Source organism: Nitrosomonas sp. Is24, assembly GCF_033063335.1.
Taxonomy (GTDB): domain Bacteria; phylum Pseudomonadota; class Gammaproteobacteria; order Burkholderiales; family Nitrosomonadaceae; genus Nitrosomonas.
Genome location: NZ_JAWJZG010000001.1, coordinates 173,015 through 288,357 on the forward strand (window position 1 = coordinate 173,015; position 115,343 = coordinate 288,357).

The window sequence follows — 115,343 nt, forward strand, 5'->3', positions numbered from 1 at the left end:
CGCCGTATTTGTTGAGAATCTGGATGAAGTGCCGCAAGACAGCATTCTGATTTTCAGTGCGCACGGTGTATCGCACGCGGTACGGCGTGAGGCGGCGGATCGGAAACTGAAGGTATTTGACGCAACTTGCCCGCTGGTTACCAAAGTGCATGTGGAAGTAGCCAAAATGCGCAAGGAAGGCAAGGAAATTATCATGATCGGCCACCAAGGGCACCCGGAAGTTGAAGGCACGATGGGGCAGATTGAAGGTGACGATAAAGGGATGTATCTGGTAGAAACCGAAGCGGATGTTGATACCTTAAAAGTTAAGGACGAAACGAATTTGGCGTATGTGACGCAGACGACACTGTCGGTCGACGATGCTGCACGTATTGTGGATGCTTTAAAGAAACGTTTCCCAATGATTACCGGCCCTAAAAAGGATGATATTTGCTATGCCACGCAGAACCGTCAGGATGCCGTTAAGAAAATGGTTAATCAATGCGATCTGGTCATCGTGGTCGGTTCTCCCAATAGTTCAAATTCTAACCGGCTATGTGAAGTCGCACGGAATGCCAATGTAGAATCGTATATGGTTGATCGCGCAGAGCAATTACAAGAAGCGTGGTTTGTCGGGAAGAAAATTATCGGTATTACGGCCGGAGCTTCTGCCCCGGAAATTCTGGTGCAACAAGTGATTTCCCGGCTTAAGCAAATTGGAGCCGAACAAATCGGTGAAGATGTGACAATAGAAGAATTGAGTGGCGTGGTGGAATCGGTGGTGTTTCCATTGCCCAAAGCTTGATATTTTTAGTTAGCACCCCATCCCGCCTGGTAAGGAGCGGTATCGAACGGTTGTGCTGCTCCAGTCATTTCATTTACCAGAATTTCCGCACTGGCAGGCGCCATCGTGACACCATAGCGGAAGTGGCCGCTATTAATCAAAAGATTGCGAATGACCGGATGCCGTCCAATGATGGGAATATTCTCTAATGAAGCCGGACGCAATCCTGACCAGTGCTGCTTGATGGGCATTTTCTCAAGGACCGGCAGAATGATTTGAGCCTGTTCAAGCAGAGAATCGCGCGCGGCTATTGTCGTTTGCTTGTCAAATCCAGAATCTTCCAAGGTACTGCCAATGAGCAAATGACCATCGCGGCGTGGGATAAGATACAAGTCATTCTGCACTATAATGGCTGGTATAGGGGGCGTATCAAATTTAAATAGTAGCATTTGCCCTTTTATCGGTTTGATATCCAATTTGAGTGCATGAGTTGCCAAAATTTCTTTACTCCAAGCACCTGCGCACACAATGTAGTTACCGGCCGAAAATTCTCCACACAATGTAGAAGCGGACTGTATGTGCTGGCCTGTTATTTTTAGATGATTGACCGCACAGTTTTCAACGATCTTTCCGCCCAAAAGTTCAACTCGGCTTCGCAATGCACGTAAAAGTCTTGGGTTACGGACTTGAGCAACATCCGGCAGGAATAAAGCACAATTCTGAGCTTTCTTCATCCGATCAGTAGTGACGGTATGGATTGAATGAATATCGCAAGCCGTGCGCTGCTCTAGTCTGATCCCTCGCATGGAACACCACCGTCGCGCAATTTCTTCATCATAGGGCGGCAAAGTCAACATACCGGATATTTCGTACTCCGGGTCAATTCCAGAAGTTTCACGCAATACGGAAACCCATTCCGGAAATTGCAACGCACTATAGCTGGTAAGACTTGTAACCGCATCGGAATAGCTCCAAGGAAAAAGCGGCGACAAAATGCCGCCACCTGCCCAGGATGATTCTTGCCCGGCTTTGTTGCGCTCAAGAATCGTAACTTTGAAACCTTGAACTAAAAGGTGCTCTGCTGTTGCAAGCCCTATGATTCCCGCGCCGATGACGATGATGTCCTGTTTCATTATGGATTCTGCTTGTTTTATGTTGATAGAAACTGGGATCAGTTATGACGATTAATTTTTCCTGTTCTATTGTCGGTGGATCTACGGTGAGTTCTGAATTTTCCAATAAATCATTGAGGATATCGAATTGTACTAGGTTAAGCTAAAGTTAATCGACGTCATTACCGTTAAACCTGAAGGCGTTCAGGTGCATGAGATAAGGTCGGGTAGAGAAGAAAATTACTTGGGAATTTTTTGGATGAAAAAGAAACAAGTTTTAACAAATCAGTATGGCTTCACATTGATTGAATTAATGATCACAGTTGCTATTGTCGGTATTTTGGCGACAGTTGCTTACCCAGCATACACGCAATATCTGATAAGAGCGAATCGTGCTGCAGCTCAGGCAGAAATGCTGGATATTGCAAATCGACAACAACAGTATTTGTTGACTAACCGGAGTTACGCAAGCAAAACAGCTTTGGAGGCAAGTGGTTATGCGCTGCCATCGAGTGTAAATAGTAAGTACAGCTATGCAATTGTAATCGGAACTGGGACCGTGCCTTCATATACTCTCACATTTACACCGAGTGGCTCACAAGCAAGTGATGGAAATCTGGTGATTACAAATGAGGGTGTCAAAACTCCCGCAGATAAATGGTAAACAAGAAATGCAAATCTTGTGCAATTCAACTTTAGTTTTTTCAATGCGTGGTGTTTCACTTATTGAAGCCCTTGTTACTGTGGTGATTCTAGCAGTAGGGTTGTTGGGATTGGCTGGTTTGCAAATTCGTTTGCAGTCTTCCGAGCTCGAATCATACCAACGGACACAGGCATTGATATTGTTAGAAGATATGACAAACAGAATATCAACTAACCGTGCAAATGCAGCAGCGTACGTTACGACAACAGCCAATCCACTCGGAGTGGGAGATAGTCAACCTACATCTTGCTCGGGTAATGGACAGAGTTATGATGCTTGTCAATGGAGCAATGCGTTAAAAGGCGCTGCTGAACAATCATCGATATCGACAAATGTGGGCGCGATGCTCGGAGCGCGTGGGTGTATAGAGGACCTTGGAACGGGCGATCAATTCATGATCACCGTAGTGTGGCAGGGGATGACTCCGATTTCCGCACCTTCTTCTAACTGTGGGATGGGACTTTATGATAGTGCGACGGGTACAAAATGTGTAAATGATTTGTGCCGACGTACTGTGAGCACAATTGTACGTATAGCTAATTTAGCATCGCCATGAGAGTAAACACTTTAAATTGCGAAATATTAAATAAGCCTGAGTTTGGGATAGTCGACAAGCAAAGTGGTTTTTCTCTGATTGAATTAATGATCTCAATTACATTGGGATTATTGATCATGACGGGTGTGCTGGCGCTATATTTAGACCTAGCTAGAGGTAATGCTGAATTAGCAAAAATGAACCGACAGGTTGAGAATGGTCGATTTACTCTGCAGTTATTACAACAAGAATTATGGCATGCAGGTTATTGGGATACCTATGTGCCGCCATTACCGTCTATTACACCTCCAACAGCAATTCCCAATCCGTGTTTGACCTTTCCGGATTGGGATGCAGCTTACATTAACAACATGTACTTAATTTCTGTGCAAGGTTACGTGGCTGGAGGAACCCTACCTTCTGAATGCTCCTCAATCATTACAAACCGGCAATCTGATTCTGATGTAGTAGTGATCCGATCTGCTGCAACTTGTGTTGCAGGTGGAGCAGGATGTGAAAACTATTCAGTGGGTAAATTATATTTGCAAACCCAATCGTGTGGGAATACGAGCCATATTAATTATGTTTCGAGTGCAGCCACTACACCATTATTGAGTACCTCTACTGATGTGGTTTATAAAAGAGACTGCATAACCTCAGCTGATAGAAGAAAATTAATGATATCAATTTTTTATGTGCGAAATTATTCGGTGACATCGAGTGATGGAATACCGACACTAATGCGCGCTGATTTTGATCTCAGTGGTGGTGTCGTCAAGCTGCAGGCAGCCCAACCAATTATCGAAGGTATACAAAGTATTAAGTTTGAATACGGACGCGATACCGATGGAAATGGTGGAGCAGATGTTTTTGATGATTGTTCTGCTTGCACGGCATTGGACTGGGCAAACGTAGTGGCTGTACAAGTGCATGTGCTGGCACGCAATCTGGAGAGTTCTTCAGGTTATGTGGAAGATAAGACCTATCGGCTTGGATCAACAACGTTAGGTCCTTTTAATGATGGCTACATTCGTCATGTTTATACAAGCTATGTTCGCTTGGTGAATCCATCAGGTCGTAGAGAGAAACCTTGAGGAGTGAATTTATGTTTTCACGACAAACCGGCGCTACTTTGGTAGTTGGACTCATTATGCTGGTTGCCATTACATTACTGATGATATCTGCATTTTCGCTTAGTGGCGGGAATCTAAAAGCAGTTGGTAACATGCAACTCAGGAATGAAGCCATTGCAGCAGCCAATATGGCTATTGAACAAACTATCAATATCAATTTTGTGGCAATCGACCCGGCGAACTATCCAACTACCGTTGATATCGATATTGATCAGGATGATACAACTGATTATGTCGTAACCCTTAAGGCTCCCCTCTGTTTAAAAGCTACTTTGGCTCCAGCAAATGTAGCTGCGCTGAGTGGAGTTAACTCCACGATAACGAATTCATCCAATTATTTGACATTGTGGGAAATTGAAGCAGCTGCTCAGAATGGAGCGACAGGGGCATCGGTAGTTGCTAAACAGGGAATCGCTAAAGAAATGACGCAGAGCGAATATCTGCTGTCTTCGTGCTCAACATAAGAATTTCGGAAAGGGAGTGGGGCTATGTTAACAATACTTAGAAGAAATTTGCTAGTTGTCACATTTCTAGCGATTATCAGCACAGTATCCATTGCTGAAGATATTGATTTATTTACAGGCGTTACGCCATCCGGCTCGGCAGATGTTCCTAATGTTTTGATAGTATTGGACAATACTGCTAACTGGAATACAGCATTCACAAATGAAATCCATGCATTATCCACTGTCCTCAGTGGCTTAGCCGTTAACAAGTTTCGGGTCGGTTTAATGATGTTTAGTGAAACGGGATCAGGAAACAGTAATCCAGATGGCGGATATCTACGTGCTGCAGTTAGACTGATGAACTCAACGAATAAGCCAATATACCAGAGTCTCGTAAATAGCTTACACATATTAAATGATAAATCTAATAACGGTAAACTAGGCCTAACTTTGGCAGAGGCTTACTATTATTTTGCCGGTACAAATGCATATGCGGGACATAATAAGGCCAAACGGGACTATGCCGGTAATGTCTCTGGAACTTCGGCATCCAATGCAATTTATGCATTAAGTGGAAATGCATTATCGTCATCGAGTGATACAGGTTATGAAAGCCCGGTAAGCTCAGGTTGCCAGAAGAATTTTATTATTTATATCAGTAACGGCCCTGTACAGGATAATAGTTCTGACACTTCTACCTCTAATTCAAAATTATCTACGGCAGGGGGTAGTACATCACAAATTACAATTTCTCCGAGTGGCTCGCAATCCAATTCTGGCGATGAATGGGCGCGCTTTATGGCGAATTCAAGTAATCCGCAAATTATCACATACACAATTGACGTGGATCCAGGAACAACAGGACAAGGTCCCGGATTTACTGCATTGTTAAAAAGCATGGCAGGTCAGGGTAAAGGAAAATATTTTGCGGTAAATTCTTCAGTCGATAGTGGCGTGCAAATTTCAGATGCGTTAAATCATATATTTTCAGAAATACAAGCAAAAGATAGTGTCTTTGCTTCAGCTAGCTTGCCTGTCAGTGTTAACACACAAGGTACCTATTTAAACCAGATTTTCGTCGGTATGTTTCGCCCAGATGCAACGGCAAGCCCTCGCTGGGTGGGTAATCTCAAACAATATCAGTTTAAGCCAAGTTTGACGAATAATAAGATCGAATTAAAATTGGCAGATGCTGATGGTGTATTGGCAATTAATAATACTACCGGTTTTATTACGCAATGCGCCCGTAGCTTCTGGACACCGACTACAGCAAGTATTGATACGTATTGGTCTTTTGCACCACAAGGATCTTGCTTGGCGATCGCCAATTCGGAGCTATCCAATACTCCAGATGGTGAAGTTGTAGAGAAAGGTGCAGCTGCATATAGAGTGCGGTCAATCAATCCTTCATCACGCGTCGTTAAAACCTGTAATCCAGCGAGTTGTACTGGATTTAACAGTTTTGATGATGCTAATACTTCAATAACACAAGCACTTTTAGGCGCAACTAATAGCACTGAACGTACAAGTATTATTAATTGGGTGCGTGGTCAGGATGTTAAAGACGAAAATATTAACGGCAATACTACTGAAACTAGACCGTCTGCACATGGTGATATTGTACATTCCAGACCAGTTGCTGTTGATTATGGTGGAAGTACTGGGGTCGTAGTATTTTATGGGGCCAGTGACGGCATGTTGCATGCAATTAATGGAAGTCAATCAAGTAATATTGGCACTCTAACACCAGGTAGTGAATTGTGGACATTCGTTGCACCAGAGCACTATGGAAGGTTAAAGCGTATTTATGACAACAGTCCTGCCTTAACGCTGCCCAGTGTAGGTGATGCAACAGCCAAACCATACTTCTTTGATGGGCGAGTTACAGCCTATAAAGATAGTAGTACAGTTTGGGTTTATGCGACTCAACGGCGTGGCGGGCGTATGATTTATGCTTTTGATGTTAGCACTCCAACCAACCCTGGCTTGAAATGGCGCCAAGGTTGCCCTAATTTGACTGATGATACAGGTTGTACTTCGGCCGATTTTAGTGGCATTGGTCAAACTTGGTCGGCAGCCGTTAATTTGAAATCATCCGGTTATGTTTCTGGATCAACTTCTCTACCTATGCTTATTTTAGGTGGCGGTTATGATACCTGTGAGGATGGGGCAAGTGGAAGTGATCTAAACACTTGTACAGCACCCAAAGGGAATAAGATTTTTGTACTGGATGCAAATAGTGGCGCATTACTTAAGACATTCTCAACAGACCGCAGTGTGGTGGGTGACGTAACTGTTGTACCCAATACCGTTACCGGACTGGCTGAATATGCGTATGCAGCCGATACAGGCGGGAATGTTTATCGCATAACCATAGGTTCTGCATTACCTGCCAACTGGACAATTACGAAAATTGCATCACTGGGATGCAGTACTACCAATTGTCCCGGAGGAGTAGCCAATCGCAAATTCATGTTTGCCCCGGAAGTAGTTGTAACACCTAGTTACAATATTATTTTAATCGGTTCGGGTGATCGTGAGCATCCACTCCTGAGTCATACGACCACGATTGGTGTCGATAATGCATTTTTCATGATTAAAGATAAGCCAACCGATGCTGCTTGGTGGTCATCTGAAACGGCTAATTGTCTGTCACAAGCGTTTGCATGTATGACCTCATTACTTGCGATAGATCCAGATAGTACGGTACTACCGACAGAGACGCAATTGGATGCCCAAAAAGGGTGGTATATGCCTTTTGGCGCAGGTAGTCATGATAAAGAGCAAGTTGTTACATCAGCGATTGCAGTACTTGGTGTTGTTACCTTCAGTACACATACACCAACTCCAACAGACATAAGTAGCTGTGGTTCCAATTTAGGGATGGCTCGTGTATACAATCTCGGCTTCTTGGATGGAAGACCAGCTGTTGGAGCAACACGATATGTACCAATAACGGGGGGGGGATTGCCGCCGTCTCCAGTGGCTGGATTGGTGACTGTGGTACATCCGACCACTGGACAGAATATTACAGTGCCATTTGTGATCGGTTCGAGTCCTGATTCTCCACTGGAAGGAGCATCACCAAAAGCTATTGCAACCCCCTCTAGTTTTAAGACTCGAGCATATTGGTATTTACAACAGTAATGTCTAGCAATGACTAGGGTAAAAAGAATGCATACTCGAGAAAGACTTCAAGGTTACCGTGGTGTAACTTTGATTGAATTGCTAGTTGCAATGTCGGTATTGTCTATTTTATTAACTGTAGGCGTGCCATCTTTTAATCAATTTACTGCTAGCACTCGTTTGAATAGTTATGCCAATACGCTATTCTCGCACATGGCATTAGCCAGATCGGAAGCGATAAAGCGTAATTTGCGTGTTGCAATCTGCAAGAGCTCGGATGGGTTATCGTGTACGAGTTCGGGTAATTGGAATCAAGGGTGGGTTGTATTTGTTGATGTGGATAATAATGCGAGTATCAGTAGCGGCGAGCAAATCATTACTACGATGCCAGCTTTACCAACCGGCTATAGTTTTTCCGGGAATTCCAACGTCAGTAATTATATTTCCTATGATGGACAAGGAATTCCCAAACTCACTAGCGGCGGATTTCAATCCGGAACAATTACCTTGTGTCCAACACCACCTGCAGAAGGTGGTAATGGGCGTGATGTCATATTAAGCAGTAGCGGAAGATCGCGTATAGCAAAGATTACTACTTGCTCGTGATTTGAGTGTTTTGTTTGTAGACTCTAGATAAATCACTTGATCAAGGGGACCTATTCCCTGATTTCCTGTTCGATCTGGTCGGCTGTCACGTGACGGACATCTTTACCTTTGACCATATAAACAACGTATTCAGACATATTTTTTGCATGATCGCCAATGCGCTCGATGGCCTTGGCGATAAATACGATTTCCAGGCAAGTTGAAATTTTCCTGGGATCTTCCATCATAAAAGTAATCAGTTGACGCAAGATGGAGCGGAATTCTTCATCGACGAATTCATCCTGCCGCACAATTTGCGCAGCGGCATTCAAATCCAAGCGGGCGAAAGAATCAAGCGCCTTGTGCAGCATATCCATGGCAATACTGGCAACATGCTTAACTTCATTAAAACGCGGAATGTGCATACGATCCGTTGAATAAATCAATTTTGCCATCCGGGCGATTTTTGCAGCCTCGTCGCCGATGCGCTCCAAATCCGTAATTGTCTTGATCACCATCATGATCATGCGCAAATCGCTTGCAGTCGGCTGTCTGCGCGCAATAATCTGATTGCAGATCTCATCAATTGAAACTTCCATCGCGTTGACACGGTGATCACGGGTAATCACCAGATCAATCAGCTCTTCATTGCCACTCGTCAGCGCATCGATCGCATTCTCGATTTGTTCTTCAACAAAGCCCCCCATTTGCAAAACGCGCGTGCGCACTTCTTCAAGGTCAGCGTCGAACTGCTTGGAAATATGTTCTTTAGTTGCCATGGTCTGCCTTTTGAGGATATCGAAGTATGTGATGCTTTATGGTCTTAATTATCCATGCTTTAAATTAATCAGACAGTAATAGTGCGTACACCTTTGTCTGTTCCCAATAATAACGTATCTGCCGGATGCCGGGCAAAAAGGCCGTTGGTTACAACACCGGTAATCTGATTGAGCGTTGCTTCCAATTCAACCGGATTCATAATTTGCAAACCATGCACATCCAGGATGACATTACCATTATCCGTGACGAAGCCCTGACGTAAGGCCGGATGTCCGCCCAGTTGCACAATCTCACGCGCTACATAGCTGCGCGCCATCGGTATGACTTCAACAGGCAGCGGGAAGTTGCCAAGAACATTCACTAGTTTGCTTTGATCGGTAATGCAGATAAATTTCCGGGCAACCGCCGCGACAATTTTCTCCCGTGTTAACGCACCGCCGCCGCCTTTGATCATATGCAAATGTTCGGTGATCTCATCCGCGCCATCGACATACACGGGAAGATCGATGACATTATTCAGATCCAGTACTTCGATACCATGACCTTTAAGACGTTGTGCCGTTACGTCTGAGCTGGCAACAGCGCCTTCGATTTTATTTTTAATTTTGGCTAATTCATCAATAAAGTAATTAGCAGTGGAGCCTGTGCCCACCCCAACAATACAACCCACCGGAATATGCTGAATTGCAGCTGCTGCAACCGCTCGTTTTTGTTCATCTTGTGTCATTTATGGCCCTATCCAGACAAAAATTGATATAGCCTATCAGGATAGCGTTATCTGCGAATTTAGACAATGCTTCTAACGATCCGTGTTATCAATCAAGCTTGGAAGAATCGCTGGGTTTGCAGACGGCAATGTGCCTGATCAATCCCTCCGGCGTGAAGTATATGCGTTCCAATCCTTGCCGTTTTACCCGTTCACCGGAAGAAGCATCCATACCGGTCATTGTAAACGCGAATTCCACGCCATTGTTTTCAATGCAGCGATATTCAGTAACTTCCCAATGTGCATCAGGAAAGCGATCAAAGAAGCTGATCATCATGGCATGGATGGCCGAACTGCCTTTGTATTCACCGAAGTAAGCGGAACAATAAGTGGCGTCGGCAGTAAATAGGCGCTCGATCTGCATCAGATCGTGATTGTTGGATAAAGTGACATAGTTTCTTGCCAATTCGATGGATTGCCCGGTGTTCATTGATTTTGCCCCCATACATACCTGCTGCGGGTCATGCGGATTTCGATTCCGCGCGGATAAAGACCCATTCATCCTTGCCACTATCTTCTTGACTGAAACGATAACCCGCCACATCGAAGTCTTTAATGGCTTCGGGGTTTGTGAGTTTGTTCTGGATAATGTAGCGGCTCATCATGCCGCGGGCCTTCTTGGCGAAGAAGCTGATAATTTTGTAAACACCGTTTTTCTGATCCTTGAAAACCGGGGTGATGATTCGTGCATTGAGTTTGCTGGGTTGGACGGACTGGAAGTATTCATGGGAAGCGAGATTGATGAGGATGTCATCTTTTTGTTTGGCCAAATCCTGGTTGAGCGCTTGGGTGATTTTATCATCCCAGAATTCGTACAAATTATTGCCACGCGGATTTTTGAATTGAGTACCCATTTCCAGCCGGTAAGGTTGCATCAGATCCAGCGGGCGCAACACGCCATACAATCCCGACAAAATACGCAAATGATCTTGCGCGAACGCCAGTTCGTTTCCGGTCATCGTGTCGGCATCCAAGCCGGTATAGACATCGCCTTTGAATGCGAGAATCGCTTGCTTGGCATTCCGCAGCGTAAACGGACGATTCCAGGCGAAGTAGCGATTGGAATTGAGCGTGGCCAATTTAGAGCTGATTGACATCATCGCACCGATTTGGCTGGGCTCCAGTTTTCTCAGTTCATCGATCAGCATCGCAGAATCGTCGAGAAAATCCGGTTGTGTATGCGCTTGCGTCGATGGCGGTGTTTCAAAATCCAGTGTTTTTGCCGGTGAAATGACAATAATCATGCGTTTTCATCCTGAAATAAAAAATACTATCAGATTCGCTCATTGAGTATAGGTTACTTGTAATTTGCGTCAGCAGCCCCAAACTATTGCTGACCTAATCTATCAAACATTTTTTTGTCGATCAGAGGAGCGAATCATGCTTGGATATCGTAATTTAATTGTGCTGTTGACGCTGGCGCTGTTGATGCCGGGCGATCTGTTGGCGCAGCAGGGCAATGGCGTGGAAAGTTTGCGTCAGACTAGCAAGGCATTTGCCGCAGTGGCGCGCAAAGTTTCGCCATCGGTGGTACTGATTCAGGTCGAACGGGAAACTGAAGCGGTGCAGATGTCGCCTTTCGGCATCCCGTTTGGCAATGGCGGTGGCGATAACTTTCCGTTTGGTGATGATTTTTTCCGGCGCTTCTTTGGCGATCGCCTGCCGGATTCTCCCCGCTTTAATGCACCGGGAAAGAAACCACAACAAGGCAAGCAACGTTCGGTTGTCGGGCAAGGCTCCGGCTTCGTTTTTGCCGCCAATAATAACAAAACCTATATTTTGACCAATAATCATGTGATCGAAGGGAACGATAAAATCAGCGTCAAGTTTCTCGATGGCCGTGAGTTTGAAGCAAAAATCAAAGGCACCGACCCCAAATCGGACATCGCCGTGATCGAAATCGAAGCCAGCGGTCTGCCCGTTGTGCAAATCGGCGATTATTCGCAGCTGGAGGTGGGTGAATGGGTAGTTGCCATCGGCAATCCGTTCGGGCTGAGCCATACCTTGACGGTCGGTGTGGTTAGCGCGAAAGGCAGAACGTCGCTCGGAATTAACGATTACGAAGACTTCATTCAAACCGATGCCGCGATCAATCCCGGCAATTCCGGCGGACCGCTGGTCAATCTGGACGGCGAAGTGATCGGTATGAATACCGCGATTTTCAGCCGCAGCGGCGGTTACATGGGCATCGGTTTCGCCATTCCGATCAATCTGGCCGCGCGTATCGCCAATCAATTGATCGAGAAAGGTGAAGTGGAACGCGGCTATCTCGGCATTATGATCCAGCCGCTGACGGTCGATCTGGCCAAATCCTTCGATTTGAAGAACGACAAGGGCATTTTGATTGCGCAAGTGACAAAGAATTCGCCCGCCGACAAGGCAGGACTCAAAGCCGGCGATGTGATCGTGAACTATCAGGGGCGGCCGATGAGCGATACCGGTGACTTCCGCAACCAAGTCGCATTGGCGCAACCGGGCAGTAAAGTGGAATTCGATATCATTCGCGACGGCAAGCAACGCAACATTTCGGTCAAAGTCGACAAACTCAGCGATCACAAGCAGTTCGCGCAAGAATCATCGCAAGCCAGCGAGAAATTGGGCATCGTGGTACAAACGATTACCGCCGATCTGGCGAAACAACTGGGTATCAAGGCCGGAAAAGGTGTGATCGTGACCGAAGTGGCGCCGGGATCGGTCGCTACGATGGCGGGTATCGGTCGCGGCAGCGTAATCCTCGAAGTCAATCGTAAAGCCGTCAATACCGCTGCCGAGTTCGATCAAGCGATAAAAAACAGCGCCAATAATAAAGTGCTGTTACTGGTGCGGGATGATGAGGTGTCGCGCTATGTGGTGCTGAGCTGGCGTTGATCGATTCGAGCTGTTTGCAGGCGCTTTGGTTGTGGCGCATCGTGTGCGCTTTATGACCATAGCGCCAGCGCGGCGCTCATGCCGCTGGAATAGCCGACGGTTTTTGAGCCCTTGGCTTTATGATGTATGCTGAGCATTTTTGATACGAATAGCGCATTGATCGACCATGAAAATTGCCCCGGAAATTCAAGCATTACAGGCCGACATGCAACGTTGGCGCAGACACATCCATCAGCATCCGGAAACGGCGTTTGAAGAAACCGCAACCGCCCGGTTGATTGCCGATCTACTGCGAAGCGCCGGGATCGAAGTACATCAAGGTTTGGCGAAAACCGGTGTTGTCGGCGTACTGCGCCGTGGCAACAGCAGTAAAAGTATTGCACTGCGCGCCGATATGGATGCGCTGCACATTCAGGAACAAAACCGCTTCGATCATGCTTCCTGTAACAGCGGAAAAATGCACGCCTGCGGTCACGATGGGCATTGCGCCATGCTGCTCGGCGCAGCGAGTTACCTGGCCAAGCATGGTCGCTTCGGCGGCACCGTGTATTTCATTTTCCAGCCGGCGGAAGAATGCCGTGCCGGAGCGCATCAAATGATCAGTGAAGGCTTGTTTGAACAATTCCCGGCGCAGCGGGTGTTCGGCATGCATAACTTCCCGGATGTGCCCGCTGGTCATTTCGCCGTCAAAACCGGACCGATGATGGCGTCGTTCGATTGCTTTGAAATCATCTTGAGAGGTCAAGCCACCCACGCCGCCATGCCGCATCTCGGTAACGATGTGCTGGTCGCAGCGGCGCACTTGGTCACGCAACTGCAAACCATCGTCAGCCGACGGATTGATCCCGCCGATTCCGCTGTGGTCAGCGTCACGCAAATACACGGCGGCAACACCTGGAATGCGCTACCGGATGTTGCCGTCATTCGCGGAACTTTCCGCAGCTTCAAGAATGCTGTGCGCGAGCAACTGGAACAAGGCATCCGTCAACTGGCACAAAGCGTCGCGCAGGGCTTTGGAATTCACGCAGACATCCTGTTCAACCCCGAAAACCCCGGTTATCCGGTGACCATCAACAGCCCGGAAGAAACCGCCAGCGCCATCCGCGCTGCCATCGCCGTTGCCGGTGAGCAATGTGTCGACACTGCACCAACTCCCAGCATGGGTGCTGAAGACTTCGCCTTCATGCTGCAACAAAAACCCGGCTGCTACATCTGGATCGGCAACGGCAGCTCGCAAGGTGGCTGCTTACTGCATAATCCGCATTACGATTTTAACGACGAGATTTTGCCGCTGGGTGCGGCGTATTGGGTTAAATTGGTGGAGAATGAGCTGTCTGTTTAAACTTTCTTGAACATGGATGCACAACAAACCCTGAATGATCCTATTTGAATTGAGCGATGGTTACTGCACTATGGGTACGGTCTGCCGTCCTTGTGGAAGAAATGCCATGAACCATCGGCAAACCGGGCGACGAGATCGTCATCCGGGTAGGTTACTTCATCGCCGGGCGTCCGATCACCGGCTTCCAAGTACACCGCATCGGACGAGGTTTCGTTGACAAGGCGGTGTGCGTCGCCAGAACCCGCTTTGAAACCAGCGCACATGCCCGCATGCAGTTCCGTGCGGCCAGCGCCGGAATAAAGTACGAGCGTGCCGGACACGACGTAGACGAACTCATCTTGTTTGCTGTGCGCATGCCGTAGCGCCGACATTGCTCCCGGCGCAAGCACGGTAATATTCACGCCGAAGTTAGTGAGACCGAACAAATCCCCTAATGACCGCTTTACGCGCCCGTTCATCATCGAACGGAACGGTTCCGGATAGGAGGAAGGCGTGGCTCGTGGCGCGGCGTCAAGCGCGGTAATTGAATCAATTTTTGTGCTCATCGCGAGTAGATAAGTTGATATGAAATTTGATGCCGGAAGTTTTTCAGGTATTTGCAACGATTGTGCTTAGGTATTTATCCGATTGATGCGCCTTCTTGCAATCGGCACATCCTAACGTGCTATTTAAGTTCATTTGGGTCTTTTAACCCGATTCTTATCAAATCACCAGCTTTAAGCTGAAAGTTGCTATGACCCAGATCTTTCCTAATTTCACGGTACATGTTATCCACTGCCTGGAGTATGTTTTCACCGCTAGTAGAGACTGTTCTAAATTTTAGATATGCAGTTATTACGCCGGGTGAAGCCCACAATAACAAACCACGATTGAGTTTTTGAAAGTCGAATTTAAGAGACTCAGAAATATTTTCTTCGCTAAGATCGGTAATATTGTTTTTTTGAAATTTATCAACAAGATCAAAGAATAAATTGTAAATCTCTATCTTGCTGGCACGGTGACTTTCCGCGATGTCTCTTGTTTTGGATTGCCATTGTGCATACCACAAGCCGATTAGACCTAACGAAGCCGTAATGAGTGCTGCTGCTACACTCGCATTTAGTGCTTGGAACCATTGTAAAGTTGAGTAAATGGACCATAAGCAGAATGCGCTGATTGCCAAAACTGCTATAGCACCAAATATTACTTGCTTCTTGTTCATCCGTTCAAACTTCCCTGTGTATCTATCTAGAATTAGGCATCTGAAATCACGCAATATAATGTGTTATGAATAAAATTCATAAACCCGTAGGAAAACCTTCACCCTAACTTCTGCATCAACTCCTTAATCCGCATTACCCGCTTATTCACATCCTCAATCTTCACCAGAATTTTCAATCGATCCTGGCCGGAGAGTGAGTATTCGCGGCTACTTTGGATCAGTTGGATGATTTTGAGCGGGTCGATGGGCGGGTTCGGGATGAATTGCACCTGGATGCTGTCGGTGCTGGCGTCGATGCGGGTGATGCCGAGCGGTTTGGCGATAATGCGCAGGCGGTGGCAGTCGAGCAGGGCGCGCGCCGGGTTGGGCAGCAGGCCGAAGCGGTCGATCAGTTCGCGTTGCATGTCGTCGAGCTGTTCGTTGTCGGTGCAGTTGGCCATGCGTTTGTACAGCACTAGGCGTTCGTGGATGTCGTGGCAGTAATCTTCCGGCAGCAGCGCGGGCACGTGCAGGTTGATTTCGGTGGCGACGCCCAATGGGTGCTGCATGTCGGGTTCCTTGCCTTGCTTGAGCGATTGGATCGCGGTATCCAGCATCGAGCTGTACAGGCTGAAACCGATTTCCTGCATTTCCCCGCTTTGCGATTCGGAGAGCACCGCCCCAGCACCGCGGATTTCCAGGTCGTGCATCGCCAGATAAAAGCCGGAGCCGAGTTCTTCCATCGCTTGAATCGCTTCCAGACGTTTCTTGGCTTGTCCGCCGAGCGCTTCTTCCGGCGGCGTCAGCAAATACGCGTAAGCCTGATGATGCGAACGCCCGACCCGTCCGCGCAATTGGTGCAGTTGCGCCAGGCCGAATTTGTGCGCGTTGTTGATGATGATGGTGTTGGCGCTCGGGATATCGATACCGGTTTCGATGATGGTGGTGCACAGCAGAATGTTGAAGCGCTGCTGGTAAAAGTCGCGCATGACGTGCTCCAGTTCGCGTTCCGGCATTTGCCCGTGGGCGACGTTGATGCGCGCTTCGGGCAGCAAACCGGACAGTTTTTCGTACATCAATTGAATGCTGCTGACTTCGTTGTGCAGGAAATAAATCTGCCCGCCGCGTTTCAGTTCGCGCAGGCACGCTTCGCGGATGATGCCCATCGAAAAGCTGCTGACAAAGGTGCGGATGGCCAAACGGCGCTGCGGCGCGGTGGCGATGATGGAGAAATCGCGCAGCCCTTCCAGCGACATCGCCAGTGTGCGCGGGATCGGCGTGGCGGTCAGCGTCAGCACATCCACTTCGGCACGCAGTTTTTTGAGCTGTTCCTTTTGCCGCACGCCAAAACGATGTTCTTCGTCGATGATGACCAAGCCCAGATTTTTGAAATGCACGTCTTTCTGAATCAGTTTGTGCGTGCCGATGATGATGTCGATTTCGCCTTTCCCGAGACCGGCGAGCGCTTGCGTTTGCTCCTTGGCGGAACGGAAGCGTGACAATTCGGCGATTCTGACCGGCCATTGATCGGCGATCAGGCCGAAACGGTCGGAGAAATTCTGGAAATGCTGTTCCGCGAGCAGCGTGGTCGGCACCAACACCGCGACTTGCTTGCCGTCGGCCACTGCGATAAACGCGGCGCGCAACGCCACTTCGGTTTTGCCGAAGCCGACATCGCCGCAAATCAGCCGATCCATCGGCTTACCGGAAGTTAAATCACCGATCACCGCATTGATCGCTGCCGCCTGATCGGCCGTTTCCTCAAACCCGAAGCCTTCGGCAAAGGCATCGTAATCATGCTGCCGCAGCGTAAATTGGTGGCCTTCGCGCGCGGCGCGTTGCGCGTACAGATTCAGCAATTCCGCCGCGGTATCGCGCACCTGCTGCATCGCTTTGCGTTTGGCTTTGTCCCATTGGCTGCTGCCGAGCTTGTGCAGCGGCGCGGATTCCGGCGCGGCGCCGCTGTAGCGGCCGATCAGATACAGCTGCGAAACCGGCACGTACAGTTTGTCGCCGCCTTCGTATTCCAGCGCCAGAAATTCGCTCATTTCGCCCGGTTCGCCTTCGCCCACATCCATGCTGACCAAACCGAGATAGCGCCCGATGCCATGCTGTTCATGCACCACTGGATCGCCCGGTTTGATTTCCGACAAATCGCGTAGAATGTTGTCGGTCGATGTGGTCTTGCGCGATTCACGCTCGCGCCGTCCATGTACATGGGTGGCGTACAGCTCACTTTCGGTAATGAAAGCCAGTTTTTCGGGCGCATCGATGAAACCGGTATGCAGCGGCGCGACACTCAGCATGAAGGATTGCGCGCTATTCAGAAACTGCGCGTAGTCCTGGCAAAGATCCGGATGCAAATCGTATTGATGCAAATACTCGGCAATCAATTCGCGCCGCCCCATGCTTTCCGCCAGCAACAGCACCCGGCCGCCGGTCATCTTGAACTGTGCGATGAACACTGCCAGTTTTTCCAGCGGGTTTTCCACATGCCGGTTGACTTGCACCGATGGCAACGGTGCGGTAGTTTTGGGCGCGGCCAGTTTGACATCCTGTCCGTTGGACAAAATCTCAATGCGTCCATACGGCTTGAGCTGGCCGAAGAAGCTATCGCTGGTCAGGAATAATTCAGCCGGAGGCAGCAACGGCCGGTCGCTATCGCCGCGCAGCAATTGATAACGCGATTGGGTGTCGTGCCAGAATTCGTCGATCACCGGACGCACATCCTGGTGCAGGCAGAGCAAGGTGTTTTCGGGTAAATAATCAAACAGCGTGGCGGTTTGCGTAAAAAACAGCGGCAAATAATATTCGATGCCGGCAGGCGTCAGGCCTTTGCTGATGTCCTTGTAGATTTGTTTTTTCGATGGATCGCCTTCGAATTTCTCGCGGAAGTTGCCGCGAAAGCAGGTGCGTCCGGCTTCGTCGAGCGGGAATTCGCGTGCGGGTAACAAGCGGATTTCCTTGACCGGATAAATACTGCGTTGCGTATCGACATCGAAGGTGCGGATGGTGTCGATGTCGTTGTCTAGCAAATCGATGCGGTACGGCAGCGGGCTGCCCATCGGGTACAGATCGATCAAGCCGCCGCGCACGCTGTATTCGCCCGGCGAGAAAACCTGCGTGACATGCGAGTAGCCTGCCAGCGTCAACTGACTGCGCAATCCCGCAACATCCAATGTTTCGCCTTGTTTCAGAAAAAACGTATGCGCAGCCAGGTATTCGCGCGGCAGCATGCGGTAGAGCGCTGTCGTCAACGGCGCGATCAGCACATCGCAAGCGCCGTTCATGACCTGATAGAGCGTGGCCAGCCGTTCCGAGACGAGGTCGTGGTGCGGCGAGAACGTATCGTACGGCAGCGTTTCCCAATCCGGTAGCAAATGCGTTCTCAGTTCCGGCGCAAAATAGGGAATTTCTTCCAATAGCCGCTGCGCATCTAGCGCGTTCGCTGTGATGATGGTGACCGGTTTCGCTTGCTGTGCCAATTGCGCCAGAAACAGCGCGTCGCTGGAGCCATCAAAATGAGCGTAACGTAAAACGGTGCCGGGTGCGGGTAGAGTGTGCTTTTGTTGCATAGTGAATGTGCCAGTTGCCATGCCGGAAAATGCAGCGTGCGCGCAGAAACCGGCGTGAAATCGAAAGCATCATATTATATGCCAGTTTCAAGATGCCTTTCTTTTAGGAACAAGTTGCGGTGGTGGATTAACTATAAAAGTGCAAATTGTTGTGTTATTTGTCATTTGAAATTGCGTTGGATAGCGCTATTCTTAATACGCCGGTCATAAATGGCTGGTATTTATCGTAGAATATTAAATAGCTTAGCCGGTGGAAAGAATATGAGTGCTTTCATGAAACTGAATATGTGGCGATTGGAACAAAAAATAATGCTGTTTACGTACAGGATGATTGCGGTGGCGTGTTTGACGGCACCGGCTTTTGCGCAAAATGTTTCCGCCACGGCATTAACCACCGAGAATCAACAAAAAATTGAACTGGCCGTGTGGAAGTATGCCATCGATACACCCTTATTGTTGAGCACGATCGACTGGTTTCGCGACCTGACGCGCAATTCGCGCGAATCGGCCGCCATTGCCGAGCTTTCCCGTCTGGAGTTCATGCGCGCGCAACTCGAGCTGGATTCAAACCGCCGCATTCAATTGTTTGAGAATTGTATTGCGATTGCAGACCAGTCACTGGCGCTGAACGCGAATGACGTGCGCGGACTTTTCTGGAAAGCTGCCGCGATGGGAAAAATGGCCGAGAGCAGCGGCATTGTAAGTGCGCTGAGAATGATCGGACCGATGGAGAAAATGCTGTTGAAAGTGGTTGCGCTGGACGAGCAATACGAGAACGCCGGAGCGCATCGCGCGCTGGGTCGCATTTATCACAAACTACCCGGATTTCCCATCAGTTTTGGCAGTAACCAAAAAGCCCTGATGCACATGAAACGGGCGCATGAACTGTTTCCGCGCGATGTCATCACACGCGCTTTTTACGCCGAATTGCTGTACGACGTCGGCAGAAAAGAAGAGGCGCGCAAGCATGCGAATTTTGTGCTGGCGACACCGATCGCCGATGAGGATGCGTTGGAATTTTCCGAGTATGTCGATATCGCACTGGACGTGATCAAGAAAACCGGCGGCTCTGAATTCAGAGTTGGTAATTACTAACTTCCTCCCGAACAAGGGCTATCTGCGCACTGCGGTGCGGCATCCGGTTTTCTTTTTTGATCTAACTTGCTTCTCCACTGAGCAAATCAGCTACACTAGCGCATCTCTCTAATATCCTGGCAAAGTTTTATGACAGAAACAGTGATCGATTTGATCCGCCACGGTCAGCCTGCGGGCGGACGCCGCTATCGCGGCCACGGTGTGGACGATCCGCTCAGCGAGAAGGGCTGGTCGCAAATGTGGCATGCCGTCGGAAACTATAATGACTGGAACCACATCATCACTTCCCCGCTGCAACGCTGCCAGGCGTTTGCATTTGCACTCGGAGAACGTCACGGCATCGACGTTACGGTCGAATCGCGCTTCAAGGAAGTCGGATTCGGCGAATGGGAAGGGCTCAGCCACGATGAAATCAAGATTGGCCGTGTTACTGACTATCAGGCTTTCCTGCGCGATCCGGTCAACTGCCGCCCGCCCGGCGCCGAACCGCTCGATGATTTTATCCAGCGCGTCAGCTCCGCCTATGAAGAAGCGATCGAACGCTACCACAGCAGCCATTTTCTGATCGTCGCACATGCCGGCGTGATGCGCGCAGTTGTTGCTAAAACTGTGCATGCCGCCCCGGCTGGGCTGTATCGAATCAAGATCAGCAACGGCGGGATAACGCGCATTCGCCAGACCGAAACGGGTGGTGTGCTGGAATTGTTGAATGGGAAGTTGTCAGGTTGAATAACAATTTCTCTTTAGATAAGCGATATAGATCTCCCATAAGACCCAGAGTCTGACAGCAGTAAAGTTTAAGTAATAGGCATTCCTAACTTTCTAATATATTGCTTGATATAATGAAATACCTATAATGTACATACTTTATGTACATTATAGGTTCTCCCATGACTTCAGTGAATGTGACTGAATTACGCCAGCATTTACCCGAATACCTTAAACAAGTGCAAGCAGGCGAAGCAATTGCAATCACTTTGCACGGCAAAACCATCGCCCATATCATTCCCGATCACGCAAAAAGCGAACGTGAAGCAGCGCTGAGTCGTTTGGATGCGCTGCGCGGCACGGTTATTGTTGGTGACATCCTTGCGCCTCTGGATGAAGAATGGTTGGGTGATGCTGATCATCTGTGATACGCAATTTTGTTATTTTGGGCAGATCGCTGCGAGCGCTTGACGATAGCCGCTCAACAGGCTGTGGAGCATGGCCTGGCGGGTGGTAAGCTGGCTTGCGCTGCATTTGGTGATCACTGTTTCTAAATGAACAACAACGCCAGCCCGAGACCGGCGGCGCAGGCCAGCATGCCGGATACGCATTGTCTGGCGAGAAAGCGGCTGCCGATGAAGAAAATCAGGCCGAGTTTGAAGCCGATGTTGGAAAGTATCGCGAGTGTGATTGCGGTGATCGCTTGATTTGCTTCCAGCTTACCCAGCTCGAACAGATGCAGGCTCGATAACGTAATGGCGTCGACATCGGTCAGGCCGGAAACGAGCGCGACGGCGTACAGGCCGCTGCTGCCGGCAATATCGGAAAGCCAGGTGGAAAAAAACAGCACGCTGCCGTAGATCAATCCGAAAGTTGTTGCGGCGCGCAATTCGGTGGGGTTTTTGATTTCCGGTACGGGCATTTCATGTTGGTGACTGAGCTTGAACCACCAGTATGCCGTGATGCCTGCTCCGAGCAGGAAGCCGCTGCCGAGCACGGGGAGCAACTGCGGCAGAATGGCAGGCGAGGCAACCGCGCTGATGATCGATAAACGGAGCAGCACCGTTAAATTGGCAATCAGAATGACAATTGCGGCGAGTTGTGTGAAGTTCTGGTTTTCCGCGCTGCGGCGCGCATAAACCAGTGTCGTGGCGGTACTGGATACCAGCCCGCCGAATAAACCCAGTATCACGCTATGTTGCTGGCCGATCAGTTGCAGTGCGACGTAACCCGCCAGACTGACGCCGGAGATGAGGACTACCATCAACCAGATCTGGTGCGGATTGATCGCTTCATACGGACCGAAATACTTGTCCGGCAGAATCGGCAGAATGATAAACGTCAGCACGGCAAATTGCAGTATCGAAATTAAATCACGCCGGGTCAGTTTCTCCGTTATGCCGTGCAATTCCGCTTTGAAGTACAGCAATACCGTGGTGATGATGGCCAGCATGACGGCCAAGGTATCGTTGCCGTACCACACCGAAGCACCCAATCCGTAGCAGACAAGAATAGCGGCTATCGTGGTGGTGCCCGGGTCGGCGTTGTCGTCCTTGACGCGGGAATACGCAGCCACCATCATCAGGCCGACAATGAATAAACCGCCGAGCAACAGCCACGGCGTGGCTTTTTCCGACAGCATCGCAGACAGCGTGCCGAACATCGCGACCAAGGCGAATGTTCTCAATCCGGCGCGCGAGCCGGGATTGCGTTCGCGCTCCAGTCCGATCAATAAACCGATGGCCAAGCTGGTCAGGAAATGCGGTAAAGCCGCCAATTCGCCATTCAACGTGAATTCAGTGTGCATCGCCGGTCACCGGGTTGTCTGCATGGAACCAATGTTCCAGCAGGAATTGTAAGGATGATTTGCCATTATATTCATTGATCTGCAATCGATAAACCGCATCGATCACATCCGGCAGCGGATCGCTGTGGAAAAATAGAATGCCGTCGTAGGTTTCAGCCGATTTCCGCGCGGCTTGCGCTGCGCCATCGGCACCCGCGGCGTGCAGTTTTTTTAGCTTCAATTTCAAATGTTTTTCCCCGACGATGCGTTGGCTTTCGACATAAAAGCGCGCATTAAACGACGGCTGCGGGAAACCTTGCCCCCACACCTGGCGTTCGAGAGTTTCCGCCAGTTCCAGTTTGATTTCGGAAAGCTCCAGATCGCCGTCGGTTTCAATCACGCGCGTCAAATCGGCAGGTGTCAGCAGCGTTTGCGCAACCTGCTCGAACGCCGCGCGGAATGCTTCAAAAGCATCGCTGTGAATGGTCAACCCGGCAGCGGCTGCATGGCCGCCGAATTTGCGGATCAGCTCGGGGTGTTGTTTGGATACCAGATCGAGCGCGTCGCGCAGGTGAAAACCGTTGATTGATCGGCCCGAACCTTTGATTTCACCGTCGTTGCCGGGTGCGAAAATGATCACCGGGCGGTGATATTTGTCCTTGATACGCGACGCGAGGATGCCAATGACGCCTTGGTGCCAATCGGCATCGAACAAACAAATGCTGTAAGCGCTCTGGATGTCCGGCTGGCGTGCATTGAGCGTATCTTCCAGCTTGACGAGCGCGCTTTCCTGCATGGCCGATTCGATTTCGCGCCGTTGCCGGTTCAGTTCGTCCAGTTGCTTGGCGATGTCGGCCGCATACGCCTCGTCATCGGTGATCAGGCACTCGATACCCAGCGACATATCGTCCAGCCGCCCCGCAGCATTCAACCGCGGCCCCAGCATGAAGCCCAGGTCATAAGTGGATATTTGCCGGGCATCGCGCCGCGAGACCTGCATGAGCGCATTGATACCGGCGCAAGCCTTGCCTTTGCGGATACGTTGCAAACCTTGCTGCACCAGAATGCGGTTATTGCTGTCCAGCTTGACCACATCGGCGACGGTTCCCAGCGCCACCAGATCCAGAAAGCTAGCGAGATTGGGTTCCTGGCCTGCTGCAAAAGCGCCGCGCTGACGCAACTCGGCGCGCAGCGCGAGCATCAGGTAGAAAATGACGCCCACTCCGGCGATGCTTTTGCTCGGAAAAGGGCAGCCGGGCTGATTGGGATTGACAATGGCAAGTGCCGCGGGCAATTGATCGCCGGGCAGATGATGATCGGTAATCACCACCTGCATGCCCAATTGATTGGCTTCAGCCACGCCATCCACGCTGGCGATGCCGTTATCGACCGTGATCAGGACATCCGGTTGTTTGGAGGCATGCGCCAGGCGCACGATTTCCGGTGTCAAGCCGTAACCGAATTCAAACCGGTTCGGCACCAGATAATCCACGTTAGCGCCGAACTTGCGCAAGATGCGCATACCGGTGGCGCACGCGGTTGCACCGTCGGAATCGTAATCGGCAATGATCAGCAGGCGTTTTTTTGCCGCGATGGCATCGGCCAGCAAAGCGGCCGTTGCGGTAATGTTTTTCAGCTGACCGAACGGGATCAGGCGCGTCAGTTCAGTTTCGAGCTGGCTGGAATCCTCAATGCCACGCGCGGCGTAAATACGCGCCAGTACCGGAGGCAATCCGCTACCGCTGAGTGTCTGGAAACTGTGCGGATCATACGGACGGATGGTGATTTTGGGCATGCTGATGCGGAAATAGGATAAGTATCCTCATTCTGCCGGGGTTTCTACTGTTGCGGCAAGCTTTTCCACCTTCAGTACGTGCAAGCGGCGGCTATCGGCGCGCTGCACGGTGAATTTAAATGGGCCGATGATGGCCGATTCGTTACGCACGGGTAAACGGCCGAACTTGCTGAGCACCAAACCGCCAATCGTGTCGAAGTCTTCGTTGCTGAAGTTTGCGCCGAGCACTTCATTGAAATTATCGATCTCGGTGATCGCCTTGACGCGGTAGCGTCCGTCCGCTTCCATGACGATATTGTCCTCTTCTTCGTCGAAGTCGTATTCGTCCTCGATTTCCCCGACGATCTGTTCGAGCACGTCCTCGATCGTCACCAATCCGGCCACACCGCCGTATTCATTGACGACAATCGCCATATGATTGCGGTTGCTGCGGAAATCCTTGAGCAATACATTCAGCCGTTTGGATTCGGGGATGAAAACCGCCGGGCGCAGCATGTCGCGGATATTGAATTCTTCCGGATCGGCGTAATAACGCAGCAGGTCTTTCGCCAGCAGAATGCCGATGATTTCATCCTCGGAACCTTCAATGACGGGAAAGCGCGAATGTGCGGCTTCGATGACAAACGGAATGAATTGCTCGGGTTTCTTGCTGATGTCGACGACATCCATTTGCGAACGCGGCACCATGATATCGCGTGCCTGCATTTCGGAAACTTGCATGACGCCTTCGATCATGCTGAGAGCGTCGGAGTCCAGCAGGTTGCGCTCAAAGGCGGAGTGTAACAGGGTAATCAGTTGTTCGCGGTCTTCCGGTTTGCGGATCAGCATGGCGCCTAATCGCTCTAACCAGCCGCTTTTAGGTGAAGGGTCATCCATAGTGTTTAAGAATTTGCATGGGTAAAAATAAAAAAAGGGAATGCATGATTATTGCGTTGCAACGGCGCCAGCTGGTTCACCGTAAGGATCCGCGTAGCCCAGCGCCGCCAGTATGCGGGTTTCCAGTTGTTCCATTTCCGCTGCATCTGCGTCTTCAATATGATCGTAACCTTGTAAATGCAGCACGCCGTGCACGGTCAAGTGCGCGTAATGCGCCAGCAGGTCTTTATGCTGTTGCTGTGCTTCTTGGCTGACAACCGGCGCGCACAGCACGATATCGCCGGTCAGCGGTTGCATATCGTCATAAACAAAGGTCAGCACGTTGGTCGCATAATCCTTGCCGCGGAATTGCCGGTTTAACTCGCGCCCTTCGGCTTCGTCCACCAGCCGTAATACGATCTCGGCTTCTTGCATCAGCGCGGCTTTGACCCAGCGGCGGAATTGCGGCCGGGTGGGTACAATGGAACTGTCCGTTGCATATTGCACCATCAGTTTGAACGGTTTCTTTGTCTGCAAGGCGAATCAGGGTTCCTGCTTGTGTTTGTCGTGTTTCTCATAGGCATTGACAATGCGCTGTACCAGAGGATGCCGCACTACGTCCTCGGATTGAAAACGGGTAAACGCGATGCCACGTATGTCCTTGAGCACCTGTTGCGCTTCCACTAATCCGCTTTTCTGATGTTTCGGCAGATCGACTTGCGTCACATCACCGGTAATGACCGCTTTGGAGCCCAAGCCCATGCGCGTCAGAAACATTTTCATCTGCTCCGGCGTCGTGTTTTGCGCTTCGTCCAGAATGATGAACGACTGGTTCAAGGTGCGTCCGCGCATGAAAGCCAGTGGTGCGATTTCAATCGTATTGCGTTCAAATTGTTTGGCGGTTTTATCGAAACCCATTAAATCATACAACGCATCATAGAGAGGGCGTAAATAAGGGTCGACTTTCTGGGTCATATCGCCGGGTAGAAAGCCCAGACGCTCTCCCGCTTCCACGGCCGGGCGCACCAGAATCAAACGCGACACCAGGCCGCGTTCCAATGCATCGACCGCGCTGGCGACCGCCAGATAGGTTTTGCCGGTACCGGCCGGACCGATGGCAAACGTAATGTCGTGTTCCTGAATTTGTTGCAGATATTTTGACTGGCGCGGTGTGCGGCCATGCAAATTGCTGCGGCGGGTTAACAAGGTGAGCGCGGCGGGTTGCTTGGCGCCGGTGCCGTCGTCGTGGCTGGGGTCGCTGATTTGATCGGGTGTATCGTGCGGATTCAGCACTTCAATCAAGCCGAGCTGGATTTGCTCCAGACTGATATGGTGTTGCGACTGATCGTAAAAATTGCGTAGCGCTTGCGCCGCCAGTTGGGTCTGCCCGGATTTTCCCGATACGCTGAAATGTTCGCCGCGCCGGGAGATCGTGACATCCAATGCGGTTTCAACTTGCTTGAGATTCTCATCCAGCGCGCCGCACAAATTGGCGAGACGCTGGTTGTCGGCGGGTGTGAAAGAAATTTCCAGGGGTGTCGGTTTCAAAGTTGGCTGTTGCAGTTACGATAATGCGATTCTCTCAGCGGACGCGATACTTTGCAAGTGTAAAACTTTGCCGTGGATGCGTTCTTATCCATGCACAATTTCGCCGCGCAGCGTATGCGACCGTGCTTCGGTGATGCGTACGTTGACAAAACTGCCCACCAGTGTGGGATCGCTGGCCAGATTAACAACGCGGTTGTTATCGGTGCGCCCGAAAAACTCATCGGCATTTTTTTTGGAGATACCTTCCAGCAACACACGCTGTATCGATCCGACCATTCCCAGGCTGATTTTGCGGGCTTGCTGGTTAATTTGCGCTTGTAAGCGTTGCAGCCGCTCCAGCTTCACTTCCGGCGGTGTATCGTCGGGCAGATCGGCTGCGGGTGTGCCGGGGCGGGGGCTGTAGACGAAGCTGTACGATTCGTCGAAATTCATGTCTTCGATCAGTTGCATCGTCGCGTTGAAATCCGCTTCGGTCTCTCCCGGAAAACCGATGATGAAGTCGGAGGACAGCGAAATATCCGGGCGGATCGCGCGCAGCTTGCGGATGATCGATTTGTATTCCAGCACGCTGTAGCCGCGCTTCATTGCCGCCAGCACCCGGTCGGAACCGGATTGCACCGGCAAGTGCAGGTGGTTGACCAATTTAGGCAGCTGGCTGTAAGCCTGAATCAAACGCGTGGTGAATTCTTTCGGGTGCGATGTGGTGTAACGGATGCGTTCAATCCCCGGAATTTCGTGTAGATATTCCAGTAATAGGGCGAAATCGGCAATCTCGCCGTCGTCCATGGTACCCAGGTAGGCGTTGACGTTCTGTCCCAGTAAGGTGATTTCCTTGATGCCCTGATCCGCGAGAACGGCGATTTCGGTCAGCACGTCGTTCAACGGACGCGACACTTCTTCGCCGCGCGTATACGGTACCACGCAGAAACTGCAATACTTGCTACATCCCTCCATGATCGAAACGAATGCCGTGACCCCTTCGGTGCGGGCAGGTGGCAAGTGGTCGAATTTTTCGATTTCGGGGAAAGAAATATCCACTTGCGAGCGGCCGGTGGCTTTGCGCGTTTCGATCAATTGCGGCAAGCGGTGCAGTGTTTGCGGTCCGAATACCACGTCGACGTACGGCGCGCGGCTGACAATTGCCTTGCCTTCCTGGCTGGCGACACAACCGCCGACGCCGATCAGCAAATTGGGATTATTTTCCTTCAGATGCCGCACCCGCCCCAGATCATGAAACACCTTTTCCTGCGCTTTCTCGCGCACCGAGCAGGTATTGAACAAAATGATATCGGCCTGCGCCGGATCGTCGGTGGATTCCATGCCGTAGGCGGCGTGCAGGACATCGGCCATTTTCTCCGAGTCGTACTCGTTCATCTGGCAACCGAAGGTTTTGATATAAAGCTTGTTACTCATGAATGATTTAGCGCTGTGTTAAAAAAAGAAAAAACGTTTTTTCGGTTTCGGTATCTGTTGCCCTTCGCTTTCCGCTTCCTTGACTTCACCGGGCGTTAGAATCCAGACCCGGTGCAGATTGCCCATTGTATCCAATTGAAAGCGGATCAAACCGATATAGTTCGCCGTAGACGGCAGAATAATCATATTATCGATCCCCCGGATCTGCCCGCCCGCGCCCATCGTCATTTGCTGCCCGTTGATGGTGAAGTGCGGAAAAGCCACCGCCGTCAGGTTGCCCAATTGACTATTGGGAGGAAATTTCCGGGTTTGCTGGCTAAAAGCGGAGTGCGATAGCATGCTCAATACGAAAATCAATAGCAAGGATATCGCCTGCGTTTCTTTCATAGTTTTACTGAATGGCAACGGGATAAAAACAAACGGATAAACGGTACGAAACAGGGGTTTGAATCTTGACCGGCACCTGATGTTTCCGAGGGCCTTATGATACGCTAAAGAGAAATTCCGTATCAACGAATTTGTAGCTTTCGCATTCATTGAAATCAATTTATGGGCAATCTCCAGCGAATCTATCAATTGCACCGCATATTGGCGTCCCGCACCCTGCCGGTGTCGCATCAAACGCTCGAACAACTGCTGGAATGTTCCCGGGCCACGGTCAACCGCACCATCGAATCGCTGCGGCTGTATTTCAACGCGCCGATCCTCTATGACCGGGAACGCAACGGTTATTACTACGATACGCAGGAAAAAACCGTGTTTGAATTACCCGGTGTTTGGTTTGATGCGCAGGAATTGCACGCGCTGCTCACCATGCAGCAGCTGCTGGAACAAATTCAGCCGGGCTTGCTCGCCATGCAACTCAAGCCGATGCAGGAACACTTGAAAAAGATACTGGCAACCCAGCAACTGAACGATCCGGATGCGATCAAGCGCATCCGCATTTTGACCATGTTGAGCAGGCAACCGGCCTTGCAGCATTTTCAGTCTGCTGCCAGCGCGGTGTTGCAACGCAAGCAACTCGACATCGTCTATCACGGCCGTGGCCGCGACCGGCAAACCGAACGCATCGTTTCCCCGCAACGGCTTACGCATTACCGCGACAACTGGTATCTCGACGCCTGGTGCCACAAGCGCGAGGCACTGCGCAGTTTTGCCGTGGAACGCATCGCCGCGTCCCAGATGCTCGATCACGCAGCCCGTAACATCACCGACAATGAACTCAATGGCCATTTCGCTTCCAGTTACGGTATTTTCGCCGGTCAGGCAAAACATACCGCAGTGCTACGTTTCACCGCCGAACGCGCCCGCTGGGTCGCGGATGAACAATGGCATCCGCATCAGCAAGGCCAGTTTCTGCTCGATGGCAGTTACGAGTTGCGTATCCCGTACGCCAATGAAACCGAACTGGTGATGGATATCCTCAAGCACGGAGCGGCGGTCGAAGTCATCGCCCCGGAAGCGTTACGCCAGACTATCCTGCAAAGCTTGCAAATGGCGCAGGAGAATTATTTGCCCGAAAGGAAGAAAGAATAAAACCAGGGCGAAACGATCCCTGCCCTTGCAGCAGCGGAAAAAATACAAACAGTGCTGCTTGCGGGCGCAAGAAACGCAGCAAACCGAAGATTTTTTATGGCATCAAATCAGCCGAGCTACTAATGGGTTGAACCTGAAGCTTTGCTGAAAGCTGGGGATGATTTCAACAGGCTCAGATTTTGAGCCTGCTGCTTGGGATAATGCAAAAGTGTCATTTTCAATGGAGAAACACCATGTCCCGGCGCGTATTCCTGCAATCATTCACCGCTCTACTCGGCGGATTTGCCTTCCCTGCGCTGCTGCAATCCAAACCGGAGTTAAATCAATGGAAAACCCTGCAAATCTCACCAGTGGCGGGATTTCAGTATCACCACGGCGAAACCCTCTGGCCGCAACTCGCCACCCGCCAAACGGTCACGCTGATTCGCGAACCCAGTAACCGCTTCGACCAACGCGCTGTCCGCATCGACTGGCAAGGCGAAAAACTCGGCGACATCCCCGCAAAAGACAATGCCGCCGTCTCGCAACTGTTGGACCGTGGCGAAACAATGTCGGCTTTGATCGTAGGGTTGAAAAAAAGTAATAATCCGTGGGAGCGGATTGAAGTGGAGGTGAGGTGGCAGTTATGAATCATACATTTATCATGGACTTCCTGAAATCAAGATAAAAGGACTGCAACAAGATGGAACAATTGACTGACTTAAAAGCAATTCTGCATTCCAAGCGAGCCAATATTTACTATCTCGAGAAATGCCGAGTCATGCAGAAAGATGGCCGCGTTCTTTATTTAACAGAAGCCAAAGATGAGCAACTGTATTGGAATATCCCGATTGCCAATACTACGGTCATTTTATTAGGTACCGGCACTTCGATCACGCAAGCGGCAGTACGCATGCTGGCGTCGGCCGGTGTTTTGATCGGTTTCAGCGGCGGCGGTGGCACGCCACTCTTGGCCGCCAGTGAAATTGAATGGCTCACACCGCAAAGCGAATATAGACCCACCGAATATGTACAAGGGTGGTTGTCATTCTGGTTCGATGAGGCGAAGCGCTTGCAGGTCGCCAAACACTTTCAACTTATGCGCATCAATTACCTGCAAAGCGTATGGAGCAAAGATAGGGATTTAAAAAATGAGAGCTTCTTTATCGACGACCAAGATGTTACACAAGCATTTTCAGGTTTTTCAAACAAAGTTGAGCAAGCGAACAATGTCACCGAATTATTGTTGATCGAAGCGCAACTCACCAAAAACCTCTACAAAATCGCCGTCAGCCGGACCCAGCAAAAAGATTTCGTGCGTAATTACGACAGCACCGACAGTGCCAATGCGTTTTTGAATCACGGCAATTACTTGGCCTACGGCTTAGCTGCCACCACACTTTGGGTACTGGGTATCCCGCATGGTTTTGCCGTAATGCACGGCAAAACCCGTCGCGGTGCATTGGTGTTCGACATCGCCGACCTTATCAAAGATGCCATCGTCCTGCCTTGGGCCTTCGTTTGTGCCAAGGAAAAAATGAGCGAACAGGAATTCCGCCAGCAAATCCTGCAAAAATTTACCGAACACAAAGCCATGGATTTCATGTTCGAGCAAGTCAAGCAACAGGCACTCCGGGAACCGCAACCATGATGGTTACCTTCATCAGTCAATGCGAGAAAAAAGCGCTCAATCGTACCCGGCGGGTATTGGATGCTTTCGCCAACCGTATCGGCGACAACACCTGGCAAACGGTGATTACGGAAGAAGGATTGATTGCCGTCAAAACACTGCTGCGTAAAACTGCAACCAAAAATACTGCTGTAGCGTGCCATTGGATCAGATCGCGAAGCCGCAGCGAGTTGGTTTGGATTGTGGGGAATCGTAAGCGCTTTAATGCAGAAGGAATTGCGGCGGTCAATAGCACTAAGCTTGATTTAAATCATCGTGAATGGGAAAAAGGATGGCACACAACCGAAACTATTACAATTGCAGCCGCCATTTCTGGCTTATTCCATGATTTGGGCAAAGCAAATGATTTATTTCAAGATAAACTCAACCCAGAAATTGAAGGGAAGAAATTCGAGCCATATCGGCATGAATGGGTATCTTTAAGGGTTTTTCAGGCTTTTGTTGACGGACAAAGCGATCAAAAATGGTTGGAGCAATTAGCAAATGTTGATGAACAGTTAGAAGCAGACATTCTGCAAAAAATAGTAGCTGATAATCCTGAACTGAATGAATTCAATAACCCATTCGATGCACTGCCAGAATTTGCAAAATTAGTGGCTTGGCTAATTGTTTCACATCATCGCCTGCCTGTTTATCCCAAACAAGGTGAAATTGAACCAAGACTTGATCAGCCCGATACATGGCTAAGCCAAGCTTTTGATGATGCGTGGAATTCGGTCAATAGCCGCAATCATCAATGGACAAAGCAAACTTTAAAAGCCAATTGGACATTTTCCAATCACACTCCGTTGGTTAGCAAAACATGGCAAAAAAAAGCCAACGAACTATCAAAACGTGCTTTGTCTTGCCAGGGTTTGATGGGAATTGATTGGTTTAGTCAGCCGTTCGTGATGCATTTGTCGCGTCTGGTTTTGATGCTTGCTGACCATCACTATTCAGCGAAAGATGTACAAATCCACTGGCAGGATGCCAACTATCAGGCATACGCCAATACCGACAAACAAAACCAACTCAAGCAAAAGCTGGATGAACATAACGTTGGAGTAAGCCAGCACGCCTTTGAATTATCTTTAAAGTTAAGACGCTTGCGGGAGGAGTTGCTATCACTCACCGACAACAAAACTTTAGCCAAAGGCCCGAAAGAAGATAAAGAGCCTTGGCAAACCAAAGTCTACCAAGCGGCCCAACAAATTCGAAACCAAGTTAAAGAGCAAGGTTTTTTCGGCATCAATATGGCCTCGACCGGAAAAGGGAAAACCTTGGCGAATGCCAGAATTATGTATGGTTTAGCCGATGAGTCGGAAGGTTGCCGCTTTAGTGTCGCCTTGGGTTTACGGACATTGACCTTGCAAACGGGCGAGGCGCTGCAAGAGCGCTTGCAACTCGATAAAACTGAAATTGCCACACTCATTGGTTCTCAGGCCATTTTGCGCCTGAACCAAATCAATCAAGCCAACCAAATCGAGGATAATCCGTTTGCTGCACGAGGCAGCGAGAGCTTGGAATTGGGGTTGGATGACGACGGTTTTGACGTAATTTATGGCACCGAACTCTACGAAGGCCAATTAGAGAAGTGGTTCAAAAGCAATCAAAAAGCCAAAAAGCTGTTACATACTCCCATATTGGTCAGCACAATCGATCACTTAACCCCAGCAACCGAAGGCGTGCGCGGTGGCAGACAAATTGTGCCGATGCTGCGCTTGCTTACATCCGATTTGGTGTTAGACGAACCAGATGAGTTCGATTTGAATGACTTGCCTGCACTTGCGCGTTTGGTGAATTGGGCGGGCATGTTAGGGGCAAACGTGCTGGTATCGACGGCAACTATGCCGCCAGCGTTGGCTTATGCTTTATTTGAATCCTATCAAGAAGGGCGGAAGGCATTTAACACCGCCACCAATCATTTGGATACACAGAAACCTGTTGTTTGCGCTTGGTTTGATGAATTCAGCACACAAACTTCAGAACAGCAAAACCTGCAAAGTTTTATCAAAGCGCATGATGAGTTCATCCAGAAACGCATTGCCAAGTTGAATCAAGATAATTTGATTTTTCGTAAAGCGAAATTGCTGGAGATTGCAGCAACAACGGATTTATTACCACTCAACACCATGAGTGAAGCAATCCGGCGGGGTATGGTGGCCTTACATCAAGGCCATCACCAACAACACGCATCCGGTAAAAAAATCTCAATCGGCTTGGTACGCATCGCCAATATCAATCCCTTAGTGGCGATTGCCAAACGGCTGTATGCCAATACTGTACCTGACAACTTCCGCATCCATTATTGCGTTTATCACAGCCAATATCCTTTGGCACAGCGGGCATTCATTGAAAATAAATTAGATGAAGCCCTTAACCGCAAAGATCAAGAAACCATTTGGAGTTGCCCCGAAATCCAACATGCCATAAACCATTATCCAGAACAAAACCAGCTTTTCGTGGTGTTAGCAACATCGGTGGCGGAAGTCGGGCGCGACCATGATTATGATTGGGCTATTGCTGAACCTAGTTCCATGCGCTCAATCATTCAAATCGCCGGGCGTATACAGCGGCATCGCAAGCAAACACCTGAAACCGAGAATTTTTATATTCTGGCTAAAAATTATAATGCCTTAAAAGGCAAAGAGATCGCCTATGAAAAACCTGGATTTGAGGCCAAAAATAGAAAACTAAGCAGCCACGATTTGCATGACATTCTCGAAGAAATCCAATTCTCAGCACCGAACGCCATTCCAAGTATCCAACGACCAAAAAAATGGAAAGAAATACCGCCTTTTTCAAATCTAGTGACGTTGGAACAAATAGCCTATCGTCAAAAAATGTTCGAAAACTCTGATGGTAAAGGCCCTGCCAATCTATGGTGGGAAAATCAAGTTTCATGGTGCGCAGAAATTCAGTGCAAACAACCTTTTAGGGCATCTTCACCTGACCAAGCGTACTGCCTTTATCTTGCAGAAAAAGAGAGCGAACCTGTTTGGCAAATCAAAAACGATAGGGTTAATCCCATTGAATATGTAACCGTGTCGGACATTACGAATATTGATTTAACGCCAGCCCTAGGCAATCAACTTTGGTTTGACTTTGATGTTCGAGAGCAATATGGGAATTTAGCAGAGAAACTAGAAAAGCCTTTGAAATATATCAGCTACTGTTTTGGCGAAATACGTCTGCCTGACTATGAAAATCAAATAAATGAATGGTATTACTCCCCAACACTTGGGGTTTTTAGAGAAATTTAGACGAGGAGCGAATTAATGGAAAACCAGCAGGTAATTGGATTGATCGAAGCGTTTTTTCAACGAAAAAAAGAGCCTGTGTTAGAAAAAACACTTAAAGAAGCCTTGAAGATGTGTGGTGAAAAAATCGCCAAATCGTCCGAAAGCCAAGAGCTAAAAGATCAAGCAAAGGCATTGCTTGACTCAATAAAGCCTAAGGAGCAAAGCGCACTGGAACATCAACAGCAAAAGTATACGCAACTGCTTGGCCTAAATTATCAAAATCCGGTTCTTTTGAGTGACGTAAAAAGCGACACCACTAGAAGCATCATGGCCTTAGATGAAAAGTTTACCCCCAACCAATGGCTTGTGGATGCGGCAAACAAAGCCAGCGGTGTAGTGTTGGATGTTACCCATATCGCCAAATTGACCCATTCCAGCGCAAAAGCATCAAATTTCAACGCGTTGGCATTTGGCGTACAACAACCCCAGACGCTTTTAGTTTCTACCAACGCAGTCGAAAAATTGCCAATAGATTTTGCTTATTCAACGGCTGAATATGCCCCTATTGCCGAATTTTTGCAGTTAGATTGTGCAGGTGAAATTCTGGGAAAAATACTCTGTGATGACCCATCGGCTTTAAGGCCTTATGCCCAAGACAACACCCAGCTTCAACTATGGAAAGAACAATTCAGCTTAGCTTTTAACGAAAAAACCAAATCCAGTCATATTTTGGCTAAGCAAGTCTATTTCCCTTTGACTTTAGCAACCGACTATCACTTACTAACTCCTCTGGTTTCATCAAGTCTGGCACAAGTCATTTATAACCGTATTTGGGAGGCGCGCCGAAAAGATACACCTGTAAATAAGACTAGAGCGGAAAAAACATTCAGTTCAGAAACAGTTAGCTCGTTCCATAGAACAGCCGTATTAAAAGCCACCCAAACCAACCATCAAAATGTTTCTAATTTGAATGGCAAGCGTTCTGGGCAATTGATTTTATTACCCGCCATCCCGCCGCAATGGCAAACCCAAACCAAGCCGCCTATCCATTTAAAAACATTATTTAACAAACAGCTTGCCGCCCAAGCCAGAGAGCCACTAACAGAACTCAAGAATTTATTGTTAGCCATTAAGGCCAACAAACTCAGCGTGAATCTACAACGCAAACAACTTATCCGTAACCATATCACCGACATTACTGATGTGCTGTTCGATTACGCCGCTCAGATTCAAGGGCTGAAACAGCACATCGGCTGGTCGCAAGAATCTCAATTGCCAATCCATCAACAATATTGGCTAGACCCTTTAAGGCCGGACGAAGAATTTCAAACCGCGAAAGCCACGCTGGATTGGTCAAGCGATGTAGTTATCGACTTTTCAAAATGGATAAACCGACAAATCAAACACAAACAACTGACGCTGGGGACAGCACACGAGAAACAGTGGCAAAAATTGTTTACGCCCTTGCTGCGTGAATTTAACGCACTTGCCGAAGCAGATTCAGAAACCAGAACGATGGGGGAAGAAGTATGAGTAATGCCTACATCATTTTTGAGCGTATCAGCGTCCAAGATGCCAATTGCATTGCAGGATTTACTTATGGCTTCCCGGCTATTACCCATTTTTTAGGTTTTGGTCATGCCTTGTCCAGAAAGCTATCGGTCAACCAAAACTTAACCTTGCAAGGTTGTGCAGTCATTTGCCATCAGCACCAAATACACGCCTATCAGCCCAAAGAACACCGCGACTTCGTGTTTGCTCAAACAAAAAACCCACCGCGAGAGAAAGGCAAGGATAACAAGGGAAGAGAGAAAGCAACAATTACTCCGCCCATTATAGAAGAAGGCAAAATGAACATGACGGTTTCCTTGGTCATGGCTTGTCCTGATTTGAATCTAAGCCGAACAGCTGAAATTAACGACTTAGTGCAAACCATCATGAATTTTGCGCATCAACACCGCTTGGCAGGTGGATCAATTCAGCATATCGCAGCTATCCATGTTCTCAATCTGGATCAGCAGAAATTGTCAAAAAAACTTAAACGCTTGCTGCTGCCTGGGTTTGTGCTGATGGATCGCTCCGATTTGTTGGCTAGCCATTACCACACCTTAAAACAACAGCAAGCCGATGCAGAGTTAATAGATGCTTGGCTGGACTTTTCTGCCCTCAAATACCAAGCACAACCCAAACTTAAAGAAGACGAGCCTGAGGCAACCGATAAAACCGAAGCTGAATGGGTACGGCTGGACAAACCCGCCAAAGGCTGGCTGGTGCCAATCACCAACGGCTACAAAGCTATCAGCCCAGTATATTCGGCAGGTGAGGTGTCAAACACACGAGATTCCACCACACCGGTTTGTTTTGTTGAAGCGGTACACAGCATAGGCGAATGGCGCAGTTTGCACCGTATCCAACAAGTCTCCGACATGCTTTGGCATTATCGTTACGAGCAAGACTGGTATTTATGCCAGCAAGGCGAACAGGCACAAACCGAAGCCATGGCGAATGAATTAGAAGAAGGTGTTGTTGACGATGATTTTAATGATGATTTTTTGAGTTCACTTAACTGAGGAGAAAAACAATGGCTGCAAAACAAACCCAAACAACTGCACTGGAACTGCCATCGGTACTGGCATTTAGCCGCAAATTGGAAGTGTCTGACGCACTAATGACCTCAGGCTTATGGACTGACATCGATAAGTCCGAGAAATGGCAACCGATTACATTTCATGATAAAAGAAATCGCGCCACCCACAGTCAATTTGGCGCCAAAGACGAGGACAAATCAAAACCCAATCTCTCCTGGGGAGACGATGCGACGCTGCCGCATGATGCCGATACGTTACGCGTCAAATTTACCTTAAAAATTTTAGGTCGCCTTGAAGAGCCTACAGCTTGTAATTTGCCAGTGTTTGAAGAAAAGGTAATTCAAATCGTGGAGGCTTATCGTACCGAGCGTCAATTTAAAGAATTGGCTACCCGCTATGCCAACAACATCGTCAATGGACGGTTTTTATGGCGTAACCGTGTCGGTGCTGAAGCTGTCAGTATCACGGTAAAACACCGAGAACAGTCATGGCAATTTAACGCTTACGATTACAAACTCGATCAGTTTACACCACCGGATGATGACGATCATCCATTTGCCCAACTGGTTTCCGTAATTCAGGGGGGGTTACAAGGCGATGGTTTTGAATATTTGGAGATTACCGCCTTCAGCAAACTTGGGCTTGGTCAACATGTATTTCCATCTCAAGAAATGGTGTTGAATATTCCCAAAGGCGAAAAAACAAAAATATTGTTCAAATTGAATGATTGCGCGGCCATGCACTCAGAAAAAATTGGTAATGCCTTGCGTACCATTGATACTTGGTATACAGAAGATGGCAACGCTAAAGCTATCGCAGTCGAACCCTATGGTTCTGTCACTTCACGGGGAGAAGCCCACCGTATTACCAAAAATGATTTTTATACTTTGTTTCATCAATGGCTAAAAGACGGCAAGATTCCCGTCGAACAGCAGCACTATGTTATAGCGGTACTCATTCGTGGGGGTGTCTTTGGGGGCAATGAGTAAATGATGAAATTTTATCAAGAGCTAACGCTACTTCCCCAAGATGAAATTAACATTTACTTCCTCTGGTCCAAAACCTTCCAGCAAATCCACCTTGGATTGGTTGAAATCCAGGATGCGCGAAAACGCGTGCCGATCAGTCTATCGTTTCCCGAATACAAGATGGGTGAAAAATTCGGTGTCCTTGGCAGTAAGCTTAGGCTGTTTGCTGCGGACGAAGCTGCGCTGACACGGTTTGATGTCACCAGTCGATTAAGCCGCCTGAACGACTACGTGCATTGCACTGGTATCTGCCCGGTGCCAAGTGCAGTCAAAGGTTATGCCGTTTATCAGCGCGAACAACCCAAAATCGGGCGGGAACGCTTGGCCCGGCGTTATGCGAAGCGGCACAACCTGGATTACGAAACTGCGTTCAATGGTAAGGTTGAGTTGTGTGCAAAGCACGATAATGCCACCGAGTGTGAAAGAATGTTGATGAGCTACAGTGAAATGCCGCATAAAACCATCACCACACCGTTTATCCGGCTAAAAAGTTTGAGTAGCGGCAATACGTTCTGCTTGTGGATCAAAAAAAGGGAAATAGAAAATAGCGTTAGCGGAATTTTTACCACCTATGGTCTCAGCTCTGCTGCTTCCGTACCCGAATTTTGACCTATTTTTTGGAAGATCTTTAACAATCCAAATAAATCAGCCAGTTGTGATGCAGGTATTTACAGGATGGTTATTGATTCATAAATATCTTGTACACTGCACCACGACTGGCTTTAAACATTTTTATCGTCAGTTCGCTGCCGCACAGGCAGCTTAGAAAACCTGGATATCACGGAAGAATTTAACTTTGTTGTTCGCTGCCGCACAGGCAGCTTAGAAATCGCAGGAGCCACGGATGGCGATTCACGTGGCGTTCGCTGCCGCACAGGCAGCTTAGAAAATATTCCGTGGTAAAGGATAACCGCATCCCGTGTTCGCTGCCGCACAGGCAGCTTAGAAATTATGCTACCCTCCAAACACGTAACCGACCGTGTTCGCTGCCGCACAGGCAGCTTAGAAAATTACGAACGCAGGTTTTGGAGATATTGTCACGTTCGCTGCCGCACAGGCAGCTTAGAAAGCCGAAGACTTATTTGAACTTTGCTACGAGTTGTTCGCTGCCGCACAGGCAGCTTAGAAAGGGCGTAGTCTGGCCTGAGCAATTTGATATCGGTTCGCTGCCGCACAGGCAGCTTAGAAATTGTGTACCATTCGTAGACGCGGACGTATTACGTTCGCTGCCGCACAGGCAGCTTAGAAAGCCACGATATCGGGTACGTTGATGTTGGATAAGTTCGCTGCCGCACAGGCAGCTTAGAAAGTTCATTGTAACCACTGGAAACGGCACATTGCGTTCGCTGCCGCACAGGCAGCTTAGAAATTGAAGGGTATCGGCGTGTGAATTTCCCGGATGTTCGCTGCCGCACAGGCAGCTTAGAAAATCACGTTCGGCGGATCAAACCATTTGGCCAAGTTCGCTGCCGCACAGGCAGCTTAGAAAGATACCACAGATAGAACGAGACTTGATCCATCGTTCGCTGCCGCACAGGCAGCTTAGAAAAGACACAATCACCTGAGTTCCGCTGAAATGGTGTTCGCTGCCGCACAGGCAGCTTAGAAAACCAGGAGTTTGAGCTATTCGCACCGGGTTTGGTTCGCTGCCGCACAGGCAGCTTAGAAACAGGAAAAAGCTTGAATCACATCGTTGTTCTGTGTTCGCTGCCGCACAGGCAGCTTAGAAAGCGTGAACACGGTCGCTTGTTTCTTTTATATCGTTCGCTGCCGCACAGGCAGCTTAGAAACGGAATTGTTCTCATCCGGGGGCAAGCAATTCGTTCGCTGCCGCACAGGCAGCTTAGAAAATTTTCTGCACGTTAAAGTCCATACCTATAATGTTCGCTGCCGCACAGGCAGCTTAGAAATTGCATAATCAAATGCGTTGTCTTTGCTGCATGTTCACTGCCGCACAGGCAGCTTAGAAAGTAACCGCCCGGAAAATCGTTAGGCTGTATACGTTCGCTGCCGCACAGGCAGCTTAGAAAGCTTATCATCGCGCGTAGGATTGCGCGGCTTAGTTCGCTGCCGCACAGGCAGCTTAGAAAGGTGGCGATCTGATCAGTTTGTATGCGTATATGTTCGCTGCCGCACAGGCAGCTTAGAAAATGCACAAAATTTCACACTGAAAAAAGGTTAAGTTCGCTGCCGCACAGGCAGCTTAGAAAGCGGATCGAACCCATCGAATCTTTATTGTTTAGTTCGCTGCCGCACAGGCAGCTTAGAAAGTTCGGCATGCCTTCAGTAGCGGCTATATCGTGTTCGCTGCCGCACAGGCAGCTTAGAAAGCTATCAATCAAATCTTGAATAATTTTTTTCCGTTCGCTGCCGCACAGGCAGCTTAGAAAATCCACCAGACAAAACCCGCGCAAACGATAATGTTCGCTGCCGCACAGGCAGCTTAGAAATGGAATCCAGGTGTAATTCCTGACCGGGCGTCGTTCGCTGCCGCACAGGCAGCTTAGAAAAAACACCGTTCGAGTAAGACCAGCCGCCACCAGTTCGCTGCCGCACAGGCAGCTTAGAAAAAGGTAAATACCTCCTTCTCGCTCCACGGCTAGTTCGCTGCCGCACAGGCAGCTTAGAAAAGCAAGCGATGGCGGATCAGGTGCGGGAGATGGTTCGCTGCCGCACAGGCAGCTTAGAAAAGCTTGACTCATTAGTTATTACAGATTGAAAAGTTCGCTGCCGCACAGGCAGCTTAGAAATGGGTATCTCGATTTCATCGCCGCCGCATTTGGTTCGCTGCCGCACAGGCAGCTTAGAAAGGAGAAAAAACCCGCTGTAGGAAAACGAGAGCGTTCGCTGCCGCACAGGCAGCTTAGAAAAGTACGATCCCAGCAGCTTTATTTCTTCGAAGGTTCGCTGCCGCACAGGCAGCTTAGAAAACGTCTGCTGTCATGTTGCCCTCGATCTAATGGTTCGCTGCCGCACAGGCAGCTTAGAAATTGAGGTCAAGGAGGCGGAACAATCACTCAAAGTTCGCTGCCGCACAGGCAGCTTAGAAAACACAGTTACTGGACAACACAGAGCGCGTAAAGTTCGCTGCCGCACAGGCAGCTTAGAAATTGTTACCTTCTTACCTTGCTGCATAGCCTCAGTTCGCTGCCGCACAGGCAGCTTAGAAAACGGAAGAATTCGAGATTAGCCTGAGCAAAACGTTCGCTGCCGCACAGGCAGCTTAGAAATCGAGCATATGGGAGCACTTCACTTCTCTCTGGTTCGCTGCCGCACAGGCAGCTTAGAAAAGCAAGTGACGCGGTAAAGAGTGTGTCACTGAGTTCGCTGCCGCACAGGCAGCTTAGAAATCTGAATTGGGTGATAGAACCGTCTTCGGCTGGTTCGCTGCCGCACAGGCAGCTTAGAAAGGCAAAAGCTTGAGCTCGGTAACCAATGCCCCGTTCGCTGCCGCACAGGCAGCTTAGAAATTGTGCGAGCAAGCGGGTATCATTCACTTTTAGTTCGCTGCCGCACAGGCAGCTTAGAAAAGAAGAGAAGCCAAGAACACGCTTGATGCCATGTTCGCTGCCGCACAGGCAGCTTAGAAAATCTTCATATCAGACCAGCCACCCAATTCTTTGTTCGCTGCCGCACAGGCAGCTTAGAAAAATCAAAGATCAATTAAAAGCAGCTGGGGCAAAGTTCGCTGCCGCACAGGCAGCTTAGAAATGGAAGAGGATTCTGATTTTCAACACATAACCGTTCGCTGCCGCACAGGCAGCTTAGAAAGTTAAAAGCATCGAAGCGGACGTGCGCTCACCGTTCGCTGCCGCACAGGCAGCTTAGAAATAATAAATCCTTGCCTGCGGTTTCTGCCGTGAGTTCGCTGCCGCACAGGCAGCTTAGAAAGGAAGCTAAATCAGGAAACGACGTTACCCATTGTTCGCTGCCGCACAGGCAGCTTAGAAATTCCAATGCTGCAAGCCTTTCGCCTGCCGCCAGTTCGCTGCCGCACAGGCAGCTTAGAAAAAGCGAGAATTGATAGGATCAAGCGCTGCATGGTTCGCTGCCGCACAGGCAGCTTAGAAATCAGCAGCTTGATCAATCAGCATTCCATCCTGGTTCGCTGCCGCACAGGCAGCTTAGAAAATTGGCAGGCTTAACAGCTCGCCGTCCCTCATGTTCGCTGCCGCACAGGCAGCTTAGAAAGGTAAAATTTTTCCGGCGGTGAGCGCAGCCGTGTTCGCTGCCGCACAGGCAGCTTAGAAATGAATACTTTTATCCCCGTTCGATCCGCCAGAGTTCGCTGCCGCACAGGCAGCTTAGAAATTAAGACCATGAAAGAGAAAGGCCTGGATGATGTTCGCTGCCGCACAGGCAGCTTAGAAATCCAGCGCTGGCCCGACAACCATCACGTTAGGGTTCGCTGCCGCACAGGCAGCTTAGAAAGCGAGCATAGTTTGATGTTCGTAATCGATAACGTTCGCTGCCGCACAGGCAGCTTAGAAAGAGCGCAACACCGGCAGCGGCGGCGCGGGTTCGTTCGCTGCCGCACAGGCAGCTTAGAAAGGCAAAAGGCTTGTTTCCGTTTATCGTTAATTTGTTCGCTGCCGCACAGGCAGCTTAGAAATCAAAAATTCCGGGTAATCGTCGGCGAATATTGTTCGCTGCCGCACAGGCAGCTTAGAAAATAGAACTGGCGAACCTTTGCGAGAAGAAAATGTTCGCTGCCGCACAGGCAGCTTAGAAATGTCTATGTCGGCCATGATGTACTCAGATATTGTTCGCTGCCGCACAGGCAGCTTAGAAAAATGCAAGAAGTGCTGACAACAACCCTATCACGTTCGCTGCCGCACAGGCAGCTTAGAAAATCTGGTGAACGGTCAATCTTTTTCCCTTTGTGTTCGCTGCCGCACAGGCAGCTTAGAAATTCCGTACCATTGCGAATATGAAACCCTACTAGTTCGCTGCCGCACAGGCAGCTTAGAAAAAAGAATTGGGCGTGAATCCGTGGGTTCCAAAGTTCGCTGCCGCACAGGCAGCTTAGAAATCGACCTTGGCCAAGGATTGGACTACACCAGAGTTCGCTGCCGCACAGGCAGCTTAGAAACCGTCATGCCCCCTGCTATCGGATCCTGTTACAGTTCGCTGCCGCACAGGCAGCTTAGAAATCGGGAAACAAGCCACCGGCAGAAGGCTTGTTGTTCGCTGCCGCACAGGCAGCTTAGAAAGTAAATAAATCTCTTACATCCGAAAAAGAAATGTTCGCTGCCGCACAGGCAGCTTAGAAAGGTAGGAACTACGGGCTATTCTCCTGAAGGGGGTTCGCTGCCGCACAGGCAGCTTAGAAAAGTACGCAGTCTAACTGCTTGAATGGTTAAACGTTCGCTGCCGCACAGGCAGCTTAGAAATAGGTTTCCAATTAACAAGCAACGGGACAAGAGTTCGCTGCCGCACAGGCAGCTTAGAAACAGTATTCTATTAGTACCGAGAGCGTAAAAATGTTCGCTGCCGCACAGGCAGCTTAGAAATAGAACCGCTAGGACTCGGTGCTGCTGATGTGGTTCGCTGCCGCACAGGCAGCTTAGAAATGGAACATGCCCCCACATAAAACACAGCAATCGTTCGCTGCCGCACAGGCAGCTTAGAAAATACCTCCAGCAAAGGAGTTCTTGAGGTTATCGTTCGCTGCCGCACAGGCAGCTTAGAAATCTGGCGTGCCGTACATGGAAGCGCAGCCAATGTTCGCTGCCGCACAGGCAGCTTAGAAAACCGCGCGAGAGCTTGGCGTTAACCCTTGGGTGTTCGCTGCCGCACAGGCAGCTTAGAAAACTTTCGGATTCGGCTTAATCTTATACTGCGCGTTCGCTGCCGCACAGGCAGCTTAGAAAAACATAGCGCTTGATTGCGCGCCATACACTAAGTTCGCTGCCGCACAGGCAGCTTAGAAAGATTCAAGGAAAGAAACAATGATCAAGTCTTTGTTCGCTGCCGCACAGGCAGCTTAGAAAAGCGCGAAATAGCTGAAGCGGCCGCAGAAGAAGTTCGCTGCCGCACAGGCAGCTTAGAAAATTGGCAGGCAACCTTCCGCCGAAGATATATCGTTCGCTGCCGCACAGGCAGCTTAGAAATTGCCGTTTCCAGTGAGCCGGGCGCGGCTTGTGTTCGCTGCCGCACAGGCAGCTTAGAAAGCCACGATATCGGGTACGTTGATGTTGGATAAGTTCGCTGCCGCACAGGCAGCTTAGAAAGTTCATTGTAACCACTGGAAACGGCACATTGCGTTCGCTGCCGCACAGGCAGCTTAGAAATTGAAGGGTATCGGCGTGTGAATTTCCCGGATGTTCGCTGCCGCACAGGCAGCTTAGAAAACTTGCCTTCATAACTAAAAAGTCTGGCGTATGTTCGCTGCCGCACAGGCAGCTTAGAAAATGTGTAACAACGCGCATATGCAGCTTGATAGGTTCGCTGCCGCACAGGCAGCTTAGAAAAAGGTGTATCAACTACCACAACGGCAGAGCAAGTTCGCTGCCGCACAGGCAGCTTAGAAATGGCACAGGCGGCAATACGAATTTGACTGATGGTTCGCTGCCGCACAGGCAGCTTAGAAAAGATGTTTCCAATGCTGTCAAAATATCCCTCGGTTCGCTGCCGCACAGGCAGCTTAGAAAAGACAAATAACTGTTTATCAGCGCATCATGATGTTCGCTGCCGCACAGGCAGCTTAGAAAATAACCATTCAACCGCCTTTCTTAATTTGTACGTTCGCTGCCGCACAGGCAGCTTAGAAAATTTGTTTCGAGCGTATGGAAATGATAATGGAGTTCGCTGCCGCACAGGCAGCTTAGAAAATCATCCGAAGCAGCAGACGAGGCTGCACGGCGTTCGCTGCCGCACAGGCAGCTTAGAAAGCCTTCGGCGGCCATCCGTACTACGTGCGTTCGTTCGCTGCCGCACAGGCAGCTTAGAAATATCACGAAGACATTCAAGCAGCTAGGGCTGAGTTCGCTGCCGCACAGGCAGCTTAGAAAACGAACGGATAATCACGCAATGACGGGAGAAAGTTCGCTGCCGCACAGGCAGCTTAGAAACGAGGAAGGTCAATTGTGGGCAAGTAATGACTGTTCGCTGCCGCACAGGCAGCTTAGAAAATTAGTTGCCCCTTCAGCACCTGCATTTCATGGTTCGCTGCCGCACAGGCAGCTTAGAAATGGTTCAACCTTGGCAAATGATCCTCCCTTGCGTTCGCTGCCGCACAGGCAGCTTAGAAAATTTCCGCTATCCCCGTTTCCCGAAACTGAACGTTCGCTGCCGCACAGGCAGCTTAGAAAACCGAGGTCCGGGGCAGCGGCAACAAAAGAAAGTTCGCTGCCGCACAGGCAGCTTAGAAAATCCGAAGCGAGGAAGTCCAAATCGTATGACAGTTCGCTGCCGCACAGGCAGCTTAGAAAATTTGAACATTGGTGAATTACTTCTACTTTTGGTTCGCTGCCGCACAGGCAGCTTAGAAATGTACCAATCGCCCAAATTTACCTTTGGACACGTTCGCTGCCGCACAGGCAGCTTAGAAATACTAATTAGACCACACTAAGGGGGTGTCAGTGTTCGCTGCCGCACAGGCAGCTTAGAAATCATTGTCCTTGTACTGACGCGCTATGCCGTCGTTCGCTGCCGCACAGGCAGCTTAGAAAAGAAAATGAGGGAAAGCGAGGCGGCATTGACTGTTCGCTGCCGCACAGGCAGCTTAGAAAAGTTGTCGCCTGAACTGCATGCAGCCTGGAATGTTCGCTGCCGCACAGGCAGCTTAGAAAATCCAAGAATGTGTATTGCTGATCTTTGAATAGTTCGCTGCCGCACAGGCAGCTTAGAAATATAAGAATATCTAGCGTTTAATAATTTTTATGCTCGCTGAAGGAAATTTATCAGCCGTAAGTGTCGGCGGATAAAACGCATCAGCATGAATTGCTGGATGGATTGTTTAGCGTGGATGAATAGCGTAATGAAACATGCCGCACACTCCCAGAAAAGCGCGTTCAACGGAAATCATTTCCTCTTCGCTGAGTGTCGCCAAAGGCCCTTCTCCGAATCGGGAACGATCCAAGGTTCGCGGTTGATCGACAACGATCTGACAGTCCTTCAGCAGGCGGTGGCGAGCGGTAACGGTAATGTGCCATTGTTTGAAAGCGGGATAAACCTGTGTTGTCAGTGGCAAGATGATGACCATCGGTGCGCCGATCGCAGTCAGCGCATTGTCCTGAAAAACCAAAACCGGACGGATTTTGCCGATTTCCTGCCCGCGCGGCGGATTCAGGTTGGCGGTCCAGATCTCGCCACGGCGGATTACTTCCACCATTTCCCGGGAGATTCCGTCTGCGATAGATCGCCGGATATACGGCCCTCAACATTCTCCAGCATTTCATTTTCAATCGGTAAAAATTCCTCGGCAATGGCTTGTGCTTCTTGCCGGATACTTTCGTTTGAGTACGCTGTGCGGGCTTCTTCCAGGAGTTGATCCATGAAACGTTTTTTCTCGATCTCCAATAAATACCAGTTCAATGCATCGCGAGCGATTTCGGAACGGGTTTTATTTTCGCGTTCCGCTTCTTCCGAAAGCCGCTGTTCAATCTGCCCGGTCAGCCGGATATTGAGTGTGGTCATGCTGTATTCCTCGGCATGTTATAAAGTGCTACACGAATTGTAATACAAAATGTACCAAATCCTCAACACGCTTTACATTATGATGCCCAATCCCTACGCACATTTGGAAAACGATACCGTACGCATCGATGTAGAACGGCAAAAAAACTTCAAGTGCCGTTGCATCATTTGGGCACGCTCGTTTGCTTTGGCAGCATCATGATTTCTCCGGCGCTAATGCACCGCTGCGCCGACGATGGCATCGGTTTGGTGTTGCTCGATGGCAATGGGCGATTCAAGGCTTGGTTGGATGGCGCAGTCAGTCGTAATATTCTGCTGCGACAAGCGCAACACAGCAAAGCGGCGGAGGAGCCGTTTGCATTGGCCATAGCTAAGCCATGATCGCCGGAAAATTGCGTAATTCCCGCCAGATAGCGCCCGGCCCCAAAGCCGGGCGAGGATTGAAACATTACGCTTGCAGCATAGTTAAATTGCTTATTGTTAAGTCCGCTTTCTTCCACTGACCTATTCAGATAGCAGGTTCTAAGTGTTTATCAGTTCCTTGAATTGATCAAAGTGATTGATTGCGTTAGTATCGCTTTCATAGCGGTTCGTTTCGGACGTATAGTTCAGGGGCGCGCAAGCGTGCATTGGATCCCGCTGCCAGATTTTCTCTTCTGATTCTTTAATCCTTAATTGCCATCAATTTAAGTGCGGCGGCACGATTGTATTTCATGATTATATTTCCAAAAGATTGTCGACCTCGGTAGTGCCTGGTCTCAAAAATAGAAGCAGAATTAAAGGGCTAATCGACCGCGGCCTGGAAGATCAGGCGGTTCGAATCGAAGGGGGTAATTTCTTCGCTCAACTTGGTGTGTCAGATGGGAATCAGGGGTTTGAACACCGAATCAACCGATTATGACTTCGCTGCTTACCACTGAGCTAATTTGCCATGTGCTAGAACGCAAGGGCGGCGTTGATACGTTGAGCTTGAAGAGTCGCGTCCTGGCTTCGGCTCTTCGATCTACTAACAGGCCATTGACTTGATGTATGAGCAAGCGGAATTAAGCGTGAAGGAAAAACAGAGGGCTGCTGGTTAAACTGGCGGGAATCGGTCATGGACCGGAAGATGGTTCGGTAAATTATAAACGTTACATAGCTGAACTGAGGCGCTAGGGCATGGACGTATCTTTTCCACTGATACGCGTGACTTTGAAGCCTATCGCTGGAAAAATCATCATCCATTTGAGACTTATTATTGCCCGATGACTGATGTTGCCGCCGCTTAAACCCATTGAAGCGCTGCTGATTTTTTGAAGCGGTGTGGAGCTTTGAGGTGGTGGCGAATCAGGGATTTGAACCCCGGACCAACGGATTATGATTCCGCTGCTCTAACCACTGAGCTAATTCGCCATATGCTAAAACGCAAGGGCAGCATTGTGCCTTTGAGGGGTGGGCTTGTCAAGATCAAGAATGTGACTTGACAAGGGTTTATGCGTTCTTTCAGGGGATTGGGTGATGTTGGCCGGTGGTTTAAAGCGAGTGGACGATGAGTCTGCGCAGTACAGGAAATGCACGCTTATCATGAAGTTGAAGTTTGTGTTACCCGTCCATAACAAAGCGGCTGTATAATCAATTCCATGAAATTCGATATGATCGTAATCGGTGGCGGACTGGTAGGAGCAAGCCTGGTGGCTGCGCTGAAGGATAGCGGCTTGAAGATCGCGCTGATAGAGCCGCACGAAACACCGCCGTTGCCGCAGGATGACAGCTGGGATAGCCGGGTGTATGCGATCAGTCCGGGCAGCGCGGCTTTTCTGCAGGAATTAGGTGTGTGGCAGTTGATGGAGGCCGAGCGCCTGGCGCCGGTTTATGAGATGGCGGTGTTTGGCGATGACAATGCCGCGCATGTTAACTTCAGCGCATACGAAATCGGTATACCGGAGCTGGCATTTATCGCTGAGAACCGCCAACTGCAAACGGCAGTTTGGGAAGTGCTCAAATCCTTGAATGAAAATCTGCACATTTTTTGTCCGGCGAAATGCACTGCGATTACCTGGCAGGAATCGCATGTCGAGGTGCAACTGGACGATGGCAGCCAGCTTGAAGCCGCTTTGGTGGTAGGTGCGGACGGTGTGAATTCGTGGGTGCGCAAGCAAGCGGAGATTGACGTGTCGCGCCATGCGTATAACCAAATTGGCGTGGTCGCCAATTTCAGCACGGAACGGTCGCATCGCCAGATTGCCCATCAATGGTTCCGGCGCGACGGTGTGCTGGCGTTGTTGCCGCTGCCCGATAAGCGGGTGTCGATGGTGTGGTCGACGACCGAGGATCACGCGGAATTTCTGCGTAATTTGCCCGAAGATGACTTATGCCATCGTGTGGAAGAAGCTTCTTCGCATACGTTGGGTAAATTGCAGTTGATTGCCCCGCCCGTGGGTTTCCCGTTGAATTTTGTGCATGTGGATAAACTGATCAAACCGCGGCTGGTGCTGATCGGCGATGCAGCGCACGGTATTCATCCGCTGGCCGGGCAGGGCGTCAATCTGGGATTGCGCGATACCCGTGAGCTTGCGGCGATTCTCAATGCGCGCGGGATGCGGACGGATTGCGGCGATTTCATGTTGCTGCGGCGTTACGAGCTGGCGCGCAAGGAAGATATTCTGGCGCTGGAACTGGTCACCGACGGCTTGCAGAAACTATTCAATAATTCCAATCCGACCTTGGCGCGCCTGCGCAATCTCGGGCTGGAGATCACCAACCGCTTGCCGCTGATCAAGAATCGCTTGATGCAGCACGCATTGAATTAAATTTTATTTTCTAACACCGGAGTCATTATGGCCACGCGCTTAAAGCTTTTCATCTCAATTCTGGTAATCAGTTTTTTCTCCGGATCCGCCTGGGCCGATGAAGAAGCATTAAGGAAGGCCATTCAACCGCATTTTGCCGGGAGCACTATCGATAGCTTGAAAAAAACACCTTACTTGGGTTTGTATGAAGTGGTTGTCGGCGATGAAGTGTTTTATACCGATGATAAAGCGGACTATTTCTTCTTCGGTCATGTGATCAATCCCAAAACCCGGGTGAGCATGACGAACGAGCGCATCCAGGAAATCAAAGCGGCGCGGCGTGTGCCATTGGAATCACTGCCATTGCAGCATGCCATCAAAATCGTCAAAGGCGATGGCAAACGCAAAATGGCTGTTTTTACCGATCCCAACTGCCCGTATTGCAAACAATTGGAAAAAGAGTTGCTGAGCATCAACAATGTCACGATCTATACATTGCTGTATCCGGTATTGAAAGGGTCGATGGAATTGTCGAAAAAGATCTGGTGTTCGAAGGATCAAATCAAAGCCTGGGATGACTTTATGCTGAAAGGCGTTGCGCCATCCAGTTCAGAGTGCGACACACCGCTGGATGCATTGGTGAAATCAGGCCATGAGAATAAAGTAACGGGTACACCGACGTTGATTTTTGCCGATGGCTCGATTGTCGGCGGGATGATTCCCGCTGCGACCATCGAGGAAAAGCTGGAAAGCGCGAGCAAAAGCAAATAAATTCCAAACAAACGGTTTAAAAAAGCTTGCCGGGGAAATCCGGCAAGCTTTTTTATTGCCGTGAAAGTGCGGGCGGTTTAGCGTCGCGCGGCATCAACAGCCACATTTTTCCGCGCTGTTTCATTTTTCCTGCCTGATTGCCGGCTTCATGACCAAATCCCCAGAAGAAATCCGCACGAATGCCGCCCTTGATAGCGCTGCCGACATCCTGCGCCACCATCAGCCGGTTTAGCGGCTTGTTGCTGTTGGGCCAAGTGGTTGACAGAAATACCGGTGCGCCTTGCGGGATCGACTGCGGATCGATCGCGATGCTGCGCCCAGCGGTCAACGGCACGCCCAAAGCGCCGATCGGTCCGGATAAGTCGGATGGCAGCTCGCGGAAAAATACGTAGCGGGCGTTTTGCTGCAACAGTTCGGGCAGTTTTTTAGGGTTTTGCTGCCCCCATTGTTTGATACCTTGCATGGAGGCTTTTTCCAGCGGCAATTCGCCGCGCTCGACCAGAAGTTTGCCGATCGAGTTATACGGGTGGCCATTTTGATCGGCGAAGCCGATTTTCATCGTTTCCCCGTTATCGAGCACGATCCGTCCGGAGCCTTGTATGTGCAGAAAGAACAATTCAACTTCGTCTTCCACCCACAAAAGCTCGTAGCCATTCAGCAATTTCGGATTATTCATGATGTCCGCCCGGCTGTGATAAGGGACGATTTTGCGTCCATTCAGACGGCCGCGCAAACGCAGGTCTTTCAATTCCGGATACGCTGTGCCCAGCTCGATCGTCAGTAAATCATTCGGCGCGGCATACACCGGGTAGCGGTAACGACTGGAGGGCTTCCGGCTGCCTTTCAGCAGGGGCTCATAGTAGCCGGTGATCAATCCTTCTTCGGTGTTATCGGTATTGATGACTTGATACGGCGTGAAATAAGTTTCAAAAAAGTTTCTCAACGCGGTGTTATCGGTTTTTTTCAGTGCTACAGCCATCCGGCAAGTTTCCTTCCAAGCTGGTTGCTTGCTTAAAGCCGTGCAGCTTTTTTGGAATGCTTGCCACGCCGGTTGCAGATCGTCGTGTTTCCAGCCGGTCAACGCAGACCACTGAACGCGTTTGTGAACCGATTTTGTCAGGGGTTTTTCCGCTGGCGGCGGTGCAACGGTTTCCGCCGGTTCGCTGGGCGGCAGCGTGGGGCTGATGGTTCCGGTAGCGCAAGCGGTGAGCAGCAGGTATGAAGCGGCAATAATAAAACTTAATTGGTTTTTCATCGGATTTTGGTTAGAGTAACGGTCTGATTTTAACTTGAGCGTAACTTACATTATGAATTGGTGGTGGCTTGTAGTCGAGGCGGCAGTGGCACTGGGTTTGTTTTTGTTTGTCATCTGGTGGACCATGTTTTCAGGCAGAAAGAAGCAGGATGATGACAACAAGGATCAATAGATGACAACCCTTCCTTCAGGTTTGCCGCGGCTGCTGTGATATAGATACCGCCAAGCTGTGGCTGGGTTACACCGGATTTTCAATATCGATAAACTGATGCTGGATGCCGAATTTCTGCGCGATGTGATCGCCTACTGCTTGCACACCGTACCGCTCCGTCGCATGATGCCCTGCGGCGATAAATGCAACACCGGATTCACGCGCGGCATGCACGTTCTGCTCCGAGATCTCGCCGGTAATATAGGCATCCACACCCAACTGAATGGCGGCATCGAAATAACCTTGCGCGGCGCCGGTACACCATGCAATCTGCCGGATAGGCTTGTCAGGATCGCCGATGATCATCGGCTTGCGTAACAGCGTGCGGGATATTTTCTCGGCCAATGCGCTTAAAGTTGTGACTTGCGCTAATTCTCCCTGGGCGGCGATGTCCTGTTCGCCAAACCGGCCTGTTTCGATCAATCCCAGTTTTTTCCCCAGGATGGCATTGTTCCCTAAATGCGGATGCACATCCAACGGCAGATGATAAGCGAATAAATTGATGTGCTGCTGCATCAGCAGCGCAATGCGGCGGCTTTTCATGCCGGTGATGCGCATATCCTCGCCGCGCCAGAAATAGCCGTGATGCACGAGAATGGCATCCGCTTTCGCGGCGGCAGCGGCTTGCAGCAGATCGAGCGAGGCGGTAACGCCGCTGATCATGACATGAATGCTGTCACGCCCTTCCACTTGCAGGCCATTTGGGCAATAATCATGAAAACGGGATATGTCCAGTAGTTGGTTCAGATGATTTTCCAGTTCATCTCGATGCATTGATTTTTCTCCTTGGTGCATATACTACACCGCAATCAATTCATTTCTGCGGCTATTTTAATTTTGGAGTAACGAACTTTGATGTACAGACTCTGGTTGATTTTTGCACAAACGGCGGCAGTTTTGCTGGCTATTTTTTTTGTGATTTCCACGCTACGGCCGGAGTTGCTGCCGTTGAAACCGCGCGGAGAAATCGTGACCATCCGGGAAGCCGCACCAGCGGTTGAAGCGGATAGGCCGGACAGTTATTCCAGAGCGGCGGAAGTTGCTATGCCGTCGGTGGTGAATATTTTTACTAGCAAAGAAACCAAGGAACCATCGCATCCTTTGCTGGACGATCCCGCATTGCGGCGGTTTTTTGGCGAGCAATTCGAATCCAGGCCGAAGCGCACATCGAGCCTGGGTTCCGGCGTGATCGTCAGCGCTAACGGTTATATCCTAACCAACCATCATGTGGTCGAAGCCGCGGATGAAGTTGAAATCGCTCTGCTCGACGGCAGAAAAGCCAAGGCCAAATTGATCGGTTCCGATCCGGAAACCGACCTGGCGGTACTGAAAACCGATCTGAAGGATTTGCCGGTGATCACATTCGGGCAATCGCAACAAGTTAAGATTGGCGATGTGGTGCTGGCGGTCGGCAATCCTTTCGGTGTCGGACAAAGTGTTACCATGGGCATTGTCAGCGCGCTGAGCAGAAGCCGGGTTGGTATCAATACCTTTGAAGATTTCATTCAAACCGATGCCGCGATCAATCCCGGTAATTCCGGCGGCGCGCTGACCGATACATCGGGCAATTTGATCGGTATCAATACAGCGATCTATTCCCGCAGCGGCGGCTCGTTGGGTATCGGCTTCGCGATTCCGGTGCATATTGCCAGACAGATCATGGAACAAATTGTGCAAACCGGCGGTGTGACTCGCGGCTGGCTGGGCGTCAGTATGCAAGACATGACGCAGGAGCTGGCGGAATCGTTCGGTCTTGAAGAACCGGGTGGTGCATTGATCGCCAGCGTGCTGAAAGATGGTCCGGCGGACAAGGCTGGCATCAAGGCGGGCGATATTTTGGTTGCGATAGCGGGCAAAGCGCTCAAGAATTCTTCCGAGATGCTGAATGTGGTGGCCGCGCTGGCGCCGGGTGAAACCGTGACGGTTACGGTCATCCGCAACAAGCAGGAAAAATCGATTCCGATCAAAGTAGGCGTGCGCCCTAAACAGAAGTAACCGCATGCCAGCATTCTAATGTGATGATGCCAATTAAAATTTATGAAAAATCTATTACCTGCTAACGGATTCTTATCCATCATCGCGCAGTGGTTTAGCGCCAATATTCTGGCGCTCGGGCGGGAAATGCGCTTGTCATACTTGCCGCCGTTGATGGTGTACGTTGCCGCCGGTATTTCCGGCTTAACGGGGATTGTGGGCACATTTTACGTCAAGGAAAAGCTCGGCCTTTCCGCCGAATTCCTGGCGGCGCTCGGATTCTGGATGATGTTGCCGTGGGCGCTCAAGATGCCGCTGGGTCATCTGGTCGACTTAGTGTGGCGCTGGAAAGGGTTGCTAGTGTATCTGGGCGCCAGCTTGATCATGCTGAGCCTGATTATCATGATCGGCCTGCTCGGACACACCGAAGCCATGGCCGCGATGGCGCCGGTTGAAACTTGGTATGTGTTATCCGCTTTGCTGGCGCCGGTCGGCTATGTGTTGCAGGATGTGGTTGCCGATGCGATGACCGTTGAAGCGGTGCCGCGCGTTGATGAGAACGGCAATAAATTGGATGCGGAAAAACGCAAACTGATGCACGTTACCATGCAGACTTTGGGGCGTGTCGCCATCATTGGCGGCGGTGTGCTGGTATCCGTTGCCAACGTTGTTTTACTGCGCGATGCCGGATCCTTGCCGGAAGTGGAAAAGGATGCGTTGTATCTGTTGGTTTACGAGCTGGCTTTAATCATTCCGGCAGTTTCCATTTTCGGGGTTGTTTTTGCGGCTTGGTTGCAGCGGCGTGAACGCAAGTACTTTCAGGCGCAAGGGTATAACCGGCAGGAAGTGGATAAATTGCTCGGCATGCATTCGGAACCGCCCGCGATTAACTGGTGGATTCTCGGCGGCGGATTGGTTTTTACCGTCATGTCGCTGGGCGTTGGTGTCAGTGGGGTATCCGGCGGGGAGGAGATCGTGTTTGCCATTTCCATGGCGATTATCGTGTTTCTGATGTGGCGATTGACTGGAGAACTCGAACCCGATGCGCGCAATGTGCTGGTTGGAACCGCCGTGATGATTTTCATTTTTCGCGCGATTCCCAGTCCCGGCGCAGGTTCTACTTGGTGGATGATCGATGAATTGGGGTTCGATCAGCAATTTCTGGCGGTCTTATCCTTGATCGGCGCCGTGCTGACACTGTTCGGCATGTTTATTTTCCGCCGTTTCATGGCGGAGCGCTCGATCGCGTATATCATCGGTTTTCTCACCATCGTGAGCAGCTTCCTGTCGCTGCCGATCGTCGGTATGTACTTTGGTCTGCACGAATGGACGGCGGCGGTCACGGGCGGCATTGTCGATGCGCGTTTTATTGCACTGGTCGATACCGCGTTGGAGTCTCCGCTGGGGCAAATTGCCATGATTCCGATGCTCGCGTGGATTGCCAATTCCGCGCCGGAAAAACTCAAAGCCACCTTTTTTGCTGTGATGGCCTCGTTTACTAACCTGGCGTTGTCGGCTTCGCAACTGGGCACCAAGTATCTCAACCAGATTTATGAAGTGAAGCGCGAAGTGAAAGATATGGCAACCGGCCAGATCACGGTTCCCGCCGATTACAGCGAGCTGGGGCATTTACTGATTACGGTCACCATTATCGGTTTTGTTTTGCCACTCGTTACGATTCTGATCGTTAAGCACTCGCGCTTCCGTAATGCTTGACCGGCTTGATGAAGGAATTGTTATTTTTCTCGCAAGTGCTTGAAAGTTCACATACTCGCTAAATTAATTTTAGCCCAATCCGATATCACTTAAACCTGCCTACATAGCAGCTTATGTATGCAGGTTTTTTTAATCCGCAAAAACTGAAGCGTTTTTTTACTTGCGCATTAGTATTTGTTTTTGTTTTGATAAGGAGAGTGCATGAAGCAATTATTTTTAATAATGACTTTGTTTTTCCTGGTTACTGGCACCACGTTCGCGGCTGTCAACATCAATACCGCTTCGCAAGCTGAGCTTGAGTCCCTGCAAGGGATTGGCCCCGCTAAAGCAAAAGCGATCATTGAGTATCGCGAAAAAAGCGGTGCTTTTGCTTCCGTTGATGATTTGGCAAAAGTGAGCGGAATTGGTGCGGGAACACTCAAGCAATTGCGTGATGCGGTTACCGTCGAAGGCGAAAAAAGCGCGGAAGCGCCAGCTAAGCAGGAGTAATGTTCCGGCGGTAGATTAAAAAACCCTCTCCGAAGAAATTCGGAGGGGGTTTTTATTTGCGTAATAACATTGTTTCAATGCCGGTTGCTTGTGCGATAATCTGGAGCATTCGTTATAAAGTCTAAGTTCATGTATAAAACGATTGAGAATTTTGTTGGCAATACGCCTTTAGTAAGACTCAAGCACCTGCCTGGCACAACCCGTAATGTTATTCTCGCCAAACTTGAAGGCAATAATCCGGCTGGATCGGTAAAAGACCGGCCGGCATTATCGATGATTTCGCATGCACAGAAGCGCGGTGAGATTAAACCGGGCGATACCCTGATTGAGGCCACCAGCGGCAATACCGGTATCGCGCTGGCGATGGCTGCCGCCATGATGGGCTATCGCATGGTGCTGGTCATGCCGGAAAACCTCAGTATCGAGCGGCGCCAATCGATGAGCGCCTACGGTGCGGAAATCATTCTGACGCCGAAAAGCGGCGGCATGGAGCAAGCGCGCGATTTGGCCGAGAAGATGCGCGATGAAGGACAAGGAATCATTCTCGATCAATTTGCCAATCCGGATAATCCGCTAGCGCACTATGAAAGCACGGCGCCGGAGATTTGGCGCGATACCCAAGGGAAAATCACCCATTTTGTCAGTAGTATGGGAACCACCGGAACGATCATGGGCTGCTCGCGGTTTTTTAAAGAGCAAGCGACGCCGGTTAAAGTGATCGGTGTGCAGCCCGAAGAGGGGGCGCAGATTCCCGGTATCCGCAAATGGTCACCGGCATATTTACCGAAAATTTTCGATACCAAACAAGTGGATGACATGATTTACGTGTCTCAACCTGAAGCGGAAGAGATGACGCGCCGGTTGGCGCGTGAAGAAGGCATTTTTGCCGGTATTTCATCCGGCGGCGCATTGGTCGCGGCCTTGCGCGTATCCGCTACGGTTGAAAACGCAGTGATCGTATTCATTGTATGCGACCGGGGCGATCGCTATTTGTCAACCGGTGTTTTCGCTGCATAGCGATGGCGCTGGTTGCGGTATCATTGCCATGCTGGTATTGAAGTCATGTTAAACGATAATTTTTCGCTGCCCGTTCGAGTCTACTACCAGGATACCGATGCAGGCGGGGTCGTCTATCACTCAAACTACCTGAATTTCATGGAACGGGCGCGCTATGAGTGGCTCAGGGCGCTGGGATTCAATGTGCACTCCATGGTTGAAGTGCACAACATACTGTTCATGGTACGTTCGCTTGAGGTTGAATATTTGAAACCAGCTATCCTGGACGATTTGTTGAGTGTAACGGTTGCGGTGACAGAGGTCGGTAGAAGCCGGATTGCATTATTTCAGGAAATAATATGCAATCATGTCAAACTAGTGAGTGCCACGATTCAGGTGGTTTGTGTCGGTGCGGATACGCTTAAGCCAGTGCGTATTCCTGCGCCATTACGTGAGAAAATTGGGAAAGTCGCATGAGTACATCAGTAACACAAGATATGTCGTTTCTTCATCTGATCACCAGTGCCAGCGTGCTGGTGCAACTGGTGATGCTGATTCTGGTCTTGATTTCGCTTTCATCGTGGTGGTTTATTTTTCGTAAATTGTTCGTCATCCGCTATGAGATCAAGAAAACCGATGATTTCGAGGATATTTTCTGGCGTGGTGTCGACTTGAACGCATTGCATCAACGCATCATCAGTTCGCGTTATGAATCGGGCAGTCTAGAACGCATTTTTGCCGCCGGTTTCGGCGAGTTTACCAAACATCCGGCCGGTTCCGATCTGGACGCGGTAATGGAAAGTACACGCAGAGCCATGCGCGCTACCTATCAACGGGAAATGGATTATCTGGAGTCGCATTTGTCGTTTCTGGCGACCGTCGGATCGGTCAGCCCTTACATCGGACTGTTTGGTACCGTATGGGGCATTATGAATTCCTTCCGCAGTTTATCGAGTGTTACCCAGGCGACCATCGCCCATGTCGCGCCGGGGATTGCCGAAGCGCTGATCGCCACGGCGATGGGGTTGTTCGCGGCGATTCCGGCGGTGGTGGCCTACAATCGCTATGCCAGCAGAACGGATCAACTGGCGACGCGTTTTGAGAGTTTCATGGAAGAGTTGTCCAATGTGTTGCAACGGCGAGCAGCTGAATAAACGAGATTGAGAGGTTGTTATGGCGCGTCGTGCCAAGCATAAATTGGTGAATGAGATCAATGTGGTGCCCTACATTGATGTGATGCTGGTGTTGCTGATCATTTTTATGATCACGGCGCCGATGATTAACCACGGCCAGATTGAATTGCCGCAAATTGGCAAATCGCTGGCGGCACCGGTGGCGCCGCTGGAAGTAATCATTAAGGCGGATGGCAGCCTGACATTGCGCGATCGGGCCAAGTCAGCCACGGAGCAGAAAGTGGATCGCAATCAGCTGATCGAAGCGATCAAGCAAAAACAAGCGCAAAATGCCGAGCAACCGGTAGTCATCGCCGCAGACAAAAATGTACGCTATGAAGAAGTCATCAAAGTGATGGATATTCTGCAGCAGAACCAGGTACAGAAAGTCGGTTTGCTGGCTCAACAGAAATAGCGATTGCTCATGAGTTCGAGCGACCCGCGCAATTCCCCCCATTCAGAACCAAAATCATTATTGGCAGGTGTGCTGGCGGTGCTGGTGCATCTGCTGTTTATTGCATTACTGGTTTTTGGTGTGAGCTGGAAAGATCATCCGCCGGAAGGGATGATGGTCGATATCTGGACCGAATTGCCTAAACCGGTGCAGGAACCGGTAAAAACGCAAGCGCCGCCGAAGCAGCCTAAACCGGTCCCCGAGCCTGTGAAACCCGAGCCAGAGCCCCCCAAACCGGAACCGGTTAAACCCGAGCCGCCGAAGCCGGAGCCACCTAAGCCCGAACCGCCGAAACCGGAACCTGCTAAACCTGAGCCGCAAAAAGCGGCGGTTACGCCACCGGTCAAAAAGCCGGATATTGCGATGAAGGAGAAACCGGAGCCGGTCAAGGAAAAACCGGATGTGGAAGCGCAAAAGAAAAAAGAACAGGAAAAAATTAAAGAGCAGGAAAGATTAAAAGAACTGGAAAAACAAAAAGAGCTGGAGAAGAAGAAAGAATTTGAGAAAAAGAAAGAGTTAGAGAAGCAAAAGGAACTCGAAAAGCAGAAAGAGCTGGAAAAACAACAAGAAATAGCGAAACAAAAGGAAGCCGAGAAACAGAAAGCGCTGGAGAAACAGAAGGAATTACAGAAACAGAAGGAAAAAGAACTGGCGGCGCAACGGCAGCGTGAGCAGGAAGCCAAAGCGCAGCGCGAAGCGGAAGCGCAACGTGCAGCGCAACAGGCTGCGGCAAAGAGTCAGGTGAAGGGGGAAATCGACAAGTATACTTCCCTGATAAAGGCCAAAATAAGGAGTAGAACCGTGATGCCGCCGGACTTGCCGGGTAATCCGATTGTTGAATTCAATGTGACCTTGCTGCCGGGCGGGGATATTCTTGATGTCAAATTAATCAAGAGTAGCGGACACGCGTCTTTTGATAGCGCGGTTGAGCGGGCGATCTTTTTGTCAAAACCGTTGCCGTTACCACCTGATCCTGCACTGTTTAATGAGTTTCGCAACCTGAATATTACCGTGCATTATCGTGAATGATTGTTATAATCAGCCGGTAATTTTTTGTTTTTTGAAAATTTAATGCCTATGTCAATTAATTGGTTCCAATCTATTCGTGCCGCATGGATTCTGCTTTTATGCTTGATCAGCGCACACTCGCATGCGCAACTGAACATCGAAATTTTTGGCGGTGGCGCATCCCGTATTCCGATTGCGATCGTTCCTTTCGCCGATGAAAATAAACTGCAGCAAAGCATCACGGCGGTTATTGGCGCTGATTTGCAACGCACCGGATTGTTCAGGCTGATCGACCCCGCAGGGTTATCGCCGCATGCGCCGGTGGAAGTCGTGTATCCCGACTGGGCCAACCGTGGCGCCAATGCATTGGTGATCGGCCGTGTGGCTGCAGTATCCGGCGATCAGGTGGAAATACAATTCCGTTTGATGGATGTGGCCAAGAAATCGCAACTGACCGGCTTGGCGATCACGGTTACCACGTCACAATTGCGCGCCGCGGCGCATCGGATTGCGGATGTCATTTATGAAGCGTTGACCGGCGATGTGGGTGTTTTCAGCACGCGAATCGCTTATGTATTGAAACGCGGCAACAAGTATGCCTTGCAGGTGGCCGATGCCGATGGCTATAACGCGCAATCGATCATTGAATATACCGAACCGATCATTTCACCAGCATGGTCGCCTGACGGTAAGCAACTGGCCTACGTTTCTTTTGAAAATAAAAAACCGATTGTCTACGTGCAGACATTGGCAACCCGGGAGCGCAGAGCGGTGGCCAGCTTCAAAGGCAGCAACAGCGCACCGTCATGGTCGCCCGATGGTAAACGATTGGCTGTGGTATTGACCGGCCAAGGCGGATCGCAGATTTTTCTGGTGAATGCCGATGGCAGCGGCTTGCAAAGGTTGAGCCGGAGTTCCGGGATCGATACGGAACCCAATTTTTCGCCGGATGGACGGTATATTTTGTTCACCTCCGACCGTGGCGGCAGTCCGCAAGTTTATCGCATGGCGGTAGGGAATTCGGAATCCGGCAATGCCGAACGGCTCACTTTCGAGGGTAGCTACAATGTCAGCCCGGATTATAGCCAGGACGGTAAAAGCTTCACTTTCATCCACCGTAACAATGGCCAATTCAATGTCGCGGTTCAGGATATCGGTTCGCGCCAAGTGCAGATACTGACAAACTCCAAGTTCGACGAATCGCCCAGTTTTGCCCCTAATGGCAAGATGATCTTGTATGCAACCGAGATTAACGGGCATGGTATATTATCCGCTGTTTCCAGGGATGGGCAGACGAGGCAGCATCTGACAGTACAGACCGGCGATATCCGGGAACCGGCCTGGGGTCCCTTACCAACTTGGAAGTAATATTTTTATTTTAAAGGAGTTATAAATGAGAAAACTATTAGGTATTTCATTGATCGTTTTGTTATCAGCGTGCGCCAGCCAAACAACGCAACCCGAAGTGGATGATCTTACCGCAGGCTCGGGCGCTGGCGCCGGTTTGGGCGGCAGCGATTTAGGCGGATCCGGCTCAGGCAGACCGGGTTATTTCAGTCAATTGAATGATCCGAACAGTATCCTGTCGCAACGCAGCGTTTATTATGACTACGATAGCTATAGCGTCAAAGGCGAATACCGCGAACTGGTGCTGTCACACGCTCGGTTCTTGCGCGACAACGCCAGCGCCAGCGTAATCCTGCAAGGAAATACCGATGACCGCGGCAGCCGTGAATACAATCTGGCTTTAGGTCAACGCCGCGCCGATAGCGTTAAAAACATGATGACTTTAGCCGGTGCCCGTGATGCGCAAATTGAATCGGTCAGTCTGGGCGAAGAAAAACCGCGCGCGCTGGGAAATGGTGAATCGGTGTGGAGTCAGAACCGCCGTACCGACATCCTGTACCGGGGTGAATAAACATGCTGATACGCGCTTTCCTTCTGCTGGTATTGCTGAGCTGTAATGTCAGTTATGCCGCATTGTTTGGCGATGATGAGGCACGCGAGCAGATTAACGCATTACGTAAACAAGTGAAAGAAATGGAAGCGCGTATTGCCAAGATGGAAGAGGCGCTGAACAGCCAGGCTTTACTCGAGCTTTATTCAAAAGTTGAAACGCTGGAACAGGAATTGGGAAAGCTCAACGGACAAATAGAAATGCTGGGTAACGATAATGCGCTGTTACAAAAACGGCAGCGGGATTTCTATATTGATCTGGATAATCGCCTGCGCCAGATCGAACAGCAATCTCCTCAAAAGCGATCCCCTTCTTCTCACTTTGAGCCCAACAAAGGCGCACCCGGCAGCGCGGCTGCGCCTTCACCTTCACCAAGCGAACAAGCCGCCGCCGCGCCTCCGCTAGATGCCGATACGGTAATACCGGAATCGCCGTCATCCGAAGCCGCGGATGCTTCCGCGACTCAGGATTCCGCTGCGGTAGCCGCGAATGAGCTGACTCCACCGGGAACTACAGAAAGTGGTGCTTATAAAGCAGCGTTTGATTTGTTCAAGAACGGTGAATACGCTAATGCAATCGCGCAATTTGAGAGCTTCCTGGAAAATTACCCGCAATCCAATTTAGCGCCGGGTGCTGCTTATTGGATCGGCAATGCGCGCTATGCTCTGCGCGATTATCAATTAGCGATCGATGCGCAAAGAAAATTGATCAGCAATTACCCCGCCAGCAACAAAGTGCCGGATGCATTTTTGAACATCGCTTCCAGTCAACTGGAAATGGGCGATAGCAAGGCAAGCAAGCAAACCCTGGAAAATTTGCTGGCAAAATACCCGCAGAGCGATGCCGCCAAAAAAGCCAAACAACGTCTGGCTAACATCAAATAAACGCCCAGTTTTACCCCTAGCTGTTCAATCGTAGTTTCCCGCATTACCTGCAAAGCAATATAATCGGTCTTTTTCTCCAAGCGATCCAACATCATGCAAGCGTTAGAGACAACAGTCTTGCGTATCAGTGAGATTTTCTTTTCCTTACAAGGCGAAACCAGCAGAATTGGCTTGCCGACCGTGTTCGTACGCCTGACGGGATGCCCGTTACGCTGTGGCTACTGCGACACTGCGTATGCTTTTAGCGGCGGTGAGAACCTATCGATCGCGGAGATACTGCGTCAGGTAGCCCGGTATAAAACGCGCTATGTGACCGTCACCGGCGGCGAGCCATTGGCGCAGAAGGCATGCCTGGTTTTGCTGACAGCGTTATGCGATGCGCATTATTCCGTATCGCTGGAGACCAGCGGCGCGCTCGATTTATCTCATGTCGATACGCGAGTATCCAAGATCATGGATATCAAAACACCCGGTTCGGGTGAAGTCTCCAAAAATAACTGGCGTAATCTCGAATACCTGACACCGCAGGACGAAATCAAGTTTGTACTGTGCGACGAGGCCGATTACCAATGGGCTTGTGAGATTATTCGCAGCAGCCAATTACAGCCGATATGCCCGATCCTTTTTTCCCCCGTTTATGAAAGCCTCGATCCCGCCCAATTGGCGTCTTGGATATTGCGCGATGAATTGCCGGTCAGGATGCAGGTTCAATTGCATAAGCTGCTGTGGGGCGAGGGGCCGGGGCGGTGAAGTTTTTAGTGTTTTCCTAGCTGGATTAAATCATGAAGAAAGCGGTGGTATTACTCTCCGGCGGTCTCGATTCCGCAACGGCCTTGTCGATTGCACGCGACCAGGGTTATCAATGCTATGCGCTGAGTATCGATTACGGCCAGCGGCACCGGTCGGAATTGGATGCGGCGCGCAAAGTCGCACAATCATTGGGGGCGGTTGCACATCAAATTATTAAGCTGGATCTCACCGCTTTTGGCGGATCAGCGCTGACCGATCAGACCATCGAAGTGCCAACAAGTGGAGCAGAAACGGACATTCCGGTTACGTATGTACCAGCCAGAAATACCATCATGCTGTCACTGGCGCTAGCTTGGGCGGAAACGCTGCAATGCCAGAATATTTTTGTGGGTGTGAACGCCGTCGATTATTCCGGCTACCCGGACTGCCGCCCGGAATACATTCAAGCCTTCGAGAAAATGGCGAATCTGGCGACCAAAGCAGGAATTGAAGGCAAGAAACTCACCATTCATACGCCACTGATGCATTTGTCCAAAAAAGAAATTATCCAGGCAGGGCTTACTTTGAGTGTGGATTTCAGCTTGACGGTTTCGTGCTATCAAGCGGATGAAATGGGACACGCTTGCGGCGTCTGTGATTCCTGCCGGATTCGTAAAGCGGGGTTCGCGGCGGCGGGAAAATGCGATCCAGTGAGTTACCTTGCTTAAGTTTTCTTTAAATGATTTTTTGTTTTCAATAACTATAACTATAAGGAGATATATGAAGTTAAGAAATCTTATAAAAATAATCGGATTGGCGAGTTTCTTTCTTGCTGCACCCGTTGGTGCCGACATCAAGCTGGTTGCCAAAGTTGACCAGACTGCAGCAGGTTTTCCATCGCATTTTAGTTATAAGAATTTGCAGGAACCGGTCATCGGACCGTCAGGTCATGTCGCTTTTGCAGGGTTAGCTTTTGATGGAAGAGCTTATACAAAGGCGGCTTGGGCAGGACTGCCTGGGGATCTGGAGGCGATCATCAAGGAAAATGACACGATTGCCGGTTTTCCCGGGAATGTGTTTTTTAGCGATGTATCGAGTTCATTTTTAATAAGTCGCTCAGGAGCGGTTGCCTTTTCAGCAACATTGAAAGGAGCAATTACTCGCAATACTGCATTGGTTTACCGCAATGGTGTTACGCAAGGAATTTTAAAAGCGACCGATCAAGCGCCTGGTTTTCCGCCGGGAACAGTTGTTGGTGAAGTTACCCCGCTTGCCATTTCGGACGCGGGGGTTGTGTTAGGCGGTATGACTACTGCTGGAGCTGCGTTATGGTTTTGGGATTTCGAGAAAATTGAACGCATTTCCACAACGATAGGAGATTGCAACTATTTCTCTCTTGCTGTTTATGTTCCTGGTTCAGTAGGTATCAATCAAACGGGGAATGTAGTTTTTAATGCAACGCTTTATAGTGGAGACAAAAAGAAATGCTTTTCAGGCGGTGTATTTAAATGGAGCAATGGAAAGACAGAACTGCTTGTAGCGGATGGCGATCCGGTGCCTGGAATGCCGGACGCAGTATTCGGGGTAAGTTTGACCGAATCCCCGCCAAAAATTAACGATCAGGATGAAATCATTTTTACTGCGAAATTGATTCAAATTATCTCTTCCAGATCTACAAATAATAGTATATGGATTAAAAATGGTTTGAATGAACCAAGATTATTACTTTTAGGTGGAGAGGGGTTAAAAGAAAAATCAGATAATTTAATTTTTCCTGCAATTTTTCTTGACTCTAATTTTGCTAATTTTGGCTATTCGATGCTTCCCGTTATTGCAAACGGTTTGGATGTATTGTTAGCCGGAAAGCCGAGGGAAATACAACCATATGACGATCCGAAAGGAACGGGAGCTACACAACTGACTACGATTGCAGCTAAGAATGATCAACCACCCGGTTTCGATCCGAGCTGGTATTACAATATTTTTTCAAATCGTGCCATCAACAACGCCGAGCAATATGTTTTTACTGGTTACTCTGCTAATGCGCTAGAAAGACGCAATGTTTTTGCCATGTGGCGCGGAACCGGTACCGAACGGCCCAGATTGATTGCCCAGGACGGCATGAAGTGTTCCATAAACAACGTAGAATATATTCTCAGAGACATTGATCTTTTTCCTACCAAAGCTGTGACTTTATCAACCGCAGGAGGGCAGTCATCGTGGTTTAGCGATACTGGTGAAATTGTATTCCGTGCTTCTTTAAATAGCAGTTCAAATGTCGCCATTTTATTGATTACGGATGATAGTAAGGAACAAAGAATCTTCAGTCTGGCGGAGCAGTTATTTCCCGAGCAATTTTCTCCATCAAATGTTGATAATCAATTATTGGAAGGATTTGTCTATCGCTACTATCCAGCCACTAAAACTTATATCGGCATCAAGAACGGGGAGGTATTCGTGTTGGGTGATGCATTCGGGTCCAGCCCACAACGCATTGATACCATCGACAACACGCTTCAATTCCTGGAAAGTCTGACAGGTTCATAGTTTCCAGAAGCAGCAAATAAACGCGCCATGCTCGTTAGATGCGGGTAGGGGGTGTCCTAGATTTTGTGTAAACGGTGGTTAATAATGCCGAGGCATTCTTTCGTTAAATTGAATAGTAAACCTGTTTAGTGCCGGTTTCCAATCTCTTAGTGGCATAGACCATTTTTTGGCGATATTGCTGAGAGCCAAATAAAACAATTTGATCACGGCTTCATCGTTGGGAAACGATCCACGGTTTTTGCTGACTTTGCGTAGGCTCATATTGACTGACTCAATCGCATTGGTGGTATAAATGATGCGCCGTATCTCAGGCGGGTAGTCGAAGAATGGAATGATGCGTTGCCAGTTATTGCGCCAAGATCGGGCGATTGGTGGATAAGCATTGTTCCATTTATCTTCAAAGCCGGCTAACGCGTGCTCAGCCTCATCAATCGTGGCGGCGCTGTAGACCAAACGTAAATCAGCAGCTACTTCCTTGCGTTTATTCCAGCTGACGTAGTTGAGACTATTACGAACCATGTGCACGATACAGAGTTGTACAATGGCATGTGGATAGACGGTTTCAATCGCTTCGGGAAAGCCCTTTAAGCCATCGACACAGGCGATAAAGATATCTTGCACGCCACGATTCTTGAGTTCAGTGACAACGCTGAGCCAGAACTTGGCACCCTCGGTCTGAGCAATCCATAAGCCCAGTATTTCTTTATGGCCCTCCATGTTAATGCCGATCGCCAGGTAAATCGCTTTGGTACGAACGCTACCAGCGTCACGAACTTTGGTATGGATACAATCGAGATAGATCACAGGATACACCGCATCGAGAGGCCGGGATTGCCACTGCTTCACTTCATCCATTACGCCATCAGTGACCGTAGAAATGAGCGTAGGCGATACTTCGGCGCCATACATTTCAGTGAGGTGCTGTTGGATTTCACGCACTGTCATGCCACGGGCATACAGCGAGAGGATCTTGTCATCAAAGCCCGCCCAGCGGGTCTGATGCTTGGAAATGATCAGAGTCTCGAAGCTGCCCTCACGGTCACGGGGGATCTCGATGGGTAACTCACCGAATTCACCTTTCAGGGTCTTACGGCTTTTACCATTTCTGGTATTGCCAGTGGCATTGACTACCGTTTCGTGCTTATCGTGACCGAGATGCTCGGCCATTTCTGCTTGCAAGGCACGTTCAACCAACGCTTTGGTGAGTTGCTTGAGAAGACCATGCTCACCGATTAAATCTTCTGGCTTTTTGTAATCGGCCAGCAGGCTATCAATTAAGCCGGTTGGCAGGGGTTTGGGTGTGGTCATTTTTACTCCAAAAATATATAAGCAGTTTCCTGCAATATGACCATTTACACAAAATTATTTACACCCCCTAGCGGAATTGTTCCGTTACCCTTTTCTTGTCATTGTATAGAAGAGTTCTTATTGCAATAGCACGTAGGCGTTCAGTGTTTATTTCTTCTGATTCGCATTTTTGCTGCTTTCCTGACGGATTTTGTTTTCCAGTTTTTCCATTTGCTCCGGTGTCAGAACCGCTTTCAAGCCGGATCGTGTTTCCTCCTGGATGGACTGCAATTTTTTCCGCTCTTCGTTAAACACAGCTTCAACTTTCTTTTTTTCCGCGTTGAGAATGGTTTCAACTTTGCTGCGTTGCGTGTCGCTCAATTCCAGTTCTTTCGTCATGCGGTTGATCACCTCGCGTCCTTCGGCGGCTGCATTGTTCTTTTGCGCGTGTGCGACAGAAGCCGTGAACACTAGAACCAAAGTCAGTATTGCAGGGATTGTTTTTGAGGACATTATACGCTCCTAGTTTTGGTAGAAGATTCAACTTCAATGCGTTTGTATTGAGTGCGAAAAGGCTACCGGGTGATGTTCTCCAGTTTCATTGCATAGCAAAACTGGAGAACATACGGGGTTGAACCGGCCCCCTTTATGGAGTGTTAGAACAATCCAGAAATAGAGCGTGCCAATCCATTGGTCAATTCCGCCGCCGCTTCTTCGTATTGCAGATTCACCTTGTTGGCTGTACTGACGACGCGGGTGCGGTATTTGTTCATTTCGCTGACTTTGGTGGACGATTGCCTTCTGGCGCCGCCAACACCTTGCTTAGCATCTTGTTGCCGGTCTTCACGGACGATGACGCCTTCTTCGGCGCGCTCAGCGATCTCGACATCAGTAATCGCCATGAATGTGACATCCTTGACCGCTGCATCGGCAAGTGTGCCGGCCAGACCAAACGCCGCAGCACCGGCCAATCCGCCAATACCGGCACCGCTCCAGCCATCGATGGCTGCGCCAGTGGCTGTTCCTACGGCGGCGCCCAAGGCGGCGCTGCCCATTCCGCCATAGCCTGCTCTCAGAGCAGATTCCGCCGCGGTCGGACTGGCTTTGTCAACGCTCAGTACATTCGCTTGCAGCCAATAATGCGCTTCCTTGGGATTGGTGGTGATGCGGTAACCGCGTCCTTCCAGCGCCCGGGCGACTGTAGCGGTGATATCGAAGTTGGTCTTATCGGAGGTGTTACGGACATTCAAGTAGATAATTTTTTTATCCGGTTCAATGGGGTCCAGAAAAATGGAGTCACTCATTTTGGTTTGCACATCCAGATCTTTTTTCGCGATGGATGTATGCACTGCGGCGCATCCGCTTAAGATCAAAGAACATAGCATGATGCCTGTCAATATCCCGGTATTCTTGTTCATGGAGTAACCCATTTCATCTCCCTTTCGATGGTTAAAAAATTAAATAGCTTGATTGATCAAATCCGATTGCCGGTTATTTTTGAATATAACGGTCAGATGTTACCAGCCATAGTAATACGGCAAATAACTATTTACGCCATACAAGCCGCCATAATAAGGGCGCGCGTACCCGCCGAAATAACTGCCGTAACCAAAATTACCATATCCCCCGAGTGCGCCGCAGCCGAAACCCACGCAACTTTGCGTAACCCTTTGTGTCCGGGTCGGTGTGCCTCTTTGCGTTGCTTCCTTAAGCGCCGATGTCAAAGCCGCATCGGTCGGGACACTAAAGCGTTTGTTGGCGGTTTCGGCATTAAATTGCCGCTGAATCTCACTGATGTCTTGCCCTGCAAAGGTACTACTCGTAAAGAACGTCAGTAAAACCGCATAAAAAATAACGATGACTGGGATTGTACGCATGGAATACCTCCTAATCCAGGGTGAGTGAAATGATATTATCAACTATGAAGTCAGTTATTGTAAATTTTCGCTTGAGAAATCGTTGAACTCCTCAGCTGTCCGCTCCAGCCGAATGGAGCGGACAGCAAGCCAACTTCATTCCTGAGACTAACATTCGCGTCGATTGTTCGTGAGAAAACAAGGAAAATTTTACATATCATTTATTTCAAATACAGTGTCTTGGATTGCCCAGCTTACGCTTCGTGCTGGAATTTTTCTTGATTAAGATTAAGATATCTTGAGCGACAGCGGCTTTAATTTTAGCATCAAGGATGATTGACGCGTGGATTGGATCATCATGCCGAAATGGTTTCTTACTTGAATGCGGATTTTTAGACAGCTCTTGAGCTGCGCTCGATACGCACACCGAGTTTCTTTACCCCACGAATAATTCCCAGTTTCGCCACGCTGACTTTGATCCACGGCGAGCGAAATTCGCTCAAAATGGTTTGCGCGATATGCTCGGCCAAAGCTTCCAATAGCGAGAAGTGTTTGTTCGTGAGAATGTCGTTGATGCGGTCGACGATCAGTGCGTAATCAAGGGCATCTTCGATCTTGTCGGTTTGGCAGGCGCGGCTGGTCGGTAGTGCGATTTCCAGATCGATTTGGATGGTTTGCGGAACGATGCGCTCCCACGGGTAAACGCCGATCAGCGTTTTGGCTTTGAAGTCGTGCAGAAAAATAATATCCATCGGTGATTCAGCGGTAAAATGTTGGCCTTTGCGTGAGCGATACGGGATTCTAATCTATTTTGTCCGGATGGTTGGGTTGATATGACATTATTGCTGTTTGCTGTGCTGGCTTATTTGCTGGGTTCGGTTTCCTTTGCACTGGTGGCGAGCTGGATTTTTAAATTGCCCGATCCGCGCACCTATGGTTCAAAAAATCCCGGTGCGACCAACGTGTTGCGCAGCGGCAAGAAAGCTGCAGCGGTATTGACCTTACTCGGCGATGCCGGCAAAGGCTGGCTGGCGGTGTTTCTGGCGCAAACTTATGCGCCGCTGTGGGGATTGGGTGACGAAGCGGTGGCTGTGGCGGCGCTGGCGGTGTTTCTCGGGCATGTGTTCCCGGTATTTTTGCGTTTCCAAGGTGGTAAAGGCGTGGCGACTGCGGTCGGTGTACTGCTCGGTTTGAGTGTGTGGCTGGGATTGCTGGCGATGGCGACCTGGCTGGCGGTTGCGTTCACCTGGCGCATTTCGTCGTTGTCGGCCTTGATCGCAGCGGTTCTGGCGCCGCTGTATAGTGTCGCCCTGTTGGGCTTTGAAGCCGGGACGCTGGCGGTTTCGGCGATGTCATTGCTGCTGATCTGGCGCCACCGGTCGAATATTGTAAACTTGCTGGCGGGCAAGGAAGGTCGTATCGGCGAGAAAAAATCCCCTGAGTAGTCTCAATCACGTTTCCGGCGCTTCCAGCATCTCCAAATTCCAGCGCGCATTGACGGTAAAGCTGCGGGCCGGTTGCCGGGCGGATTCTGGCATCGCTTGCAGCCGCAGAGCACCGGCAAACGCGATCATGGCGCCGTTGTCGGTACAAAATTCCAGTTCCGGATAAAACACCGTGGCACCTTTGGCTGCGGCCCTGCCGCTGAGATTGCGGCGCAGTTGTTCGTTCGCGCCGACACCTCCGGCTACCACCAGCTGCTTCAACCCGGTTTGTGCCAGTGCGGCCAGCGATTTTTCCGTCAGCACGTCCACTACGGCTTCCTGAAACGCTAATGCGATATCGGCGCGGATTTGATCGGTGATTTCCTGTTTGTTGAGCAAGGTCAGCACCGCGGTTTTCAGTCCGCTGAAACTGAAATTCAGATCGCCGCTGTTGAGCATGGGGCGCGGCAGTTTGAATTTTCCGGGCCGTCCTTGCCGGGCGAGTTGAGATAACGCCGCGCCGCCGGGATAGCCTAATCCCAATAACTTGGCGGTTTTATCGAACGCTTCACCGGCGGCGTCGTCGACGGTTTCGCCCAGTAATTTGTAATGGCCGACAGCGTCGACTTGCATCAACTGGGTGTGTCCGCCTGATACCAACAGTGCGATGAACGGAAAGGCCGGTGCCGGCGTGGATAACAACGGCGACAGCAGGTGACCTTCCAAATGATGGATACCGAGCGCCGGGATATTCAACGCAAAACTCATCGCTGCGCCAATGCTGGCGCCGACCAGCAGCGCTCCGGCCAAGCCGGGGCCTTGGGTGTAGGCAATCGCATCGATGTCGTGCAGCTGGCATTGGGCATCCTGTAACGCTTGCTGGATCAACGGCAGCACGCGCCGGATATGATCGCGCGACGCCAATTCCGGCACCACACCGCCATATTCGCTGTGCATGGCGATTTGCGAATACAGCGTATGACTCAACAGACCGCGTCCGGTGTCGTAGAGCGCGATGCCAGTTTCATCGCAGGAAGTTTCAATACCGAGAACGAGCATCAGGAAAAGTGAAGGTTGGTTTAATGGGAGGTTGGCGGTAACGCTGTTATTTTAACATCGTTGCACTGCGGCGGTTTGTTTGCGTGTGGATTGGCAGGTAGATGCGGGGGCTGTATCGAAAATCAGGTCTGTGCTACAGTTCGTTTTTTGTAATTTTAGTGCACGAGGTAAGTCATGGATTATAACTACGAATCGGAACACACCAAATTTATGCGTGAATTTCTGGAAAAGAATCCGCAAGTGGAAGAAAAACGCTTGGCCGCGCGGAGCGTATGGTGGGATAAAAAACAGAACTTGGAAGAGCGTAAGCGTTTTAAGGAAGCCGCCGAGCCGATGAAACCGTATGTCTATTTTGGCGGGTAAGATTTTGTAACCATTCAGCTGCGTTCAATTGATAGCGCGCTGATTCCCGGGAGTATTGCCATGCAGCGATGGATTTCCGTTTTAACCGTATTTATCCTGGCGGCATGCGCGAATCTAAATGGCGCGACCGATAAGACGCAACGCAGCGAAGAGCAATTTGCCGGAGAGCATGCCGCGCTCGCGGCGTGCGTGGTGGCAAAATTACAATCCGACGGGCGGTCGTTCTTGCGGCCGCTGCAATTTAAAAACCGGAAATATCCGGATATGCATGCGTCCGAGATTCATGCCTACGATACCCGGTATCTGCGCAGTGCCATCGCGACTTACGCGCCTTCAAATCCCGATGCGATTTTGATCTATGGCAATCCGGCGCTGGAAATTCAGTCCGCCGCGCAACGCAATGACAATGACAAGCCGGTTTATGCTTTCGCTTTGTTGTTGCAGCAAGCGGATAACACGAAAGTTACCGCATCCTTGCGCGGTGATCCATTCTTCGCCGATATTGCCTGGAAAATCATGGAATTGTGCGTAGCTGCCACGGCTAAACCTTGATTCCCCAGGCCTGATCCCGCCCGTTAGTTGTTATTCCCGGATTTGGCCAATAAGAAATCCAGCGTACGCGTGCTGAGAATGCGTTTGAGGATGCCGAACAGATACGTTGGAACGGTCACATAGTACCGCGCTTGCGGTTTTTCCGCTTCCAACGCGTGAATCACTCGTTTGAGCACAGCCTCCGGCGGCAGTGTGAAGGGAACAGCCGGTCCCGGTTTGTTCAGACGGCTTAGCACGCCTTGGTACTTCTCCCGGTGAAAGCTGTTTTCGATGTTGATGTATTTTTGCAGCGCTTGGACGGCGTTCATCCGGAACTGGCTGGCGATCGGTCCCGGTTCGATCAGACTGACAAACACATTGCTGCCTTTGAGTTCCAGCCGTAGCGTATCGCTCAAGCCTTCGATGGCATATTTGGAGGCATTGTAAGCACCACGGAAAGGCAGGGCAACGAAGCCAAGCACCGAGCTGTTCTGGATGATCCGTCCATATCCTTGGCGGCGCATCACCGGTATCGCAAGATTGGTTAATTCTTGCCAGCCGAACACATTGGTTTCGAATTGCGCGCGCAAGGCGTCGCGGCTCAAGTCTTCGACGGCGCCCGGTAACCCGTAAGCGCCATTGTTGAATAGCGCATACAATTCCCCGCCGGTGCGGCGCATGGTTTCTTCAAAAGCAAAATGAATCGAATTGGAGTCGTTCAAATCCAGACGGAAGCTTTCCAGTCCTTCGGCCAGCAGCTTTTCTACGCTAGCGTGTCTTCTGGCTGTGGCAAATACACGGTAACCGCGTTCCTGCAATCCCTTGGCAACGCAGTAACCAATTCCGCTGGAACATCCTGTGATTAATATGGTTTTTTTCATTTATTCAGATCGACTTGTAATGAGTATTTCTATTTCTTGAAGCTTGACAATGAATTCAATGCAACGATAGCATCAATTGCGGCTGATCAGCTTTTCACAACAGAAAATAACATAATCGAAGGCTATTCATGGCAAAAATTATATTCAGGCTTAATGGCGTTCCCGATGATGAAGCGCGCGATGTGCGCGAATTGTTAGCCAGCCATGCAATTGACTTTTATGAAACTTCGGCGGGAAATTGGGGGGTATCGATGCCGGCGATATGGCTCAAGGATGACGGCCAGTTTGAGCAGGCACGCGCACTGCTGGATGCTTATCAAAACGAGCGGACAGTCAGAATGCGGGCGGAATATGCGCGTCTGAAGCAGGAGGGGGGAAATAGAACCTTCTTTGATGCAGTTAAAGAAAAGCCTGTCAGCTTTACGATCCATCTGGCGGTTACGTGGCTGGTTATTTATTTGTCTATCCAATTGGTTCTGGATCTTGCGCGATAAAAGACATTTTTCATGCCAGCAATTTTCTCCGTGCAATGCGGTATGATAGCGATCCAAACCTTGTTTTATCCAGGAATATTCTAAAAAGGAGAGAAAACATGAAATATACGTTGAAAGCAATGGCCGCAGTATTCGCGATAACCTCAGTGTATGCCTATGCTGGCGGAGATCCTGAGCACGTTAAGTTTCCTGAAGGCTATAGCAAAACTTTCACGCAATACGGCACCATGAATCGTGCGAATCAAACCCAGGTAGCTAAGTTGTATGCCAACGAAGCCGCGATTTCCGGCTATAAGCAAGGAAATAAAAGCGCTCCCGGTGGCGTTTTGGTGATGGAAATCTATACTCCTAAAAAAGGCGCGGATGGTAAGCCTGTAGCCGGTAGCGACGGACTCTTTGAGATCGATTCGCTGGCTGCGGTTGCGGTGATGGAAAACAGGAATAATTGGGATGCATCCTTTCCAAAGGAAAATCGCACCGGAGATTGGGGATTTGCTGTTTACAATCCCGATGGCACCGCCAAAAGCAACGATTTGAACTGTGTGCAATGCCACACACCGTTGCAAGCGCAAGACTATATGTTTACGTATCAGAAGCTGGTTGATTTCGTGAAGAAATAAGCAACCGGACTAACTGAGCGGGCGATTCTGTTTTAACAGATAGTCTGCTCAGCGATTGCCTGATTGTGCATGAAGGCTTCTGGCTTAATTGATCATGGATCGTGCTAATTAAGCTTAATCTTCTCGCCCGCCGTGCTGGTACATCATCTCGGAGAAGTGCCGCGTAATTCAATAAGCATCCTCATTTAGATAATTCAAAGAATCGATGAGCGACTCAGTTCTCAATTTAGATAAACTCAATACCTGGCGGCAAATGGATCCCGAAGGTGGAACCGGGTTTATAAAAAAACTGATCACCATTTATTTGTCGTCCGCGCCCGTATTTCAGATGCGGATTGAGCATGCTATTCAAGCTGCGGATAGCGATGCATTGGTCAAAGCGGCGCATACTTTGAAGTCCAGCGCGTCAAATGTGGGTGCTGAATTGCTTGCTGATATTTGCCGGCAATTGGAAGAGTATGGCGATAAAAATGAGCTCAGCAGTGCTGCTGAGTTGCTGGCAGAAATGCAAAACGAATCCCGGCGGGTGATAACTGCGTTAGAAGAGTTATTGGGGAAATGTTGAGTTGCAATGCAATTGACTGGGTTTGCTGAGCGCTAGTTTCCCATCACTATCCACAGAGGAAAATCCATGCGTGAAGTTGTTATTCTAAGCGGTGTGCGCACGGCGATAGGCGATTACGGCGGTGCGTTAAAGCAAGTTGCGCCCGTTGATCTGGCGGCTAAAGTGGTTCGTGAGGCAGTCTTGCGTGCTGGGATTGATCCTAATGAAGCCGGACACCTGGTTTTTGGCAATGTCATACACGGTGAAGCGCGTGATATGTATCTTGCGCGCGTGGCTGGTATCAATGGCGGTTTGCCGCAACATACTGCCGCACTGACGGTAAACCGGCTGTGCGGAAGCGGCTTGCAAGCCATTATTTCAGCCAGTCAGAATATATTACTCAACGATACCGATGTGGCCATTGCGGGCGGAGCCGAATCCATGAGCCGTGGCGGTTATTTGTTGCCTGCTTTGCGCTGGGGTCAGCGCATGAACGACGGCGGCACTGTGGATATGATGGTGGGCGCGTTAACCGATCCCTTTGATACTGTGCATATGGGAGTTACCGCGGAAAATATCGCTGCGCAGTGGCAGATTAGCCGGGAAGAGCAGGATGCATTTGCCGTGGAAAGTCATCGGCGTGCGCTACGGGCGATTAAGAATGGTCATTTCAAAGAGCAGATAGTGCCTGTGGAAGTGATTGAGCATAAAAAAACCGTTATTTTCGATACCGATGAGCATCCGCGTGAAAATGTGAGTATCGAAAGCTTGGCTAAATTACGTCCGGTTTTTCAGAAAGATGGCACAGTGACAGCGGGTAACGCTTCCGGCATTAACGATTGTGCAGCGGCATTGGTGTTGATGGAGGGGGAAGTGGCGCAAAAGCGTAACCTTCATCCGATGGCGCGGCTGGTTTCGTACGGTCATGCCGGCGTTGATCCTAAATTTATGGGCATTGGCCCGGTTCCAGCAGTTCAGAATGCGTTGCGGCGCGCCGGTCTTAGAATATCAGATATGGATGTCATTGAATCCAATGAAGCGTTTGCTGTGCAAGCTTGCGCAGTGGCAAAAGAATTGCAGTTTGATCCGGAGAAAACCAATCCGAATGGCGGTGCCGTAGCGTTGGGTCATCCCATCGGAGCGACGGGAAGTGTTTTGGCAATCAAGGCGATTTACGAGTTGCAACGTAGCGGCGGGCGATATGCGCTGGTTACAATGTGCATCGGCGGCGGGCAAGGGATTGCTGCTATTTTTGAAAGACTTTGAAAGATTCCCGAATGTTGGTTAACCGGAATTTCGCATTGACTGGGGTGGGTAATTAAGCTATAGTCACGGCTTTTTTAAGTACGGGTAAAGCTGTCTTTCCAAGGGCAGGTGGTGAACATGTCTTGGATTAAGAATAGGCCGCTCAAGATTGTTTTGCGCGTGCAGTTGCTGATAACGCTGGTGGTGGCAGTTGCTATAGGGATTTTTCTTGGCGTGCAAAGTGCGATTTCAGCAGCATTGGGAGGAAGCGTAAGTGTGATTTCCTCGGCAGCGTATGCAATCATCGTTTCTCATCATAAAGGTTATACCGCAGGAGAAACGATCAGAACCGCACTAAGAGCAGAATCGGTAAAAATAATATTAACCGTCATTTTGTTATGGGTAGTGTTTAAATTTTATGAAGATGTAAACGCTTTCGCGTTTATCGGAACATTTATCCTGGCAGTTTTGGCTTATAGCATGGCATTGTTGGTATCGGACGATACGAAGTAAGATAAATTTATAAAAGTAAAGTAGGCGCGCATGGCATCGGGAACAGAACTTACTCCAACATCATATATTGATCATCATTTAACCTATTTAACAACACAAGTCAGTGAAGGTTCTTTTTGGGTATTGCACATTGATACCTTGATCACATCCGTAATCCTCGGTGTTATCAGTTTTGGTTTTATCTGGTTGATTGTGCGTAAAGCTACGCCAGGTGTGCCTTCTAAAAGCCAGGCATTTGTTGAGCTTGCGGTCGAGTTTATTGATAACGAAGTAAAAAATACATTTCATGGTAACCGGCATGTGCTGGTTGCGCCTTTGGCATTGACCATTTTCATATGGGTTTTGATGATGAATGCCATGGATATACTGCCAATCGATATCATGGCTTGGATCACGGAAAATGTATTTGGATTGCATAACTGGAAGATTGTGCCTACAACGGATGTCAATACGACTTTTGCGCTGGCGCTTTCAATATGGTTTTTGATGATTTTCTTTAATCTCAAGGTTAAGGGATTTGGTGGGTGGATGCATGAGTTGTTCTGTACGCCATTTGGAAAAAATCCCCTGCTTTGGATACTGAATTTATTATTTAATTTTATCGAGTATGTGTCCAAGCCTTTGTCTCATTCGTTACGGCTTTTTGGAAATATTTATGCGGGCGAGATAATTTTTCTGCTGCTCGGCATGTGGGCAGCTACAGGAGTATCGGGCACAATTTTTGGTTCTATTTTAGGCGCTGGTTGGGCGATATTTCATATATTGATCGTTACTTTGCAGGCATTTATTTTTATGATGCTGACAGTGGTTTATATATCAATGGCGCACGAATCTCACTAAATTAAATTTTATAGAGCTCATCTAGTAACATATTATTAATCTTAACAAAAGGAAATTAAAATGGAGAATTTGCAGTTTTTGGCAATGATTCAGGCGTACACCGGAATAGGTATTGGTTTGATGATCGGACTTGGTGCGGCGGGCGCGTGTATTGGTGTGGGTGTGATGTGTAGCCGTTTTCTTGAAGGTGCAGCACGTCAACCGGAAATGATACCGACTCTGCAAGGTAAAGTGTTTCTTCTGCTGGGTTTAACTGACGCGTCTTTTATTATTGCTGTTGGTCTGGCTATGCTGTTTGCATTTGGAAACCCATTGTTGGCAGTGATTCAATAACAATGCTGTTGTTGTTTAGATCGGAAATTACAGGCTTGTCATGAATATTAACTTTACTTTAATTTCTCAGGCGATAGCCTTCTCGGTATTTATTTGGTTCACGGTCAAGTTTGTGTGGCCACCACTGCTGCGCGCGATAGAAGAACGTCAGAAAACGATAGCCGATGGTTTGGCTGCCGGAGAGCGTGGCCGTCATGAATTGGAGTTAGCCAGTCAGCGCTCATCTGATGTGTTGAAAGAAGCGAAACAACGTGCTTCGGAAATCATTCTGCAGGCTGAAAAACGAGCTACCGAAATCGTCGAGGAAGCTAAGCGAACCGCAAAAGAAGAAGGCGATCGTATTATAACGGGTGCTAAAGCAGATATTTCGCATGAGGTATTCAGCGCAAAAGAAGCTTTGCGTCAGCATGCTGCTCAGTTAGCAATTGCTGGTGCAGAGAAAATATTACGCCGGGAAGTTGATGCTAAAGCACATGCGGATATACTGATTGCAATTGAGGAAGATTTGAAATAATGGCTGAAGCGATTACAGTTGCGCGACCCTATGCGGAAGCAGTGTATAAGCATGCTGTTGCTAACGATAGTTTGTCGCAGTGGTCAAAAATATTGCAGCTAGCTGGAATGATTGCTGAAGATAATGATATGAGATCACTGATCGGTAATCCAATAATTTCAGCAAAACAACTTGGCGAAATATTTCTAGAGATCGGAAAGAGTAAATTTAATTCCGAAGCTCGTAATCTAGTGATGTTGCTGGCAGAGAATAAACGGATATCAATATTGCCGCAGATTAGTCAGTTATTTGAGCAGTTGAAAGCGCAGCATGAGGGTGTTCTTGAGGCAAAAATAGCCAGTGCTTTCGCATTGGAAGGTAAGCAACTAAAAAAATTAGTTGATGATCTGGAACAAAAATTTAAGCGCAAAATAGAGGCTCAGGTAAGTGTTGATCCAGAGTTAATTGGTGGTATAAAAGTTGAGATTGGTGATGAGATTCTAGATGCCTCGGTACGCGGTAAGCTTGAAGCTATGGCCATTGCCCTTAAAAGCTAGGAGTTAAATGAAATGCAGTTAAACCCATCCGAAATCAGTGAGCTGATTAAAAAAAGGATAGAAGGACTTGTTGATACGGCAGAGGTTCGTACACAAGGAACGATTGTTTCTGTAACAGACGGTATTGTTCGTATACACGGCTTATCCGACGTGATGCAGGGTGAGATGTTGGAATTTCCTGGCAATACTTTCGGTTTGGCGCTGAATCTGGAGCGTGATTCCGTGGGCGCCGTTATTATGGGTTCGTATGAACACATATGCGAAGGCGATACAGTCAAGTGTACTGGGCGTATTTTAGAGGTACCCGTAGGTGAAGGCTTGCTGGGCCGTGTAGTGAATGCGCTGGGGCAACCGATTGATGGTAAGGGTCCAATTACAGCGGCGAAATCTGAGCCGATCGAAAAAATTGCACCGGGTGTAATCTGGCGGCAATCCGTAGATCAACCCGTACAAACCGGACTGAAGTCTGTCGATTCGATGGTTCCGGTTGGGCGTGGACAGCGTGAGTTAATTATCGGTGATCGCCAAACAGGTAAGACTGCTGTAGCGATAGATGCGATTCTCAATCAAAAAGGCCAGAACATGCTGTGTATTTACGTGGCAATCGGGCAGAAAGCCTCTTCGATTGCCAACGTGGTGCGCAAACTGGAAGAACATGGTGCCATGGAATATACCATTGTTGTGGCTGCAACAGCATCAGAGTCAGCGGCAATGCAATTTATCGCACCTTATTCTGGGTGTACCATGGGTGAATATTTCCGTGATAAAGGCCAGGATGCACTGATTGTATACGATGATTTAACTAAACAAGCTTGGGCTTATCGTCAAATATCCTTGCTGCTGCGTCGGCCACCAGGCCGCGAAGCCTATCCGGGTGATGTGTTTTATCTCCATTCGCGTTTGCTGGAAAGAGCGGCGAGAGTAAGTGCTGCCTATGTCGAGAAAGCAACAAATGGCGCGGTAAAAGGTAAAACAGGTTCTTTGACAGCGCTACCGATTATTGAAACACAAGCTGGTGACGTGACAGCATTTGTGCCAACGAACGTAATTTCAATTACTGACGGGCAGATATTTCTTGAAACAGACTTGTTCAACGCTGGTATACGTCCTGCAATTAATGCGGGGGTATCGGTTTCTCGTGTGGGCGGTGCAGCTCAAACGAAGGTCATTAAGAAATTGGGGGGCGGTATACGGCTGGCATTGGCGCAATATCGTGAATTGGCAGCTTTCGCACAATTTGCATCGGACTTAGATGAAGCGACTCGCAAACAGCTTGAGCGTGGAAAGATGGCAACAGAGTTGATGAAGCAGCCTCAGTATGCGACGCTCAGCGTATCAGAGATGGCGCTTACACTATTCGCAATCAACAATGGCTACTTTGACGATGTTGAAGTGAATAGAGCACTTGCGTTTGAATCTGCGTTAAAAAACTATATACGCGGTCAACATGCTGCAATTCTTGACAAAATTGAGAAAAGTAAAGAGCTCAATGCGGAAACAGAAAAAGAATTGACCGCTGCGATTCAAGAATTCAAGCAAAACGGAACCTATTAAGCAAATGGCCGGCAGCAGAGAAATCCGCAATAAGATAAAGAGTGTAAAAAATACACAGAAGATTACGCGGGCCATGGAAATGGTCGCAGCGTCGAAAATGCGTAAAGCTCAAGATCGTATGAAAAAAGCCCGTCCCTATGGTGAGAAGATACGGAATGTGGCTGCTCATATGAGCCGGGCAAATACCGAATATCGGCATCCTTTTTTGATTGCGCGTGATACCGTTAAACGAATTGGCGTCATCGTCGTGACTTCGGATAAAGGCCTGTGCGGCGGGTTAAATACCAACGTCTTACGCAAAGCTCTGAATCAGATGAAGACCTGGAAAGCAGAAGGAGAGCAAATCGAAGTCTGCTGTATCGGTAACAAAGGCTTAGGTTTTATGAGCAGAGTTGGTGCAAGTATCACTTCGCAAGTAGTAAATCTAGGTGATACTCCAGATATATCAAGGCTCATCGGCGCCGTAAAAGTGGTACTTGATGGTTATACTCAAGATCAGTTTGATCGAGTGTACATTTTTTATAATCGTTTTATTAATACCATGAAGCAAGAGCCTGTGATGGAACAATTGCTTCCGCTGACTGATGATCGTATGCAAAGTAGCGAACAAGATGGCGATAAATCTAAAGCGGCATGGGATTATATTTACGAGCCAGAAGCAAAGCCTGTCATTGATGATATCATGGTGCGCTATGTAGAAGCATTGATATATCAAGCAGTAGCAGAAAATATGGCTTCGGAGCAATCTGCCAGGATGGTGGCGATGAAAGCTGCATCGGACAATGCGGGCAATGTTATTGATGAACTGACATTAATTTATAACAAGTCTCGACAAGCAGCAATTACGAAAGAGCTATCCGAGATCGTCGGTGGCGCTGCAGCTGTTTAAAACATTTTTGAATATAGAGTCTAGGGAACAACGATGAGTCAAGGAAAAATTGTTCAGTGTATTGGTGCGGTGATTGATGTGGAGTTTTCGCGCGAATCTCTGCCAAAGGTATATGATGCATTAATTATGGAAGGCTCCGAGCTTACGCTAGAAGTGCAACAGCAGCTTGGTGATGGCGTGGTGCGTACCATTGCATTGGGATCTTCTGACGGATTACGCCGTGGAATGGTAGTGCAAAATACCGGTAAGCAGATTACCGTGCCTGTTGGAACCAAAACGCTGGGAAGAATTATGGATGTTTTGGGCCGCCCCATTGATGAAATGGGTGATATCGGTGCTGATCAACAAATGTCAATCCATCGTGAAGCACCTGCGTTTGATGAATTATCGGCATCAACCGAATTGCTGGAAACCGGCATTAAAGTGATTGATTTAATCTGTCCATTCGCTAAGGGCGGGAAAGTAGGATTGTTTGGCGGTGCAGGTGTTGGTAAAACCGTCAACATGATGGAATTGATTCGCAATATTGCGATTGAGCACAGCGGATATTCAGTATTTGCAGGCGTTGGGGAACGCACGCGTGAAGGAAACGACTTTTATCATGAGATGAAAGAATCGAAGGTTCTGGATAAAGTGGCATTGGTTTATGGGCAAATGAATGAGCCACCTGGAAACCGTCTCCGCGTTGCGCTAACCGGACTGACAATGGCAGAATCATTTCGTGACGAAGGCAAAGATGTGTTGTTCTTCGTTGATAATATCTACCGCTATACACTGGCTGGAACAGAGGTTTCAGCTTTGCTAGGACGTATGCCATCTGCAGTGGGGTATCAACCGACACTAGCAGAGGAAATGGGGCGATTGCAAGAACGTATCACATCGACTAAAACAGGTTCAATTACATCTATTCAAGCTGTTTATGTACCAGCGGATGATTTGACCGATCCATCTCCAGCAACAACATTTGGACACTTGGATGCGACCGTTGTGTTGTCGCGTGATATCGCATCGTTGGGAATTTATCCGGCTGTCGATCCTCTTGACTCCACATCTCGTCAGTTAGATCCGCAAGTTGTTGGTGAGGACCACTACAATACTGCTCGTGCTGTGCAGCAGACATTGCAACGTTATAAAGAATTGCGAGACATTATCGCGATTCTGGGAATGGACGAGTTATCACCGGAAGATAAGCTGGCAGTTAGCCGCGCGCGTAAGATTCAGCGGTTCTTATCTCAACCGTTTAACGTAGCTGAGGTATTTACCGGTTCACCAGGAAAATATGTTTCTCTTAAAGATACGATTAAAGGCTTTAAGGGAATTGTCGAAGGTGAATATGATGATTTACCTGAACAAGCATTCTATATGGTCGGTAGTATCGAAGAAGCTGTTGAGAAAGCGAAAACACTTCAATAAACCAAGAGGAAATAGTGATGGGTACCATATTTCATCTTGATATCGTTAGTGCTGAAGAATCTATTTATTCCGGTCCCGTTGAATTCTTGGTGGCGCCGGCGCAAATGGGTGAAGTAGGTATTTATCCGCGCCATACACCGATGCTGACAAGAATAAAATCTGGGATGGTGCGGATCAAAGCGCAACTTAAAGAAGAAGAATTAATCTATGTATCGGGTGGAATGCTGGAAGTCCAACCTGATGTGGTGACGATATTGGCGGATACTGCAGTACGTAGTCACGATCTTGACGAAGCTAAAGCGCTCGAAGCGAAGCGGGCTGCTGAAGAAGCAATGAAAAATCGAGAATCCGAACTGGATTACGCTAAAGCGCAGGCCGAGCTGATAGAAGCGATGGCACAATTAGCGGCAATTGATAAACTAAGAAAACGCGGTCATTGATTGTAAGTCATAAGTTCTAATGATGAAAAAGGCGACATAAGTCGCCTTTTTTGTATCTATTTATCAAACATTGATCTGGTTACAATAACTAGATTGTAAGCAGTAAAAGATAATGCGCTGGATTACATCAAATCGACGAGGAGATTTGACTGCATTTGTTGTTCATTTATGGCGCATTTAGTTAGAATCCATTGAAAACTTCATTTCATAAGTAGATTATCGTGTCCAAGCTTAATGTAGTGATACTGGCAGCCGGTGCTGGAAAGCGTATGCAATCAACACTTCCTAAGGTGTTACATACTTTGGCGGGGCGTCCACTGCTAATGCATGTCATTAACACAGCACGCATGCTCTCGCCTGACAAAATCTGTGTTGTTATAGGTCATGGCAGCGACCAAGTAAAACAGTCGATCACCGACGATGATTTGACATGGGTGTTGCAGGCGCAACAATTAGGCACCGGACATGCGCTCATGCAAGTCTTACCGCAATTGAATACCAATGGATTCACGCTGGTTTTGTACGGTGATGTGCCATTGGTTCAGATTCAAACTTTGCAACAGTTAATCGCAGCGGCAGGGGAAAAAAGCTGTGCGCTATTAACTGCAATAATCGATGATCCTTTTGGCTACGGCAGGATTTTGCGTAATCGGGAAACCGGCGAAGTTGTTGCAATCGTTGAGCAAAAGGATGCCACTGCAGAACAGCAGAGTATCCGTGAGGTTAATACCGGAATAATGCTTATACCTAATCAGCATTTGCATCAATGGCTGCCAAAGCTTGAAAACAAAAACACGCAGCGTGAATATTACTTAACTGACATCATAGCGATGGCGGTAAAAGATGGTATATATGTCGCATCGTCACAAGCGGGCAATTTTTGGGAAGTCATGGGCGTAAATAACAAGCATCAGCTGGCCGAACTTGAGCGTGCTCATCAAAACAACTACGCTGAGAAGCTGTTGGAAGAAGGGGTCAGCTTACTCGATCCCAATCGGATAGACATACGGGGTGTACTGAGCTGCGGTTCTGATGTTGAGATTGATATTGACTGTATTTTTGAAGGGGTCGTTAGACTGGGTGATTCCGTCCGGGTAGGCGCGCATAGCATATTAAGAAATGTAACGGTTGGGGCGGGGAGTATTATTCATCCCTTCAGTCTGATTGAAGATGCCGAAATTGGAGAAGATGGTAAGATCGGCCCTTACGCACGCATCCGTCCAGGAACGCGGCTGGCTAAGAAAGTGCATATCGGAAATTTTGTCGAAGTCAAAAATAGTCAAATTGCAGCAGGAAGTAAAGCAAATCACTTAAGTTATATTGGTGATTCCACCGTAGGGGAAAATGTCAATATTGGCGCTGGAACAATTACTTGTAATTATGATGGCGCAAACAAATATCGAACAGTCATTGAAGATGATGTGTTCATCGGATCCGATACACAGTTGATTGCGCCCGTTAAGATTTCAAAAGGGTCGACTATCGGTGCTGGATCTACTATCACTAAAGAAACTCCGGAGAATCAGCTTACCTTGTCCAGATCGAAGCAAGTCAGCATTACTGGATGGAAGCGCCCACAAAAATCAAAAGCATAGTAAGTCTATGCAGTATCGTTCTTTTAGCTTGAGTTGTGAGGAGAATGCGCTATGTGTGGAATAGTTGGTGCAGTGGCTAATAACAATGTTGTTCCGATATTACTGGATGGATTATTACATCTGGAGTACCGCGGATATGATTCAGCCGGACTCGTTGTTACCTGCAACGGTCTGCAAAGACTGCGAACAACGGGCCGTGTAACCGAGTTGCAGAAGCTCGCACACGAAAAAAATACCCATGGCTTTGCCGGCATTGCCCATACCCGCTGGGCAACGCATGGCGCACCTTCCGAGCGCAATGCACACCCTCATTTTTCCGGAATGCCGGATTCATCGGCGCGGATAGCCGTTGTGCATAACGGCATCATTGAGAATCATGAAGTCATGCGAAAGCGTTTGCAGGCGGAAGGATATGAATTTGTTTCCGACACTGATACCGAAGTCATTGCGCATCTCATCGCGTTCAATCTCAAGCATACCGACGATTTGTTAACAGCAGTCTGCACTTCTATTGACGAACTGCAAGGCGCATACGCGATCGCTGTGATGGAAGAAGCCCGGCCGGAAAGAATTGTGGTAGCACGTAATGGCGCTCCATTACTGCTGGGATTGGGTGAAAGCGGTAATTATGCTGCTTCCGATGCTTCTGCGTTGTTAAAAGCGACCCGGAATATGATTTACCTGGAAGAAGGTGACGTAGCCGAACTGACTCGCGATGGGTATCGAATTGTGAATTGTCTGCATGGCAACTCGGTCAAGGAAGTCAAACGGACAGTACACGAGAGCAATCTTTCCAGCGAAGCGATCGAGCTCGGGCCTTATACCCATTACATGCAGAAAGAGATTTTCGAGCAACCGAGTGCGGTGGCGAATACCTTGGAAATGGTATTCAATGCGCAATCCATTTCGCCCAATTTGTTTGGCAGCGAGGCCGAGAAAGTATTCTCTCAAACCAGAAGTATTCTCATTCTGGCTTGCGGGACCAGCTATCATGCCGGACTGGTTGCGCGCTATTGGCTGGAAACCGTTGCCGGCCTGCCGTGCAACGTTGAGATCGCCAGCGAATACCGCTATCGCGATCCGATTGCGGATCCCCATACGTTGGTGGTTGGTATTTCGCAATCGGGTGAAACTGCGGATACATTGGCAGCGCTCAACTACGCAAAGAAACTGGGTCATCGGTATAGTCTGGCGATTTGCAATGTGCCGGAAAGCGCGTTGATACGCCAAACCGACTTGCGCTTTCTCACACGTGCCGGGCCCGAGATCGGTGTCGCCTCAACCAAAGCATTTACTACACAACTAGCTTCACTGCTGCTGCTGACTGTAACGTTGGCAAAAATGCGTCATAAATTATCCGCGCAAGACGAACAAGAGATGATCATGACGCTGCGTCATTTACCGATGGCTTTGCAACATGCGCTGCAAGTCGAACCGCAAGTACGTATTTGGGCGGAAAGATTTGCGCAAAAACGCCATGCATTATTTCTTGGGCGCGGCGTTCATTATCCTATCGCGATGGAAGGTGCGCTTAAACTTAAGGAAATTTCGTATATCCATGCCGAAGCCTACGCGGCTGGAGAGCTTAAACATGGGCCATTGGCATTGGTGGATGATGAAATGCCGGTTTTTGCGATAGCGCCCAACGATCAGTTGTTAGGGAAACTCAAGTCGAATTTGCAGGAAGTGCATGCCAGAGGTGGTGAATTGTATGTATTCGCAGATGCCGATTCGCAGATTACGCAGAGTGAAAATGAACATGTCATTCGTTTATCGGAACATGCCGGTTTGCTGAGTCCTATTTTGCATACCATACCGCTACAGTTGTTGGCGTATCATGTTGCCTTGGTGAAAGGCACCGATGTCGATAAACCGCGAAATCTGGCAAAAGCAGTGACGGTTGAATAAAAATTGTTCTTGCGTGCACCGGATCGGATTCAATAAAACTGTATACACACCACTGAACTGCTCTTTCTTCTGTCATTGTTTATAAAGTTTGATACTTTATCCATGGGATGCAGGGTGGTAATATAAAAATACTTAAACAAAAGGTATAGATAAATGGCGGGTCATAGTAAGTGGGCTAATATCAAGCATAAAAAAGCTGCGCAGGATGCTAAGCGTGGTAAAGTGTTTACGCGGCTTATCAAGGAGATAACCGTGGCTGCGCGCATGGGGGGCGGCGATCCGGACAGCAATCCGCGCTTACGTTTGGCGGTGGACAAGGCATACGATCAGAATATGCCTAAGGATAATGTCGAACGTGCAATTAAACGTGGCAGCGGCGCGCTGGATGGTGTCGATTATGAAGAAATCCGTTACGAGGGCTATGGGATCGCGGGTGCCGCCGTCATGGTGGATTGTATGACCGATAACCGTGTCCGCACGGTAGCCGATGTGCGGCATGCATTTACCAAATATGGCGGAAATTTAGGCACGGATGGATCCGTCAGTTTCTTATTCAAACATTGCGGGCAGTTGATTTTCGCTCCGGAAACCGATGAAGATAAACTGATTGAAGCCGCAGTGGAAGCCGGTGCAGAAGATGTGATCAGCAATGACGATGGCAGTATCGAAGTGATCACAGCGCCTTACGAATTTATCAATGTGAAGGTAGCGCTGGAAAAAGCCGGATTTAAAGCTGAACTGGCAGAGGTCACGATGAAACCCGGTAATGAAGCTGTTTTAACGGGCGATGATGCAGTAAAAATGCAGAAACTACTGGACGCCTTGGAAAATCTTGATGATGTGCAAAATGTTTACACTACGGCCGTACTTGATGAATAGAAATTCCGCCGATCAGCAGGTGATAAAATCCGCATTCTTGGCATAGATCCGGGTTTACGTATTACTGGTTTTGGCGTGATTGATAAAAGCGGGAGTAATCTAACCTACGTCAGTAGCGGCAGCGTCAAGACCTTGGCGGGCGAATTGCCTTCCCGTTTGAAGTTAATTCTGAATAACTTGAGTGAAGTCATTGCGCAGTATCAACCTGAGCATGTCGCCATCGAACAAGTTTTCGTCAATATCAATCCTAAAACTACCTTATTGCTTGGTCAGGCACGTGGTGCAGCTATTTGTGCCGCAGTCATGAATAATTTAACGGTGTCAGAGTATACCGCGTTGCAAATAAAACAAGCCGTGGTCGGGAATGGGCATGCAAAAAAAAACCAGGTGCAGGAGATGGTGGTGCGTTTGCTCAGATTGACCGGTAATCCCAGTGCCGATGCCGCGGACGCCTTGGCTTGCGCGATCTGTCATGCGCATGGCGGGCTCGGTTTTGGGAAAATTGCAACCACGGGTTACCGCATGAAACGGGGGCGTTTGGTGTGATCGGGCGATTAACTGGTGTATTGCTGGAAAAACATCCGCCGCAGGTTTTACTGGATGTGCAAGGGGTCGGGTACGAGATCGACGTGCCGATGAGCACTTTTTATGAGCTTCCGGCGCTTGGCGCGCAAATAACCTTGCATATACATTTGGTGATACGGGAAGATTTACATCTGTTATTCGGCTTTGCAACAGAACCGGAGCGGCAAACTTTCCGTCAGCTGATAAAAATTTCAGGTGTAGGCGCAAGAACCGCATTAGCAATTTTATCGGGGCTAAGTGTGCCGGATTTGCACCGTGCGGTCGTGGCTCAGGATAGTGCACGGCTAATCAAAGTACCCGGTATCGGCAAAAAAACGGCTGAACGTTTGTTGCTGGAGTTGCGCGATAAACTCGACTCCGCCGCGATCAGTCTGGACCAAACCCATTCTGTACCTATGCATGATAGTGACATACTCAATGCACTGTTATCGCTGGGTTATAATGATCGCGAGGCAGGTTGGGCGATTAAACAGATCTCTTCAACCGCAACGGTATCGGAAGGCATACGCCAAGCATTGCAGTTATTATCGAAGGAAAGGTAGCCGACTGAATGAGGAGTAGTGAATGATCGAAACGGATCGACTGGTTACCGCAATCACTTCATCATCGCAGGAAGAAATTCTGGAGCGCGCGTTACGCCCGAAACAACTGGAGGAATATGTCGGCCAGGAAAAAATACGCGGGCAGTTGCAGATTTTCATTGAAGCCGCAAGGAAGCGGCGCGAGGCGCTCGATCATGTGCTGTTGTTCGGTCCTCCGGGTTTAGGTAAAACTACCCTCGCGCATATTATCGCCAGGGAAATGGGTGTGAATCTGCGGCAAACTTCCGGCCCGGTTCTGGAACGGCCAGGTGATTTGGCCGCTTTGCTGACCAACCTGGAACCCAATGATGTATTGTTTATCGACGAGATTCACCGCTTATCGCCGATGGTTGAAGAAATTTTGTATCCAGCGCTGGAAGATTATCAGTTGGATATCATGATTGGTGAGGGACCGGCGGCACGATCGGTTAAGTTGGATTTGCCACCATTCACTTTGGTAGGCGCAACGACACGCGCCGGTATGCTAACTAATCCGTTACGCGATCGCTTTGGCATCGTTTCCCGGCTGGAGTTTTATACACCGGAAGAGCTGAGCAAAATAGTGAGCCGTTCCGCAGGATTGCTGAATGTGAAGATATCCCCGGATGGTGCGTTTGAAATTGCACGCCGCGCGCGTGGCACGCCACGGATAGTGAATCGATTGTTACGCCGGGTGCGTGATTACGCTGAAGTCAAAGCCGATGGACATGTAACACGTGTAGTGGCGGATGCGGCCTTAAGCATGTTGGATGTAGACGCCATAGGTCTGGATATCATGGATCGAAAATTATTGTTGGCGGTGCTGGAGAAATTTGGCGGCGGGCCAGTTGGTGTCGATAATCTCGCTGCAGCGATCAGTGAAGAAAGGGATACGATCGAAGATGTATTGGAGCCCTATTTAATCCAGCAGGGGTTCCTGAAACGGACACCGAGAGGCCGGATGGCAACAGCGGCTACGTATCAGCATTTTGGTATTACCTTGCCCAGAGACGAGCTCAGTAATGGTCTGCGGGAAGAAAATAATTCATAGTTATTTGTTTTGGTATCTCAAAATTTATGCAAATCCATACATTACGCATCATCGTCGCTATTTTGCTGACATCGGTTGTCATGTTGTATTTTTATACGGATCGTGAAAAGAGCTACTACACTAAGGCTGCGGAACCGGCTGTTGCTCAGATTCTCACTGAAATTTCCAGTTGGGAAAAACAAAAATTGCTGCTTCACTTGGCGCCGGAAGCCAAGCAAACAATCAATGATGAGCAACTGGATGAATTGTTAAAACTTTATCGCGGTTTTGGCCGATTTCAATCCATTCAGGAACTTAATTTTTCGCGCACGGTGAGCGCATTCTCGCTGATGGGTGAAAAGCGAATCAATTACTCCGGCATAGCTAAATTTGATGTAGGCCTTGTCAATTTGAATATTACTCTGATTGAACGTGGCGGATTTTTTCTTGTTTATAACTTTACTTTGGCAAAAGCCAAGTAAGAATAATGTAATTAAAAGATTGACATAATCCATGCTATGATAGTTTGAACTATATTTTGGATATAGTAGTCATAGCGGTCGTTAGAGGATAGTTTTGTATGAATTTCACAAGGGAGGCTATTTAAATGAATCAAAATTACTCGACAGTTGCGCAAAGATCTACGTCTGCAATTGCAACAAATAAGGTGCTGCGTAATACCTATTTGCTTTTATCCATGACATTGTTGTTCAGCGGATTTACTGCTGCGCTTTCAATGATGATGAATACGCCACCGATGACCTATTTAATATCTGTTATCGGCGGTATGGTAATCGCCATGTTTGTGTTACCGCGTTTTGCCAATTCACCGGCGGGCATTGGAATCGTTTTTTTGATTACCGGTATGCTGGGATTTGGGTTGGGGCCAGTGCTGAGCATGTATGCATCTCTGCCTAATGGCGGGAATATCATTACGTTGTCGTTAGCTGGCACGGGTGTTATATTTATAGGCTTGTCCGCGTACGCATTGGCTACAAAAAAAGACTTCAGCTTTTTGGGCGGATTTTTGATGGTGGGTTTCCTGCTGGTATTGTTGGCAGCGCTGGCTAATATTTTTCTGCAGATACCGGCCATGTCATTAATGATTTCCGCAGTTGTCATCATGATAATGAGCGGTTTTATTCTGTACGACACCAGCCGCATTATTCATGGTGGAGAAACCAATTATGTATTGGCTACGATTGGACTGTACATGACAATTTTTAATATTTTTATCAGTTTGCTGCAAATATTGGGAATTATGAGCAACGATGATTAATTCCTAAGTTCGTTTGTTTTAGGCATTTGAAGCCCCGGTTTAGCCGGGGCTTTGTTTTGGAACGAGTGTCCAGGTTAATTCGGGATCAATTATGGATTGGATGGAAATTATTTCTGCTTTGGCATTAATCGCGTTCATTATCTTTTTATTTCCGGCAGCCCGGGAAATGATAAAAAACAACCCGCAGGGAACATCGTCCGATTGGATGAGTTTTGTCATTCCTATAATAGCTATAGCCTTATTTGTCACATTTTTGGTAATGTTGGTGTAACTCTAATTTTGTCGTGGGTAGGTAGAATTTCAGTCAAAGAAAATTTCAGATTGGAATGTGGTGGTGATGCATTTTAACGTAGCACTTGTATCAATAATTAAGATGAAATTTTCTGCTTTATGCGGCGTTTCTTAGTAGTGTTCTTAGGGCAATACCATTTTATAAGCATGGGAATATTGCTATAAAAATCATGATTTTTCCTTGTTTGAGCAGCGGTGGCATGCTAGAATTTCCATTCGATTAATTAGCATGTAGAAGATATCTATAACTAAGAAAATCTAAGTTGCGGATAATTAGGAAATTCGGCCAAGGAAATTTAATTAGCGTCAATCATGGTGTGGTTTTAACAAAGTAAGATTCTGGCGTATGACTTCCGTTAGCTGGCTGAACAAAAAAGCGTGCAGGTAGGTGGCGTTCTTGGTTGTACCTAGATCTGTAAAATTAGTAATCATGTGGGGGGGAAATATGAGAAGTAAATCAGTAGTAACGCTGTCTGGAATATCCGCTCTTGCTTTGTACTCAAGCATGGCGGTGGGATCTAAATATAATTTTCCAGAACCGCAGAGTGTCATAGCAAGAGATATCTACGATCAGCACATTTTGCTTATGTGGATTTGTTTGGCTATATTCATAGCCGTTTTTGGGGTTATGTTTTATTCGATACTCAAACATAGAAAGTCTTTGGGTTATAAAGCGGCGAATTTTCATCACAGTACAGCCGTTGAGTTTATTTGGACCATCATACCTTGTATCATTTTGATTGCGATGGCTTATCCTGCAACAAAAACAGTGATTGCAATGAAAGATACATCAAGTCCTGATATGACCATTAAAGCAACTGGCTATCAATGGATGTGGGGTTATGATTATCTCCAAGGTGAGGGCGAGGGTATTAGTTTCTATAGCAAGCTTTCGACACCGCCCGCTCAAGTTGAGAATAAAGCGCCTAAAGGCGAGAACTATCTGCTGGAAGTGGATAATCGTGTAGTGGTGCCAGTTGGAAAAAAAGTGCGCGTTATACTGACAGCAAACGATGTGATTCATGCATGGTGGGTACCAGCATTGGGTATCAAGCAGGATGCTGTGCCGGGTTTTATTCGTGATACATGGTTCACGGCGGATAAACCAGGGATTTATCGTGGTCAGTGTGCCGAATTGTGTGGTAAAGATCATGGATTTATGCCGATTGTGGTAGAAGTCATGGAAGCAGGTGAATATTCGAAATGGGCGGCCGCTCAGTTGAATGCATCTGCAGTTAAAACATCAATGCATGTAGAAAATAAGTAAAAGGAGATAATTATGGCAGCAGTACATGGTGACGCACACGGTCACGGACATGATGATCATCATCCCAGTGGGATAATGCGTTGGGTTAGAACGACCAATCATAAAGATATTGGTACGATGTACCTATGGTTCAGTTTTACCATGTTTCTTGTGGGCGGTTTTTTGGCTATGGGTATTCGAGCAGAGCTATACCAGCCAGGGATTCAAATCTTAGAACCTGAATTATTTAATCAATTTACGACTCTTCATGGCTTAATTATGGTGTTTGGCGCCATTATGCCGGCTTTCGTGGGCTTTGCGAACTGGCAAGTGCCGTTAATGATCGGCGCGCCAGATATGGCATTTGCGCGCATGAATAACTGGAGTTTTTGGTTATTGCCTGTAGCGGGAACTTTGCTTGTTAGTTCGTTCTTTGTGCCAGGTGGCGCAGCAGCGGGCGGTTGGACTTTTTATCCGCCACTATCAGTACAAGGTGGTTTGGGTGTTGATCTGATGATTTTCTCAGTGCATATCTTGGGAGCATCCTCAATCATGGGTTCGATCAATATCATAACGACCATTTTGAATATGCGCGCGCCTGGTATGACGCTGATGAAGATGCCGATGTTTGTGTGGACATGGTTAATTACCGCTTATTTGCTGGTATTGGTAATGCCAGTGTTAGCAGGTGTGGTAACCATGTTGTTGACCGATCGTCATTTCGGCACAAGCTTCTTCAATGCAGCTGGCGGTGGTGACCCAGTAATGTTCCAGCATATTTTCTGGTTTTTTGGTCATCCAGAAGTTTACATTATGATTTTGCCAGCGTTCGGGATTGTTTCTGAAATTATTCCAACGTTCTCACGTAAACCGTTATTTGGTTATTCATCAATGGTTTATGCTACTGCGTCGATCGCTATTTTGTCGTGTGTAGTTTGGGCGCATCATATGTTTACAGCCGGTATGCCAACCGTTGGTCAGTTGTTCTTTATGTATGCAACGATGTTGATTGCAGTACCAACAGGGGTGAAAGTATTTAACTGGACAGCAACAATGTGGCGCGGATCAATGTCTTTCGAGACACCAATGTTATTTGCAATAGGTTTTATTTTCTTGTTTGTAATCGGTGGATTCAGTGGCGTTATTTGCGCAATCGTACCGATTGATATTCAAGTGCAAGATACCTACTATGTCATTGCACATTTCCATTATGTGTTAGTTTCAGGTGCATTATTCTCATTGTTCGCAGGTGTATATTATTGGCTGCCAAAATGGACCGGTCATATGTACAGCGAAACATTGGGTAAAGCACATTTCTGGTTGTCAATGTTCTTCTTCAATCTGACATTCTTTGTTCAGCATTTCTTAGGTTTAGCTGGAATGCCACGTAGAATTCCGGATTACAATATCCAATTTGCCGATTTCAATATGATTTCAAGTATCGGTGCGTTTGGATTTGGATTGACACAATTGCTTTTCTTGTACATTGTGATTAATTGCATTCGTAGTGGAGAAAAAGCGCCACAAATGCCGTGGGATGGTGCAACGACTTTGGAATGGACACACTTGCCTTCACCGGCTCCATACCATAGTTTTGAAACACCACCTATCGTTAAGTAAATGGAGTAGTTAGGAAATCTTATGTCACAGGAAACGGATCTGAAGCGCAAAAAAATTAGAACAGCAATGTTTCTATTAATGACTGTATTAGCGCTTTATATAACGGTAATCATAAAACAATGGGATTGATAAATAGCAATTCTAGAGCGAACGTGCTGATGTTTAAGAAGCTAATGATTTTCTCATTAGTGATGTTCGTATTTGGTTATGCATTAGTCCCATTTTATGAGAAGTTTTGTGAAGTAACCGGAATTAATAATCTGTTGCAGCCAGATGTTCTAACTAAAGATAACTGGGTGGATGAAACGCGTTGGGTCACAATTGAGTTTGATGCCAATATAAGAGGATTACCTTGGCAATTCAAGCCTCTTCAATCGAGCGCTCGCATTCATCCAGGAGAGCCGATTACTGTGATGTATGAAATTACAAACAGCTCAAATCGTGAGATAGCGGGACAAGCAATACCTAGTTATAGTCCACGGTTTTTGGAAAAACATTTAAAGAAATTTGAGTGTTTTTGCTTTACAAAGCAAGTGCTGAAAGCGAATGAAACAAGGCAAATGCCGGTTCAATTTGTAGTTGAACCGGGATTGCCAGCCGATGTGGATACTGTGACGATTTCATACACTTTTTTTGAATTACCAGATGGTGGTAGTACGACCAAAAAATAGGGGATAGAAGTTGAACAATGTTACTGATAAACAAACCAGTGGAACAATTTGGCAAGTTGCAAAAGCAGTAATGTTCGCCTTTATGGGAATACGAAAAAAAAGTGATCTTGAAAAAGATGCGGCAACGTTGAAGCCAGTTCAATTAATCATCGGCGGAATTATAGGTGGTGCACTTTTTGTAATAAGCGTGATGCTTTTAGTCAGATTAGTTGTTAGTTAGAATTTGAGAAAAACATAAAAGTAGGAGGAGAGAAGAATGAGTCAAGAATCAGGACATTATTACGTCCCAGCTCCATCGTCATATCCAATTATTGGATCAACGGCGATTTTGTTTATGGGATCAGGCGCAGCTCTGACCATGAATAAAATAGAGCTAGGTTACGGTCTATTAGCGATAGGTTTTGCAATTTTAATTTATATGTTGTTTGGTTGGTTTGGAACAGTAGCCAGAGAAAGTGAGAGTGGTAAATATGGGGAGCAAGTGGATCGCTCTTTTCGTTGGGGAATGAGTTGGTTCATCTTTACTGAAGTTATGTTTTTCTGCGCATTCTTCGGCGCGTTGTGGTACATGCGCAACCTTTCGATACCATGGTTGCAAGAAGAAAGCACAGTGTTAGGTAATTCTTTCTGGTCAACCTATGACGGTACATGGCCGACAGCTGGTCCAGGCGTGCATGAGAAATTTACATCGATGGGTGCATGGGGATTGCCAGCATTTAATACAATGTTGCTTTTAACGTCAGGCGTTACAGTTACATTTGCGCACTGGAGACTGAAAGAAAACAGACGTGACGGACTGAAATTATGGTTGCTGGCGACTATATTCTTAGGTGCATTATTTATTGGATGTCAAGCATACGAATATATTCATGCATATAATGATTTGAATCTGAAATTGACATCAGGTGCATACGGTTCTACTTTTTTCATGTTGACCGGATTCCATGGCTTCCATGTGACAATCGGTACGATTATGCTGATTGTGATTTATTTCCGAAGCGTAGCAGGTCATTTTACGCCAGAACATCATTTTGGCTTTGAAGGTGTGGCATGGTACTGGCACTTTGTTGACGTGGTATGGCTTGGATTGTTTGTGTTTGTGTATCTGATGTAAATTATTCAGTCATAGCAAGTTAAGATTCCAGCCTTTGCACCGAAAAAGTTGTGAATTTCAAGTTAAAGTGAAAGCGCAGCAATAAAGTGTGTAAACGGCTGGAATCTTTGTTTAAACGATTAACTAATCAACAATTTAGATTGCAGCTTTCAATAAAAATATCGGATTCCGGTAGTTCATTCAGAAGCAATTCACAATTCATATAGCAATATTCAAATAAAATGAATCTATTGGGGTATCGCTTTGAACCAAAACTGTGGGCAATTGCAATCACGATTGTTTCTGTAATAATTTTTATTGAGTTGGGTAAATGGCAATTATCGCGTGCAGAAGAAAAAAGTGCGCAATTTGAGCAATTGGAACAATACGCAAAACAGCCCGCAGTTTTATTGCCTGGTACTTTGGTAAAGTTAAAAGATTTTCAATATCGTGATGTGGAGGTAAGTGGTGAATACTTACCGGAGCATACAATTTATCTGGATAACAAAACATACCATGGTCGAGCAGGCTACCACATTATCACGCCGCTTAAAATTTTGAACAGCGCGCTTTATGTGATAGTAAATAGAGGTTGGGTTGCAACAGGATCGGATCGGTCAGTATTACCTGCCGTCGCGGAAGTACGTGGTGAAGTAAAAATTACAGGAATTGCAACGTCGCCTGAAATCAGAACGCTCGAGATTTCGGATAGAGCTAATGAAGGACAGGTGTGGGATAATTTCGACATACAGCGGTATCAAGAAATTACTGGTTTAACATTGCAGCCGCTGATGCTTCTACAGAAAAGTGAAGAAAAAGACGGATTGATACGAGATTGGAGTAAGCCTGATTCGGGTGCTTCTAAAAATATCGGTTATGCGATTCAATGGTTTTCATTAGCTGCGACAGCAGTAATTATTTTCATAGTGTTGAATGTCAAACGAAAAAATTCAAAAAACAAATAGACGTAAGTTTTTATTATTGCTAGCACTAATGTGTTCTCCGGTAATAATTTCATATGCACTCTATTTCTTCGAATATAGACCTATTAGTACACATTATGGTGATTTGCTGCCTATTGTGAAGGTTACGGGAAAAGGTACAAATCTTACAGATAACACGATTCTACGCATGAAGGATTTGCATGGTAAATGGGTATTAGTCACGGTAGATTCTGGTCATTGCGATGAAGCGTGCAAAGAAAAATTATATTTCATGCGTCAAGTAAGACTTGTGCAAGGAAAACAAAAACATCGGATCGAGCGGTTATGGCTCATAAATGACGATAGTGCACCCGATGCTGAACTTATTAAAGAATATGAAGGCATGTTTTTTGTGAATGCTGAAAATAGTGAAATTTTAAGTTTTATAGAAAATGCTGAAACGCAAACAAAACATATTTATCTCATCGATCCGATGGGTAATTTAATGATGCGATTTCCAGAAAAAGTTAATGGAACCAAAATGGGGCAGGATTTAAAAAGACTGCTGCACGTATCACAGATAGAACATTAAGACTGGCAGTTTTCTCCTCGTAGAAAACTATGTAACTAATAAATAAAAAATATTCGATTTGCAAGGAGGTTAATAAGATGGCTATCAGTATGGCGTTGAATGAAACAGCAACACGAATCAACCAGTTTTATCGACTGACAAAACCGCGTGTTGTATCTCTCATCGTATTTACCGCTGTTATAGGGATGTTTATGGCTGTTCCAGGTGCTGTACCTTTAGATATTTTGCTATTGGGCACCATCGGTATTGCACTGGTTGCAGGGGCCGCGGCCGCATTGAATTGCTTAGTTGAACAAAAAATGGATGCTGTTATGGCCCGGACAAAGGGTCGTCCGTTACCGCAAGGTAAAGTAAGTGTGCCAGAAACACTGTTTTTCCTGATGATTGTTGGCGGCACAGGACTCTTCATATTATATGAATGGGTAAATGAATTGACCATGTGGCTGACATTAGGCACTTTTGTAGGTTATGCCATTATTTATACTGTAATTCTGAAACCACTGACACCACAAAATATCGTAATTGGCGGCGCATCAGGCGCTATGCCTCCGGTACTTGGATGGACAGCGGTGACTGGAGAGATCGCAAGTGATGCGTTATTACTCTTTCTGATTATTTTTGCATGGACTCCGCCCCATTTTTGGGCCCTTGCGTTATATAGAAAGAATGAATATGCCTCAATTGGCATGCCAATGTTGCCAGTGACACATGGCGACCAGTTCACAAAATTGCAGGTATTGTTGTATACCGTTATTCTGTGTGTAGTCACCTTTCTGCCATACGTAACTCAAATGAGCGGAATGATCTATTTGGTGAGTTCAACGATATTAAATGGCATTTTTATGTACTACGCCATAGAGATTTATCGTAATTACAGCGATCAACTGGCTCGTGAAGCATTCCGCTACTCGATACTTTATTTAGCGCTGCTGTTTGTTGCGTTGCTTATGGATCACTATTTCTTTTTTTAGATGAGCAACTAAGCTGCGCCTGTGATATTTGATAAGCTGCTGTAATGATCAAATATCGCAAGCGCAGTTTGGCAATTGAAATTTCAAGCTTATTCGACTGCGGGAAATAATTTGCCCGGATTAAGAATATTATTGGGGTCAAACAGTTTTTTGATATTCCGCATTAAATCCAAAGTCACACAATCAATTTCTTTGCTTACAAAAGCTCTTTTCTCACTACCCACGCCATGTTCTCCTGAAAGCGTACCGCGAAGCTTGATCACTAAGTCGAATATTTCATCCAAGCAGCGTTCCGCTCGTGTTACTTCATCCGCATCATCAGGATTAATCAGCAGGTTAACATGGATGTTACCGTTACCGGCATGGCCAAAATTCACATTCTGTAGATGATAGTGCGCACATAATTGCGTCAATCCATGCAGAAATTGCGGCAATGTGTTAACAGGCACGACAACATCTTCATTGATTTTCTTCGGTGCAATTTCACGCAGCAGTGGTGAGAGCGCCTTGCGCGCTTGCCAGAGTACGGCTGTATTTTCTACCTGGTTTGCATGAATTAAGCCGTCAGATTTGCATGCGGATAGAATGACCGCGATTGCATCGGTAATATCATTGTGAAAACCATCAACTTCGATCATCAGCATGGCATTGGTATCCACCGGGAGCATGGCAGGGTAGCGGCCTCGTATCAGATTCAGTGAACCGGAATCCAAGAATTCAAGTGCACTAGGCAGTTGTGGCTGTGCCATAATTTTAACGATGGCTGCCGTGCAGCTCGTTAAATCACGAAAATGCGCTGTGATACCGGCAACGGCGGCAGGTGATGCAGTCAGTCTAAGCGTCGCTTCCGTAATCACAGCCAGTGTGCCTTCAGAACCAATCAGCAGGCGCGTGAGATCATAGCCGACAACACCTTTGGTGGTATAGCAACCGGTGGTAATAAAATCACCTGCGGCAGTAACGGCTTTCAAACCTAAAACATGTTCCCGGGTTGTACCGTATTTGACAGCGTGTGGTCCACCCGCGCCAGTTGCAATATTTCCACCGACTGTTGAGAACATCGCACTGGAAGGATCTGGCGGCCAGAAAAAACCATACGGCTTCGCCGCATCTTGCACGGCTTGATTCAATACGCCGGGTTCTACAACAATTACCCGATTAGCGGGATCAACTGAAATAATGTTCAACATGCGCTCCATCGACAACGCTATACCGCCTAATTCCGGCAAACTGCCGCCCGCTGTCCCCGTGCCACGTCCACGTGGAATAAGCGGTACTCGATAGTGATTGCAGAGGGCAACGATGTTTTTTACTTCTGCGGTGGTGAGCGGAAACAACACGGCATCAGGAGGAAAAATCTTGCGGCTATTGTCATACGCATAAGCATAACAGTCTACCGGATCGGTATAGAACCGATCCGGCGGAAATGTGGCATGTAATTCAACAAGCAGATTTTCCGGCAGCATGTTTACTAATTACTTGATTGCTTAATTCAAATATTCAAATACTTTGACGACCTTCTTAACGCCTGAAGTTGAACTGGCAATTTGCGCGGCATTGTCCGCTTCCTGACGTGTCACGACACCGAGCAAATAAACAACTTCGTTTTCAGTCACAATCTTGACGTGATTGATTTGAAATTTTCGTTCAGTAAGAAAGCGTGCTTTCACTTTGGAGGTCAGCAGCGTGTCATTGCTGCGGGAGGCTAATGAAGTATGTCCGGCAACCGCAATTTCGTTGAAAATCCTGCGTACGTTATCAACGCCCATCACAAGTTTTCCGATATCCGTCTTGATGTCCTCTGAGGGGGCTTCGCCGGTCAAGAGAACCATGCGGTTATAGCTGGTGATATTGATGTGCACTTTATCGCCAAATTGCTGGTGAATGCGCCGCGAACTTTTCAGTTCAATACCTTCATCCTCGATGAACATACCACTGGTTCTGCGATCTTCAGAGATGTACGCTCCCGTTCCTGCTGCGGTGCCGATGGCAAACATAGGAACACACCCCGTCAAGAAGGGCAGGAGTATCAAAAGAGATAACCAGCAGCGATCGTAATATTTCATTTTTCCACTCCGTAGAATTCAAAATTTAATGACCGATAATACAGTAAAATAACCGGACAACGAATAATCAATTGCCTCGCGATGAAGCTACAAAAGTTGTAATTTTACGCAGATGATGGACACAAAAGAATCTCTACAATTGCTGACCGCACAAATGCCAGGCATAGATAACAGTGAAACCTCATCAGCAGTGCTGGGTGTTGCCGTGGGCGAAGATCGTTATCTGATACCGATGACGGAAGTCAGTGAAGTGATCGCGATACCCAAGTTAGCACATGTCCCGCTGACACAACCGTGGTTTCTTGGGTTAGCCAATGTACGCGGAAATCTTTACGGTATTACGGATCTTGGTGTTTATCTGGGCGGCGATCCGGTGCCATTCAATTTAAAGTCACGCATTCTGCTGGTCATGCCGGGGAATAAGCTGTATGGCGGTTTTATTGTCAATAGCATGTTGGGGATCAGGGATTTGTCCGAGTTCGTGCCGGCAAAACTGGCAAAGAAAAAGTTACCTAAGTGCGTTACTGCGCAATATAAAGATGCAGAAGGGCGGCAATGGCGGGAGTTGAGTTTGTTTAAATTAATCGGTGATGAAAAATTTTTACAAGTTGCACGCGAATGAGAAATTTGTGTGCCATTCGTGGCTTGTTTTTGGATTTGTTTGAAAAGAGATTGAGAAAATTATGCTGACTTCCCCTATCGTTGCAAAAGACAAGGCCAAGATTCTGGCTGAAGCGCTGCCGTACATTCAACGTTTTCATGGCAAGACCATCGTCATTAAATATGGCGGTAATGCGATGATTGAAGAAAATCTGAAACATGGTTTCGCGCGTGATGTTGTGCTGCTGAAACTGGTCGGTATGAATCCGGTGGTTGTGCATGGCGGCGGTCCGCAGATCGATGAAATGCTTAAGCGTGTCGGCAAACAAGGTGAATTTATCCAAGGCATGCGCGTAACCGATGCTGAGACCATGAATGTGGTTGAAATGGTATTGGGCGGATCGGTGAATAAAGATATCGTGAATCTGATCAATCGTCATGGCGGTAAAGCAGTCGGTCTAACAGGTAAGGATGGTGCTTTTATTCGCGCCAAGAAAATGCTCATGGCAGATCGGGAAACCGCTGGAAAATGGATTAATATCGGTCAAGTCGGCGAGATCGAGTCGATTGATCCTGCGCTGATCGCGCTCCTCGATACTCAGGATTTCATTCCAGTTATCGCACCGATCGGTGTGGGTGCAGACGGCGAGTCCTACAATATCAATGCAGATCTGGTGGCTGGTAAATTGGCGGAAATCCTTAAGGCAGAAAAACTGATTCTGTTATCCAATATTCCGGGTGTTTTGGACAAAGAGGGCAGCCTGCTAACTGGACTGACTGCGCAAAGAGTGGATGAATTATTTGCCGATGGCACCATTTCCGGTGGTATGCTGCCCAAGATTGGCTCGGCACTCGATGCTGTCAAGAAAGGGGTTAAATCCTGCCATATCATTGATGGGCGAGTAGAACATGCATTGCTGCTGGAGATTTTGACCGATCAAGGGATCGGTACATTGATCAAGGAAAATTAGCGGATAATCCGCTAAGCACCGCTACCAGCGCTTGCCCAGAGCTGTCAAAATGCCACGTAGAATCTGAACTTCTTCTTTTTCCAAGCGCGCCCGGGCAAACAAGCGGCGGATGCGCTGCATCAGTAGTTTGGGTTTCTGCGGATCGAGAAAACTGCTGGCGGTCATCAGCTGTTCAAGGTGTGCATACAATAATTCCAGTTCGTTGAAGTTTGCCGGTACTCCACTTACGGCCGGACGTGTTGGATTTTCGGTAATTGCCATGCGCAATTCATAAGCCATCACTTGCACGGCACTCGCCAGATTCAGCGACGGATATTGTGGATTTGCAGGGATATGAATAATGATCTGGCACTTGTTCACTTCCGCAGCGGTCAGGCCGGAATTCTCACGGCCAAATAGCAACGCTACCGGTTGCAGCCGTGCTTGCTGCACTAATTCCATTGCACCCTGCCGTGCATCGAAAATGGCGTGCGATAGCTCGCGTGGCCGCGCGGTAACTGCTGCGGTTAGAACGGTATTTTCCAATGCCTTGTCAAGTTCTACGCATACATTAGCTTGTTGCAGAATATCGATGGCATTGGCTGCCCGGGCGTCAGCTTCCGCGTCGGGAAAGCATTTCGGATTGATCAGATACAATGAATGCAGCCCCATTGTTTTCATGGCACGCGCAACCGCGCCGATATTACCGGGGTGACTCGTGTGGCTTAGCACGACACGGATGTTATCTAGCGGACAAGGTGTGTTCATGTGAATGGGTGATCTCAAGCGGCGTGCGCGGTTAATGACTTTGCCAATTTATATCAATCGATCCGATTTTAGCAAAACAAAACAATCGGTAAAGCGCATCTGAAGGTGCGTCAGGATTTTTTGTATAATTCTGCTTACGGAGGAGTTGCTGTGAGGGATAATTAAGGTCTTTATTTGCAAATGAATTTAGAAAAATATTGACATAAAACCCCATAACAAGTTCTAATACGCGGTTCTATTGACCAAATAAATTAGAGAGAAAAATGAAACGTACTTATCAACCTTCAGTGACAAGAAGAAAACGTACACATGGATTTCTAGTGCGCATGAGAACGCGCGGTGGTGCGGCTGTAATTCGCGCTCGCCGGGCAAAAGGCCGTGCTCGATTAAGCGTTTAAATCTGATCGGATAATTTTTATTTTTAGATTTGTTGAAACCTACTCTTTGCCGAAAAGCTACAGGTTACATAAGGCAACGGAATTCGCAGCAGTAATCAATTTACGATGTCAGACCAACGGTGATTTAATTCAAATTTATATGAAACCGAATGAGTTTGAATATGCGCGGCTGGGTCTAATTGTTGCAAAGAGAATTGAACGATCCGCAGTAAAGCGCAATAAGATTAAGCGCATTTTGCGGGAGACATTTCGTAAGAACCGGTTTTACGATCAAACGATAAAAATGGATTGGGTTATGCGGTTGCGACGGCCTGTTCGGAGCGATGAACTAAAGAAACTGGCGGCTGAGACACAATTACTAATGCATCAACTACAGCAATGTCACGGTTAATTATTGCTTTAATAAAATTCTACCAATATTGTATCAGCCCCCTGTTTGCGCCATCGTGCCGTTTTAGTCCGACTTGCTCACAATATGCTCTTGAGGCATATGAAAAATATGGTTTATTCCATGGAACGCGGTTGAGTGTTTGGCGCATCCTGCGATGCAATCCTTGGAGTAAAGGTGGTTATGAGCCCGTTCCTTGATGCCAAGTCAGTTCGACTGTAGTTAAGCATATAATTTATTGCTGTATATGTACAAAATTTTCGACAAAATAGCGCTGCGATAAATGAAAAAAACAATAACTGAACGGTTTTGTCGAAAAATTAACTTGATTAGATAAATAATGGAAACAAAAAAACTCGTACTTATCATCATTTTCTCCACGTCACTATTGTTTTTGTGGGATGCATGGCAAAAAGAATTATATCCGCCCGCTTCACAAGTCATGTCCGGAGCGGTTTCGGGTTCCGCGAATCAGCGCCATGACCCATCATTGCCGGTACCCAGCGACGAATTGACTGCTTCCGCAGCCGGAGGATCCGGGGCCATTCCGGAAATTGATGGTGTTAATTCATCCGTGACACCGAATCTATTTACAATCGGTGAGAAAATTCATGTCAAAACAGATCTGGTTGTTGCGGAAATCGATACTGCAGGCGGTGATATCCGTCAGCTCGGTTTGATTGCGCACCCATCCCGAGAGGACGTGAACAAACCCTACGATTTGTTGTTGGATAAAGCCGCACGGTTTCAGGTTGCTCAAGCCGGATTGATTGGCGATGGATTACCCAATCACAAAACAAAGTACACTGTAGATTCAAATAATTATGAACTTGAATCCGGGCAGAACAAGATTGTGGTACGACTTCTTGCACCGGAAGTGGATGGTATACAGGTCGCCAAGATTTATACTTTCCATCGCGGCAGTTATGTTATTGATGTTGAGTTTGAGATCGTAAATCATAGCGAAGCTACGATCATGCCGTTCTCGTACTTTCAAATGCTAAGGGATGGGAACGATCCTACCGGTGCCAGCACCATGGTACATTCGTACACTGGTGCCGCAATGTATACAGACGCAGAAAAATTCCTGAAAATAAAATTCTCCGATCTCGATAAAAATAAAGCGGAATATCCCACCAATGCGGATAATGGCTGGATCGCCATGCTCGAGCATTACTTCTTGACGGCTTGGTTGCCTCCGCAAAACACCCCGCGTGAATATTTTGCCAAGCGTTTGGCACCCAATCAATATACTGCGGGCGTTATTGCACCGGTTGGCGTTGTTGAGCCAGGACAAGTGAAAAATATTACGATGCCGCTCTATGCAGGTCCACAGGAGCAGAATAAGCTTGCCGAGCTGGCGCCCGGCCTCGAATTGACAGTGGATTATGGCTGGTTAACAGTCTTGGCTGTACCGCTTTTCTGGTTGCTTTCCTTTTATCATTCATGGACTGATAACTGGGGCGCGGCGATCATTTTGCTGACATTAACAGTCAAGCTGCTGTTTTTTCCACTGTCGGCTGCGGGCTACCGGTCGATGGCAAAAATGCGGCTGGTGACACCCAAATTGCAGCGGATACGTGAGCAATATGCCAGTGACCGTCAGCGTATGCACCAAGCGATGATGGAATTCTACAAGGAAGAGAAGATTAACCCGATGGGAGGGTGTTTGCCGATTCTGGTGCAAATTCCAGTATTTATTGCACTGTTTTGGACGTTGCTGGCTGCCGTTGAGCTCCGTTATGCGCCGCTTGCGCTATGGATAACCGACATGTCGGTACCCGATCCCTATTATGTATTGCCATTGATTATGGGTGTGTCGATGTGGGTTCAATCGAAACTTAGCCCGACACCCACTGACCCAATTCAGGCAAAAGTCATGCAGATTATGCCGGTTGCTTTCAGCGTGTTCTTTTTCTTCTTTCCGGCGGGGCTTGTGCTTTACTCACTCTGCAATAATATTCTGTCCATTGCACAGCAATGGCAAATAACACGCATGTTTGAGAATAAAGCCGAAGAAGAAGCCAACAAGGATAGAAACCGGAAGAAAAGTAAGAACAAACCTGAGCCAGCTAAAGAGAATTCTCAACCAGCTGTGCTGACTGACGAAGGAGAGGAGGCAGTTAAAGTAGAAACTGTTGCCGCTGCCAGCAGTCAAGAAAATGAGAAACAACAGCAACAATCCAGCCAAGCGGCTGCTTCCGCTAAAGGCAAAGCGCCGGTAAAAGCGAAGAGTGCCCCTGCTGGCAAAAAAGCGAAGAAAAAATAAAAAATCATGACGGGTTATTTCATCATCAATGACCCATCATGATCAGTTACAGCAAAGTAGTCATGGAGATGATCTATAGCAGGCTCTGATATCATTGCAGCAATTGCAACCCCGCCCGGTCGCGGTGGAATCGGAGTCATTCGGATTTCCGGCAAGCATCTGACAAAATTGGCGGAAGCAATCCTTGGTGGACTCCCGAAACCGCGTTATGCGTGTCTCAGCCAGTTTCTGGATGCCGGTGGACAAGTCATCGATCAAGGTATCGCGCTCTACTTTCCTGCACCTCATTCCTACACGGGCGAAGATGTCCTAGAGTTACAGGGGCATGGCGGTCCAGCCGTCATGGATTTATTGCTCGATCGCTGTCTTGCGGCCGGTGCCCGTTTGGCGCAACCCGGTGAATTTACGTTACGCGCTTATCTCAATAATAAGATTGATTTGATTCAAGCGGAAAGCGTCGCAGCGATTATCGAAGCCAGTACCCATGAAGCAGCGCGCTGCGCAATCAACTCATTGCAAGGACATTTTTCATCCCGGATTGAAGAACTCGTCAGTTTATTGATTAAGCTGCGCATGCTCATAGAAGCTACACTGGATTTTCCCGAAGATGAAATCGATAATTTGCAAACGTTACGCATCGACGAGAAATTAGCGCAAATCTATACGCTGCTTGAGCAGATATTTCTGGTTGCATGGCAAGGTAATTTGTTGCAGGAGGGTATTCGCATCGTTTTGACGGGAGCGCCCAATGTCGGTAAGTCCAGCTTATTGAATCAATTGGTGCAAGAAGAGGCCGCTATCGTCACAGAAATTCCCGGAACCACACGCGATACAATTCAACGCACTATTTCCCTTGCCGGTATGCCGATTCATATCATCGATACGGCCGGACTGAGAGAAACCCAGGACGTGGTTGAACAAAAAGGCATTGAGCGTACGCATGCTGCGATCAGGGACGCCAACATGGTGCTCCGGCTTATTGACAGCAGTCAACCCCAGCCCGCTGAAAACAATCCGGCACAACATGCTATTCCGGCCGGTAAACCGCAAATCACGGTATTCAACAAAATTGATTTAGTCAGTGAGAATCCAAGAACTGAAGATCAGGAAGGACACAGCGTCATTTATCTTTCGGCCAAAACGGGCGCGGGTATTGAACTACTGCGCAGCAAAATATTGGAAATCGCAGGCTGGCAATTTAATCAGGCCGGGGAGGGTGTGTTTATGGCCAGACAGCGCCACCTGGAAGCCCTGAACCAAACCAAGAAGCATCTGGAAAATGCGCAGAGATTCACGGAAGGTGAATATCAATTGGAGCTGCTGGCGGAAGAGTTGAGATTGGCGCAAAACGTTTTGTCGTCGATTACAGGACAATTTACCGCCGATGATTTGCTCGGGGAAATTTTTTCGCATTTTTGCATTGGTAAGTAATACCGCCAGCGCCTATTAATTTGCTCGAGTCTTAAAGCCCATCGCTACAGAAAATGATCCAGCAATTTGCGGCTATGACGGTCCAGTGCCGTGCGGTCACGAAGCAGAAAATGGATGCCATGGTTATCGGTGATCATTAACGACGATGCGGTTAAACGGCGGATATCCTCTTCCCCCTTCAGAATCAGTACCGCTGCACCACGATCTGTTTCGACATGCCAGGTGCTTGGCGTGATGAAACCGGAGACTTTCGTGATGCGTTTTATCTCCGGCATAAATTCACGGCTTGCCAGTTCTGATTCAATCAACATGCGATACGCTTCCGGTAAATCATCGAACTGCTCTATCCATGCCAACTCATGGCCATGCGAATCGATCAGCGCGATGCCTTGCCCCGGATCGGTAATCGGAAATGACCGCACGGGAATCACACCTTCGTGCGTGACACCGGATTGATCGGTCAAAACCAAACGGCCGTAGGAATTCCGGGTTAATTGATAAGTAACGGTAGCACTCATTTGTGTTCTCCTGCAATGCTGTGTTCCGCAGCGGAAATCAGTGCCCGTTCTTCTTCATCGACATTACGTGCTTGCGCCAAATACAGCCGGTGATAGTAGCCCTGACGCGCCATTAATTCAGCGTGATTACCAACTTCCACGATTTTGCCACGATCCAGGACAATCAACCGGTTGGCTTCGCGCAGAGTCGATAGACGATGTGCGATCGCGATCGTGGTTCGGCCGCGTACCAGATTATCCAATGCTTTCTGAATATCTTTTTCCGTGGTGGTGTCGACCGAAGAAGTGGCTTCGTCCAGAATGAGAATACGCGGATTAATCAATAGCGCGCGCGCGATTGAAATGCGCTGACGTTCACCGCCCGATAATGCTTGCCCGCGCTCGCCAACCAGCGAATCATAACCATGCGGCAGGCGTAAAATAAACTCATGTGCGTGCGCCGCTCGCGCCGCCGCGACAATTTCTGCGCGGCTCGCGTCTGGTTTGCCATAAGCGATATTCTCAGCGATAGTGCCGAAAAACAGAAAGGGCTCTTGCAGCACCAGGCCAATATGTTTGCGATACTCAGCAAGCGGTAAGGTACGGATATCGTGTCCGTCGACCAGAATGGCGCCTTCGGTGACATCGTAAAAACGGCAGATCAGGTTGACCAACGTGCTTTTTCCCGAACCGCTGTGCCCAACCAGGCCAATCATTTCGCCGGGTTTAATAACTAGATTGATGCCGCGCGTTATACTGCGCGTTCCATACCGGAAACCAACGTGACGCAGCTCTATTTGCCCTTGAATCATTGGTAAATGTACCGGATTGGCCGATTCCGGAACGCTGGAGACATGATCCAGAATGTCAAAAATGCGTTTAGTGCCGGCCGCAGCTTTCTGGGTGATCGATACAATCCGGCTCATCGAGTCGAGCCGGATGTAGAAACGGCCAATATAGGCAAGAAATGCCGTCAGCACCCCGACGGTAATTTCATCCTGCGATATCTGCCATATGCCGAATACCCATACGACGAGTAACCCGACTTCGGTTAGTAGGGTGACTGTCGGCGTAAACAGTGACCAGATTCTATTGACGCGATCATTGATTTGCAGATTGCGCTGGTTTGCGGCGTGAAAACGCGCCGCTTCTCTTTTCTCTTGCGCGAAGGCTTTAACTACCCGGATACCTGGAATTGTGTCTGCGAGCACATTGTTCACTTCGGCCCAGATGCGATCCACCTTTTCAAAACCAATCCGCAAGCGGTCGCGAACCAAATGAATCAGCCATGCGATAATTGGCAGCGGTATCAGCGTTACCAAAGCTAACCAGGGATTGATCGACACTAAAATGATAGCCGTCATGCAAATCATGATGACATCCGTGGCGAAGTCGAGTAAATGCAATGAAATAAAAAGATTAATGCGGTCAGTCTCAGCACCGATACGCGCCATCAAATCGCCGGTCCGCTTGCCGCCGAAATATTCCTGCGAAAGATTCAGTAAATGCTCGTAGGTGGTGGTGCGCAAATCAGCGCCGATACGCTCTGAAACCAGTGCCAGCATGTAGGTTCGCGCCCAGCCCAGCATCCAGGCAAGGATCGCCGCTCCCAGTAAGCCGGAGAGATAGAATTGTACTAAGTCGGTATCGATAGGCTGGCCATTCTGATATGGAATCAATACATTATCCATGAGTGGCATGGTTAAGTAGGGCGGCACCAAGGTTGCGGCAGTGCTGCATAAGGTCAGCAGAAAACCGATCAGTAGTCGTCCTTTGTAGGGCTTTGCGAAGCGCCATAAGCGTAGTAAGACCCAGGTGGAAGGCGGTATATGATTTTGTTTCTCACAAACAGGGCATTCATCCTGTTCAGCAGATAGAAAAGCGCCGCAATGGGGACATTGAGCCGATGCCTGCGAGGATTCAGGCAGCTTGCCGTCGACATGATAATCGAGTTGCTGCGTAAAGCACTCGATCAGCCTGTTCGCCGCCATGACATTACCTAAGCGGTAACGCCAAAAGGCAAGCCGCGTATGCGGATTGAACAATTCCAGACAGCCAACACCGGCATGATCGCGCTGTGTCAGCTGCAATCCTTGCTGATAAGTCCATGTTTGCCAAGTTTCATCGCCAGCCATTTTTGCCAATACACGTTTATTCGTTGCGATGATGATGCCTATAGCAAAATGCAGCTGGTGGTCGAGATCGATTTCAAGCCAGGCGAGAATGCTTTCTTCGCTGATCAATTGTGAAGAAAGCGCATTGAGCCAAGCTGAAGGCAAGTTGCTTAATGATGGATGAGGGAGTTGTTGCATGAATTAAACTGCAAAAAAGATAAAATGAGATTTTCTTTAGAAAGTGAAGTAAGACACGCAATCAACCCTTTAATGGATTGATTATAGAATTTTCCAGCATGCGTTTTTTATAGCTTCAGCTTCTGGCTGGACTATGTGATTTCTTCTGGTTTATGTTCGCCAGTTGCAAGCTGCTGGAATTTTTTCCTAGCCTTTTCGATTATTGCAGCTTTAGTTCTTTCCTTAAAGAATCAGTGGATTCAGGCGAGGCATTAAAGAAAGAAATAGGTCCATTAGGGATCTAATTTTTCATCTAGTTCACTATCAGCGCGGGCTTCCGTGGGTAAATCCTCGATCAATTCCGGTTCACTCTCAATTTGAACATTTGCCGGAGAGCCATCAATTTCCTCAGGGATAGGCTCATTAGCGATCAGAACCTCTGCGGATATGTCCTCAACCAATTGGAGTACATTGTCAATATAGTTATCGATCGATAACTCATCAATCAGTTTCGGTTCATTATCACTAAGACCGTCTGCCGATAAGCCATCAACCAGTATCGTAGTGTCTGCGGTTAGCCTGTTTCTTTCCAGAAATTGCCAATAAGTTGCCGACACCAAAGCAAAAGTGACCAACACGGCTACTAATAACAACAACTTTCCAGCATTGAAATGTTCGTTGTGTCCACCGAAAACGGACGTGCCATTACCTGAATTCATCATTTCCAATGTGGGCTGGCAATTTTCCAGAGCGGCACGGCGCGCTGCTTGCAGCCGATACAGGGTACTCTGCTTAATAGTTTCATTAGCACTGGTGTCCAATAATCTGGCAATTTCTTTTCCCAGTTCCTGCTCGTTCATAATTTCACTCCTTTTTCTCTGAGAATTGTAGCTAATGTATGAACTGCCCGTGAGCAATGTGTTTTTACACTACCTTCCGAGCATTTCATAATAGCGGCTGTTTCCGCCAAACTCATTTCTTCCCAGTAACGCAGTATGAAGGCTTCGCGTTGACGTGATGGCAGAATTTTTATTGCTTCCTCTATTAAATTAATGAGTTGTAATCTTTCAAGCTGAGCATGGGGATCATTGGATTCCTGCTTTACCTGTAAAGTTTCGAGTATATCGAAGTCTTCTTGATTCTTATCTTGATCACTGGGGGTGAATGCTGAAAACAGTGTCGTCCATAGTGAACGGATCTTCTGCCGCCGGTAATAATCGCGAATGGTATTTTGCAGGATGCGCTGAAACAATAACGGTAGCTCTTCGGCTGGTTTTGAAGCATAGCTCGCCGTCAGTTTCATCATGGAATCCTGAACAATATCCAATGCCATATGCTCGTCATGAACCGCGAACAAGGCTTGTTTATAGGCGCGCTTTTCGGTTGCAATCAGAAAATCTGAAAGTTCTTGTCGCGTGGCCAGGATTTGTAACCTTAAAGTAAGTGATTAAAAATAATTTAGAAAGTTAAAACTAACGGGCGCTAAATTTTTGTAGAATACTAAATCTCGCGGGCTGCTGGAATAGTGTTAAATTTCATCACAGATAAGAAAAAAAGGATTTTATTTTTTATGATCAGTTTAAAACTAAAACGAATAATTCCCTATCAGATTCATGCGTAATAATTTTATTACTATTCTACTTATTTTTCGCTAATACAAAACTCTTATCTTAAAACAATCTAACAATGATCTGCTTTTATGCAACAGCGCACAGTCAATTGCCCGCAATGCGGTAAAGAAATAATCTGGGAACCGGCCAGCCGTTTCCGTCCGTTTTGTTCCGAACGGTGCAAAACGAACGATCTGTCGCAATGGGCCCAGGAATCTTACCGCATCCCTGAAGTAGAAAAAGATCCGGAGAATACTATAACCACTGAGCCGATATAATGGATGAATCGATCTACGAGAAGAACCGGGAGTTACAGCGTAAGCTCGATCATCTGCTCAAGCAAGCCAGAGCCAATGAGAAAAAGCAGGAGTTATATGAGACCTTTGGCTTTGAAATTATTGGCGCCAGCACACCCAAACAGCTGCGGGATCTGCTGTTATCGCAAACCGTTGAGCGTTTTCAGTTACTCGATGTTGTTTTGTGTCTGGTTGACTACCATAAAGACACCGAACGTCTGTTCTTTGAACGCGACGAAGAAGCGCAGCTGAGCTACGAGAACAAGCTCTTGATTCTCGATACCTTAAAAGATGCGGAAATCATCCATTCGCTATCCAGTCATCCGGTGCTGGGCGTGGAAGCATTGAAGAATTACCGCTGGATGATCGCTAATCTGAAAAGCCGCGATCAGGTAAAAAGTGCTGCATTTCTGCCGTTGCTGCGCGGCGATCAGATAATCGGCGCATTATTGTTGCTTAGTCATGATCCGCATCGCTATCAGGCGGGTATCGGGACGCTTTTCTTGCAAAAAATATCCGCGATGGCTGCCGTTGCGATCGAAAACTGCCTCAATCAGCAACGGCTCAAGGAAATCAGCTACCAGGATGTGCTGACGCAAGCGTATAACCGCCGTTATTTCGATCTGCGTTTCAAGGATGAAATTGCCCGCTGCATGCGCTGGGATGATGATTTGATTTGCATGTTTCTCGATGTGGATCATTTCAAGAAAATCAATGACACCTACGGCCATCAAACCGGCGATCTGGTGCTCCGCTATATGGTCGGCTTAATCAAGGAGCAAGTCCGGTCGTGTGATATTGTGGCGCGATATGGCGGGGAAGAATTCGTCGTTGCGCTACCGTCGACGACGTTGCAAGCAGCGCATGAAATTGCCGAACGGTTGCGTCAATCGATTTGTTCCACTGCGCTGAATTTTCATGACAAACAATTCACTGTATCGATTTCGATCGGTATCGCCAGCCTGCGAAGTTTGTTGACTGCGCAGCAACACGACGCGGATTTCATCTGCAACACCTTACTCGATCGAGCCGACCAGGCGTTATACGCCGCCAAATCAGGCGGCCGCAATCAGGTGGCGGTATACGCCGATGCCGATCTGATTACGCACTGAACCGGGGCGGTTCTTTTCACCTGCGTTCATTCGATTCCGCGCATCATCGCAATGCCATGCGCGCCCATTTCCTGGGCGATGGGCAAATCTTCCCGGTGCAATCCGCCCAGTGCATACACCGGCAGCGAATAGCCGCGAATCAGCGTCGCAAACCTTCTCCAACCCAATGGCGATAATCCCGGATGACTGAGTGTGGCTTGCACCGGCCCCAACACTACAAAATCCAATCCCAGTTGTTCCGCGGCAAAAAGCTCTTCGGCGTTGTGGCAGGATGCGGCGCATAATCCGTAGCCCGGATCGGGGCGGGACGACATGGCCATCAGCTGCGGCGATGTGAGATGCACGCCATCCGCGCCAAGTTCCTGCGCCAGTGGTGCGTTACCATTGATCAACACTTTTGCTTGATGGGGCCGGGCAAGTTCAAGAACTTTCCCGGCAAAGTTATGCAGCACATCCGGCGCCATTTGTTTTTCGCGGATTTGCAGCAAGCGCAAGCCGTTGTGCAATGCGTGCTCGATGTGTTGTAATGCGGCCTCGATGCCGGTTTCAGCCGCATGGGTGATGGCATAAACCGGCGGTAACCGCAGCGACTGCAAAATCGGGCCGTTGGCAGGCAGCATCGGAGATACTTCAACCGGATGTGGCCATTGCCAGGATAATCCCTGTTTTTCCCGGGGTGAGGGCTGACCTTCCCATTCCACCACGCGAAAGAAATGCAGTCGTACGGTGGCATGTGAATAGCTGAAAACGCGTGTGATCCAGGGGTGAGCCTGGCGCACGTGAATGCCGAGTTCTTCCCATAATTCGCGCTCCAGCGCGCGCAATAGCGATTCGCCGGGTTCAACCTTGCCGCCGGGGAATTCCCAGTAACCGGAATACACTTTTCCCTCGGGCCTGCGTGTCAGTAAGAACCGGCCATCCGGCTGCAGAATCACTGCTGCGACGACTTCGACGATGGGTGCCGATCCGGCAATCGGCGCGGTTGAGTGACTCATTGATTACGAACGATCGCTAGCCGATTGTTGCCGGCCCGCCAGATCGCGCGCGAACTGCCACGCCACCCGGCCGCTGCGCGAACCGCGTTCGATGGCCCATTGCAAGGCCTCGGTGCGTGCCAGCGCGGTCATTTCCTGGATACCGAAATAAGCCAGCCAGTAGCGCACGATGTCCAGATACTGATCCTGATCGAACGGATAAAACGACACCCACATACCAAACCGCTCCGACAAGGAAATTTTTTCCTCGATGGCTTCGCTCGGATGTACTTCGTCGCCGATATGCTTGTTGTCGAGATTGTCGCGCATGAATTCCGGCACCATGTGACGCCGGTTCGATGTGGCATAAATCAGCACATTGTCGGAAACCGTGGCAATCGAACCGTCCAGCACCACTTTGAGCGCTTTGTAGCCTGGCTCGTCGGTTTCAAACGACAAATCGTCGCAAAACAGAATGAAGCGCTCCGGGCGCTGATAAATTTTTTCCACGATGTCGTGCAAATCGACCAGATGATGTTTTTCCACCTCGATCAGACGCAAGCCATCCTGCGCGTATTTGTTCAGCAGCGCTTTGATCAATGAGGATTTCCCGGTGCCACGCGCGCCGGTCAGCAGCACATTGTTGGCGGAAAAGCCCTGCACGAATTGCTGTGTGTTCTGATCGATGCGCTGTTTCTGATCGTCGATGCCGCACAGCGCGTCGAGCGTGATGCGGTGAGGTTGCGTCACTGGCTGGATAAATCCACTATTTCCCTGCCTGCGCCAGCGGAACGCGATGGCTGTTTGCCAATCCGGTTCCGGCTGCGCGGCCGGTAGTAACTTTTCCAGATGATCGAGCAGCTTATCCGCCCGTTTATAGAATTTATCCCAATCGCTCACGCTGCATTCGCCTTTCGATTAACTGCGGTAACTGGCATTGATCTTCACATAGTCATAAGAGAAATCACAGGTCCACACGGTAGTCGATGCACTACCGCGATTGAGCACCACACGGATGGTGATTTCAGACTGATTCATTACGCGTTGCCCATCAGCCTCTTGATAATTGGTCGCCCGCCCGCCTTTTTCCGCGACCAGCACATCGTCGAGATATAGTTGAATGCCGTCGACGTTCAAATCATCGATTCCGGCATAGCCGATCGCCGCGAGAATCCGGCCCAGATTCGGGTCGGACGCGAAAAAAGCGGTTTTGACCAGCGGCGAATGTGCAATCGCGTAAGCCACTTTGGCGCATTCACCGGCATCCTTGCCCGCTTCGATTTGCACGGTAATGAATTTGGTCGCGCCTTCGCCGTCGCGCACGATCATTTTCGCCAGCTCGGCGGCAATCGCGGTCACGGCTTGCTGCAATTGGTTAAATTCGCTG

General features: G+C 48.4%; 114 protein-coding genes, 1 tRNA gene and 1 CRISPR repeat array (2 of these 116 running past the window's edge). Of the genes, 78 read left to right on the forward strand and 37 right to left on the reverse strand.

Translation table 11 applies throughout. The features are described from left to right. On the forward strand, window positions 1–784 hold the 3' portion of the coding sequence (ispH, locus tag R2103_RS00750) for a 4-hydroxy-3-methylbut-2-enyl diphosphate reductase (RefSeq protein WP_107802038.1). Its footprint begins 161 nt before the window's first position; only the last 784 of its 945 coding nucleotides appear in the window; the start codon falls outside the window, past its left edge; it ends in the stop codon at window positions 782–784. Between the two features lie 5 nt (window positions 785–789). On the opposite strand, the gene thiO is transcribed toward ispH, so the two are convergent. Beyond that, window positions 790–1,896 carry a glycine oxidase ThiO gene (gene thiO / locus R2103_RS00755; protein WP_411172577.1) on the reverse strand — a complete coding sequence of 369 codons (1,107 nt, stop codon included), beginning with the start codon at window positions 1,894–1,896 and terminating at the stop codon, window positions 790–792. Window positions 1,897–2,134: 238 nt separating this feature from the next. Between thiO and R2103_RS00760 the strand changes: the two genes are divergently transcribed. The 6 genes from R2103_RS00760 to R2103_RS00785 are packed head-to-tail and all read left to right on the forward strand — an operon-like array spanning window position 2,135 to window position 8,424. Next, complete coding sequence (locus R2103_RS00760; protein WP_317529680.1) at window positions 2,135–2,539, forward strand: type IV pilin protein; 405 nt, start codon at window positions 2,135–2,137, stop codon at window positions 2,537–2,539. Continuing rightward, a complete protein-coding gene (pilV, locus tag R2103_RS00765) occupies window positions 2,505–3,134 on the forward strand; it encodes a type IV pilus modification protein PilV (protein WP_317529681.1) in 630 nt (209 codons plus the stop codon). The genes R2103_RS00760 and pilV overlap by 35 nt, the downstream gene beginning before the upstream one ends. Continuing rightward, entirely contained in the window at window positions 3,131–4,207 is a 1,077-nt protein-coding gene (locus R2103_RS00770; protein ID WP_317529682.1) for a PilW family protein, read from the forward strand. Before pilV ends, R2103_RS00770 begins: the two co-directional genes overlap by 4 nt. A gap of 11 nt (window positions 4,208–4,218) precedes the next feature. Continuing rightward, a complete protein-coding gene (locus tag R2103_RS00775) occupies window positions 4,219–4,710 on the forward strand; it encodes a hypothetical protein (protein ID WP_317529683.1) in 492 nt (163 codons plus the stop codon). Between the two features lie 24 nt (window positions 4,711–4,734). Continuing rightward, the gene (locus tag R2103_RS00780) at window positions 4,735–7,839 is read left to right on the forward strand and encodes a PilC/PilY family type IV pilus protein (RefSeq protein ID WP_317529684.1); all 3,105 of its coding nucleotides are present in this window, start codon (window positions 4,735–4,737) and stop codon (window positions 7,837–7,839) included. A 27-nt stretch (window positions 7,840–7,866) separates the two neighbouring features. Then, window positions 7,867–8,424, forward strand: coding sequence for a GspH/FimT family pseudopilin (locus R2103_RS00785; RefSeq protein ID WP_317529685.1), 558 nt, complete (start codon window positions 7,867–7,869; stop codon window positions 8,422–8,424). Window positions 8,425–8,474: 50 nt separating this feature from the next. Here the strand turns inward: R2103_RS00785 and phoU are convergent, their stop codons facing one another. The 4 genes from phoU to yaaA all read right to left on the reverse strand — a co-directional run bounded on the left by phoU (window position 8,475) and on the right by yaaA (window position 11,193). Further along, window positions 8,475–9,182 (reverse strand): phosphate signaling complex protein PhoU, encoded by a 708-nt coding sequence (gene phoU / locus R2103_RS00790; RefSeq protein ID WP_108698158.1) that lies wholly within the window; start codon window positions 9,180–9,182, stop codon window positions 8,475–8,477. A 68-nt stretch (window positions 9,183–9,250) separates the two neighbouring features. Then, window positions 9,251–9,910, reverse strand: a complete 660-nt coding sequence (rpiA, locus tag R2103_RS00795) for a ribose-5-phosphate isomerase RpiA (RefSeq protein ID WP_317529686.1) — start codon at window positions 9,908–9,910, stop codon at window positions 9,251–9,253. An 88-nt stretch (window positions 9,911–9,998) separates the two neighbouring features. Then, window positions 9,999–10,394, reverse strand: coding sequence for a nuclear transport factor 2 family protein (locus tag R2103_RS00800; RefSeq protein WP_317529687.1), 396 nt, complete (start codon window positions 10,392–10,394; stop codon window positions 9,999–10,001). Between the two features lie 16 nt (window positions 10,395–10,410). After that, window positions 10,411–11,193 carry a peroxide stress protein YaaA gene (yaaA, locus tag R2103_RS00805; protein ID WP_317529688.1) on the reverse strand — a complete coding sequence of 261 codons (783 nt, stop codon included), beginning with the start codon at window positions 11,191–11,193 and terminating at the stop codon, window positions 10,411–10,413. A 136-nt stretch (window positions 11,194–11,329) separates the two neighbouring features. Between yaaA and R2103_RS00810 the strand changes: the two genes are divergently transcribed. Continuing rightward, window positions 11,330–12,817 (forward strand): DegQ family serine endoprotease, encoded by a 1,488-nt coding sequence (locus R2103_RS00810; protein ID WP_317529689.1) that lies wholly within the window; start codon window positions 11,330–11,332, stop codon window positions 12,815–12,817. A gap of 166 nt (window positions 12,818–12,983) precedes the next feature. Further along, window positions 12,984–14,159: a M20 aminoacylase family protein gene (locus R2103_RS00815; RefSeq protein ID WP_317529690.1), complete on the forward strand. Its 1,176-nt coding sequence runs from the start codon at window positions 12,984–12,986 to the stop codon at window positions 14,157–14,159. Window positions 14,160–14,227: 68 nt separating this feature from the next. On the opposite strand, the gene R2103_RS00820 is transcribed toward R2103_RS00815, so the two are convergent. The 3 genes from R2103_RS00820 to mfd all read right to left on the reverse strand — a co-directional run bounded on the left by R2103_RS00820 (window position 14,228) and on the right by mfd (window position 18,914). Then, window positions 14,228–14,761, reverse strand: a complete 534-nt coding sequence (locus R2103_RS00820; protein ID WP_317529691.1) for a cupin domain-containing protein — start codon at window positions 14,759–14,761, stop codon at window positions 14,228–14,230. Between the two features lie 62 nt (window positions 14,762–14,823). Continuing rightward, the gene (locus R2103_RS00825; RefSeq protein WP_317529692.1) at window positions 14,824–15,360 is read right to left on the reverse strand and encodes a hypothetical protein; all 537 of its coding nucleotides are present in this window, start codon (window positions 15,358–15,360) and stop codon (window positions 14,824–14,826) included. Window positions 15,361–15,458: 98 nt separating this feature from the next. Continuing rightward, window positions 15,459–18,914, reverse strand: a complete 3,456-nt coding sequence (gene mfd, locus R2103_RS00830; protein WP_317529693.1) for a transcription-repair coupling factor — start codon at window positions 18,912–18,914, stop codon at window positions 15,459–15,461. Window positions 18,915–19,187: 273 nt separating this feature from the next. Between mfd and R2103_RS00835 the strand changes: the two genes are divergently transcribed. The 3 genes from R2103_RS00835 (at window position 19,188) to R2103_RS00845 (ending at window position 21,145) form a co-directional block, all read left to right on the forward strand. Further along, on the forward strand, window positions 19,188–20,009 hold the full coding sequence (locus tag R2103_RS00835) for a TRAP transporter TatT component family protein (RefSeq protein WP_317529694.1): 822 nt from the start codon (window positions 19,188–19,190) through the stop codon (window positions 20,007–20,009). 129 nt (window positions 20,010–20,138) lie between these two features. Continuing rightward, a complete protein-coding gene (locus R2103_RS00840) occupies window positions 20,139–20,738 on the forward strand; it encodes a histidine phosphatase family protein (protein WP_317529695.1) in 600 nt (199 codons plus the stop codon). A 161-nt stretch (window positions 20,739–20,899) separates the two neighbouring features. Continuing rightward, complete coding sequence (locus R2103_RS00845; RefSeq protein WP_090314772.1) at window positions 20,900–21,145, forward strand: type II toxin-antitoxin system Phd/YefM family antitoxin; 246 nt, start codon at window positions 20,900–20,902, stop codon at window positions 21,143–21,145. 122 nt (window positions 21,146–21,267) lie between these two features. Here R2103_RS00845 and R2103_RS00850 read toward each other — a convergent pair whose 3' ends face one another. From R2103_RS00850 to R2103_RS00880, 7 genes are all read right to left on the reverse strand, one after another. Then, window positions 21,268–22,524: an MgtC/SapB family protein gene (locus R2103_RS00850; RefSeq protein ID WP_317529696.1), complete on the reverse strand. Its 1,257-nt coding sequence runs from the start codon at window positions 22,522–22,524 to the stop codon at window positions 21,268–21,270. After that, window positions 22,514–24,298, reverse strand: a complete 1,785-nt coding sequence (gene recJ / locus R2103_RS00855; RefSeq protein WP_317529697.1) for a single-stranded-DNA-specific exonuclease RecJ — start codon at window positions 24,296–24,298, stop codon at window positions 22,514–22,516. Before recJ ends, R2103_RS00850 begins: the two co-directional genes overlap by 11 nt. Window positions 24,299–24,325: 27 nt before the next feature. Beyond that, on the reverse strand, window positions 24,326–25,174 hold the full coding sequence (locus R2103_RS00860; RefSeq protein ID WP_132427214.1) for an HlyC/CorC family transporter: 849 nt from the start codon (window positions 25,172–25,174) through the stop codon (window positions 24,326–24,328). A 48-nt stretch (window positions 25,175–25,222) separates the two neighbouring features. Then, window positions 25,223–25,690 (reverse strand): rRNA maturation RNase YbeY, encoded by a 468-nt coding sequence (gene ybeY / locus R2103_RS00865; protein ID WP_411172579.1) that lies wholly within the window; start codon window positions 25,688–25,690, stop codon window positions 25,223–25,225. Window positions 25,691–25,696: 6 nt separating this feature from the next. Continuing rightward, the gene (locus tag R2103_RS00870; protein WP_317529698.1) at window positions 25,697–26,701 is read right to left on the reverse strand and encodes a PhoH family protein; all 1,005 of its coding nucleotides are present in this window, start codon (window positions 26,699–26,701) and stop codon (window positions 25,697–25,699) included. A gap of 84 nt (window positions 26,702–26,785) precedes the next feature. Beyond that, on the reverse strand, window positions 26,786–28,114 hold the full coding sequence (gene miaB, locus R2103_RS00875; RefSeq protein ID WP_317529699.1) for a tRNA (N6-isopentenyl adenosine(37)-C2)-methylthiotransferase MiaB: 1,329 nt from the start codon (window positions 28,112–28,114) through the stop codon (window positions 26,786–26,788). 18 nt (window positions 28,115–28,132) lie between these two features. After that, window positions 28,133–28,501: a hypothetical protein gene (locus tag R2103_RS00880; protein ID WP_317529700.1), complete on the reverse strand. Its 369-nt coding sequence runs from the start codon at window positions 28,499–28,501 to the stop codon at window positions 28,133–28,135. A 162-nt stretch (window positions 28,502–28,663) separates the two neighbouring features. Here R2103_RS00880 and R2103_RS00885 point away from each other — a divergent pair, with 162 nt between their 5' ends. From R2103_RS00885 to cas6f, 8 genes are all read left to right on the forward strand, one after another. Then, entirely contained in the window at window positions 28,664–29,650 is a 987-nt protein-coding gene (locus R2103_RS00885) for a helix-turn-helix transcriptional regulator (RefSeq protein WP_317529701.1), read from the forward strand. Between the two features lie 233 nt (window positions 29,651–29,883). After that, window positions 29,884–30,279, forward strand: a complete 396-nt coding sequence (locus R2103_RS00890) for an HIRAN domain-containing protein (protein ID WP_317529702.1) — start codon at window positions 29,884–29,886, stop codon at window positions 30,277–30,279. 53 nt (window positions 30,280–30,332) lie between these two features. Next, window positions 30,333–31,280 (forward strand): type I-F CRISPR-associated endonuclease Cas1f, encoded by a 948-nt coding sequence (gene cas1f, locus R2103_RS00895; RefSeq protein WP_317529703.1) that lies wholly within the window; start codon window positions 30,333–30,335, stop codon window positions 31,278–31,280. Further along, complete coding sequence (gene cas3f / locus R2103_RS00900) at window positions 31,277–34,561, forward strand: type I-F CRISPR-associated helicase Cas3f (RefSeq protein ID WP_317529704.1); 3,285 nt, start codon at window positions 31,277–31,279, stop codon at window positions 34,559–34,561. Before cas1f ends, cas3f begins: the two co-directional genes overlap by 4 nt. A 15-nt stretch (window positions 34,562–34,576) precedes the next feature. After that, window positions 34,577–36,073, forward strand: coding sequence for a type I-F CRISPR-associated protein Csy1 (gene csy1 / locus R2103_RS00905; protein WP_317529705.1), 1,497 nt, complete (start codon window positions 34,577–34,579; stop codon window positions 36,071–36,073). Further along, the gene (gene csy2, locus R2103_RS00910) at window positions 36,070–37,110 is read left to right on the forward strand and encodes a type I-F CRISPR-associated protein Csy2 (RefSeq protein ID WP_317529706.1); all 1,041 of its coding nucleotides are present in this window, start codon (window positions 36,070–36,072) and stop codon (window positions 37,108–37,110) included. The genes csy1 and csy2 overlap by 4 nt, the downstream gene beginning before the upstream one ends. Window positions 37,111–37,121: 11 nt before the next feature. Then, window positions 37,122–38,117 (forward strand): type I-F CRISPR-associated protein Csy3, encoded by a 996-nt coding sequence (gene csy3, locus R2103_RS00915; RefSeq protein WP_317529707.1) that lies wholly within the window; start codon window positions 37,122–37,124, stop codon window positions 38,115–38,117. Beyond that, window positions 38,118–38,765 carry a type I-F CRISPR-associated endoribonuclease Cas6/Csy4 gene (gene cas6f / locus R2103_RS00920; protein ID WP_317529708.1) on the forward strand — a complete coding sequence of 216 codons (648 nt, stop codon included), beginning with the start codon at window positions 38,118–38,120 and terminating at the stop codon, window positions 38,763–38,765. It begins immediately after the preceding gene. A gap of 132 nt (window positions 38,766–38,897) precedes the next feature. Further along, a CRISPR array of direct repeats spans window positions 38,898–46,009; the repeat unit is 28 nt; unit sequence GTTCGCTGCCGCACAGGCAGCTTAGAAA. Window positions 46,010–46,116: 107 nt separating this feature from the next. Here the strand turns inward: cas6f and R2103_RS00925 are convergent. Both R2103_RS00925 and R2103_RS00930 read right to left on the reverse strand, forming a co-directional pair. Beyond that, the gene (locus tag R2103_RS00925; RefSeq protein ID WP_317529709.1) at window positions 46,117–46,491 is read right to left on the reverse strand and encodes a type II toxin-antitoxin system PemK/MazF family toxin; all 375 of its coding nucleotides are present in this window, start codon (window positions 46,489–46,491) and stop codon (window positions 46,117–46,119) included. Then, window positions 46,479–46,796 carry a hypothetical protein gene (locus R2103_RS00930; RefSeq protein WP_317529710.1) on the reverse strand — a complete coding sequence of 106 codons (318 nt, stop codon included), beginning with the start codon at window positions 46,794–46,796 and terminating at the stop codon, window positions 46,479–46,481. The genes R2103_RS00925 and R2103_RS00930 overlap by 13 nt, the downstream gene beginning before the upstream one ends. A gap of 153 nt (window positions 46,797–46,949) precedes the next feature. On the opposite strand from R2103_RS00930, the gene R2103_RS00935 reads away from it, so the two are divergent. After that, window positions 46,950–47,177, forward strand: coding sequence for a CRISPR-associated endonuclease Cas1 (locus tag R2103_RS00935; protein WP_317529711.1), 228 nt, complete (start codon window positions 46,950–46,952; stop codon window positions 47,175–47,177). Between the two features lie 935 nt (window positions 47,178–48,112). On the opposite strand, the gene R2103_RS00940 is transcribed toward R2103_RS00935, so the two are convergent. Beyond that, window positions 48,113–48,188 (reverse strand) — tRNA-Met (locus R2103_RS00940). Between the two features lie 227 nt (window positions 48,189–48,415). Between R2103_RS00940 and R2103_RS00945 the strand changes: the two genes are divergently transcribed. Then, window positions 48,416–49,585 carry a UbiH/UbiF family hydroxylase gene (locus tag R2103_RS00945; RefSeq protein WP_317529712.1) on the forward strand — a complete coding sequence of 390 codons (1,170 nt, stop codon included), beginning with the start codon at window positions 48,416–48,418 and terminating at the stop codon, window positions 49,583–49,585. A gap of 27 nt (window positions 49,586–49,612) precedes the next feature. Beyond that, window positions 49,613–50,335, forward strand: a complete 723-nt coding sequence (locus tag R2103_RS00950; protein WP_317529713.1) for a DsbC family protein — start codon at window positions 49,613–49,615, stop codon at window positions 50,333–50,335. A gap of 52 nt (window positions 50,336–50,387) precedes the next feature. Here the strand turns inward: R2103_RS00950 and R2103_RS00955 are convergent, their stop codons facing one another. Both R2103_RS00955 and R2103_RS00960 read right to left on the reverse strand, forming a co-directional pair. Continuing rightward, window positions 50,388–51,590, reverse strand: a complete 1,203-nt coding sequence (locus R2103_RS00955; RefSeq protein WP_317529714.1) for a murein transglycosylase A — start codon at window positions 51,588–51,590, stop codon at window positions 50,388–50,390. Between the two features lie 238 nt (window positions 51,591–51,828). Continuing rightward, window positions 51,829–52,575, reverse strand: a complete 747-nt coding sequence (locus R2103_RS00960; RefSeq protein ID WP_132427195.1) for a Nif3-like dinuclear metal center hexameric protein — start codon at window positions 52,573–52,575, stop codon at window positions 51,829–51,831. A gap of 81 nt (window positions 52,576–52,656) precedes the next feature. Between R2103_RS00960 and R2103_RS00965 the strand changes: the two genes are divergently transcribed. The 14 genes from R2103_RS00965 to R2103_RS01030 all read left to right on the forward strand — a co-directional run bounded on the left by R2103_RS00965 (window position 52,657) and on the right by R2103_RS01030 (window position 65,727). After that, on the forward strand, window positions 52,657–53,796 hold the full coding sequence (locus tag R2103_RS00965; protein ID WP_317529715.1) for a Do family serine endopeptidase: 1,140 nt from the start codon (window positions 52,657–52,659) through the stop codon (window positions 53,794–53,796). Window positions 53,797–53,838: 42 nt separating this feature from the next. Beyond that, complete coding sequence (locus R2103_RS00970) at window positions 53,839–55,491, forward strand: hypothetical protein (protein WP_317529716.1); 1,653 nt, start codon at window positions 53,839–53,841, stop codon at window positions 55,489–55,491. A gap of 201 nt (window positions 55,492–55,692) precedes the next feature. Then, the gene (locus R2103_RS00975; protein ID WP_317529717.1) at window positions 55,693–55,980 is read left to right on the forward strand and encodes a ComEA family DNA-binding protein; all 288 of its coding nucleotides are present in this window, start codon (window positions 55,693–55,695) and stop codon (window positions 55,978–55,980) included. A gap of 129 nt (window positions 55,981–56,109) precedes the next feature. Further along, the gene (gene cysM / locus R2103_RS00980) at window positions 56,110–56,997 is read left to right on the forward strand and encodes a cysteine synthase CysM (RefSeq protein WP_317529718.1); all 888 of its coding nucleotides are present in this window, start codon (window positions 56,110–56,112) and stop codon (window positions 56,995–56,997) included. A gap of 45 nt (window positions 56,998–57,042) precedes the next feature. Further along, window positions 57,043–57,453: a tol-pal system-associated acyl-CoA thioesterase gene (gene ybgC, locus R2103_RS00985; RefSeq protein WP_317529719.1), complete on the forward strand. Its 411-nt coding sequence runs from the start codon at window positions 57,043–57,045 to the stop codon at window positions 57,451–57,453. Continuing rightward, a complete protein-coding gene (gene tolQ, locus R2103_RS00990; RefSeq protein ID WP_317529720.1) occupies window positions 57,450–58,130 on the forward strand; it encodes a protein TolQ in 681 nt (226 codons plus the stop codon). Before ybgC ends, tolQ begins: the two co-directional genes overlap by 4 nt. 19 nt (window positions 58,131–58,149) lie before the next feature. Beyond that, window positions 58,150–58,563: a protein TolR gene (tolR, locus tag R2103_RS00995; protein ID WP_317529721.1), complete on the forward strand. Its 414-nt coding sequence runs from the start codon at window positions 58,150–58,152 to the stop codon at window positions 58,561–58,563. A 9-nt stretch (window positions 58,564–58,572) separates the two neighbouring features. After that, window positions 58,573–59,631, forward strand: a complete 1,059-nt coding sequence (tolA, locus tag R2103_RS01000; RefSeq protein ID WP_317529722.1) for a cell envelope integrity protein TolA — start codon at window positions 58,573–58,575, stop codon at window positions 59,629–59,631. Between the two features lie 48 nt (window positions 59,632–59,679). Continuing rightward, the gene (tolB, locus tag R2103_RS01005; protein WP_411172638.1) at window positions 59,680–60,978 is read left to right on the forward strand and encodes a Tol-Pal system beta propeller repeat protein TolB; all 1,299 of its coding nucleotides are present in this window, start codon (window positions 59,680–59,682) and stop codon (window positions 60,976–60,978) included. A gap of 25 nt (window positions 60,979–61,003) precedes the next feature. After that, a complete protein-coding gene (pal, locus tag R2103_RS01010) occupies window positions 61,004–61,528 on the forward strand; it encodes a peptidoglycan-associated lipoprotein Pal (protein WP_317529724.1) in 525 nt (174 codons plus the stop codon). A gap of 2 nt (window positions 61,529–61,530) precedes the next feature. Continuing rightward, complete coding sequence (gene ybgF, locus R2103_RS01015; RefSeq protein WP_317529725.1) at window positions 61,531–62,451, forward strand: tol-pal system protein YbgF; 921 nt, start codon at window positions 61,531–61,533, stop codon at window positions 62,449–62,451. Between the two features lie 93 nt (window positions 62,452–62,544). Then, on the forward strand, window positions 62,545–63,201 hold the full coding sequence (queE, locus tag R2103_RS01020) for a 7-carboxy-7-deazaguanine synthase QueE (RefSeq protein WP_317529726.1): 657 nt from the start codon (window positions 62,545–62,547) through the stop codon (window positions 63,199–63,201). A gap of 32 nt (window positions 63,202–63,233) precedes the next feature. Next, entirely contained in the window at window positions 63,234–63,908 is a 675-nt protein-coding gene (gene queC / locus R2103_RS01025; protein ID WP_317529727.1) for a 7-cyano-7-deazaguanine synthase QueC, read from the forward strand. Between the two features lie 52 nt (window positions 63,909–63,960). Next, complete coding sequence (locus tag R2103_RS01030) at window positions 63,961–65,727, forward strand: hypothetical protein (protein ID WP_317529728.1); 1,767 nt, start codon at window positions 63,961–63,963, stop codon at window positions 65,725–65,727. Between the two features lie 78 nt (window positions 65,728–65,805). Here the strand turns inward: R2103_RS01030 and R2103_RS01035 are convergent, their stop codons facing one another. From R2103_RS01035 to folB, 5 genes are all read right to left on the reverse strand, one after another. Further along, complete coding sequence (locus R2103_RS01035) at window positions 65,806–67,035, reverse strand: IS256 family transposase (RefSeq protein ID WP_317529729.1); 1,230 nt, start codon at window positions 67,033–67,035, stop codon at window positions 65,806–65,808. A gap of 147 nt (window positions 67,036–67,182) precedes the next feature. Continuing rightward, a complete protein-coding gene (locus tag R2103_RS01040) occupies window positions 67,183–67,527 on the reverse strand; it encodes a hypothetical protein (RefSeq protein ID WP_317529730.1) in 345 nt (114 codons plus the stop codon). Between the two features lie 143 nt (window positions 67,528–67,670). Next, window positions 67,671–68,363, reverse strand: a complete 693-nt coding sequence (locus R2103_RS01045) for a complement resistance protein TraT (RefSeq protein ID WP_317529731.1) — start codon at window positions 68,361–68,363, stop codon at window positions 67,671–67,673. A gap of 168 nt (window positions 68,364–68,531) precedes the next feature. Further along, a complete protein-coding gene (locus R2103_RS01050; protein WP_317529732.1) occupies window positions 68,532–68,891 on the reverse strand; it encodes a hypothetical protein in 360 nt (119 codons plus the stop codon). A gap of 371 nt (window positions 68,892–69,262) precedes the next feature. Further along, the gene (gene folB / locus R2103_RS01055; RefSeq protein ID WP_317529733.1) at window positions 69,263–69,622 is read right to left on the reverse strand and encodes a dihydroneopterin aldolase; all 360 of its coding nucleotides are present in this window, start codon (window positions 69,620–69,622) and stop codon (window positions 69,263–69,265) included. A gap of 81 nt (window positions 69,623–69,703) precedes the next feature. Here folB and plsY point away from each other — a divergent pair, with 81 nt between their 5' ends. After that, window positions 69,704–70,315 carry a glycerol-3-phosphate 1-O-acyltransferase PlsY gene (plsY, locus tag R2103_RS01060; protein ID WP_317529734.1) on the forward strand — a complete coding sequence of 204 codons (612 nt, stop codon included), beginning with the start codon at window positions 69,704–69,706 and terminating at the stop codon, window positions 70,313–70,315. Between the two features lie 6 nt (window positions 70,316–70,321). On the opposite strand, the gene tsaD is transcribed toward plsY, so the two are convergent. Continuing rightward, on the reverse strand, window positions 70,322–71,353 hold the full coding sequence (tsaD, locus tag R2103_RS01065) for a tRNA (adenosine(37)-N6)-threonylcarbamoyltransferase complex transferase subunit TsaD (protein WP_317529735.1): 1,032 nt from the start codon (window positions 71,351–71,353) through the stop codon (window positions 70,322–70,324). Window positions 71,354–71,527: 174 nt separating this feature from the next. Between tsaD and R2103_RS01070 the strand changes: the two genes are divergently transcribed. Continuing rightward, complete coding sequence (locus R2103_RS01070) at window positions 71,528–71,716, forward strand: DUF3460 family protein (protein WP_090317792.1); 189 nt, start codon at window positions 71,528–71,530, stop codon at window positions 71,714–71,716. A gap of 60 nt (window positions 71,717–71,776) precedes the next feature. Continuing rightward, window positions 71,777–72,268: a hypothetical protein gene (locus tag R2103_RS01075; RefSeq protein ID WP_317529736.1), complete on the forward strand. Its 492-nt coding sequence runs from the start codon at window positions 71,777–71,779 to the stop codon at window positions 72,266–72,268. 23 nt (window positions 72,269–72,291) lie between these two features. Here the strand turns inward: R2103_RS01075 and R2103_RS01080 are convergent, their stop codons facing one another. Further along, window positions 72,292–73,128 (reverse strand): SDR family oxidoreductase, encoded by an 837-nt coding sequence (locus tag R2103_RS01080; protein ID WP_317529737.1) that lies wholly within the window; start codon window positions 73,126–73,128, stop codon window positions 72,292–72,294. 128 nt (window positions 73,129–73,256) lie between these two features. Here R2103_RS01080 and R2103_RS01085 point away from each other — a divergent pair, with 128 nt between their 5' ends. The 29 genes from R2103_RS01085 to cyoE all read left to right on the forward strand — a co-directional run bounded on the left by R2103_RS01085 (window position 73,257) and on the right by cyoE (window position 98,306). After that, the gene (locus tag R2103_RS01085) at window positions 73,257–73,622 is read left to right on the forward strand and encodes a DUF6164 family protein (RefSeq protein WP_317529738.1); all 366 of its coding nucleotides are present in this window, start codon (window positions 73,257–73,259) and stop codon (window positions 73,620–73,622) included. 98 nt (window positions 73,623–73,720) lie between these two features. Beyond that, window positions 73,721–74,242, forward strand: a complete 522-nt coding sequence (locus R2103_RS01090; RefSeq protein ID WP_317529739.1) for a cytochrome P460 family protein — start codon at window positions 73,721–73,723, stop codon at window positions 74,240–74,242. 205 nt (window positions 74,243–74,447) lie between these two features. Further along, entirely contained in the window at window positions 74,448–74,807 is a 360-nt protein-coding gene (locus tag R2103_RS01095; RefSeq protein ID WP_317529740.1) for an Hpt domain-containing protein, read from the forward strand. A 66-nt stretch (window positions 74,808–74,873) separates the two neighbouring features. After that, window positions 74,874–76,052 carry an acetyl-CoA C-acyltransferase family protein gene (locus R2103_RS01100; RefSeq protein ID WP_317529741.1) on the forward strand — a complete coding sequence of 393 codons (1,179 nt, stop codon included), beginning with the start codon at window positions 74,874–74,876 and terminating at the stop codon, window positions 76,050–76,052. A gap of 117 nt (window positions 76,053–76,169) precedes the next feature. Continuing rightward, entirely contained in the window at window positions 76,170–76,544 is a 375-nt protein-coding gene (locus R2103_RS01105) for an ATP synthase subunit I (protein ID WP_317529742.1), read from the forward strand. Window positions 76,545–76,574: 30 nt separating this feature from the next. Next, the gene (gene atpB, locus R2103_RS01110) at window positions 76,575–77,384 is read left to right on the forward strand and encodes a F0F1 ATP synthase subunit A (RefSeq protein ID WP_108697669.1); all 810 of its coding nucleotides are present in this window, start codon (window positions 76,575–76,577) and stop codon (window positions 77,382–77,384) included. 60 nt (window positions 77,385–77,444) lie between these two features. After that, the gene (gene atpE, locus R2103_RS01115; RefSeq protein ID WP_046848906.1) at window positions 77,445–77,717 is read left to right on the forward strand and encodes a F0F1 ATP synthase subunit C; all 273 of its coding nucleotides are present in this window, start codon (window positions 77,445–77,447) and stop codon (window positions 77,715–77,717) included. 40 nt (window positions 77,718–77,757) lie between these two features. Continuing rightward, window positions 77,758–78,231, forward strand: coding sequence for a F0F1 ATP synthase subunit B (locus R2103_RS01120; RefSeq protein WP_132427145.1), 474 nt, complete (start codon window positions 77,758–77,760; stop codon window positions 78,229–78,231). Beyond that, entirely contained in the window at window positions 78,231–78,767 is a 537-nt protein-coding gene (locus R2103_RS01125) for a F0F1 ATP synthase subunit delta (RefSeq protein ID WP_132427143.1), read from the forward strand. The genes R2103_RS01120 and R2103_RS01125 overlap by 1 nt, the downstream gene beginning before the upstream one ends. Before the next feature lie 12 nt (window positions 78,768–78,779). Continuing rightward, on the forward strand, window positions 78,780–80,321 hold the full coding sequence (atpA, locus tag R2103_RS01130) for a F0F1 ATP synthase subunit alpha (protein ID WP_121166184.1): 1,542 nt from the start codon (window positions 78,780–78,782) through the stop codon (window positions 80,319–80,321). Between the two features lie 4 nt (window positions 80,322–80,325). Then, window positions 80,326–81,210 (forward strand): F0F1 ATP synthase subunit gamma, encoded by an 885-nt coding sequence (atpG, locus tag R2103_RS01135; protein WP_317529743.1) that lies wholly within the window; start codon window positions 80,326–80,328, stop codon window positions 81,208–81,210. A gap of 33 nt (window positions 81,211–81,243) precedes the next feature. Further along, on the forward strand, window positions 81,244–82,623 hold the full coding sequence (gene atpD, locus R2103_RS01140) for a F0F1 ATP synthase subunit beta (RefSeq protein ID WP_317529744.1): 1,380 nt from the start codon (window positions 81,244–81,246) through the stop codon (window positions 82,621–82,623). Window positions 82,624–82,640: 17 nt separating this feature from the next. Then, the gene (locus R2103_RS01145; RefSeq protein WP_160818001.1) at window positions 82,641–83,063 is read left to right on the forward strand and encodes a F0F1 ATP synthase subunit epsilon; all 423 of its coding nucleotides are present in this window, start codon (window positions 82,641–82,643) and stop codon (window positions 83,061–83,063) included. A gap of 221 nt (window positions 83,064–83,284) precedes the next feature. Next, entirely contained in the window at window positions 83,285–84,658 is a 1,374-nt protein-coding gene (gene glmU, locus R2103_RS01150; protein WP_317529745.1) for a bifunctional UDP-N-acetylglucosamine diphosphorylase/glucosamine-1-phosphate N-acetyltransferase GlmU, read from the forward strand. A 51-nt stretch (window positions 84,659–84,709) separates the two neighbouring features. Continuing rightward, on the forward strand, window positions 84,710–86,566 hold the full coding sequence (gene glmS, locus R2103_RS01155) for a glutamine--fructose-6-phosphate transaminase (isomerizing) (RefSeq protein WP_317529746.1): 1,857 nt from the start codon (window positions 84,710–84,712) through the stop codon (window positions 86,564–86,566). 153 nt (window positions 86,567–86,719) lie between these two features. After that, window positions 86,720–87,445: a YebC/PmpR family DNA-binding transcriptional regulator gene (locus R2103_RS01160; RefSeq protein ID WP_317529747.1), complete on the forward strand. Its 726-nt coding sequence runs from the start codon at window positions 86,720–86,722 to the stop codon at window positions 87,443–87,445. 27 nt (window positions 87,446–87,472) lie between these two features. Further along, on the forward strand, window positions 87,473–87,991 hold the full coding sequence (gene ruvC, locus R2103_RS01165) for a crossover junction endodeoxyribonuclease RuvC (RefSeq protein ID WP_317532037.1): 519 nt from the start codon (window positions 87,473–87,475) through the stop codon (window positions 87,989–87,991). After that, window positions 87,988–88,572, forward strand: coding sequence for a Holliday junction branch migration protein RuvA (ruvA, locus tag R2103_RS01170; protein ID WP_317529748.1), 585 nt, complete (start codon window positions 87,988–87,990; stop codon window positions 88,570–88,572). Before ruvC ends, ruvA begins: the two co-directional genes overlap by 4 nt. Before the next feature lie 22 nt (window positions 88,573–88,594). Then, the gene (gene ruvB, locus R2103_RS01175; protein WP_317529749.1) at window positions 88,595–89,641 is read left to right on the forward strand and encodes a Holliday junction branch migration DNA helicase RuvB; all 1,047 of its coding nucleotides are present in this window, start codon (window positions 88,595–88,597) and stop codon (window positions 89,639–89,641) included. A gap of 26 nt (window positions 89,642–89,667) precedes the next feature. Then, the gene (locus tag R2103_RS01180) at window positions 89,668–90,102 is read left to right on the forward strand and encodes a hypothetical protein (RefSeq protein WP_317529750.1); all 435 of its coding nucleotides are present in this window, start codon (window positions 89,668–89,670) and stop codon (window positions 90,100–90,102) included. Between the two features lie 125 nt (window positions 90,103–90,227). Next, entirely contained in the window at window positions 90,228–90,899 is a 672-nt protein-coding gene (locus R2103_RS01185; protein ID WP_317529751.1) for a Bax inhibitor-1/YccA family protein, read from the forward strand. Window positions 90,900–91,635: 736 nt separating this feature from the next. Next, window positions 91,636–92,457 (forward strand): cytochrome c oxidase subunit II, encoded by an 822-nt coding sequence (gene coxB / locus R2103_RS01190; RefSeq protein WP_317529752.1) that lies wholly within the window; start codon window positions 91,636–91,638, stop codon window positions 92,455–92,457. A 12-nt stretch (window positions 92,458–92,469) separates the two neighbouring features. Then, window positions 92,470–94,056: a cytochrome c oxidase subunit I gene (gene ctaD, locus R2103_RS01195; RefSeq protein ID WP_317529753.1), complete on the forward strand. Its 1,587-nt coding sequence runs from the start codon at window positions 92,470–92,472 to the stop codon at window positions 94,054–94,056. A 119-nt stretch (window positions 94,057–94,175) separates the two neighbouring features. After that, window positions 94,176–94,727: a cytochrome c oxidase assembly protein gene (locus R2103_RS01200; RefSeq protein ID WP_317529754.1), complete on the forward strand. Its 552-nt coding sequence runs from the start codon at window positions 94,176–94,178 to the stop codon at window positions 94,725–94,727. A 10-nt stretch (window positions 94,728–94,737) separates the two neighbouring features. Next, on the forward strand, window positions 94,738–94,947 hold the full coding sequence (locus tag R2103_RS01205) for a DUF2970 domain-containing protein (protein ID WP_090317714.1): 210 nt from the start codon (window positions 94,738–94,740) through the stop codon (window positions 94,945–94,947). A gap of 36 nt (window positions 94,948–94,983) precedes the next feature. After that, window positions 94,984–95,841, forward strand: coding sequence for a cytochrome c oxidase subunit 3 (locus tag R2103_RS01210; RefSeq protein ID WP_317529755.1), 858 nt, complete (start codon window positions 94,984–94,986; stop codon window positions 95,839–95,841). A gap of 221 nt (window positions 95,842–96,062) precedes the next feature. Continuing rightward, window positions 96,063–96,785, forward strand: a complete 723-nt coding sequence (locus R2103_RS01215; protein WP_317529756.1) for an SURF1 family protein — start codon at window positions 96,063–96,065, stop codon at window positions 96,783–96,785. After that, complete coding sequence (locus R2103_RS01220) at window positions 96,754–97,335, forward strand: hypothetical protein (protein ID WP_317529757.1); 582 nt, start codon at window positions 96,754–96,756, stop codon at window positions 97,333–97,335. Before R2103_RS01215 ends, R2103_RS01220 begins: the two co-directional genes overlap by 32 nt. A 77-nt stretch (window positions 97,336–97,412) precedes the next feature. Then, window positions 97,413–98,306, forward strand: coding sequence for a heme o synthase (gene cyoE / locus R2103_RS01225; protein ID WP_317529758.1), 894 nt, complete (start codon window positions 97,413–97,415; stop codon window positions 98,304–98,306). Window positions 98,307–98,395: 89 nt separating this feature from the next. On the opposite strand, the gene R2103_RS01230 is transcribed toward cyoE, so the two are convergent. Beyond that, the gene (locus tag R2103_RS01230; RefSeq protein ID WP_317529759.1) at window positions 98,396–99,772 is read right to left on the reverse strand and encodes an FAD-binding oxidoreductase; all 1,377 of its coding nucleotides are present in this window, start codon (window positions 99,770–99,772) and stop codon (window positions 98,396–98,398) included. A gap of 21 nt (window positions 99,773–99,793) precedes the next feature. Beyond that, entirely contained in the window at window positions 99,794–100,372 is a 579-nt protein-coding gene (locus R2103_RS01235) for a BON domain-containing protein (RefSeq protein ID WP_317529760.1), read from the reverse strand. A 112-nt stretch (window positions 100,373–100,484) separates the two neighbouring features. Between R2103_RS01235 and R2103_RS01240 the strand changes: the two genes are divergently transcribed. Continuing rightward, complete coding sequence (locus tag R2103_RS01240) at window positions 100,485–100,994, forward strand: chemotaxis protein CheW (RefSeq protein ID WP_317529761.1); 510 nt, start codon at window positions 100,485–100,487, stop codon at window positions 100,992–100,994. Window positions 100,995–101,055: 61 nt separating this feature from the next. Then, entirely contained in the window at window positions 101,056–101,943 is an 888-nt protein-coding gene (argB, locus tag R2103_RS01245) for an acetylglutamate kinase (RefSeq protein WP_317529762.1), read from the forward strand. 21 nt (window positions 101,944–101,964) lie between these two features. Here the strand turns inward: argB and R2103_RS01250 are convergent, their stop codons facing one another. Next, window positions 101,965–102,690 (reverse strand): RNA methyltransferase, encoded by a 726-nt coding sequence (locus tag R2103_RS01250; protein ID WP_317529763.1) that lies wholly within the window; start codon window positions 102,688–102,690, stop codon window positions 101,965–101,967. Window positions 102,691–102,953: 263 nt separating this feature from the next. Between R2103_RS01250 and rpmH the strand changes: the two genes are divergently transcribed. The 5 genes from rpmH to mnmE all read left to right on the forward strand — a co-directional run bounded on the left by rpmH (window position 102,954) and on the right by mnmE (window position 107,176). Next, the gene (rpmH, locus tag R2103_RS01255) at window positions 102,954–103,088 is read left to right on the forward strand and encodes a 50S ribosomal protein L34 (protein WP_090317686.1); all 135 of its coding nucleotides are present in this window, start codon (window positions 102,954–102,956) and stop codon (window positions 103,086–103,088) included. 46 nt (window positions 103,089–103,134) lie between these two features. Then, window positions 103,135–103,479 (forward strand): ribonuclease P protein component, encoded by a 345-nt coding sequence (gene rnpA, locus R2103_RS01260; RefSeq protein ID WP_317529764.1) that lies wholly within the window; start codon window positions 103,135–103,137, stop codon window positions 103,477–103,479. After that, window positions 103,467–103,676: a membrane protein insertion efficiency factor YidD gene (gene yidD, locus R2103_RS01265; protein WP_132427095.1), complete on the forward strand. Its 210-nt coding sequence runs from the start codon at window positions 103,467–103,469 to the stop codon at window positions 103,674–103,676. The genes rnpA and yidD overlap by 13 nt, the downstream gene beginning before the upstream one ends. 140 nt (window positions 103,677–103,816) lie before the next feature. Further along, window positions 103,817–105,745, forward strand: a complete 1,929-nt coding sequence (gene yidC, locus R2103_RS01270) for a membrane protein insertase YidC (protein ID WP_317529765.1) — start codon at window positions 103,817–103,819, stop codon at window positions 105,743–105,745. A 75-nt stretch (window positions 105,746–105,820) separates the two neighbouring features. Continuing rightward, entirely contained in the window at window positions 105,821–107,176 is a 1,356-nt protein-coding gene (mnmE, locus tag R2103_RS01275; protein WP_317532038.1) for a tRNA uridine-5-carboxymethylaminomethyl(34) synthesis GTPase MnmE, read from the forward strand. A gap of 44 nt (window positions 107,177–107,220) precedes the next feature. On the opposite strand, the gene R2103_RS01280 is transcribed toward mnmE, so the two are convergent. The 4 genes from R2103_RS01280 to R2103_RS01295 all read right to left on the reverse strand — a co-directional run bounded on the left by R2103_RS01280 (window position 107,221) and on the right by R2103_RS01295 (window position 111,387). Continuing rightward, entirely contained in the window at window positions 107,221–107,694 is a 474-nt protein-coding gene (locus R2103_RS01280; RefSeq protein ID WP_317529766.1) for a DUF1854 domain-containing protein, read from the reverse strand. Further along, entirely contained in the window at window positions 107,691–109,985 is a 2,295-nt protein-coding gene (locus R2103_RS01285; RefSeq protein WP_317529767.1) for an ABC transporter ATP-binding protein, read from the reverse strand. Before R2103_RS01285 ends, R2103_RS01280 begins: the two co-directional genes overlap by 4 nt. Before the next feature lie 272 nt (window positions 109,986–110,257). Continuing rightward, window positions 110,258–110,824, reverse strand: coding sequence for a DUF3619 family protein (locus R2103_RS01290; RefSeq protein ID WP_317529768.1), 567 nt, complete (start codon window positions 110,822–110,824; stop codon window positions 110,258–110,260). Then, window positions 110,821–111,387 (reverse strand): RNA polymerase sigma factor, encoded by a 567-nt coding sequence (locus R2103_RS01295; RefSeq protein ID WP_317532039.1) that lies wholly within the window; start codon window positions 111,385–111,387, stop codon window positions 110,821–110,823. The genes R2103_RS01290 and R2103_RS01295 overlap by 4 nt, the downstream gene beginning before the upstream one ends. Window positions 111,388–111,663: 276 nt before the next feature. On the opposite strand from R2103_RS01295, the gene R2103_RS01300 reads away from it, so the two are divergent. Together R2103_RS01300 and R2103_RS01305 are read left to right on the forward strand one after the other, a co-directional pair. Next, window positions 111,664–111,852, forward strand: coding sequence for a DNA gyrase inhibitor YacG (locus tag R2103_RS01300; RefSeq protein WP_317529769.1), 189 nt, complete (start codon window positions 111,664–111,666; stop codon window positions 111,850–111,852). Next, the gene (locus tag R2103_RS01305; protein ID WP_317529770.1) at window positions 111,852–112,982 is read left to right on the forward strand and encodes a GGDEF domain-containing protein; all 1,131 of its coding nucleotides are present in this window, start codon (window positions 111,852–111,854) and stop codon (window positions 112,980–112,982) included. Before R2103_RS01300 ends, R2103_RS01305 begins: the two co-directional genes overlap by 1 nt. A gap of 26 nt (window positions 112,983–113,008) precedes the next feature. On the opposite strand, the gene R2103_RS01310 is transcribed toward R2103_RS01305, so the two are convergent. The 3 genes in view from R2103_RS01310 to argJ are tightly spaced (at most 18 nt apart) and all read right to left on the reverse strand, a layout consistent with a single transcriptional unit that may run on beyond the window. After that, window positions 113,009–113,977: a Nudix family hydrolase gene (locus R2103_RS01310; protein WP_317529771.1), complete on the reverse strand. Its 969-nt coding sequence runs from the start codon at window positions 113,975–113,977 to the stop codon at window positions 113,009–113,011. Between the two features lie 3 nt (window positions 113,978–113,980). Then, on the reverse strand, window positions 113,981–114,856 hold the full coding sequence (locus tag R2103_RS01315) for an ATP-binding protein (protein WP_317529772.1): 876 nt from the start codon (window positions 114,854–114,856) through the stop codon (window positions 113,981–113,983). Window positions 114,857–114,874: 18 nt separating this feature from the next. Then, on the reverse strand, window positions 114,875–115,343 hold the end of the coding sequence (gene argJ, locus R2103_RS01320; protein ID WP_317529773.1) for a bifunctional glutamate N-acetyltransferase/amino-acid acetyltransferase ArgJ. The gene runs 758 nt beyond the window's last position; the window shows 469 of its 1,227 coding nt (coding positions 759–1,227); its start codon lies off the right edge, out of view; it ends in the stop codon at window positions 114,875–114,877.

Excerpts from the sequence above, each read along its gene's own strand:
- thiO (WP_411172577.1), bottom strand. The coding sequence starts at position 1,896 with ATGAAACAGGACATCATCGTCATCGGCGCGGGAATCATAGGGCTTGCA.
- R2103_RS00760 (WP_317529680.1), top strand. The coding sequence starts at position 2,135 with ATGAAAAAGAAACAAGTTTTAACAAATCAGTATGGCTTCACATTGATT.
- pilV (WP_317529681.1), top strand. The coding sequence starts at position 2,505 with ATGAGGGTGTCAAAACTCCCGCAGATAAATGGTAAACAAGAAATGCAA.
- R2103_RS00770 (WP_317529682.1), top strand. The coding sequence starts at position 3,131 with ATGAGAGTAAACACTTTAAATTGCGAAATATTAAATAAGCCTGAGTTT.
- R2103_RS00775 (WP_317529683.1), top strand. The coding sequence starts at position 4,219 with ATGTTTTCACGACAAACCGGCGCTACTTTGGTAGTTGGACTCATTATG.
- R2103_RS00780 (WP_317529684.1), top strand. The coding sequence starts at position 4,735 with ATGTTAACAATACTTAGAAGAAATTTGCTAGTTGTCACATTTCTAGCG.
- R2103_RS00785 (WP_317529685.1), top strand. The coding sequence starts at position 7,867 with ATGCATACTCGAGAAAGACTTCAAGGTTACCGTGGTGTAACTTTGATT.
- phoU (WP_108698158.1), bottom strand. The coding sequence starts at position 9,182 with ATGGCAACTAAAGAACATATTTCCAAGCAGTTCGACGCTGACCTTGAA.
- rpiA (WP_317529686.1), bottom strand. The coding sequence starts at position 9,910 with ATGACACAAGATGAACAAAAACGAGCGGTTGCAGCAGCTGCAATTCAG.
- R2103_RS00800 (WP_317529687.1), bottom strand. The coding sequence starts at position 10,394 with ATGGGGGCAAAATCAATGAACACCGGGCAATCCATCGAATTGGCAAGA.
- yaaA (WP_317529688.1), bottom strand. The coding sequence starts at position 11,193 with ATGATTATTGTCATTTCACCGGCAAAAACACTGGATTTTGAAACACCG.
- R2103_RS00810 (WP_317529689.1), top strand. The coding sequence starts at position 11,330 with ATGCTTGGATATCGTAATTTAATTGTGCTGTTGACGCTGGCGCTGTTG.
- R2103_RS00815 (WP_317529690.1), top strand. The coding sequence starts at position 12,984 with ATGAAAATTGCCCCGGAAATTCAAGCATTACAGGCCGACATGCAACGT.
- R2103_RS00825 (WP_317529692.1), bottom strand. The coding sequence starts at position 15,360 with ATGAACAAGAAGCAAGTAATATTTGGTGCTATAGCAGTTTTGGCAATC.
- mfd (WP_317529693.1), bottom strand. The coding sequence starts at position 18,914 with ATGCAACAAAAGCACACTCTACCCGCACCCGGCACCGTTTTACGTTAC.
- R2103_RS00835 (WP_317529694.1), top strand. The coding sequence starts at position 19,188 with ATGAAACTGAATATGTGGCGATTGGAACAAAAAATAATGCTGTTTACG.
- R2103_RS00840 (WP_317529695.1), top strand. The coding sequence starts at position 20,139 with ATGACAGAAACAGTGATCGATTTGATCCGCCACGGTCAGCCTGCGGGC.
- R2103_RS00845 (WP_090314772.1), top strand. The coding sequence starts at position 20,900 with ATGACTTCAGTGAATGTGACTGAATTACGCCAGCATTTACCCGAATAC.
- R2103_RS00850 (WP_317529696.1), bottom strand. The coding sequence starts at position 22,524 with ATGCACACTGAATTCACGTTGAATGGCGAATTGGCGGCTTTACCGCAT.
- recJ (WP_317529697.1), bottom strand. The coding sequence starts at position 24,298 with ATGCCCAAAATCACCATCCGTCCGTATGATCCGCACAGTTTCCAGACA.
- R2103_RS00860 (WP_132427214.1), bottom strand. The coding sequence starts at position 25,174 with ATGGATGACCCTTCACCTAAAAGCGGCTGGTTAGAGCGATTAGGCGCC.
- miaB (WP_317529699.1), bottom strand. The coding sequence starts at position 28,114 with ATGAGTAACAAGCTTTATATCAAAACCTTCGGTTGCCAGATGAACGAG.
- R2103_RS00880 (WP_317529700.1), bottom strand. The coding sequence starts at position 28,501 with ATGAAAGAAACGCAGGCGATATCCTTGCTATTGATTTTCGTATTGAGC.
- R2103_RS00885 (WP_317529701.1), top strand. The coding sequence starts at position 28,664 with ATGGGCAATCTCCAGCGAATCTATCAATTGCACCGCATATTGGCGTCC.
- R2103_RS00890 (WP_317529702.1), top strand. The coding sequence starts at position 29,884 with ATGTCCCGGCGCGTATTCCTGCAATCATTCACCGCTCTACTCGGCGGA.
- cas1f (WP_317529703.1), top strand. The coding sequence starts at position 30,333 with ATGGAACAATTGACTGACTTAAAAGCAATTCTGCATTCCAAGCGAGCC.
- cas3f (WP_317529704.1), top strand. The coding sequence starts at position 31,277 with ATGATGGTTACCTTCATCAGTCAATGCGAGAAAAAAGCGCTCAATCGT.
- csy1 (WP_317529705.1), top strand. The coding sequence starts at position 34,577 with ATGGAAAACCAGCAGGTAATTGGATTGATCGAAGCGTTTTTTCAACGA.
- csy2 (WP_317529706.1), top strand. The coding sequence starts at position 36,070 with ATGAGTAATGCCTACATCATTTTTGAGCGTATCAGCGTCCAAGATGCC.
- csy3 (WP_317529707.1), top strand. The coding sequence starts at position 37,122 with ATGGCTGCAAAACAAACCCAAACAACTGCACTGGAACTGCCATCGGTA.
- cas6f (WP_317529708.1), top strand. The coding sequence starts at position 38,118 with ATGATGAAATTTTATCAAGAGCTAACGCTACTTCCCCAAGATGAAATT.
- R2103_RS00925 (WP_317529709.1), bottom strand. The coding sequence starts at position 46,491 with ATGGTGGAAGTAATCCGCCGTGGCGAGATCTGGACCGCCAACCTGAAT.
- R2103_RS00930 (WP_317529710.1), bottom strand. The coding sequence starts at position 46,796 with ATGACCACACTCAATATCCGGCTGACCGGGCAGATTGAACAGCGGCTT.
- R2103_RS00945 (WP_317529712.1), top strand. The coding sequence starts at position 48,416 with ATGAAATTCGATATGATCGTAATCGGTGGCGGACTGGTAGGAGCAAGC.
- R2103_RS00950 (WP_317529713.1), top strand. The coding sequence starts at position 49,613 with ATGGCCACGCGCTTAAAGCTTTTCATCTCAATTCTGGTAATCAGTTTT.
- R2103_RS00955 (WP_317529714.1), bottom strand. The coding sequence starts at position 51,590 with ATGAAAAACCAATTAAGTTTTATTATTGCCGCTTCATACCTGCTGCTC.
- R2103_RS00960 (WP_132427195.1), bottom strand. The coding sequence starts at position 52,575 with ATGCATCGAGATGAACTGGAAAATCATCTGAACCAACTACTGGACATA.
- R2103_RS00965 (WP_317529715.1), top strand. The coding sequence starts at position 52,657 with ATGTACAGACTCTGGTTGATTTTTGCACAAACGGCGGCAGTTTTGCTG.
- R2103_RS00970 (WP_317529716.1), top strand. The coding sequence starts at position 53,839 with ATGAAAAATCTATTACCTGCTAACGGATTCTTATCCATCATCGCGCAG.
- R2103_RS00975 (WP_317529717.1), top strand. The coding sequence starts at position 55,693 with ATGAAGCAATTATTTTTAATAATGACTTTGTTTTTCCTGGTTACTGGC.
- cysM (WP_317529718.1), top strand. The coding sequence starts at position 56,110 with ATGTATAAAACGATTGAGAATTTTGTTGGCAATACGCCTTTAGTAAGA.
- ybgC (WP_317529719.1), top strand. The coding sequence starts at position 57,043 with ATGTTAAACGATAATTTTTCGCTGCCCGTTCGAGTCTACTACCAGGAT.
- tolQ (WP_317529720.1), top strand. The coding sequence starts at position 57,450 with ATGAGTACATCAGTAACACAAGATATGTCGTTTCTTCATCTGATCACC.
- tolR (WP_317529721.1), top strand. The coding sequence starts at position 58,150 with ATGGCGCGTCGTGCCAAGCATAAATTGGTGAATGAGATCAATGTGGTG.
- tolA (WP_317529722.1), top strand. The coding sequence starts at position 58,573 with ATGAGTTCGAGCGACCCGCGCAATTCCCCCCATTCAGAACCAAAATCA.
- tolB (WP_411172638.1), top strand. The coding sequence starts at position 59,680 with ATGTCAATTAATTGGTTCCAATCTATTCGTGCCGCATGGATTCTGCTT.
- pal (WP_317529724.1), top strand. The coding sequence starts at position 61,004 with ATGAGAAAACTATTAGGTATTTCATTGATCGTTTTGTTATCAGCGTGC.
- ybgF (WP_317529725.1), top strand. The coding sequence starts at position 61,531 with ATGCTGATACGCGCTTTCCTTCTGCTGGTATTGCTGAGCTGTAATGTC.
- queE (WP_317529726.1), top strand. The coding sequence starts at position 62,545 with ATGCAAGCGTTAGAGACAACAGTCTTGCGTATCAGTGAGATTTTCTTT.
- queC (WP_317529727.1), top strand. The coding sequence starts at position 63,234 with ATGAAGAAAGCGGTGGTATTACTCTCCGGCGGTCTCGATTCCGCAACG.
- R2103_RS01030 (WP_317529728.1), top strand. The coding sequence starts at position 63,961 with ATGAAGTTAAGAAATCTTATAAAAATAATCGGATTGGCGAGTTTCTTT.
- R2103_RS01035 (WP_317529729.1), bottom strand. The coding sequence starts at position 67,035 with ATGACCACACCCAAACCCCTGCCAACCGGCTTAATTGATAGCCTGCTG.
- R2103_RS01040 (WP_317529730.1), bottom strand. The coding sequence starts at position 67,527 with ATGTCCTCAAAAACAATCCCTGCAATACTGACTTTGGTTCTAGTGTTC.
- R2103_RS01050 (WP_317529732.1), bottom strand. The coding sequence starts at position 68,891 with ATGCGTACAATCCCAGTCATCGTTATTTTTTATGCGGTTTTACTGACG.
- folB (WP_317529733.1), bottom strand. The coding sequence starts at position 69,622 with ATGGATATTATTTTTCTGCACGACTTCAAAGCCAAAACGCTGATCGGC.
- plsY (WP_317529734.1), top strand. The coding sequence starts at position 69,704 with ATGACATTATTGCTGTTTGCTGTGCTGGCTTATTTGCTGGGTTCGGTT.
- tsaD (WP_317529735.1), bottom strand. The coding sequence starts at position 71,353 with ATGCTCGTTCTCGGTATTGAAACTTCCTGCGATGAAACTGGCATCGCG.
- R2103_RS01070 (WP_090317792.1), top strand. The coding sequence starts at position 71,528 with ATGGATTATAACTACGAATCGGAACACACCAAATTTATGCGTGAATTT.
- R2103_RS01075 (WP_317529736.1), top strand. The coding sequence starts at position 71,777 with ATGCAGCGATGGATTTCCGTTTTAACCGTATTTATCCTGGCGGCATGC.
- R2103_RS01080 (WP_317529737.1), bottom strand. The coding sequence starts at position 73,128 with ATGAAAAAAACCATATTAATCACAGGATGTTCCAGCGGAATTGGTTAC.
- R2103_RS01085 (WP_317529738.1), top strand. The coding sequence starts at position 73,257 with ATGGCAAAAATTATATTCAGGCTTAATGGCGTTCCCGATGATGAAGCG.
- R2103_RS01090 (WP_317529739.1), top strand. The coding sequence starts at position 73,721 with ATGAAATATACGTTGAAAGCAATGGCCGCAGTATTCGCGATAACCTCA.
- R2103_RS01095 (WP_317529740.1), top strand. The coding sequence starts at position 74,448 with ATGAGCGACTCAGTTCTCAATTTAGATAAACTCAATACCTGGCGGCAA.
- R2103_RS01100 (WP_317529741.1), top strand. The coding sequence starts at position 74,874 with ATGCGTGAAGTTGTTATTCTAAGCGGTGTGCGCACGGCGATAGGCGAT.
- R2103_RS01105 (WP_317529742.1), top strand. The coding sequence starts at position 76,170 with ATGTCTTGGATTAAGAATAGGCCGCTCAAGATTGTTTTGCGCGTGCAG.
- atpB (WP_108697669.1), top strand. The coding sequence starts at position 76,575 with ATGGCATCGGGAACAGAACTTACTCCAACATCATATATTGATCATCAT.
- atpE (WP_046848906.1), top strand. The coding sequence starts at position 77,445 with ATGGAGAATTTGCAGTTTTTGGCAATGATTCAGGCGTACACCGGAATA.
- R2103_RS01120 (WP_132427145.1), top strand. The coding sequence starts at position 77,758 with ATGAATATTAACTTTACTTTAATTTCTCAGGCGATAGCCTTCTCGGTA.
- R2103_RS01125 (WP_132427143.1), top strand. The coding sequence starts at position 78,231 with ATGGCTGAAGCGATTACAGTTGCGCGACCCTATGCGGAAGCAGTGTAT.
- atpA (WP_121166184.1), top strand. The coding sequence starts at position 78,780 with ATGCAGTTAAACCCATCCGAAATCAGTGAGCTGATTAAAAAAAGGATA.
- atpG (WP_317529743.1), top strand. The coding sequence starts at position 80,326 with ATGGCCGGCAGCAGAGAAATCCGCAATAAGATAAAGAGTGTAAAAAAT.
- atpD (WP_317529744.1), top strand. The coding sequence starts at position 81,244 with ATGAGTCAAGGAAAAATTGTTCAGTGTATTGGTGCGGTGATTGATGTG.
- R2103_RS01145 (WP_160818001.1), top strand. The coding sequence starts at position 82,641 with ATGGGTACCATATTTCATCTTGATATCGTTAGTGCTGAAGAATCTATT.
- glmS (WP_317529746.1), top strand. The coding sequence starts at position 84,710 with ATGTGTGGAATAGTTGGTGCAGTGGCTAATAACAATGTTGTTCCGATA.
- R2103_RS01160 (WP_317529747.1), top strand. The coding sequence starts at position 86,720 with ATGGCGGGTCATAGTAAGTGGGCTAATATCAAGCATAAAAAAGCTGCG.
- ruvB (WP_317529749.1), top strand. The coding sequence starts at position 88,595 with ATGATCGAAACGGATCGACTGGTTACCGCAATCACTTCATCATCGCAG.
- R2103_RS01180 (WP_317529750.1), top strand. The coding sequence starts at position 89,668 with ATGCAAATCCATACATTACGCATCATCGTCGCTATTTTGCTGACATCG.
- R2103_RS01185 (WP_317529751.1), top strand. The coding sequence starts at position 90,228 with ATGAATCAAAATTACTCGACAGTTGCGCAAAGATCTACGTCTGCAATT.
- coxB (WP_317529752.1), top strand. The coding sequence starts at position 91,636 with ATGAGAAGTAAATCAGTAGTAACGCTGTCTGGAATATCCGCTCTTGCT.
- ctaD (WP_317529753.1), top strand. The coding sequence starts at position 92,470 with ATGGCAGCAGTACATGGTGACGCACACGGTCACGGACATGATGATCAT.
- R2103_RS01200 (WP_317529754.1), top strand. The coding sequence starts at position 94,176 with ATGGGATTGATAAATAGCAATTCTAGAGCGAACGTGCTGATGTTTAAG.
- R2103_RS01210 (WP_317529755.1), top strand. The coding sequence starts at position 94,984 with ATGAGTCAAGAATCAGGACATTATTACGTCCCAGCTCCATCGTCATAT.
- R2103_RS01215 (WP_317529756.1), top strand. The coding sequence starts at position 96,063 with ATGAATCTATTGGGGTATCGCTTTGAACCAAAACTGTGGGCAATTGCA.
- R2103_RS01220 (WP_317529757.1), top strand. The coding sequence starts at position 96,754 with ATGTCAAACGAAAAAATTCAAAAAACAAATAGACGTAAGTTTTTATTA.
- cyoE (WP_317529758.1), top strand. The coding sequence starts at position 97,413 with ATGGCTATCAGTATGGCGTTGAATGAAACAGCAACACGAATCAACCAG.
- R2103_RS01230 (WP_317529759.1), bottom strand. The coding sequence starts at position 99,772 with ATGCTGCCGGAAAATCTGCTTGTTGAATTACATGCCACATTTCCGCCG.
- R2103_RS01235 (WP_317529760.1), bottom strand. The coding sequence starts at position 100,372 with ATGAAATATTACGATCGCTGCTGGTTATCTCTTTTGATACTCCTGCCC.
- R2103_RS01240 (WP_317529761.1), top strand. The coding sequence starts at position 100,485 with ATGATGGACACAAAAGAATCTCTACAATTGCTGACCGCACAAATGCCA.
- argB (WP_317529762.1), top strand. The coding sequence starts at position 101,056 with ATGCTGACTTCCCCTATCGTTGCAAAAGACAAGGCCAAGATTCTGGCT.
- R2103_RS01250 (WP_317529763.1), bottom strand. The coding sequence starts at position 102,690 with ATGAACACACCTTGTCCGCTAGATAACATCCGTGTCGTGCTAAGCCAC.
- rpmH (WP_090317686.1), top strand. The coding sequence starts at position 102,954 with ATGAAACGTACTTATCAACCTTCAGTGACAAGAAGAAAACGTACACAT.
- yidD (WP_132427095.1), top strand. The coding sequence starts at position 103,467 with ATGTCACGGTTAATTATTGCTTTAATAAAATTCTACCAATATTGTATC.
- yidC (WP_317529765.1), top strand. The coding sequence starts at position 103,817 with ATGGAAACAAAAAAACTCGTACTTATCATCATTTTCTCCACGTCACTA.
- R2103_RS01280 (WP_317529766.1), bottom strand. The coding sequence starts at position 107,694 with ATGAGTGCTACCGTTACTTATCAATTAACCCGGAATTCCTACGGCCGT.
- R2103_RS01285 (WP_317529767.1), bottom strand. The coding sequence starts at position 109,985 with ATGCAACAACTCCCTCATCCATCATTAAGCAACTTGCCTTCAGCTTGG.
- R2103_RS01290 (WP_317529768.1), bottom strand. The coding sequence starts at position 110,824 with ATGAACGAGCAGGAACTGGGAAAAGAAATTGCCAGATTATTGGACACC.
- R2103_RS01300 (WP_317529769.1), top strand. The coding sequence starts at position 111,664 with ATGCAACAGCGCACAGTCAATTGCCCGCAATGCGGTAAAGAAATAATC.
- R2103_RS01305 (WP_317529770.1), top strand. The coding sequence starts at position 111,852 with ATGGATGAATCGATCTACGAGAAGAACCGGGAGTTACAGCGTAAGCTC.
- R2103_RS01310 (WP_317529771.1), bottom strand. The coding sequence starts at position 113,977 with ATGAGTCACTCAACCGCGCCGATTGCCGGATCGGCACCCATCGTCGAA.